This is a genomic window from Cellulomonas soli, assembly GCF_052036975.1.
In the GTDB taxonomy this organism is placed as follows: Bacteria; Actinomycetota; Actinomycetes; order Actinomycetales; family Cellulomonadaceae; genus Cellulomonas; species Cellulomonas soli_A.
This window is the reverse complement of the sequence record NZ_JBQIAR010000009.1, coordinates 55,791-165,708: the sequence shown is the minus strand read 5'-3', so window position 1 is coordinate 165,708 and position 109,918 is coordinate 55,791. Positions and strand designations below refer to the sequence as shown.

Here is a 109,918-nt window from a genome sequence, read left to right as displayed (position 1 = left end):
CGCCAGGGTGTGGGAGAGTAGGACGCCGCCGGACACCATTCACGAAGAGCCATCCCCGCGAGGGGATGGCTCTTCGTGTTTCCCGGAACGAACGGTCGGGCACCGACACCGAACCAAGGAGCTTCTCGGTTCTGCACTTGGCAGCACGCGACGGGCGAAGCGCCCTAGGTGTGCTCGAGCGGTGCGGTGCGTATGACTGTCGAGGACGAGGACCGCGCTCGGTGTGACCGCAGCGGGCGGTGCGATGAGACCATGGAGCGCGGACGTCCCGCGATGAGGAGAACGTACAGATGAACAGCGAGTACCGCGGGCGCAAGCCTGACGACGAGCGAGATGCCAGGAACCGACGCGACGATGCTGCCGGCGCTGGCCGGCGCGGCCCGGCAGGCGCGGGCCGGGGCGCGACTCCGCCTGCGCGCGGTGGGCGGTCCGAGGGGGGACGTAGTTACGGCGCAGCGTCGCGCGGGACGGCCGGCGGTGAGCGGCCAGGTTCGCGCGGTGAGTCCTCTGGGGCACGCTCGTACGGTGTACGGCAGCCCGGCTCGTTCTCCGGCAGCCGGGATACGTCGGGCGGTCGTGGTTCCGGTGGGCGTGGTGAGCGGCCGGCCGGCTCCGGTGGTGCGTGGCGTGGTGCCGGCGGTGCCGGCGCCGGTCGCTCTGAGGGTCGTGGTGACGCCGAGCGGCGCGGCGCGTCCGGTGGCCAGTCCTTCGGCGCGCGAGGTCCGCGTCGTGATGACGCCGCAGGTGCCCGCAGGCGCCCGATTGCCGGCGAGTCGCGTGGTCCGTGGGCTCGTGACGAGCGCGCTGACCGCTCCTCCTCGAGCGCGCAGCGTGGTGGATGGTCAGGCACGCGCTCGGCCGACGCTCGCGACGGACGGCCTGGCGACGCTTCTCGCGGTGCCGGTCGCTCTGCTGCCGGTGGCGGCCACGGCGGCTCGGGACGGGGAGGGTCTGCCTCGTGGAGCGGCGATGAGCGGCGGCCCGAGGCGACGCGAGGGGACCGCCCCGGGTTCGACCGACGCGGTGGAGCTGGAGGCGGCTCGTCAGCAGGGCGCTTCCCGGACGGGCGGCCGCCGAGATCGACACAGGACGGCGAGCGTGGTTCGCGCGACGGTGGTCAGCGTGGTGGTTCCTCGCGCGGGGACGTACGTCCCTGGGAGCAGCGTGGAGCCGGTCCGGCCGGCGGTGAGCGGCGCGGCTCGGGTCACCAGGCTGCAGGCGCCGGTTCGCGCGGGGGCTATGGGCGTCCGGCGTCCGCTGCCGATGAGCGCGGCGGGTACGGTCGGACTGCGTCCGGTGCGGGCGACCGGAGAGCGGGCGCTGGTTACGCGGCTTCTCGCGGTCCTCGTGAGGATGCCCGTGACCCGCGTCGGGGCGACACACGTGGGTTCGCCGGCGGATCTGCCGGGCGTGCCGGTGAGGGTCAGCAGGGTGCACCTCGAGGCGGACGGTCGTTCGACGACCGCCAGGGCCGTCCTTCGGCCGGCCGCGACGGGGGGAACCGGCCGCCGCGTGCTGAGGGTGAGCGTGCCTGGGGCGGTCCCGCCCGTGCGGGTGGTCCTGCCGGCTCGCGGGGAGCGGCGAGCAACGAGCGGTCCTTCCGCCGCGGTCCTGATGACCGCACGCCGCGGGCAGGTCGCGAGGAACGTCCGCGCAGCGGTGGCGCCGGTCAGGGCCGTGAGCCGCGTGCCGGAGGAACATGGTCCGAGCAACCGCGCGGTGGTGTGGCACCGCGGGGTGGCTTCGCGGCGTCTCGAGACGCCCGGTTCGCACGAGGCCCCGCAGAGGAGCCGCGGGCCACGAGGCCGCCGCAGGACCAGCGCGTCGCCGGTCCGCAGATCCCGGACGACGTCGTGTTCGGCGAGCTCTCGCGCGAGGTCCGTGGACGGTTGCGGACGCTGAGCAAGGAGAACGCGGACCGGGTCGGTCGCCACCTCGTGATGGTCGGTCGGCTTCTCGACGACGAGCCCGAGCTCGCCTACGAGCACGCCCAGGCGGCCGTGGCCCGGGGCGGGCGCGTGGATGTCGTGCGTGAGGCCGCCGGTCTCGCGGCCTACCGGACGGGCCGGTACGCGGAGGCACTGCGCGAGCTGCGTACCGTCCGACGGCTCAACGGCTCCTCGGAGCACCTGCCGGTCATGGCGGACTGCGAACGAGGCCTCGGGCGACCCGAGCGGGCACTTGCGCTCGCCCAGGACCCGGAGGCGGAGTCCCTCGAGGAGACCGCACGGGTCGAGCTGGCGATCGTCGTCAGCGGTGCGCGCCTGGATCTCGGTCAGCCGGAGGCCGCTGTTGCGACCCTGGCTGCAGCGTCGGTGCGCGCTGCGACAGGGCTGCTGGCGGTGCGCGTGGCGCAGGCACGTGCCACGGCGCTCGACGCGGCAGGCCAGCCGGAGCTGGCGCGTGCCGAGCTCGCCCGCTACTCGGCGAGCCAGCTGGCCGAGGCTGCCGGTGAGGTGGACGAGGACGAGGAGGTCGTGGTCTTCGACCTGACCGACGAGGACGCCGACGAGGCGGAGCAGGTCGAGGCGCTGGAGGGTGACGCGGCCGGTTCCGACGAGGAGGGCACCGGACCGACCGACGACGTGACCGAGGTCGAGGCCCACGCGGACTCGGCCGACGAAGCGCTCACCGGCCACGACGGTGTCGAGGTCGGCACGGCACATGACGGGCCTGGCGCCGACGGCGATGGCATCACCGGGCGTGGGGACGATGTCGTGCACGACGTCGCGGACGAGGAGTCGGCTGCCGAGGTGCAGGGCACCGGAAGTGCGGTGCAGGGGGGCGACCAGTGACGGCGGCGGGTCTGATCGGGTCGGACATGCCGCTCGCCGAGCGGTACGACCTTGCGCTCGTCGACCTGGACGGTGTGGCCTATCGCGGCCACGAGCCGATCGAAGGCGCAGCCGTCGGGCTCGGTGGGGCGCGGGCACGGGGGATGCGGGTGGTGTTCGTGACGAACAACGCCTCACGTGAGCCCGAGTCCGTCGCCGGTCAGCTCTCCGGCCTGGGGATCCCGACCGAACCGGCCGAGGTGATGACGGCGGCGCAGGCCGCTGCTCGCCTTCTGGCCGACCGGCTGGAGCCGGGCTCCTCCGTGCTCGTCGTGGGCGGGGCGGGCCTGGTCACGGCTGTTCGGGCGGCCGGATTCGTCGTGGTGACCTCGGCCGACGAGGCGCCCGACGCGGTCGTCCAGGGCTTCGCCCCGGAGGTCGGCTGGGCGCAGCTGGCAGAGGCCGCCTACGCGGTCGAACGCGGGGCGTGGTACGTCGCCTCGAACCTCGACCTGAGCCTGCCGACCGCCAGGGGGATGGCACCGGGCAACGGGTCGCTCGTGGGCGCCGTGCGTGCGGCGACGGGCGTGACACCCGACAGCGCTGGCAAGCCCTCGCCGGCGATGTACCACATGGCGGTCGAGCGGGCCGGCGCGCACGACGTGCTCGTGGTCGGGGACCGGCTCGACACCGATCTTGCCGGAGCGCGTGCGGGTGGCTTCGCCGGGCTGCACGTGCTGACCGGCGTCAGCTCGGCCCGCGACGACGTGCTCGCGCAGCCGGGGGAGCGACCGCACTACATCGGTGCCGACCTGCGGACCCTGCTCGAGCCGCACCCGGAACCGACGCCGGCCGCGGACGGGTGGTGGGTGTGCAGGGAGGCCGCCGCCCGGGTGGTCGACGGCGTGCTCGAGCTCGACGGACCGCGGGCCGGTGCCGACGAGGCGCTCGACGTGGTGCGTGCAGCCTGCGCGGCGGCGTGGGACGCGGCCGACCGGGGCGCGCCGCTCGACGCGTCAGCCGTACCTGAGCTCGTGGTGCCGGTGACCACCGAAGGCTGAGCCGGTGGCCGTGGACCGGCCCGGGACGGCTCCACCGGTGCCTGTGGGCATCCGCGGTCGGGTGGGTCCCAGCAGGTAGCGTGGTCGAGCGCGGCACGGACCACGGGCCGGCGGAGACGAGAAGGGTCGGTGGCGAGGTGGAGCAGACGGTAGACGGCGGCGCGCCCTCCGCTCCGGAGGACCTTCCCTCGACGGGCGATGCCGCGGTCGACGAGGCCGTGGCCACGCTCGACCGGCTCGACGGTCGCCCGCTGAGGGAGCACGTGGCGGCGTTCGACGCCGTGCACGGCGCCCTGCAGGACCGACTCGCGGACGCGGAGGGCTGAGCGGCGGTGGTCGCACGGGTGGACAGTGAGCTGGTGCGCCGCGGGCTGGCGCGCTCGCGCGGTCATGCCGGCGAGCTCCTCGCCTCCGGGCGGGTGAGCCTCGACGGCGAGACCGTGCTCCGCGCGGCCACACCCGTGGACGCCGCACGCGTGCTCGCCGTCGCCGAGGACCCCGCCGATCCCGGCTACGCCTCGCGCGCAGGCCACAAGCTCGCCGGTGCCCTCGACGCCCTCGGGGAGGGCGGACCCTGCGTCGCCGGTCGGAGGTGCCTGGACGCGGGGGCGAGCACGGGCGGGTTCACGGACGTCCTGCTGCGCCGTGGCGCCCGCAGCGTCGTCGCCGTCGACGTGGGGCACGACCAGCTCGTGGCGCCGCTGCGCGCCGACCCCCGGGTCGAGGTCCGCGAAGGCGTCAACGTGCGCGCGCTGCGTGCCGGTGACGTGGAGCCCCGTCCGGAGCTGGTCGTGGCGGACCTGTCGTTCATCTCGCTGACGCTGGTGCTGCAGGCGCTGGTGGAGGTCGCGGCCGACAGTGCGGACCTGCTGGTCATGGTCAAACCGCAGTTCGAGGTGGGTCGCGAGCGGCTCGGCTCGGGGGGTGTGGTGCGTGACCCCGGGTTGCGTGTCCAGGCGGTCACGGCCGTCGCGCGGTGCGCTGTGGGGCTCGGGCTGCAGGTCCGCGACGTGGTGCGCAGCCCGCTGCCCGGCCCGAGCGGCAACGTCGAGTACTTCCTGTGGTTGACCAGGACGCAGAACCCGCCGACGACGGCACCCGACGGTCCGACGGACCAGGACGAGGAGGCGGTCCCTGTGGCGCGCATCGAAGCGGTCGTGCGGGACGGTGCCGCGTGACGCGCCGCGCCGTGGTGGTGACGCACAGCGGCCGCGAGGAGGCCGTGCAGGCGACCGCGGAGGCCGTCCGCGAGCTCGAACGGGCCGGCGTCGAGCCCGTCCTCGCACCGGAGGACGCCGACCCGGAGTCCTTGCCCCCGTTCGACCTGGCCGTCGTGCTGGGTGGTGACGGCACCGTGCTGCGGGCCGCCGAGCTCACGCGGGGCTCGCGGGTACCGCTGCTGGGTGTGAATCTCGGTCACGTCGGGTTCCTCGCCGAGGCCGAGCGGGACGACGTGGGCGAGGCCGTGCGCCGGCTGACCGCGGGCGACTTCGTGATCGAGGAGCGCGGCACTCTGGATGTGCGCGTCCAGGCGCCTGACGGGTCGGTGACCCGGGGATGGGCCCTGAACGAGGCCGCGCTGGAGAAGGCTGAGCGGTCGCGGATGATCGAGGTCATCGTCGAGGTCGACGCTCGACCGTTGTCGTCGTTCGGGTGCGACGGCGTGGTGCTGGCGACCGCGACCGGCTCGACGGCGCACGCCTTCTCCGCCGGTGGCCCCGTGGTGTGGCCGGACGTGGACGGCATGATCCTCGTGCCGCTCTCGGCGCACGCCCTGTTCTCGCGGCCGCTGGTCGTGGGGCCGCGCAGCGTGCTGGCCGTGGAGGTGATCGAGCGTTCCCCCGAGGGTGTCCTGCTGTGCGACGGGCGGCGGCGGATCGCGGTGCCACCCGGGTCGCGCGTCGAGGTCAGGCGCAGCTCCGTGCCCGTGCGGTTCGCGCGCCTGACGCCCGCTCCGTTCACGACCCGTCTCGTGCACAAGTTCGGTCTGCCGGTCGAGGGCTGGCGGGGGCACCCGCGCCACGGGGAGGACCGTGTGGTCCCCCGACGTCCGGCACCACCGCCGGACACGGCACCGACGAGGCACACAGGGGAGGCACCGGCGTGATCGAGGAGATCCGCATCGACAACCTCGGGGTGATCGGTCGCGCACACGTCGCGCTCGGCCCCGGGCTGACGGTGCTCACCGGTGAGACCGGCGCCGGCAAGACGATGGTGCTCACGGCGCTCTCCCTGCTGCTGGGTGTGAAGGCCGACCCCGGCGCCGTGCGTCACGGGTCGGGTCAGGCGGCTGTCGAAGGGCGGGTCACGGGGGTGGCCGGCACGGCCGTCGGTGAGCGTGCCGAGGAAGCGGGGGCCACCCTCGACGACGACGGCAGCCTCGTGCTGCTGCGGACCGTGAGCGCCCCCGGGCCTGAGGCGCAGGGGCGCTCACGGGCGTTCGTCGGAGGCCGCTCGGTGCCCCAGGCCGTTCTCGGCGAGCTGGCCGAGGCGCTCGTGACCGTGCACGGCCAGAGCGACCAGGCGCGTCTGCGCTCACCGTCACGCCAGCGCGAGGCACTCGACGCGTTCGCTGGGGCCGAGCACCGAGCCGTGCTCGAGGAGTACCGGCAGCTGTGGGCCGAGCGCGTGCGTGTCGAGGCCGAGCTGGACGACCGCGTGTCGCGGGCGCAGGAGCTGGCCCGGGAGGCCGAGCTGCTGCGGCTGGGTCTGGCGGAGGTCGAACGCATCGACCCCCAGCCGTTGGAGGACGTCGCCCTGGCCGACGAGGTCGAACGGCTGGCGCACGCCGAGGACCTGCGGGCAGCGGCCGCCGGTGCGCACGTCGCACTCTCCGGGGACGCCGAAGCGGTCGGTGAGGAGGCCTCGGCCGTCGCCACCGTCGAGCACGCGCGACGGCTGCTCGAGCAGGTCGGCGAGCACGACCCGGCGCTGGCCGCGCTCGCCGTCCGGGTGGCCGAGGCCGGCTACCTCCTGGCGGACGTCGCCACCGAGCTGTCGGGGTACCTGGAGGACCTGCAGGCCGACCCGGTTCGCCTGGACGCCGCCCAGCGTCGGCGGGCCGAGCTGGCCACGCTGACCCGCAGCTACGGCAGCGACGTCACACAGGTGCTGGCCTGGGCGCAGGACGCGAGCCGACGGCTCGTCGACCTGGACGGTGGCGACGAGCGCATCGAGGCGCTGCGCGCGCGGGTGCAGGAGCTGACCGCACGGTTGGCGGACGTCGGGGCGCAGGTGCACGAACGGCGCGCGCAGGCTGCGCAGCGGCTCGCATCCGTCGTCTCGGACGAGCTGGCGGGGCTGGCCATGGCTGGTGCGTCCCTGCAGGTCGTCGTGGAGGAGCTCGACGAGCCGGGGCCACACGGTCCCGACCGGGTGGAGATGCTGCTGGTCGCGCATGCCGGCGCGCCGGCCAGGCCCCTGGGCAAGGGGGCCTCAGGTGGTGAGCTGTCGCGCGTGATGCTGGCCCTCGAGGTCGCCCTCGCCTCGGCGCCCGGTTCGGCCGTGCCGGGGACGTTCGTGTTCGACGAGGTCGACGCGGGCGTGGGCGGTCGTGCGGCGATCGAGGTCGGGCGTCGGCTGGCGGCGCTCGCCCGGGGTACGCAGGTGCTTGTGGTGACCCACCTGGCGCAGGTGGCGGCGTTCGCGGACCGTCATCTGGTGGTGACCAAGTCCACGTCCGACGGTGTCGACGTGGTGACCGAGTCGGACGTCCGTCGGGTCGACGGGCCCGATCGCGTCCGCGAGCTCGCGCGCATGCTGTCGGGTCAGGAGGACTCCGAGGCGGCGCACGCGCACGCGGCCGAGCTCCTGGCCCTGTCCGACGTGGGACGATGAGGCGCGATGAGAGTCTCCCTGCGCAAGCGCACGCCCGAACCCGATAGCACCGGACTGGTCGGTCCGGCACGAGTCGACCCCCGCACGAAGGCGCTGACCAAGCGTCTGCGCCCGGGCGACGTCGCGGTCATCGACCACCTGGACCTGGACCGTGTCTCCGCCGAGGCGCTGCTGGCCTGCTCACCGGCGGCCGTGCTGAACGCCGCGCGCTCGACCTCGGGCCGGTACCCGAACCTCGGGCCCGACATCCTCGTCTCGGGCGGCATCCCGCTCGTGGACGACCTGGGTCCGGACGTGATGGCCGTGCCCGAGGGGCATGTGCTGCGGGTCGTCGACGGGTGCGTGTACGACGGCGAGACGCTGGTCGCCGAGGGTGTCGCGCAGACACCCGAGACCGTGGCGGCATCCACCGAGGAGGCGCGCGCCGGTCTGTCCGTGCAGCTGGAGTCGTTCGCCGCGAACACGATGGACTACCTGCGACGCGAGCGCGACCTGCTCCTTGACGGCATCGGTGTGCCCGCGATCGACACGGTGATCGACGGACGCCAGGTGCTGATCGTGGTGCGTGGGTACCACTACAAGGAGGACCTGGTCACGCTGCGCCCGTACATCCGGGAGTACCGGCCGGTGCTCATCGGTGTGGACGGCGGTGCGGACGCGATCCTCGAGGCGGGCTGGCGGCCCGACCTGATCGTCGGCGACATGGACTCCGTCTCGGACCGTGCGCTCACCTGCGGCGCCGAGGTGGTCGTGCATGCCTACCGTGACGGTCGGGCCCCCGGGCTCTCGCGCGTCGAGCAGCTGGGGGTGCCGCACGTGGTGTTCCCGGCGACAGGTACCAGCGAGGACGTGGCGATGCTGCTCGCCGACGACAAGGGCGCCGAGCTGATCGTCGCCGTCGGCACCCACGCCACGCTCGTGGAGTTCCTGGACAAGGGGCGCTCCGGCATGGCCAGCACGTTCCTGACGCGCCTGCGCATCGGCAGCAAGCTCGTGGACGCCAAGGGTGTCTCGCGCCTGTACCGGCACCGCATCTCCAACGTGCAGCTGACGCTGCTCGTGCTGGCGGGTCTGCTGGCGCTCGGGGTGGCGCTCGCCTCGACCGCCGCCGGCCAGACCTTCTTCGCTCTCGTCGGTGCACGCATCGACGACCTGACCTCATGGTTCAGCGGCCTGTTCGGCTGGTGGTCGTGACGACCGCCGCGCTGGACCGCGCCCGCTTGCCGCACCCGCACTGGACCGCACCGGTCCGCGACCGAGAGCACTCACTGTGATCGACTTCCGTTACCACATCGTCTCCCTGATCTCGGTGTTCCTGGCCCTCGCGGTCGGCATCGCGCTGGGCGCCGGACCCCTCGAGCAGACGATCGGCGACACGCTCACCGGACAGGTCGAGCAGCTGCGCGCCGAGAAGGACGAGATGCGGGCCGAGCTCGACACCACCCAGGAGGACCTCAGCCAGGTCACGGCCTTCGTGGACGCCAGTGCGCCGCAGCTGCTCGAGGGCGCGTTGCTGGACCGCCGTGTCGCCGTGGTCATGCTCGGTGAGGTGCCCGAGGAGGAGCGCACCGCGGTGGACGCACGGATCGAGCAGGCCGGGGCGAGCGTCAGCGCACACGTGACGCTCACCGACGCGTGGTCCGATGAGGACCTGCGGGCGTTCCGGCTGGCACTGAGCGCGAACCTCGTCTCGTACCTGGACCCTGCGCCGGCCGCCGACGCCGGACTGGAGGCCGATCTGGCTGCCGCGCTCGTGCAAGGGCTCTCCCGCGAGGACCCCGCGGCGCCGAACTCTCTGTCCTCGGACGCCTCGACGCTGCTGGAGTTCCTCAGCACGGGGGACACCCCGCTGATCACGCTGGCCGACGAGGTGACCGCGCCTGCGGACGCCGTGGTCGTGCTGGCGACCCCCGCGGACGAGGCTGCCGACGGTGAGGCGAACCCGAGCCCCAGCCCGGTGGCTTCCGTGCTGGCCGCGGACGCCGCGGTGCTGCAGGCCGCCGAGACGTACACCGAGGGAGTCGTGCTCGCCGACGGACCCCGCGGGTCCGGGACGCTGATCGACGCGCTGCTGGCCGACGACGACCTGGCGCAGCTGATCACCACGGTCTCGGGCGCCCACACGACCGTCGGGCAGACCACCGTGCCGTTGGCGTTGGCCGCAGCGATCAGCGGCGTCGTGGGGCACTACGGGTTCGGGGACGGCGAGGAGGTCCTGCCCCCGGCGGTGGTGCTCACGCCGGTGGACCGCACCCCCCAGGTGCCGCTCGAGACGGGCGCTGACCCGGCGACGCCGCCGACGACCGACGGGCAGGGGTGAGCACCTGATGGGCGTCGCAGCGGGCCGCCGCGTGGTCGCGGCCCTCGTGGCCGGCACCACCACCGCCGTGGTGCGCGGGCTCCTGGACGGGCAGGCCCCCGGCGGGACCGCGCGCTGGACGCGCACGAACCACCGGGGAGAGCCCGTCTCGATGCTCGAGGGTCCAGCGGTGGCGGCCGGGCTCCTGGCGGGTGCGGTCGTCGGTGCGCCGTCGGTCCCTGCTGCCTGGGCGCTGAGCGTGGCGACAGGTTCCGCGGCGGTGTTCGGCGTGGTGGACGACCTGGCCGAGGACACGACCACGCGCCGCAAGGGTCTGCGCGGTCACCTGGGCGCACTGGCGCACGGCGAGGTCACCACGGGCGGGCTGAAGGTGCTCGGTATCGGCGCGGGCGCAGTGGTCGCCGCTGCCCTGGTCACGCCGCGGGAGCGGACCGGTGGCCGGGCCGCCGGTGGTGCGGCGGCGTGGGTCGCCGACGTGCTGGCCTCCGGTGCCCTGATCGCGACCAGTGCGAACCTGCTCAACCTGCTCGACCTGCGTCCAGGGCGTGCCCTCAAGGCCGGTGCGGCTCTCGGCGTGCCGCTGGTCGTCGCCGGGGGACCGGCGGGTGCCGGCGCCGGTGCGGCTGCGGCGGTTCTCGGGGCCGGTGCGGCGGCGCTCGACCAGGACCTGGACGAGGCCGACATGCTCGGTGACGGCGGCGCGAACGCCCTGGGAGCCGCTCTCGGCACGGCGGTCGTCCTCGCCGCGCCCCGGCGTGTGCGCCTGGCAGCGCTGGCCGGTGTGCTCGCCCTGACGGTGATCAGCGAGAAGGTCAGCTTCACGCGGGTGATCGAACGCACGCCGGTGCTGCGCGACATCGACGCCTGGGGGCGTCGACCCGTCGAGCCGACCCGAGGGTGAGGCGTCGGTGAGCCCGGCGCTGCTCCGGCGAGCCTCGAGGCTGGTCGGCGGGCTGGCGGGCGCGGCGGTCATGATCGCCGGCATCACGGTCGTCAGCCGGTTGCTCGGGTTCGCCCGCTGGGGCGTGCAGGCGCACGCGCTGGGCTCGGGTGCGATCGGCGGGGCGTACAACGCCGCGAACACCTTGCCGAACGTGCTGTTCGAGGTCGCTGCGGGTGGGGCGCTCGCGGGCGCGATCGTCCCGGTGCTCGTCGGACCTATCGCGGCGAGGAACCGTCGGGACGTCGACGCGATCGCGTCGGCCACGCTCGGCTGGACGTTGCTGGTGCTGGTCCCGCTCGGGCTGCTGCTGGCCGCGATCTCCGGGCTCGTGGGTCCGCTGCTGCTGCGAGACCCCAGCCCTGAGCAGATCGCGCTGGTGCAGTACTTCGTGCTGGTGTTCGCGGTGCAGGTGCCGATCTACGGGACGACGGTGCTGCTGTACGGGGTGCTGCAGGCGCACCGGAAGTTCTTCTGGCCGGCGTTCGCGCCGATCCTGTCCTCGGTCGTCGTGATCGTCGCGTACCTGCTCTACGGGCGGCTCGCGCACGGTGAGCTCGATGATCCGGGCGCGCTGGACCCTGCGGCGTTGACGTGGCTGGCCTGGGGGACCACCGCGGGTGTGGCGGCCATGTGCTTGCCGATGCTGCTGCCGGTGCACCGGCTCGGCGTCCGGCTCCGGCCGACGCTCCGGTTCCCGGCCGGCGTCGGTCCGCGGGTGCGCTCCCTGGCCTTCGCCGGTGTCGGCGCGGTGCTCGCGCAGCAGCTGTCCGTGCTCGTCCTGATGAAGGTGGCGTTCGCCCGGGGTGACGAGGGCACGTACTCGGTGTTCCTGTGGACCCAGGCGGTCTACCTGCTGCCCTACGCGGTGCTCGTCGTCCCGTTGGCCACCGCGACGTTCCCCCGGTTGGCGTCCCGTGCGTCCGAGGGGGACCGCGCAGGTTTCGCGCACCTGGCGTCCCGGACGACGCGCGCGGTGCTCGCCGCCGCGGCGGTCGGCTCGGCTGCGCTGGCTGCCGCGGCGCCGGCGGTCGCGGACATCTTCCGCGCGCTCGATGACGGCGGTTCGTCGGAGCTGGTGTCCGCCATGGCACCGGCGTTGACCTGGATGATGCCTGGACTGCTCGGTTTCGCCGTCGTGTTCCATGTCTCCCGCTCGCTGTACGCGTTGGAGCGGGGGCGGTTGGCGGTCACCTCGACGGCGGTCGGCTGGGTGGCCGTGGCGGTGGCCGGTGTGGGTCTGGCCGCCTGGTTCGTGCCGCGGGCCCCCGACGGCCCGGCCACGCTGGTGGTGCTGGGTGCCGCCACCTCGGCGGGCATGTTGCTCGGGGCGTGCGCGACCCTGGTGGCGCTGCGGCGCGCTGCAGGTGCTCAGGCGCTCGACGGTCTGCCGCGCACGGTGCTCGTGCTCACCTCGACGGGTGTGCTCGGCGCGGTGATCGGGAGGTGGGTCACCGACACGGTGCTCTCGCTCAGCGGTCACGGGTGGGCTGCGGCGATCGGTGCCGGCGCAGGTGGTGGTGTGCTCGCGGCCGTCGTGGTCGCCGCGGCCCTGCTGCTGCTCGACCGTGGCACCGTGCACGACCTGGTCCGCCTCGACCAGCGTCCGGCGCCGTCGACGTGGCGCGGCTCACCGGGGCGGCAGGCAGACCCTTCCTCCGACGTCCGGTAGGGTGGAAGTCCGTGACAGAGCGCGCGCATCGATCCTCCGGGCGGTCGGACATCTCGACCCGGCACATCTTCGTCACCGGGGGGGTGGCGTCCTCTCTCGGCAAGGGATTGACCGCCAGCAGCCTCGGTCGACTCCTCCGCTCCCGTGGCCTGAAGGTCACGATGCAGAAGCTGGACCCGTACCTCAACGTGGATCCCGGCACCATGAACCCGTTCCAGCACGGTGAGGTCTTCGTCACCGAGGACGGCGCCGAGACGGACCTCGACGTCGGCCACTACGAGCGGTTCCTCGACGTGGACCTGGTCGGCTCGGCCAACGTGACCACCGGTCAGGTGTACTCCCAGGTGATCGCCAAGGAGCGCCGCGGCGAGTACCTCGGTGACACCGTGCAGGTCATCCCGCACATCACGGACGAGATCAAGTCCCGCATGCGCTCGCAGGCGAGCGACGACGTCGACGTGATCATCACCGAGATCGGCGGCACGGTCGGCGACATCGAGTCGCAGCCGTTCCTGGAGGCCGCCCGGCAGGTGCGCCACGACCTGGGTCGCGACAACGTGTTCTTCCTGCACGTCTCGCTCGTGCCGTACATCGGCCCCTCGGGCGAGCTGAAGACCAAGCCGACCCAGCACTCCGTGGCGGCGCTGCGCAGCATCGGCATCCAGCCCGACGCGATCGTGCTGCGGGCCGACCGTGACGTGCCGCAGGGCATCAAGGCGAAGATCGCGCTCATGTGCGACGTCGACGTCGAGGGTGTCGTGACGGCCAAGGATGCGCCGAGCATCTACGACATCCCGCGCGTGCTGCACGCCGAGGGCCTGGACGCCTACGTGGTGCAGCGCCTGGGTCTGCCGTTCCGGGACGTCGACTGGAGCGGGTGGAACGAGCTGCTGCAGCGCGTGCACCAGCCCGCCCACCGGGTCGAGGTCGCCCTCGTCGGCAAGTACATCGACCTGCCCGACGCGTACCTGTCGGTCACGGAGGCGCTGCGCGCAGGCGGGTTCCACCACGACGCCAAGGTCGTCATCCGCTGGGTGACGTCGGACGACTGCCAGACGCCGGAGGGTGCCCAGAGCGCGCTCGAGGGTGTCGACGCGGTGCTGGTGCCGGGTGGGTTCGGCGTGCGGGGCATCGAGGGCAAGCTCGGCGCGCTGCGCTGGTCGCGCGAGAACAACGTCCCCACGCTGGGCATCTGCCTGGGCCTGCAGTGCATGGTGATCGAGTACGCCCGCACGGTCCTGGGGCTCGAGGGTGCCTCGTCCTCGGAGTTCGACGACGACCCGGCGCACCCGGTCATCGCCACGATGGACGAGCAGCTGGCGATCGTCGGCGGCGCCGGCGACCTGGGCGGGACGATGCGCCTGGGCGCCTACGACGCCGTGCTGAGCGAGGGTTCCATCGTGGCCGAGGTGTACGGCTCGACGCGGGTCTCGGAGCGGCACCGTCACCGGTACGAGGTCAACAACTCCTACCGTGACAAGCTCGAGCAGGCCGGGCTGGTCATCTCGGGTGTCTCCCCGGACCGGTCGCTGGTGGAGTTCGTCGAGCTGCCGCGTGACGTGCACCCGTACTACGTCTCGACGCAGGCGCACCCGGAGTTCAAGTCGCGTCCGACGCGTTCGCACCCGCTGTTCGCCGGTCTCATCGGGGCGGCGCTGGCGCAGCGCACGGACGACGAGTGAGCGACGAGCAGCTGGTCGACCGCGCCGCACCGCGCCCGGTGGTGCAGGGCGACCTGATCCACCGCGGCAAGGTCTGGGACGTGCGCGGCGAGGTCGTGGACCTGGGGGACACCCAGGTGCTGCGGGAGTTCGTCGACCACCCCGGGGCCGTGGCGGTCATCGCGTTGGACGACCAGGACCGGGTGCTGCTGCTGCAGCAGTACCGGCACCCGGTGCGGCACGACCTGTGGGAGCCTCCGGCCGGGCTGCTGGACGTGGTGGGTGAGGACCTGGTGGTCGCTGCCGCCCGCGAGCTGGCGGAGGAGGCCGACCTGCGGGCGGGTTCGTGGTGGCGCCTGGTCGAGGTGTTCACGACGCCCGGCGGGTCGAACGAGCGCATCGTGGTGTTCCTGGCCCGGGACCTGAGCCCGGTCGCGGAGCACGAGCGGTTCGAGCGGACCGACGAGGAGGCCCTCATGGTGCCGGTGTGGGTGCCGCTGGACGACGCGGTCGAGGCGGTGCTGGCCGGTCGCCTGCACAGCCCGACGGCGGTGACGGGGGTCCTGGCGGCTGCGGCAGCGCGCGCTCGTGGCTGGAGCTCGTTGACCCCGGTCGCTCTGGGCTGACGGGCGAGTTCCGGCTGACGGACGACGGGGCGGGGTGCTGCCGGACGGTGCACCCCGCCCCGTCGGCGTTCGTACCGGGCCTGCGCGGCTGGGGTGGTGGCCGGCGGTCAGCGGCTCGTCGACACCCGGTACTGGGCGTTGGCCAGCGGGACGAACACCAGCAGGAACGCCGCCGACCACAGCAGCGTGTAGATCTCCGCGTGCTGCAGCGGCCATGCGGTGGGCTCGGGGGTTCCGGGCGGGATGTTGCCGAACAGCTCGCGTGCCGCCTGCGTGGCGGCGGACACGGGGTTCCACTCGGCGAAGGTCTGCAACGGTTCGGGGAGCGTCTCGAGCGGCACGAACGTGTTGGCGACGAACGTCAGCGGGAAGATCACGATGAACGAGGCGTTGTTGACGACCTCGGGGCTGGGGACCAGCATGCCGACCCACGCCATGATCCACGAGATCGCGTAGGCGAAGACGAGCAGGAGCCCGTACCCGGCGAGAGCCTCGCCCACCGAGGAGTGGATGCGCCATCCGACGGCGAGGCCGGTCAGGGACATCACCACCAGCACGATGAGGTTGTTGACGACGTCGGAGATGGTGCGTCCGGTGAGCACCGCCGAGGGTGCCATGGGCAGTGACCGGAAGCGGTCGATGATGCCCTTCTTGACGTCCTCGGCCAGGCCGGCGCCGGTGATGGTGGCGCCGAAGATGACGGTCTGGGCGAAGATGCCCGCCATGAGGAACTCGCGGTAGGCGTCGCCGCCGCCTTGCTGGTCGATGGCTCCGCCGAACACGTAGGAGAACAGCAGCACGAACATGATCGGCGAGAGCGTGGTGAAGACCAGCAGGTCCGGCACACGCTTGATCTTGATGATGTTGCGCTTGGCGACGACGGCGGCGTCGGCGAGCACGTACGGCACCCTCATGCGGGGTCTCCTTCCGGGGGGCCGGCGTGGCGTCCGCCGCGAGAGCCGGTGCCCTCGCGGGTCCTGGCCGGCTCGGTGACCTCGGGTTCGGTCTGCTCCTCCGTGGTGCGCCCGGTGAGGGAGAGGAACACGTCGTCGAGCGTGGGGCGGCGCAGCCCGACGTCGTCGAGCGCCACGCCGGTGCCGTCGAGCAGCCGCAGGGCGTCGGCGAGGCTGGCCGGGCCGTTCGCGACGGGCATGAGCAGGCTGCGACGCCCGGGGTCGATCGAGGCGGGTTCCGAGCCGAGGGGGGCGAGCAGCTGCTCGATCTCGGCGAGCCGGGTCGCGTCGGCAAGGGTGAGCTCGAGCCGTTCGCCGCCGACGTCGCGCTTGAGGCTGTCGGCGGTGCCCTGGGCGATGATCCGGCCGTGGTCGATGACCACGATCTCGTCCGCCAGCAGGTCCGCCTCCTCGAGGTACTGCGTGGTCAGCAGCAGGGTGGTGCCACCGGCGACGAGCTGCTGGATGACGTCCCACATGTCGGTGCGCCCGCGGGGGTCCAGGCCGGTGGTCGGCTCGTCGAGGAACAGCACCGGTGGGTCGGCGACGAGGGCACCGGCCAGGTCGAGGCGGCGCCGCATGCCACCGGAGTAGGTGCGTGTGGGTCGGTCCGCGGCGTCCTCGAGGCGGAACTCGGCGAGCAGCTCGCGGGCGCGGGCCCGGGAGGCTGCTGCGCCCAGGTGGTAGAGCCGGCCGATCATGTCGAGGTTCTCGAAGCCGGTCAGGTACTCGTCGACGGCGGCGTACTGCCCGGACAGGCCGATGCGGCGGCGGACCTGAGCTGGCTGGGTGCGCACGTCGGCGCCGGCGACCGTGGCCTCTCCTGCGTCGGTCCGCAGGAGGGTGGCCAGGATGCGCACGACGGTGGTCTTGCCCGCTCCGTTGGGCCCGAGCAGCCCGAGGACGGAGCCTTGCCGGACGCGCAGGTCGACCCCGTCGAGCGCGACGACGTCGCCGTAGTGCTTGACCAGGCCCTGCGCGATGATCGCGTCAGACATGCGCACGACGCTACCTGTGACCTACGACACACACCTCTCGGACGTGTGGTGCGCGGGCGTCAGCTCTGCGCGGTGCGCTCACGCAGTGTCAGCAGGAACCATGTCCCGACCGAGACCAGCACCGCGGCGGCCACCATGTGCAGGTTCACCAGCGCGACCGGCAGGCCGGTGAAGAACTGCACGTAGCCGACGACGGCCTGCGCGAGCGTCGTGACGAGCAGGACGAGGCCTGCCCGCCGGGCGCGCTGCGGCCCCTGGCGCAGCTGCAGGAGGAGCAGGCCGAGCACCGCCACGAACACCCACACGGACACCGCGTGCACCTTGGCGATCAGGTAGGGGTCCAGGGCGAACCGGTAGCCGACCTCCTCGTCGCCGGAGTGCGGACCCGCACCGGTGGTGAGGATGCCCAGCGCGACCACGGCGACGCCGGCTGCGGCGAGCAGGGCGCCGAGGCGAACCACCCGATCGGGGACGACGCGACGCACGGGGCCGTCGGGCTCGTCCCACCGGACCAGCAGCACGGTGGAGACGGCTACCAGGGCCATGGAGACGAACATGTGCGAGCCGACGACCGCGGGGTGCAGGTCGACCAGCACCGTGATGCCACCGAGGACGGCCTGCAGCAGGACACCTGCGAGGGGCATCACGGCGAGCACCCGCAGCGAGCGCGGGCGGTCCACCTGCCGCCACACCAGCACGGCGACGGCCAGTGCGACGACCACCAGGACCCCGGTGAGCGTCCGGTTCCCGAACTCGACGAACGGGTGGATGGTCGAGGCCTCGTGCAGCTGCGGGGTGAACTCGCCGGGCTCGCACTGCGGCCAGGTCGAGCAGCCCAGACCTGAACCGGTCAGACGGACGGCACCGCCGGTGCCGATGATGACGACCTGCGCCACCAGGTTCGCCACGATGGCGCGCCGCGCCCAGTCCGAACCACGACTCGGCGTCGGTGCCGGCGCAGGGGGGACGGGGCTGGCGACCGAGGTCGGGGGGACGGCGCTCACCGGCCCAGCGTACGGCGCGCCCGACGGCGCAGTCGGCTCAGTGCCAGCGGAACAGTCGTCGGGCGCCCCAGCCGAGCGCGGCCGTCCAGCCGAGGAGCACGATCACGGACCAGGGGGGCAGCGTGCCGTGCAGCATCGCGGATCGAAGGCCTTCGCCCAACGCGCCCGAGGGAAGCAGCAGCGCCAGGTGCGCCATCGGTCCCGGCAGCTGATCGGCGGGCAGCACGACGCCCCCGGCGACCGCCAGCAGCAACCAGACGAGGTTCGCCACGGCCAGGACCGCCTCGGCCCGCAGCGTGCCGGCCAGCAGCAGCGCCAGGGCGGTGAAGGCCGCGGTGCCCAGCACGAGGCAGATCAGTGCGGGCAGGGTCCCCGCCGGGTCGGGCTGCCATCCGAGGCTCAGCGCCGTGAGCGTGATCACCGTCACCTGGACGACCTCGACGAGCAGGACGCCCGAGATCTTGCCGACCAGGAGTCCGCCGCGCCCGAGCGGCGTCGTCGCCAGGAGGCGCAGCACGCCGTTGCGGCGGTCGAACGCGGTGGCGATGGCCTGCGACGTGAAGGCCGAGCTCATCACGGCCAGGGCGAGCACGCCGGGGGTGAGGAAGTCGATCCGGCTGGCGCCGCCGGTGTCGAGCTCGACGAACGTGGCGCGGGTCAGCCCGATCAGGGCGATCACCGGGATGACGATGGCGAGCAGCAGCTGCTCGCCGTTGCGCAGGATCGCCCGGGTCTCGAACAGCGTCTGGGCCAGCACGCGTCGCCACGGTGCGGCGGCTGCCGGGTCGGGGTGTGCGGCGGTGCTCGTCGTGCTCATCGCAGGTTCCGTCCCGTCAGGTCGAGGAACACGTCCTCGAGCGTGCGCCGGCCGACCGTGAGCCGTGTGAGCAGGGCGCCCTCGGCCGCGGCGGCGGCGGTCAGCCGGGCGAGCACGTGCGGGTCGACCGCGCCGGTCACCGTGTAGCTGCCGGGTGCCGGCTCGGCGAGGGTGAGTCCGTCGCCGAGCGCCGCACGCACGTCGAGGCCCGGACGGGTCTCGAACCGCAGCGTGCGGTCCGCGCCGTCCTGCACGAGGTCACGGACGGTGCCTTCGGCGATGACCTGGCCGTGGTCGACGACGAGCACCTGGTCGGCGAGGTCCTCGGCCTCGTCCATGAGGTGCGTGGTGAGCACGACCGCCACGCCCTCGTCCCGCAGCTCACGCACGAGGCTCCACACCGCGTGCCGTGACTGCGGGTCCATGCCGGCGCTCGGCTCGTCGAGGAAGACCAGCTCGGGCCGTCCGACCAGAGCGGCGGCCAGCGCGAGGCGTTGGCGTTGCCCGCCGGACAGGCGGCGCACGCTGGTGCGGGCGAACGAGGCGAGGCCGAGTCGTTCGACGAGCTCGTCGAGGTCGCGCGGGTGGGCGTACATGCGGGAGAGGTGCTCGAGCAGCTCGCGTGGGCGGACGGCGGTCGGCAGGCCACCGTCCTGCAGCATCACGCCGACCCGCGGACGCAGTGCGTGCGCGTCGGCCACGGGGTCCAGGCCGAGCACACGGACCGTTCCCGCGTCGGGGGCCCGCAGCCCTTCGCAGCACTCGATGGTGGTCGTCTTGCCTGCACCGTTGGGGCCGAGCACGGCGGTGACCTGCCCACGGTGGGCGACGAGCGTGAGCTCGTCGACGACGGCCCGGCCGCCGTACCGCTTGACGAGACCGTGGATCTCGACGGCGGGGGAGTCGCTCACGCAGGGAGTCTAGGACCCGGCGGCGGCGATCATCGGCGGGCGGTGAGCAGGATCACGGCCCGGGGAAGGGTTGCCTTGCTTGCCAGGACGCAATAAGGCAACAACGATGTTGTCAAATATGTGACGCGGTGTCGCGGCCTGCGTCCGTGCCGTACTCGAGTGCGAAGGAGACAGCCTGATGACCGACCTGCTCTCCTCCGGCACGGCACGTCCGGCCCCCGCCACGTCGGGCGCGCCGACCGGGGCCCCCGGCGACCCGGATGCCGGGACCCGCCGTCGCGTGCTCGACCTGGTCGCCTCCGCAGGCCCGGTGACGGCCGCCGAACTCGCCTCCCGGCTCGACCTGACCTCCACCGGCATCCGCCGCCACCTGGCGCTGCTCGAGGCGAACGAGCAGATCGCCGTGCACGAGGGACGCACCGGGGGACCGGCCCGGCGTGGACGCCCCGCGCGGCGCTACGTCGTCACGCACCAGGGCCAGGAAGCCCTGGCGCACCGCTACTCCGAGCTGGCCGCGCAGGCCCTGCGGTTCCTCACCGAGACCGCCGGGCCCCAAGCCGTGGCGCAGTTCGCCGAACGACGCGTGCACGACCTGGCCGCCCGGCACCTGCCCGCCGTGGCCGCCGCCGGTGACGACGTCGCCGCCCGCACCCGGGCGCTCGCCGACGGCCTCAGCGCCGACGGCTACGCGGCCACCGCACGACCCGTCCCGGGCACCACCGCCGTCCAGCTGTGCCAGGGCCACTGCCCCGTGCAGGACGTCGCCCACGAGTTCCCCCAGCTGTGCGAGGCCGAGGCGCGTGCGTTCTCCGACCTGCTCGGCGTGCACGTGCAGCGACTGGCCACCCTGGCCGGCGGAGGCCACGTGTGCACCACGAACATCCCGACCGGCCTCACCCCGTCCCGTCCCGCGCTCGCGGACGGTGCGGGTGCGGCGACCCCCACCAGCCCTGCACCCGTGGAAGGACCGACAGCATGAGTGCACCCACCGAGAACGCGGCCGCGGCGCCGCTGACCCAGGACGAGGCCATCGCCTCGATCGGGAACTACACCTACGGCTGGCACGACGCCGACGTCGCAGGGGCCACCGCCAAGCGCGGCCTGTCCGAGGCCGTCGTGCGCGAGATCTCCGCGCTGAAGAACGAACCGGAGTGGATGCTCAAGACGCGGCTGAAGTCGCTGCGCCTGTTCGACAAGAAGCCCATGCCGTGGTGGGGCGCCGACCTGTCGGGCATCGACTTCGACAACATCAAGTACTTCGTGCGCTCGACCGAGAAGCAGGCGGCGAGCTGGGACGACCTGCCCGAGGACATCAAGACCACGTACGACCGGCTCGGGATCCCCGAGGCCGAGAAGCAGCGGCTCGTGGCCGGCGTCGCCGCGCAGTACGAGTCCGAGGTTGTCTACCACCAGATCCAGGAGTCGCTCGAGGAGCAGGGCGTCATCTTCCTCGACACCGACACCGCTCTGAAGGAGCACCCGGAGATCTTCGAGCAGTACTTCGGCTCGGTGATCCCGCCCGGCGACAACAAGTTCGCCGCGCTCAACACCGCCGTGTGGTCGGGCGGCTCGTTCGTGTACGTGCCGCCGGGTGTGCACGTCGAGATCCCGCTGCAGGCCTACTTCCGGATCAACACCGAGAACATGGGCCAGTTCGAGCGGACGCTGATCATCGCCGACGAGGGCTCCTACGTGCACTACGTCGAGGGATGCACCGCCCCGGTGTACTCCAGCGACTCGCTGCACTCGGCCGTCGTCGAGATCATCGTGAAGAAGAACGCCCGCGTGCGGTACACGACGATCCAGAACTGGTCGAACAACGTGTACAACCTGGTCACCAAGCGGGCCACGGCTGCCGAGGGCGCCACCATGGAGTGGGTCGACGGCAACATCGGCTCGAAGGTCACCATGAAGTACCCGGCGATCTACCTCATGGGTGAGCACGCCCGCGGCGAGACCCTGTCGATCGCGTTCGCCGGTGCCGGTCAGCACCAGGACGCCGGCTCGAAGATGGTGCACGCCGCACCGCACACGTCGAGCTCGATCGTGTCGAAGTCCGTCGCGCGCGGCGGCGGTCGCACGTCGTACCGGGGGCTCGTGCAGATCCTCGAAGGGGCCAGCCACTCGGCCTCGAACGTGCTGTGCGACGCGCTGCTGGTCGACCAGATCTCCCGCTCGGACACCTACCCGTACGTCGACGTCCGTGAGGACGACGTGTCGATGGGTCACGAGGCCACGGTCTCGCGCGTGAGCGAGGACCAGCTGTTCTACCTGATGTCCCGCGGCATGCCCGAGACCGAGGCCATGGCGATGATCGTGCGCGGGTTCGTCGAGCCCATCGCGCGCGAGCTGCCCATGGAGTACGCCCTCGAGCTGAACCGCCTGATCGAGCTGCAGATGGAAGGGGCCGTCGGCTGATGACGACCACCACGAACGAGCAGGCCGGCGGCCTGTCGACCGATCACTCCCGTGCCGTCGCCGACGGGGCCCACACGCACGGCGGGCCCGTGGTGCCGGAGGCCTCGCGTGCCTCACGGCCCACGTCGTTCGACGTCGCCGACTTCGCGGTGCCGAACGGCCGCGAGGAGGAGTGGCGGTTCGCGCCGGTCGACCGGATCGCGCCGCTGTTCGCCGCGGACACCGACGGGGTGCTGCACGGCCACGGGGTGCTGACCACCGTGGTCGAGTCGCCTGAGGTCGAGGTGCAGGTGGTCGACCGCGGCGACGAGCGGCTCGGCCTGGCCGGTCGTCCGGGTGACCGTGCCGCCGCCGTGGCGTGGGCGTCGTTCCCGCGGGCCACGGTCGTGACGCTGCCGCGCGAGTCGGTCTCGTCCGCCGTGACGAGCGTGCGCATCGAGGGCACCGCCACCGAGGGGTCGCAGCCCGAGCCGTCGGCCGCCCACGTGGTGGTGCGTGCCGAGCCGCTGTCGCAGGGTGTCGTGCTGCTCGACCACGTCGGGCTCGCCTCCCTCACCGAGACCGTCGAGGTCGTCGTCGAGGACGGTGCGCATCTGACGCTCGTGTCGGTGCACGACTGGGCGCCCGGTGCGGTGCACACCTCGGCCCACCGGCTGCGTGTCGGTCGTGACGCCACGGTCAAGCACATCGTCGTCACGCTCGGCGGCGACGTCGTGCGGGTCACCCCGGATGCGGAGTTCGTCGGCGAGGGTGCCTCGGTGCAGATGCTCGGCCTGTACTTCGCCGACGCAGGCCAGCACCAGGAGCACCGCCTGTTCGTCGACCACGCCGTGCCGAGCTGCGTCTCGCGGGTGACCTACAAGGGCGCGCTGCAGGGGCAGGGCGCGCACACCGTGTGGGTCGGCGACGTGCTGATCCGGGCGGCCGCCGAGGGCACCGACACCTACGAGCTCAACCGCAACCTGGTGCTCACCGACGGTGCTCGCGCCGACTCGGTGCCGAACCTGGAGATCGAGACGGGTGTCATCGAGGGCGCCGGCCACGCGAGCGCGACCGGCCGGTTCGACGACGAGCAGCTGTTCTACCTGCGTGCCCGCGGCATCCCCGAGGCAGACGCGCGTCGACTCGTCGTGCGCGGCTTCTTCGCCGAGCTCATCCACGAGATCGGTGTGCCCGAGGTCGAGGAGCGCCTGCTGGCCTCGATCGAGGCCGAGCTGGAGAAGTCGATGAGCGAGCTGACCGCTCCGGAGGGTGCATGAGCGCTCAGCTGGCCTGCCTGACCTCCGACGTGCCCGTCGCGGGCACGCTGCGGGTCGAGCTCGAGGCCGAGACCGGCACCGTCGAGGTCGCGGTGGTCCGCGACGAGGACGGCGAGCTGCACGCCATCAGCGACATCTGCTCGCACGGCGCCGTCTCGCTGTCCGACGGTGAGGTCGAGGGCTGCACGGTCGAGTGCTGGCTGCACGGGTCGCGGTTCGACCTGCGCACCGGCAAGCCGCTGTCGCCGCCCGCCGTCCGGCCCGTCCCCGTCTACCCCGTGACCGTCGACGGCGAGCGTGTGCTCGTCGACGTCGACGCCCCGCTCTGAACTACCGAGGAGAATCTCGATGTCCACCCTGGAGATCCGCGACCTGCACGTCAGCGTCGAGACGAAGGAGGGCGCCAAGCCCATCCTGCGCGGCGTCGACCTGACGATCGGTTCCGGCGAGACGCACGCCATCATGGGCCCCAACGGCTCGGGCAAGTCCACGCTGGCCTACTCCCTGGCCGGTCACCCGAAGTACACGATCACGTCGGGCACCGTCACGCTCGACGGTGAGGACGTGCTCGCGTTGTCCGTCGACGAGCGGGCGCGTGCCGGTCTGTTCCTGGCGATGCAGTACCCCGTCGAGGTGCCGGGCGTGTCGGTGTCGAACTTCCTGCGCACCGCCAAGACGGCCGTCACCGGTGAGGCCCCGCCGCTGCGCGCGTGGGTCAAGGACGTGCGCACCGCGATGGACAACCTGCGCATGGACCCGGCGTTCGCCGAGCGCTCCGTCAACGAGGGCTTCTCGGGTGGGGAGAAGAAGCGCCACGAGATCCTCCAGATGGAGCTGCTCAAGCCGCGCTTCGCGATCCTCGACGAGACCGACTCGGGCCTGGACGTCGACGCGCTGCGCATCGTGTCCGAGGGCGTCAACCGCGTGAAGTCGACCTCCGACGTCGGCGTGCTGCTCATCACGCATTACACGCGCATCCTGCGCTACATCAAGCCCGACTTCGTGCACGTCTTCGTCGACGGCAAGGTCGCCGAGGAGGGCGGCCCCGAGCTGGCCGAGCGCCTCGAGAACGAGGGCTACGACCGGTTCCTCAGCAGCACGGTCTCCTGACGGCCGACCGCGTGCCGTCGGTCCTCGTACCGGCGGCACGCGGTCAGGTCTCAGGCGACGACACGGCCCGCGGCACGGCGGGCCGGCAGCTCCACGAAGGGCAGGAACGGTGACCGGCACCATCCAGGACGAGGCGTCCGCGACGCAGACGGGCACGCGGCAGCTGACCGCGACCGAGCTGGCCGCCGTGCGCGCGGACTTCCCGCTGCTGTCGCGCACGGTGCGCGGCGGGCGGCCGCTGGTGTACCTGGACTCGGGTGCGACCTCGCAGAAGCCCGAGGTGGTGCTCGACGCCGAGCAGGACTTCTACCAGCAGCGCAACGCTGCCGTGCACCGCGGGGCGCACCAGCTCGCCGAGGAGGCCACCGAGGCGTTCGAGAACGCCCGCGCCGGTGTCGCCTCGTTCGTGGGGGTCGACGCCGACGAGCTGGTGTGGACGTCGAACGCCACCGCCGGCATCAACCTCGTGGCGTACGCGATGTCGAACGCGTCGCTCGGTCGCGGGGGAGAGGCCGCCCGGCGGTTCGCCCTGCATCCCGGCGACGAGATCGTCGTCACCGAGGCCGAGCACCACGCCAACCTGGTGCCCTGGCAGGAGCTCGCTGCCCGCACCGGCGCGACCCTGCGCTGGCTGGGCGTCGAGGACGACGGCCGCATCCGGCTCGACGACCTGGCCACCGCCGTGACGGATCGCACCAAGGTGCTCGCGTTCACGCACGCCTCGAACGTCACCGGTGCGATCACGCCCGTCGCCCCGTTCGTCGCCCGCGCCCGCGAGGTCGGCGCCCTCACGGTGCTCGACGCGTGCCAGTCCGTGCCGCACCTGCCTGTCGACCTGCACGCGCTCGGTGTGGACTTCGCGGCGTTCTCGGGCCACAAGATGTTCGCACCCACGGGTGTGGGCTCCCTGTACGGGCGGCGCGAGCTGCTCGAGGCCCTGCCGCCGTTCCTCACCGGCGGGTCCATGGTCGAGGTCGTCACCATGGAGACCACCACGTACGCCCCGCCGCCGCAGCGGTTCGAGGCCGGCACGCAGATGGTGTCGCAGGCCGTCGCGATGGGCGCCGCCGCGCAGTACCTCGGCGACCTCGGCATGGACGCCGTCGCCGCCCACGAGGCGCACCTGACGCGCCTGCTGCTCGACGCCGTGGCCTCCGTGCCCGGCGTGCGCGTCATCGGGCCCACCGACACGCGCGACCGGCTCGCGACCGTCGCGTTCGTCGTCGACGGCGTGCACGCGCACGACGTCGGCCAGGTGCTCGACGACGCCGGCGTGGCCGTGCGGGTCGGCCACCACTGCGCCCAGCCGTTGCACCGCCGGTTCGGCATCGCCGCCACGGCGCGCGCCACGGCGGCGGTCTACACCACGGACGAGGAGATCGAGGTGTTCCGGGAAGCGTTGGCGGGGGTCCGGACGTTCTTCGGTCTGGACACGCAGGCCGCACCGGCCGCCACGGACGGAGGGGCCGCATGAGCTCGTCGATGGAACAGCTCTACCAGCAGGTCATCCTCGACCACGCGAAGTTCCCGCATGGCCGCGGACTGGCCGCCGTCACCGACGCCCACCTGGTCTCGGGTCAGTCCCACCAGGTCAACCCCACGTGCGGCGACGAGGTGACCCTGCGCGTCGACCTCGACACCGACAGCGGTGTGCCCGTGGTCCGCGACGTGCGCTGGGAAGGTCAGGGCTGCTCCATCTCGCAGGCCTCGATCTCCGTGCTGCACGACCTGGTCGTCGGCGCCGACCTGAGCACCGTCGACGAGCTGTCCGGCTCGTTCCGGGCCCTGATGCACGCCCGCGGTGCCGGCCTGGGCGACGACGCCGCCGAGGACGCCCTCGGGGACGCCACCGCGTTCACCGGCGTCGCCAAGTACCCCGCACGCGTCAAGTGCGCCCTGCTCGGCTGGGCGGCGCTGTCCGACGCACTCATCAAGACCGGCGCGACCGGACCCCGGGAGGACCAGTGACCACCGAACCGACCACCGAGCCCACGACCGGCTCGCCCACCACCGTCGCCGATGTCGAGGAAGCCCTCCGCGACGTCATCGACCCCGAGCTCGGCATCAACGTCGTCGACCTCGGCCTCGTCTACGGCGTCGTCATCGACCAGACGAACACCGCCGTCATCGACATGACCCTCACCTCGGCGGCGTGCCCGCTGACCGACGTCATCGAGGACCAGTCCGGCCAGGCCCTCGAGGGGCTCGTCGACGGGTTCCGCATCAACTGGGTGTGGATGCCGCCGTGGGGGCCGGAGAAGATCACGCCCGACGGGCGCGAGCAGATGCGGGCGCTCGGCTTCAACATCTGACGGGCGGCCTCGCCGCCCGTGTGGTGAGCGTTCAGCTCAGAGCGTCCCCGCGGCGAACGTGTCGCACGCGGCCATGGTGCCCTGCTCGTACCCGGTGGTGAACCACCGCTGGCGCTGCTCGCTGGATCCGTGCGTCCACGTGTCCGGGCTGACCCCGCCAGTGGCCTGCTGCTGGATGTGGTCGTCCCCGACGGCCTGCGCGGCCGACAGCGCCTGCGCGAGCTGCTCGGGGGTGATCGGGTCGAGGTAGGTGACCCCGGTGTCCGGGTCGACCGTGCTGGCCGCGTCGCCGGTCCACATGCCCGCGTAGCAGTCGGCCTGCAGCTCGACCCGCACGGAGTCCGAGTCGGCGCCCGTGCCTGTGCGGTCGGCGGTGTCCATCACGCCGGTGAGCTGCTGGACGTGGTGCCCGTACTCGTGCGCGATGACGTACATCTCGGCGAGGGGACCGCCGGTGGCGCCGAACTGGCTGCTGAGCAGGTCGAAGAACCCCAGGTCCAGGTAGATCGTCTGGTCCGGCGGGCAGTAGAACGGCCCGGTCGACGAGGTCGCGTCGCCGCACGCGGTCTGCACCGAGTCGGTGAAGGAGTGGACCTCGGGCAGCACCGGCTCGATGCCCTGCGCGCGCAGCGTGCCGCCCCAGTAGGTGTCGAGGGCGTTCGCGGTGAACGACAGGCGGCACTCGCGGTCGGTGTTGGCCTGCTCGGCGGTGCAGGCGCCGATGGTGCCCTCGTCTGTGGGCCTGGAGCCCTCGTCGATCGCACTCAGCAGCTGCGACGGGTCGATGTTGCCCCCGCCGAGGAAGATCGCCAGGAGCAGCACGACGAGGCCGCCCAGTCCACCGCCGGCGATGGCTGTGCGCCGTCCACGACCGGTGCGTACCCGGCCACCCTCGACGCGGCCACCCTCGCTGAAGCTCATCTGCGCACGGTAACGCCCAAGGGACGAATCACCCACGCGGGGTGACCTCGGGGCGGGCGAGCGGTCGGCCGGCGGTCAGTCCTCGCCGAGCCCGCGCGCGGCCAGCGCGTCACCGGTGGCGTGCGCGTGGGCCACCATGCGCACCGCCGCGGGCACGAGCATCGCGCGCGGTGAGCGGTCGAGCCCGCGGGCGCGGGCGGCGTCGCGGGCCTCGAGCGTGGTGGTGACCAGCACGGGGATCGCGCGCAGCACCAGGGCGACCGACAGGGCGAACGTCTCCGGTGACAGGCCCACGTGCCGCAACGGCCGGGCGATCCGCGCCAGCACGGCCAGCAGCGCGTCGGCGCGGGTCGTGGCGGTGACGAGCGTGGCGGCGAGCACCAGTGTGAGCAGGTCGACGACGACCTCGGTCGCCACCGCGGGCCCGCGCGCCCACCACTGGTAGACCCCGATGAGCACCGCCGTGGCCAGCACGGGCAGCACACCGCGCGCGGTGCGGTGCCAGGGCAGGCGCGCCACCAGGGCGGCCAGCACCACCAGACCGAGGGCGATCAGGCTCGAGTGCGGCCCGCGCACGGCGACGACGAGCACCCCGAGCACGGTGAGCAGGGCGAGCTTGAGGCCCGGGTGGGCGCGGTGCACCGGTGAGGTCCCCGGGTGGTAGAGGCCCAGCGGTCCCGCCCACGGGGCTCGACGCGGTCCCGCAGCACGGGGCCGGCGCCACCTCATCGGCGGCCACCGGTGGGGGAGTCGGTGCCCATCAGCGCCCGGTAGAGGGCCAGCCCGTCGGCCGGGTCGCCGTCGTGCACGATCGTGCCGTCGTCGACGACCAGCAACCGGTCGGCCCGTGCGGCGGCGTCCAGGTCGTGCGTGACGAGCACGACCTGCTGGTCGAGGCCGTCGAGCAGGTCGTCGACGTGCCGGCGCCAGCGCAGGTCCAGCAGCGTGGTCGGCTCGTCGCACACGAGGACCTCGGGGTCGGTGGCCAGCACCGCGGCGAGGGCGAGGAGCTGGCGTTGCCCCCCGGACAGGGCGTGCACGGGCACCTGCGCGCGGTCGGCCAGCCCGAACCGGGTGAGCACCTCGCGGGCACGGGCCTCGCGTGCGTCGTCGCCCAGACCCAGGCGGCGCAGCGACAGGGCGACGTCCTCGACCGGGGTCGGCATCACGATCTGCGCGTCGGGGTCGGTGAACACGAACCCGACCCGACGGCGGACCGCGGGCCCCTCGCTCGCGGTCTCCAGGCCGTCGACGTGGACCGTGCCGGAGGACGGCAGCACCAGCCCGTTGAGCAGGCGGGCCAGCGTCGACTTGCCCGAGCCGTTGGCGCCGACGACCGCGATACGTCGCTCGGTGAGGGTCGCCGACACCGGTCCGAGCAGCCGGACGACCTGGTCGCCGCCACCGGACGGGTCCGGGGTGTAGGCGGTGACCAGGACGTCACGGAGCTCGATCACGGTCGGTGCCTCAGCGGCGGGTGCGCGCCAGCTCGGGGAACGCGCGGAAGACCGCGGTGGCCACGATCGCGGCGCACACGTTCTTCAGGACGTCGCCGGGCAGGTAGCGGGCGTCGATCAGGATCGCCTCGGTCAGGCCGAGGTCGAGCCGCCACATCAGCCCGGCGATGCCGAGCGGGTGGATGGTCAGCAGGCTCGCGAGCAGGCCCGCGGCGAACAGGCCGACGACCCGCAGCGACGCCCGACGCGTCAGCCGTGCACGCAGCACGCGGCCGGCGAGGAACCCGGCGAGGGCCGCCCCGAGCGGGAACGCGAGCAGGTACCCGACGGACGGTCCGGCCAGCACCGCGGTCCCACCGGTGCCGCCGGCGAACACCGGCAGACCCGCCAGACCGATGGCCAGGTACAGCAGCACGGCGAGCGTGCCGCGCCGTGCGCCCAGGACGATGCCGGCGAGGATCACGGCGAACGTCTGCAACGTGATCGGCACCCCGGACGGGGTGGGGATGCCCGGCAGGATCGCGCACACGGCGATGAACGCGGCGAACGTGGCGATGAGCGCGACGTCGGTGGTCACCGCGGAACGCGACGCGGGGGCCGGCAGGGCGCCCGTCGTGACGCCGGTGGTGACGGCAGGCGTGGCGGCGGGTGCGGGCTTCTCAGGTGCTCCGGACATGGGTCTCCCTGGGGGCGAGGCGCGGTGGGGGTCGGACGTCCGCCACGCTAGCCGGTCGTAGACTTGGCGTCGTTTGTGTCCGCGCCCAACACGGGCGCGACGAACTCGGCGAAAAACGCAGTGCCGGACGCGCGTCGTCCTGGCACGGTGTGTGCCCGAGCCCGACCCGCCGACCGCGCGGGTCCATCGGAAGGAACCACGGTGATCACTGCCCAGGCCGTCGAGCTGCGCATCGGCGCCCGCGTGCTGCTCGAGCCGACGACGTTCCGCATCGCCGCAGGCGACCGCATCGGCCTGGTCGGTCGCAACGGCGCCGGCAAGACGACGCTGACGCGCACCCTGGCCGGTGAGACGCAGCCGACGGGTGGCACCATCTCCCGCGGTGAGGTCGGCTACCTGCCGCAGGACCCGCGCACCGGTGACCTGAACGCCCTGGCCATGGACCGGGTGCTGTCCGCGCGGGGCCTCGACGAGATCGTGCGCGCCATGCGTGAGACCGAGGGGGCGATGGCCAGCGCGGACGACGAGACGCGCGAGGACGCCATGGCCCGCTACTCGCGCCTCGAGGCACGGTTCACCGCCGCCGGTGGGTACGCCGCCGAGAGCGAGGCCCACCGCATCGCCTCGAACCTGGGCCTCGACGAGCGCGTGCTCGGCCAGACCATCGGCACCCTGTCCGGTGGTCAGCGCCGCCGGGTCGAGCTGGCCCGCATCCTGTTCTCCGGCGTGGAGACCTTGCTGCTCGACGAGCCGACCAACCACCTGGACGCCGACTCGATCGCGTGGCTGCGCGACTACCTCAAGACGTACTCCGGTGGGTTCGTGGTCATCTCCCACGACGTCGAGCTGCTGCGCGCCACCGTCAACAAGGTGTTCCACCTGGACGCGAACCGGTCGGTGATCGACCAGTACAACCTGGGCTGGGACGCCTACCTGCTGCAGCGCGAGACCGACGAGAAGCGCCGTCGACGTGAGCGGGCCAACGTGGAGAAGAAGGCCGCCGTGCTGCTCAGCCAGGCCGACAAGATGCGCGCCAAGGCCACCAAGGCCGTGGCCGCGCAGAACATGGCCCGGCGCGCCGAGAAGATGCTCTCGGGCCTGGAGGAGACGCGGGCCGCCGACAAGGTCGCCCGGCTGCGGTTCCCCGAGCCGGCTGCGTGCGGCAAGACGCCCATCACGGCCGCCGACCTGTCCAAGTCGTACGGGTCCACCGAGGTCTTCACCGACGTCGACCTGGCCATCGACCGGGGTTCGCGCGTGGTCGTGCTGGGCCTCAACGGCGCCGGCAAGACCACGCTGCTGCGGATCCTGGGTGGTCTGGAGGCCCCCGACACCGGCGAGGTGCGGCCCGGTCACGGCCTCAAGCTCGGCTACTACGCGCAGGAGCACGAGACGCTCGACCTCGAGCGGACCGTCGTGGAGAACCTGCGCTCGGCGGCACCCGACCTCACCGACACGCAGGTGCGCTCGGTGCTCGGCTCGTTCCTGTTCTCCGGTGACGACGCCGACAAGCCGGCGCGTGTGCTGTCCGGCGGGGAGAAGACCCGGTTGGCGCTCGCGGCCCTGGTCGTCTCCAGCGCCAACGTGCTGCTCCTGGACGAGCCGACCAACAACCTCGACCCCGCCTCGCGCGAGGAGATCCTGGCGGCCCTGCGCGGGTACACCGGCGCCGTGGTGCTGGTCAGTCACGACGAGGGTGCCGTCGAGGCGCTCAACCCCGAGCGCGTGCTGCTGCTGCCCGACGGTGCCGAGGACCTGTGGTCCGCGGACTACCTGGACCTGATCTCGCTGGCCTGAGTGCCTGCCTCGGCGGGCGGGTCACCCGCCGGGTCCTGACCGTCGGCGTGAGTCGCGCCGGGCGCGAGCTGGGCGTCGATGAGGGCGTCCTCCTCGTCCTCGGCGCGCCCGCCGCGCCGCCGTGAGGCCGCCGCCGTCACCGGTGCGGGACCGCGAGGACTCTGACCGGGGACGGGACGGGGGTCGCGCACCTCACGCACACCCATCCACGTGAACGCCCCGAGGGATCCGGCGGCGAACACCCACCACTGGAACGCGTACGACAGGTGCGACCCCGGATCGGTGCTCGGCGCGGGCAGCTCACCCAGCGAGGTCGCCGGGGCCGGGTCCTCGCTGACCAGTGAGCCGTACGAGGCGTAGGGCGTCAGCCCGCTGACGTCGAGGCCCCCGGCGGCCAGCACCTGCTCGACGTCGACGGACTGCACCTGTCCGGCGGGGGCCGACCGCGTCGAGGGCCGCTCCGGCTGACGCAGGCGCACCGTGACGGTCACCGTGCCCGACGGCGGGTCCGGCAGGTTAACGGTCGCGCTGGCGTCCTCGCCCAGCGGCACCCAGCCGCGGTCCACGACGATCACCGTGGACAGGCCCGACGACGTCGGCTCGGGGAGGAACGGCACCAGCACGTGGTACGCGGGGGAGCCGTCCACCGGCCGGTTGCGCAGCAGCACCGTGGCCTGCGGGGCGTAGCGGCCGGTCAACGTCACCGAACGCCACTCGTCGGTGTCGGGCAACGCGGCCGTCGGGTCGGGCAGCACCTGCTCGACGGGCACCGGCTCGGCCGCCCAGTTCGCCTCGACGGTCGCGATCGCCGCATCACGCGCCACGTGCCGGTTCCACTGCCAACGGCCCAGGAACGTGCACACCGTGGCCAAGGTCACGGCCAGCAGCACGAACCCCGCCGCCCGGCGGGCCGCCGGGCTCACGGCTGCGCGCCTCCGGCGCCCGGCACCGCATCGCCGTCGGCGTCGACGACCCGCGGCAGGTCGGCCACCGGCACGGTCGTGCGCCAGAAGTCGCGCACCCCCAGGTACTCCTCGAGCTGGGTCCGGTGCGTGTCGCACGCCAACCACACCTTGCGCCGCTGCGGCGTGTGCAGCTTCGGGTTGTTCCACAGCAGCCCCCACGAGGGCGCCTGGCGGCACCGACGCGCCGAGCAGACGAGCTCGTCCACGGCGTCCGGGACGGGGTCCAGCAGGCTCACCGGCCACCTCCGGGGTTCTCCGGGCCACGGGGTCCGGGGTCGATCTGACGGGGGTCGAGCAGGCTCGTGTCGACGTCGCGGTGCTCGCGCCCCGCATTGGCCAGGAGCACCGCCACGTAGGGGAGCACCACCGCCGCGACGATCATGATCACGGACACCGCCAGCGGCACGTGCCCCCACGTGAACACCGCGGCCAGGAAGCAGACGACACGGATGCCCATCTGCACCAGGTACCGGCGCTGCCGACGTGCCAGGTCGTCCGCCAACGCCTCGGGAGCCGTGGTGATGCGCGGCACCTGCTCGGCGCTGCGACGGCGTCGCATGCTCACCACCCGATGCTAGTCGCCCGTCGTTCCCGGCCCGCCCGGGGCGGGCTCGTCCCGGGTTTGTCGATGCCCCACAAGCCGCCCCGCCGATCCTGTGCCGCGCCGGTGCCGCGACGTGCGCGGACGGTCGGCTAGCGTCGTGACCCGTGCCTGAGACAACCGACAAGAACGACGCCACGACCCCCGCCCCCCGCAGCGTGCTCGTGACCGGGGCGAACCGGGGCATCGGCCGCGCCATCGCCGAGCGGTTCGTCGCGGCCGGCGACAAGGTCGCCACCCTCTACCGCTCCGGTGACCTGCCCGAGGGCGTCCTCGGCGTGGTCGGCGACGTGCGCGACACCGCCGCCGTCGACGCCGCGTTCACGCAGATCGAGGCCGCCCACGGTCCCGTCGAGGTGCTCGTCGCCAACGCCGGCGTCACCCGCGACCAGCTGCTGCTGCGTATGAGCGACGAGGAGTTCACCGACGTCCTCGACGTCAACCTCACCGGCTCGTTCCGGTGCGTGCGCCGCGCCAGCAAGGGCATGATCCGCCAGCGCCGCGGCCGCATCGTGCTCATCTCCTCCGTCGTCGGCCTGTACGGCTCGGCCGGTCAGGTCAACTACGCGGCCTCCAAGTCGGCCCTGGTCGGCATGGCCCGCTCGATCACCCGCGAGCTCGGGGGGCGGGGCATCACCGCCAACGTCGTGGCCCCCGGCTTCATCGACACCGACATGACGCGCGCCCTGCCCGAGGAGCGCCAGCAGGCGTACCGCGACCAGATCCCGCTCGGCCGGTTCGCCCAGGCCGACGAGGTCGCCGGTGTCGTGGAGTTCCTCGCCTCGCCCGCCGCCGCCTACATCTCCGGGGCCATCATCCCCGTCGACGGTGGCCTGGGCATGGGCCACTGAGCCCGGCCCCGCGCACCTGCACGTACACCTCCCGGACCACCGCCACACCCCCACTGCACGAAGGGACCGCACCATGGGTCTGCTCGACGGCAAGAAGCTCCTCGTCACCGGTGTCCTCACCGACGGCTCGATCGCGTTCCACGTCGCCCGCCTCGCGCAGGAGCAGGGTGCCGAGGTGGTCCTGACCTCGTTCGGCCGCCAGTTCCGGCTCACCCAGGTGATCTCTCGACGCCTGCCCGTCGAGGCGCCCGTGGTGCAGCTCGACGCGACCTCCGCGGAGGACCTCGACGCGCTCGCGGACCGGGTGCGTGAGCACGTGGACCACCTCGACGGCGTCGTGCACTCGATCGGTTTCGCACCGCAGTCCGTCATGGGCGGCAACTTCCTGGCGGGCGAGTGGGACGACGTGGCCACCGCGCTGCACGTGTCCGCCTACTCGCTGAAGTCGCTGGCCGTCGCCGCCCGGCCTCTGCTGACGTCGGGGGCCTCGATCGTCGGCCTCACCTTCGACGCGCGCTACGCCTGGCCCGTCTACGACTGGATGGGCGTGGCCAAGGCCGCGTTCGAGTCGACCTCGCGCTACCTGGCACGTGACCTCGGCCCGGACGGCGTGCGGGTCAACCTGGTCTCGGCCGGACCGATCCGCACCACCGCGGCCAAGTCGATCCCGGGCTTCGAGACGATGGAGTCGCGCTGGGACGAGCGCGCACCCCTCGGTTGGGACGTGACCGACCCGGTCCCCACCGCCAAGGCCGTGGCCGCGCTGCTGTCCGACTGGTTCCCGGCGACCACCGGTGAGGTCGTGCACGTCGACGGTGGTGTGCACGCCATGGGCCAGTGATGGCACCCTGAGGCGGTGACCGACCCGACCCGCCGCCTCCTGCTCCTGCGCCACGCCAAGGCGGAGCACCCGCAGGCGGTCGTCGACCTGCAGCGTCCGCTGGCCCTGGCCGGTCGACGGCAGGCGGGCCGGGTGGGTGCCGCCCTGGCGGCGGCGGAGCTGCTGCCCGACCTGGTGCTGTGCTCCTCGTCGCTGCGTACCCGGCAGACGTGGGAGCTGGTCCGTACCGGCCTGGTCGCAGGCCTGGGCGGCCGACCGTTCGAGCCGTCGGTCGAGGTCAGTGACGAGGTGTACGCCGCAGGCGCGCACGACGTCGTCGCTCTGCTGCGCGCCGTGCCGGACGAGGTCCGCACGGTGCTCGTCGTGGGCCACGAGCCGACGATGTCGCACGCCGCCTCGACGCTGGCCGGGCAGGGGTCCGACGAGGCGACCGTGCTGCGCGTGCGGGTCGGTGTGCCCACGGCCAGCTGGTCGCTGCTCGAGCACGACGAGGCGTGGGCCGAGCTGGCCCCCGGTGGTGCGCGGCTGCTGCGCCTGACGACGTCCGACTGACACCGGGCGTCCGCGGCCGGTTGTGCCGCGGCTGCGCCCAGGGGCGTCAGCGGGCGAAGACGTCCAGGTCGAGCACGGCGTCGAGTCGGTCGCGCACCGCGGCGTCCGCGGCGGCCTCGACGACCGGCTTGGCGTTGAACGCGATGCCGAACCCGGCGGCGGCCAGCATGTCCAGGTCGTTGGCGCCGTCGCCGATCGCGATGGTCCGCCCGATCGGCACACCGACCCGGGCCGCGTACTCGCGGAGGGTCTCGGCCTTGGCGGCACGGTCCACCACGGGGCCCTCGACACGCCCGGTGAGCGTGCCGCCGACGACCTCGAGCGCGTTCGCCCGGATCATCGTGATACCCAGCGTCGCGCCCAGCGGCGCCACGACCTCGACGAACCCGCCGGAGACCAGGCCCAGCGGCCAGCCGCGCGCCGCGAGCTCCTCGACGAGCTCGCGGGCACCGGGGGTGAGTCGCACCTGCGCGAGAACCTCGGCGAACACCGTCTCCGGCAGGCCGGCCAGGGTGGCGACGCGCTCGTGCAGCGACGTGGCGAAGTCGATCTCACCGCGCATCGCCCGGTCGGTGATCGCCGCGACGAGCTCGGCCGAGCCTGCGTGCGCGGCAAGCAGCTCGATGACCTCGTCGGTGATCAGCGTCGAGTCGACGTCCATCACGACGAGCCGGACACCGTCGGGGGCGGTCGGACCGGGGCGGGGCTGCGTCGGGCTGCTCACGTCCCGCAGGGTAATGCGACGCCCCGCCTTCCCGCCCGGGCGCCCATCGCACGGCACGCCGAGGCCAGTGGTGTGTGAGTCGGCGACGGGTTCGGTTGGTATCGGCTAGGGTCACGGCTCGAATGTCCGGATTGTCGGTTTGCGAGGGGGGCATGTGGCGGTCGAGGTCGAGAGTGTGGGTCTGCTGCACGGATAGGTGACACCTGATCTGTGGTGCCGGGAGGTGCCGCTGAGAGGATGTCGAGCGTGCCTATGCCCCATCCGAAGGAGTTCCGCGAAGACGTCGTGGCCGTGGCTCGCCGCGGGGACGCTCCGATCAAGCAGATCGCCCGCGACTTCGGGATCAGTGAGTCGTGTCTGCGGGACTGGTTGCAGGCCGCGGCCGTCGAGGACGGCAACCGGCTCGGGACGACGGCCTCGGAGTCGGCCGAGCTGCGCGACCTGCGGCGCCGGAACCGGCTGCTGGAACAGGAGGTCGAGGTCCTGCGACGGGCGACGGCCTACCTCTCGCAGGCGCATCTGCCGGGAAGATGATCTACCCGCTCGTGAGAGAGCTCGCCGCCGACGGGATTCCTGTCGCGGTGACGTGCCGGGTCCTGAAGCTCGCACGACAGCCCTACTACCGGTGGCTCGCCGACCCGGTGACCGCCCGCGTGCTCGAGCGGGCACAGCTGGCGAACGCGTTGTTCGACGCTCACCGTGACGATCCCGAGTTCGGTCACCGGCTGCTCGGCGACGAGGGCCGCGAGGCCGGCCACCGAGCGTGCGACCGCACGGTGTGGCGGATCTGCCGGGACAACTCCTGGTGGTCGACGTTCGGGACGAAGCGGGCAAGAACGGCAAGCGGCCCGGTCCTCCGGCCCACGAGGACCTCGTGCGTCGCGACTTCACCGCCACCCACCCCAACGAGCTGTGGCTGACCGACATCACCGAGCACCCCACCGGCGAAGGCAAGCTCTACCTCTGTGCGATCAAGGACGTGTACTCGGGACGTTTCGTCGGGTACTCGATCAGCGACCGCATGAAGTCCCGCCTCGCGGTCGACGCCCTGGATTCCGCGGTCGCCCGCCGCGGCCGCGACGCCGCCGGATGCACCGTCCACTCCGACCGGGGCAGCCAGTTCCGGTCCCGGAAGTTCCTGGCCGAGCTACGTCGCCACGACCTGGTCGGGTCGATGGGCCAGGTCGCCTCCGCCGGCGACAACGCCGCCATGGAGTCGTGCTTCTCGCTGCTGCAGAAGAACGTCCTGGACCGACGCCGCTGGGCCACCCGCCACGAACTACGCCCGGCGATCATCACCTGGATCGAACGGACCTACCACCGCCGCCGACGTCAGGTCCGCCTCGGCCGCCTGACGCCCATCGAGTACGAGACGATCATGACCACTCAGGTCGCACTCGCCGCCCGAGAACTGCTGTCACCTGCTCGTGCAGCAGACCCGGATGTCGTGCTGAACGGCGAGATGCGAACGTTGTCGGGCGGCCGAGCAAGCTACTGGCAGAACGGGACAGTCGTGATTCGCAACCCTGGATCTGTTGACGGCGGCACTGCGTTCCGCCCGACCAGCGGCTACGACTACTTCCTGAACCTACATTGAGGTCTGTCATGAGATTCCTTCACCCCGACTCTCCGTGGATCGGCGACGAGGAGGTTGCCGACGACGAGTTGGTGATCGCGACGACGCGAGATGAGCTCATCACCCTCGCGGGCGCGATCAACGAGGCGTTGGAGGCAGTGGACGAGTGGGAGTTCGACACCAGACTGGGCGTCACGCCTGATCAGGCGAAGGCGCTGCGCGACCGGATCAATGACGTTCTGCGATCGGAACTCCGCCCGGAGTAGTAGTCAGCTGGTCCGGCAAGCACCGCTCGCCGATGCCGCCCTGGCTGCTTGGCCGCACGACTGGTGCGGCCGCGGAGCTGAGAGTCGGGGGCAGGTCTTCACCGGTGTCTCGGCCGGGCGTGCGCCCCGGGTGCTCAATGGTTCGGTGCAGGAGGCGCTGGATGCGGTGCCCTTGGTGCAGCGTGCGCCGTGGCACGGTGCCTGCGCCGAGATGGGCTGTCTGAGCCGGGCATTGGATGCTGGGGTGAACCCAGCGGGCGGTTCGATCAGGGCGGTGGCGATCGGTAGGTCGAACCCAGGCCACGGCTTACCGAAGGTAGTCTGCACGAGTTGCCCAGCCGTTCTGGATGTCTTTGGAGTCGGGAGATGACCGGGCAGGACTACCTGCACGCTGCCAGCCGACTCGCGACGGCTGGGCGGCTCGATCCGTGGACTGCGCTCATGCGCGTTCTTGTAGCGAGACTCCAGGAAATGGATCTGCCGGCCCCGCTCCAGCCAGCGCTCGATCAAGCGGCGAGCCACTGGTCCGGGGGCCCCGACGCGCTGCTAGAAGTGAAGGTTGGGGTTTGGCGGTACTTCGAGGCCATTGGGCCCTCAGACGCCGGCCTGGCGACGCCGGAGGGTAGGACGGCTAGGGCGCTGCTGTGCGTGCTTGAGCCCGCTGGAGACGACGAGGCGCAGTCCATGACCGCCGAGTGGTTTGCCGCGATGGCCGACAAGCAGTAGGGAGCATGCTGAACACCTGCATCGACAGGGCTGTGCCACGCGTTGGCTGAGCCGGGTGTCAACGACGGCTGAAAGCTGACCCCCGTCGATCCCTGACCAGTCTTCAGGCGTCGGCGACACCGGGTCCTTCGCTCCGGTGCACTCGTGCTCGCTGCCGTCAGCGGCATGCTCACGGCCGCTCCTGCGCCTGTCGCTCTTGGGCCTACGTCTACGAGATGGCGGTCCACGTCCACATGGGTGTGTCTGGTGTGGTGACCGGGAGACTGGCCGAGGGCTCGGGGATCGCCACGTCCATCCGTGGAGCGGCGGGGTCCGTCCGGATCCTTCTGGGCGCGGGCGGGTCGACGCGCGACACCGTGAACGATCACGGGTTTCGGAACGCTTCGCGTAGCAGACCCCACGCGGTCGAGTCCCTCAACACCCGGGACGGGCGAACGGTCCGTGCCCGCGGGCACTTCCCCCACGAGGCCGCCGCCGTGACGTGCCGACCTGGTCGCCCGATCACTGGACCTCACCGGGCGTGGCAGGGCACGCTGGGTCATCTGGTGGAAGGCCACCCTCGACGCCTTCGCCATCACCTTCGGCGGGAGCACCACCCGTCGATGAACTCGGACGACAGGTGGCACGTTCACCAGACAGTTCCCACGCACACCGGTCGCGCCGTTCGGTGGTGGGTGGGCGCTGTCTAGTCGTCGATGACGGTGCCCTTGGGTACCACCGTGATGCCCGACTCGGTGACGGTGAAGCCGCGGGCCAGATCGTGCTCGCGGTCCAGGCCGATGCGGGCGCGCTCGGGCACGATGACGTTCTTGTCGAGGATCGCCCGGTGGATCTGCGCGTACCGGTTGACCTGCACGCCGTCCATGAGCACCGAGTCGGTGATCTGCGCCCACGAGTGCGCGCGGATGCCGGGGGAGAGCACCGACCCGGACACCGTGGCGCCGGAGACGACCACACCCGGTGACACGATCGAGTCGGCGGCGTGGCCCAGGCGGCCCGGCCCGGCGTGCACGAACTTCGCCGGCGGCAACCCGGTGTACCCGGTGAAGACCGGCCAGTCGTCGTTGTACAGGTTGAAGACCGGCTCGACGGAGATGAGGTCGTGGTTCGCCTCAAAGTACGAGTCGAGGGTTCCCACGTCGCGCCAGTAGTCGCGATCGCGGTCGGTCGAGCCCGGCACGTCGTTGCGGATGAAGTCGTACACGCCGGCGGTGCCGCGCGCCACGAACGCCGGGACGATGTCACCACCCATGTCGTGCCGGGAGTTGACGTCCTCGGCGTCCTCGGTGACCGCACGCACCAGTGCGTCGGCGTCGATGACGTAGTTGCCCATCGAGGCGAGGATCTCGCCGGGGGAGTCGCTCAGGCCCACCGGGTCGGTCGGCTTCTCGCGGAACGCGGCGATGCGGGTCGCGTCCGTGGGGTCGGTCTCGATGACGCCGAACTGGTCGGCCATCTCGATCGGCTGCCGGATGCCCGCCACCGTCAGCTCGGCGCCCGAGGCGATGTGCGCGTCCACCATCTGGGAGAAGTCCATGCGGTAGACGTGGTCGGCGCCGACCACGACGACGATGTCGGGGCGCTCGTCCTCGATGATGTTCAGGCACTGGTAGATCGCGTCGGCAGATCCCAGGTACCAGTGCTTGCCGACGCGTTGCTGCGCGGGGACCGCCGCGACGTAGTTGCCCAGCAACGAGGACATCCGCCAGGTCTTGGACACGTGGCGGTCCAGGCTGTGGGACTTGTACTGGGTCAGCACGATCACGTGCAGGTAGTGCGAGTTGATGACGTTCGACAGGGCGAAGTCGACGAGACGGTAGATGCCGCCGAACGGCACGGCGGGCTTGGCCCGGTGGGCGGTCAGCGGCATCAGTCGCTTGCCCTCCCCACCTGCGAGGACGATTGCAAGGACGCGCGGCGCTGCCATGGCTCAGACCCTAGGCCGTCCGGGCGCCCGCTGCGAGGTGCGCGGCCTGGTTCGCGCTAGCGTGTCGCCCGTGAGCCGGGACGGTCCGGCGCCGACGGGAGGTCCTCGTGCGTGTCGATCTGCTGACCCGGGAGTACCCGCCGCACGTCTACGGCGGTGCCGGGGTCCACGTGGCCGGCCTGACCGCGGTGCTGCGACGGACCATCGACGTGCAGGTGCACTGCTTCGAAGGACCCCGCACCGACACCGACGTGCACGGCTACGACGTGCCGACAGAGCTGTCCGGTGCGAACGCAGCACTGCAGACCCTGGGTGTGGACCTGCAGATGGCCGACGCCGTGGGGCGGCCCGGCCACGGGGGAGCGGCCAGCGACCTGGTCCACTCCCACACCTGGTATGCCAACCTCGCCGGTCACGTGGCCGCCCTGCTGCACGGCGTGCCGCACGTGGTCACCGCGCACAGCCTCGAGCCGCTGCGCCCCTGGAAGGCCGAGCAGCTCGGCGGCGGCTACGCGCTGTCCAGCTGGGCCGAGCGCACCGCCTACGAGTCGGCCGCCGCGGTGATCGCCGTGTCGGGGGGCATGCGCGAGGACATCCTGCGCGCCTACCCGGCCGTGGACCCTGCCAAGGTGCTCGTGGTGCACAACGGCATCGACCTGGACGGCTGGCGCCGCCCCGAGGGCGACGAGGCGTGGGCGCGGGCGCGGGCGGTCGTGCAGCGCCTGGGCATCGACCCCGACCGCCCGGCGGTCGTGTTCGTCGGGCGCATCACCCGGCAGAAGGGTCTGCCGTACCTGCTGCGCGCCGCCGAGGCGCTGCCCCCCGACGTGCAGCTCGTGCTGTGCGCGGGCGCCCCCGACACCCCGGCGATCGCAGCCGAGGTCACCGGGCTCGTCGACCGTCTGCGCGAGAAGCGCGCCGGGGTCGTCTGGATCGAGCAGATGCTGCCGCGCGAGGAGCTCGTCGCCGTGCTCGCGCACGGCACCGTGTTCGCCTGCCCGTCGGTCTACGAGCCGCTCGGCATCGTGAACCTCGAGGCCATGGCCGTCGGCCTGCCCGTGGTCGGCACGGCCACGGGCGGCATCCCCGAGGTCGTCGTGGACGGCACCACCGGTCGGCTCGTGCCGATCGACCAGGTGCAGGACGGCACCGGCACCCCCACCGACCCCGACGCGTTCGTGGCGGACCTCGGTGCGGCGCTCGCCGACGCGGTGGCCGACTCAGAGCAGGCCGCGCGCTGGGGGCTGGCCTCCCGCACACGGGTCGAGGACCACTTCTCGTGGGACGCGATCGGGGAGCGCACGCTCGAGGTGTACCGCTCAGTTCTCGCCTGAGCCGTCCTGCGCGGCCCGGTGCCTAGAGCGGGTCGCGCAGGTCCGAGGTCGCCGCCGCGGCCATCGCGCGCCGGGCGGAGCGGTCCACCTCACGCAGCGCCGTCGAGCGCTGGTCCGCCTGCCACAGGTTGACCGCCGCGCCGTCGTCCTCGCCGGCCAGGCGCACGATCGCCCGCAGCCGCAGCGCGCTGGTCAGCACCCGCACGCGCCGGGGATCCAGGTCGTCCGGCAGCAGGGCGGGCGGGAGGGCGCCGTCCCGCGCGGCGACGATCCGGTCGGCGGCGTCGGGGCGCCACCGGGCCACGTCGAGCCGGGTCAGGGCCTCGGTCGCCTCCACCAGCCCCTCGCGCAGCGCGCGCTCGGCGTCCTGCAACGTGCCGACCGTGCCGAGCACCGCCGCACGCCAGTCGGGCACCTCGACCGCGTGCCACGTGACCAGGTGTCCGTGCTCGCGCTCGCTGCCGAACCGGACGACCTCCGGCACGAGCGCCAGGCACCGACCCGGGGTGCGCAGCAGCAGCGCCTCGCCCTGGTCGGCAGCGAGCCCCGCCTGCGGGCCGGTCATCGGGGCCGGTTCGCCCGGCGTCGGCAGCAGGGCCGCCACCTGGCGGGGGCCCGCCAGGCACTGCGTCACCAGCTCGGCCAACGGTGCCTGCGCGGCGCCCTCGTGCGTGTCCGGCCCGCGCACGGTGTGCGGCTCGTCGTCGCCCTGGACCGCACGCAGCAGCGCTGCCGGGTCGGGCGCGGGCGCGTCCAGCCACAGGGCCAGCAGGACGGAGCGGGGCAGCGAGGGGGAGCCGTGCACGGCACCACGGTAGGCGCCCGCGGTGCCGGTGCTCGGACCACCCGCCGACCCCGGCTAGGGTCGGGACCATGACCGACGTGCTCGACCTGCAGGCCGTGACCATTCGCCGGGGGGCGACCACGATCCTCGACGGGCTGTCCTGGACCGTGCGGGAGGGCGAACGGTGGGTCGTCCTCGGTCGCAACGGTGCGGGCAAGACGACGATGCTCCAGGTGGCCTCGGGTCGTATGCACCCCACGCACGGCACGGCGCGCCTGCTGGGCGAGCTGCTCGGGCACGTCGACGTGTTCGAGCTGCGCCCGCGCATCGGCCTGTCCAGCGCCGCGCTGGCCGACCGCATCCCCTCGGGGGAGACCGTGCGTGACGTGGTCCTCACCGCCGCGTACGGCGTGACAGGGCGGTGGCGCGAGGGCTACGAGCAGGTGGACGAGGCCCGCGCCGGTGACCTGCTCGAGGCGTTCGGCGTCGCGGACCTGGCCGACCGGTACTTCGGCACGTTGAGCGAGGGCGAGCGCAAGCGGGTGCAGATCGCTCGCTCGCTCATGGCCGACCCCGAGCTGCTGCTGCTCGACGAGCCCGCCGCCGGTCTGGACCTCGGCGGCCGCGAGGAGCTCGTCTCGGCGCTGTCCGAGCTGGCCGGTGACCCGCGTTCGCCCGTGCTCGTGCTGGTGACCCACCACGTCGAGGAGATCCCACCGGGCTTCACGCACCTGCTCCTGCTGCGCGACGGCCGCACGTTCGCCTCCGGGCCCATCGAGGAGGTCCTCACGGCCGAGAACCTGTCGGGGGCGTTCGACATGGAGCTGGCCGTCGACCACGTGGGCGGCCGCTGGTCGGCGCGGGCGGTCCGGCCCGCCTGAGCAAGGCCGTCCTGGCCGGTCACCTGGTCCGACGGAGCACGCGGTCGGTCGAACCCGCCCGCCGGGACAGGGCGGTCGCCTAGGATCGAGACGAGGCGGCGTCGCCGGCCTGACGTGGCGTGCGACCCGCCCCTGACTCGGAGGAGGACGCCATGGAGTGGCTCTGGTGGCTCGGCGGCGCGGTCCTGCTGGCGATCCTCGAGATCCTCTCGCTCGACCTCGTCTTCATCATGTTCGCCGGCGGTGCGCTGGCCGGGGCGGTGGCCGCGTGGCTCGGTGCCGAGCTGTGGTTGCAGCTCGTGGTCGCGGCCGTCACCTCCGTGCTGCTGCTGGGCTCGTTGCGCCCCTGGCTGCTGCGGCACCTGCGCAGTCGCATGCCGCTGGTGGAGACCAACGCCGCGGCGCTGGTCGGCGGCTCGGCGGTGGTGGTCAGCACCGTGTCCGGCGCCGAGGGGCGCATCAAGCTGCGCGGTGAGGTGTGGAGCGCGCGCACGGACCCGTCCGACGCGCTGCCACCGGGCACCGAGGTCACGGTGACCCGCATCGACGGAGCCACGGCCGTCGTCGTCCGGGCGGCCCGGCCGTCGGCCGACGGCCCGCAGACCACCACTCAGGCGTAGCACCGGGCGGCACGCCCACCGACCTGTCACCCACTCTCGTCGGCCCCGGGGCCGAGGGACGACCCAGGAGATCCCATGGACAACACCACCGACGTCGGGCAGATCGCCGTGTACGTCGTGCTGGGCCTGCTCGTGCTGTTCGTCGTCATCGCGCTCGTGCGGTCCGTGCGCATCGTGCCGCAGGCGGTCGCGATCCTGGTCGAACGGCTCGGGCGGTACTCGCGCACGCTCGACGCCGGGTTGCACCTGCTGATCCCGTTCGTCGACCGGGTCCGCGCCGGCGTGGACCTGCGCGAGCAGGTCGTCTCGTTCCCGCCGCAACCGGTGATCACCTCCGACAACCTCGTGGTCAGCATCGACACGGTCATCTACTTCCAGGTGACCGAACCGAAGTCGGCGGTCTACGAGATCGCCAACTACATCACCGGCATCGAGCAGCTCACCGTGACGACGCTGCGCAACGTGATCGGCTCGATGGACCTCGAGCAGACGCTGACCAGCCGCGACCAGATCAACGGCCAGCTGCGCGGCGTGCTCGACGAGGCCACCGGGCGCTGGGGCATCCGCGTGAACCGCGTCGAGCTCAAGGCGATCGACCCGCCCGCGTCGGTGCAGGGCTCGATGGAGCAGCAGATGCGCGCCGAGCGCGACCGTCGTGCCGCCATCCTCACCGCCGAGGGCGTCAAGCAGTCGCAGATCCTCACCGCCGAGGGCGAGAAGCAGGCGGCGATCCTGCGGGCCGAGGGCGAGGCGCAGTCCGCGATCCTGCGGGCCGAAGGCGAGGCGCGCGCGATCCTGCAGGTCTTCGACGCCGTGCACCGCGGCGACGCGGACCCCAAGCTGCTGGCCTACCAGTACCTGCAGACCCTGCCGAAGATCGCCGCGAGCCCCTCGAACAAGATGTGGTTCCTGCCTGCCGAGCTGACCGGTGCGTTGGGGCAGCTGGCCGGCGGTTTCGTCGGCACCGGTGGTCCGGCGACCGCCTCGACCCGTGCCGCGGGGACCTCACCGCTGGGGGCCGACCTGCCGCCGGTGTCGCTGACCGACCCGGCCGAGGCGCTGGCGGAGGCCCGTCGCCAGGCGGAAGCGGCTACGGCCGACGCGACGGGTGCCGGTTCGCTCAGCGGGGTGCCGTTCGACCCGAGCGTGGAGCTGGGGCAGCGTCCGGGGCCCGGCCCGGTGCACCGCTCCGACCAGGACGAGGACCGACCCACCCTCTGAGGGGCGGTCGACCGCCGGGATCAGCTCGGTCGGTGGCGGGCGGCGGTGCGCGCCGTGGGTCCGAGGGCCCGCGACGGCTGCACCGCCGCTGCGCCGAGAGCGAAACGGGTGCCCTGACCTGAGCGTGGAGCCCAAATCCGGCTTGTCTCGCCGCCGCCGAGCGGCCTAGCGTCGCCGGGCAGGCCCGCACCACGGACCTCGCGTCACCCGGGAGGCTCCGTGCTCGTCCAGCTCCTGCGCCATCACCTGCGCCCCTACCGCGCCGCCGTCGTCGCGATCCTCGTCCTGCAGCTCGTGCAGACGGTCGCCACGCTGTGGCTGCCCAGCCTCAACGCCCGCATCATCGACGACGGTGTCGTCCAGGGGGACACCGCGGCGATCTGGCGCATCGGCGGCATCATGCTCGCGGTCAGCTTCGTCCAGGTGGTCGGTGCGGTCGCCGCCGTGTTCTACGGCGCCCGCACCTCCATGGCCTTCGGCCGTGACGTGCGCGGGCGGCTGTTCGGGCACGTGCAGACGTTCTCCGCGCAGGAGGTCGGCAAGTTCGGCGCGCCGACGCTGATCACCCGCACGACGAACGACGTGCAGCAGGTCCAGATGGTCGTGCTGATGTCGTTCACGATGCTGCTGATGGCGCCGATCATGCTCGTCGGCGGCGTCGTCATGGCGCTGCAGGAGGACGTGGCGCTCTCGGGCATCCTCGTGGTCGCGGTACCTGTGCTGGGCGTCGTCGTCGGGCTCGTGATCAGCCGGATGATCCCGTACTTCCGGCAGGTGCAGAAGCGGATCGACGCGATCAACCGGGTCATGCGCGAGCAGATCGCCGGCGTGCGCGTGGTGCGGGCCTTCGTGCGCGAACGCCACGAGTCGCAGCGGTTCGCCGTGGCCAACACCGAGCTGTTCGACTCCTCGCTGCGCGTGGGTCGGCTGATGGCCGTGATGTTCCCGGTCGTCATGCTCGTGATGAACGTGACCAGCATCGCGGTGCTGTGGTTCGGCGCGGGGCGCATCGAGAGCGGTGCCATGCAGATCGGGGCACTGACCGCGTTCCTCAGCTACATCATGTACATCCTCATGGCCGTGATGATGTCCACGATGATGTTCGTCATGGTCCCGCGGGCCGTGGTGTCCGCCGAGCGCATCGGTGAGGTCCTCGAGACGTCCACCTCGGTGCTCGCGCCCGTCGAGCCGACCGCGCTGCCGGAAGGTGAAGGTGCCCGGCCGGGGCTGCTCGAGCTACGCGGTGTGGAGTTCCGCTACCCCGGGGCCGAGCAGGCAGTCCTGCAGGGCGTCGACCTGGTGGCCGCGCCCGGCCGCACGACCGCGATCATCGGTTCGACCGGCTCGGGCAAGACGACGCTGCTCAACCTGGTGCCGCGCCTGTTCGACGTGACCGACGGCGCCGTGCTGCTCGACGGGGTCGACGTGCGCGACATCGAGCCCGAGGTCCTGTGGTCGCAGGTCGGGCTCGTCCCGCAGAAGCCCTACCTGTTCTCCGGGACCATCCGCTCCAACCTGCTCTACGGCCGACCTGACGCGACCGACGAGGAGCTGTGGCACGCGCTCACCGTCGCGCAGGCGCGGCCCTTCGTCGAGGCGCTCGCCGAGGGACTCGACGCGCCGATCACGCAGGGCGGCACCAACGTCTCCGGCGGGCAGAGACAACGGCTCGCGATCGCCCGGGCACTGGTCAGACGACCGAAGGTCTACCTGTTCGACGACTCGTTCTCCGCACTGGACTACGCCACCGACGCAGCCCTGCGTGCGGCGCTGGTGCCCGAGACGCGCGAGGCCACCGTGCTCGTCGTGGCCCAGCGGGTCGCCACGATCCGCCACGCCGACCAGATCGTCGTGCTCGAGGACGGCAAGGTCGTCGCCGTCGGCACCCACACCGAGCTGCTGGAGTCGTCCCAGACGTACCGCGAGATCGTGTACTCGCAGGTCAGTGAGCAGGAGGCTGCCTGATGAGCACCACCGCACCGTCCCCACGCCGTCGCCCCGTCGCCCCGGGCCCCATGGGCCACATGGGGATGCCGGGGGAGAAGTCGATGAACTTCCGCGGTTCGAGCCGTCGCCTCCTGCAGGTGCTGCGCCCCGAACGCGTCCGGCTCGTGCTGGTCGTCCTGCTCTCCGTCGCCTCGGTGGCCCTGGCCGTGGCGGGCCCGCGCCTGCTCGGGCAAGCCACCAACGTGATCTTCGACGGCTTCATCGGCGGCCAGCTCCCGGCCGGTCCCAGCCAGGCCGAGATCGTCCAGCAGCTGCGGGACCAGGGTCAGGGCACGCAGGCCGACATGCTCGCCGCGATGGACGTCGTGCCCGGGCAGGGCATCGACACCGGGGCGCTCGGGCGGATCCTGCTCGTCGTGCTCGCCGTCTACATCGGCTCCTTCGCGTTCGGCTGGCTGCAGGGCCGGGTCACCGCCGGTGTCGTGCAGCGCACCGTGTACCGGATGCGCGAGGAGGTCGAGGCCAAGCTGTCGCGCCTGCCCCTGCGGTACGTCGACGGGCAGCCGCGCGGCGAGCTGCTCAGCCGGGTCACCAACGACATCGACAACGTCGCGCAGACCATGCAGCAGACGCTGTCCCAGCTGATCACCTCGGTGCTGACCGTGGTCGGCGTGCTGTCCATGATGTTCTGGATCTCCCCGTTGCTGGCCGTGATCGCCCTGGTCACCGTGCCTCTGTCGGTGCTGGTCGCCGCGGCGATCGCCAAGCGGTCGCGCCCGCAGTTCATCGAGCAGTGGGCATGGACCGGCAAGCTCAACGCGCACATCGAGGAGATGTACACCGGGCACTCGCTGGTGACCGTGTTCGGGCGCCAGCACGAAGCCGCTCAGGTGTTCGCCGAACGCAACGAGGCCCTCTACCAGGCCAGCTTCAAGGCCCAGTTCATCTCGGGCGTCATCCAGCCCGCCCTCGGGTTCCTGTCCAACCTCAACTACCTCGTGGTCGCCGTGGTCGGTGGGCTGCAGGTGGCCAGCGGCACGATCTCGCTGGGTGACGTGCAGGCGTTCATCCAGTACTCGCGGCAGTTCACGCAGCCGATCACGCAGATCGCCTCCATGGCCAACCTGCTGCAGTCGGGGGTCGCGTCGGCCGAACGGGTCTTCGAGCTGCTCGACGCGCCCGACCAGAGCCCCGACCCGGTCGAGCCCGCCGTGCTCCCGCAGCCCCCGCGCGGCCGCGTGGCGTTCGAGGATGTCTCGTTCCGCTACGAGGAGGACACCCCGCTCATCGACGACCTCTCGCTGGTGGCCGAGCCCGGGCAGACCATCGCCATCGTCGGACCCACCGGCGCGGGCAAGACGACCCTGGTCAACCTGCTCATGCGGTTCTACGAGGTCGACGGCGGGCGCATCACGCTCGACGGCATCGACACCCGCGACCTGACCCGCGACACGCTGCGCTCGCAGACCGGCATGGTGCTGCAGGACACGTGGCTGTTCGGCGGCACCATCGCCGAGAACATCGCCTACGGCGTCGACGGGGCCACCCGTGAGCAGATCGTCGAGGCCGCGCAGGCCACGCATGTCGACCGGTTCGTGCGCACGCTGCCCGAGGGTTACGACACGCGCATCGACGACGAGGGGGCGGCGGTCTCCGCCGGGGAGAAGCAGCTGCTGACCATCGCCCGGGCGTTCCTGGCCGACCCCTCGATCCTCATCCTCGACGAGGCGACGTCCTCGGTCGACACCCGCACCGAGGTGCTCGTGCAGCAGGCCATGGCCGCGCTGCGCACCGGGCGAACCTCGTTCGTCATCGCGCACCGCCTGTCGACCATCCGTGACGCCGACACGATCCTGGTGATGGAGAAGGGCGCGATCGTCGAGCAGGGCTCGCACGACGCTCTGCTCGAGGCCGACGGGGCGTACGCCCGGCTGTACGCCTCGCAGTTCGCGTCGGCGGCCGTCGACGAGGTCTGAACCGGCACCGCGGCACCTCACCGGACGCACCGGGTGCGGGTGGGGTTGCCGGGTGAGATGCCGCAGCGTGCCCGGCGCGTCCGGACCACGGGCCCGGCCCGGTCCCCTGCACCGGGCGTAACCTCATGGCCGTGACGACGCCGCCGGCAGAGACCCCAGAAGCCGGCGACCAGCCTCGCGGCTTCCCGCGCGACCGGTTCACCGTGTCGCTGTACGGCACGTTCGTGGTGTGGGGCTGGCTGCTGTACAGCTTCAACCCGAGCGTCCCTCTGCTCGCCGAGGACCTCGACCTGACCGGGGCCCAGGCAGGGCTGCACGGGACCGCGATGGCCGTCGGTGCGATCATGTCGGCGGCGGTGACGCCGCGGCTCGTGCGCGCGCTGGGTCGGCGCACCACGCTGCTGCTGGCCGGTGCCACGCTCGTGCTGGGCGTCACCCTGCTCGTGCTGGCCCCCGCGCTGGTGTGGACGCTCAGCGGCGTGGCGCTGCTCGCGGCCGGCGGCAACACCTCCGTGTCGGCCGCGCAGGCCGGGCTCGCGCTGCACCACGGGCACCGGGCCTCCGCCGCACTCACCGAGGCCAACGGGGTCGGCTCTGCGATCGGCCTGCTCGGGCCGCTCGCCGTGGGCGTCACGGTCGGCATCGGGTGGGGGTGGCGGCCCGCCGTGGCGGTGACGGCGCTGCTCATGGTCGTCGCGATGCTCATGCAGTCACGTCTGAGCGTCGGCGGGGCCATGACGCCCGCCCGTGCGGCCGGGTCCGACGGGTCCGGCCCCGACGGCGACGTGCCGCGCAGCGCCGGGTGGAACCTGGCCGGCACGTGCTTCCTGCTGACGATCGTGGCGGCCATCGCCATGGAGAACGCCACCACGTACTGGTCGACGGACCTGGTCATCGAGCAGACCGGCGCCGACGCCGGGATCTCCGTGGCCACCACCGCCGGTCTGGTGGCCGGCATGACGGTCGTGCGGTTCATCGTGGGCCCGCTGTCGTTGCGCGTCCCGCCCGCGCGGATCCTGGCGACCTCCTTCGTCGTGGCCATCGCCGGCTGGGCGGTGCTGTGGACGGCCACCACGCCCGCGGTCGCGCTGGTCGGGCTGGTCATCGCCGGGTTCGGCTACGGCGTGCAGTACCCCATGTCCATCGCGCTGCTGCTGGCCACCGCCGACGGGGCCACCGACGCCGCACAGGCCCGCGCCACCCTCGGCGGCGGGCTGGCCATCGGTGTGGCGCCGTTCGCCCTGGGGGCGCTCGCGGACGCCGTGGGCACCTACCAGGCGTTCGTCATCGTGCCGGTGGTCGCCGCGGTCGGGTTCGTCATGGCGGTCATCGGTGGCCGTGCCCTGACCCGGCGGGTCGCCGTGGAGGCCGACGCCGTCCTGGGGTGACCTGGATGGTCCGCCCGGGCTGGGAGGATGGGCGCGTGCCCCGGCCCGACCTGCTGACCGTCACCGACCCCGCCGACCCGCGGCTGGCCGACTACGTCTCGTTGACCGACGTCGCGCTGCGCAGCCGGCACGAGCCCGCCAAGGGCCTGTACATCGCCGAGAGCTCCACCGTGCTCGGGCGGGCGCTCGCGGCAGGCCACCGGCCCCGCTCCGTGCTGCTCGCCCCGCGGTGGGTGGCCGACCTGGAGCGGATGCTCGCCGCGCTGCCCGACGACGGCACCACCGTGCCGGTGTACGTGGCCGAGGAGGCCGTGCTCGAGCAGATCACCGGGTTCCACGTGCACCGCGGCGCCCTGGCCGCCATGCACCGACCCGCGCTGCCCGGCGTCGCACAGCTGCTGGCCGACGCGCGAGGAGGGGCCGGCGCGCGCCGGGTGGCGGTGCTCGAGGACATCGTGGACCACACGAACGTCGGCGCGGCCTTCCGCAGTGCCGCCGCGCTCGGGGTCGACGCCGTGCTGGTCACCCCGCGGTGCGCCGACCCGCTGTACCGGCGCTCCGTGCGCGTGTCGATGGGCACGGTGTTCCAGGTGCCGTGGACCCGCATCGACCCGTGGCCCGAGGGAGTCGATCTGCTGCGGGAGGCCGGGTTCGTCACGGCCGCGCTGGCCCTCAGCGACGACTCCATCACGCTCGACGAGCTCGTGGCCGACCAGCCCGAACGGCTCGCATTGGTGCTCGGCGCCGAGGGGCACGGGCTCAAGGACGGCACGATCGCGGCGTGCGACCGGGTGGTGCGGATCCCGATGGCCGGGGGTGTCGACTCGCTCAACGTGGCGGCCGCGGCCGCGGTGGCCTTCTGGGCGACGCGCGTCTGAGGCGACCTACGCCAGGGCGAGGCCCTCGACCACCTCGACGCCCGGGGCACGAGCGAGCAGCGCGCCGGGCAGGGCGACCTTGGATCGCCGCAGCCCGCTGCCGATGATGACCCGACCACCGGCGTCCGGGTCGTCGGCCACCACGCGGGAGTCGAGCAGCAGGCGGTAACCGGTCGGCAGGGCGGCCGCCCGCGGCGCAGAGGCACTCGATGCGGGTCCGCTGGCGTGGCCGATCGGGTTACGAGCCCTTGCGACGGACGCGTAGTGTGCTTCCGCCGTCGTCATCCTCGAAACTGCTGACGCGCTCCAGCGCTTGGAGACGTTTGAGGAGCCGCCGCGTGGGGTCTGTGGCTGGCACTTTCACGTGATGACGGTCGCCGGTGACGGGCAGGGCGGCGTACGGATCCCCGAGGACGTCCAACACCTCCGCGATCTCGCTCGCGCTGAGCGAAGGCAGGAGCGGCTCGAGGAGGGCGATTGTCGTCGCCGGGTCCGCGCCGAGTCGTGCGAGACGCGCGATCTCGTCGAGCTCAAGGGTGTAGTCCTGACGCAGCACCCAGCGTGCGAGGGCGCGAGCAGCGACGCGGTCGACTCGGCGCTCGAACGCATCGAGGTTGTCCATGAGTGTCTGTCGCACGAACGCTGGCAGTGTCGCGTGGACGGCGAAATCGCGAACTTCGTTCACGTCGAGATCGAGTACGAGCATGTGGTTCGCGAAGTCCGGCGACACGACGATGAGTTCCTCCCTGACTGACCACGGTTGGTCGGCCACGAAGGTGTAGTTCTCTGGGGACTGCTGGATAAGCCCAACTTGGACGAGTGCCGGCACTGCCGGCTTGGCGGCCTCGTTCAGGTGTGCGACGGTCAGGCCGGTCGGCTTGAAGCTCGCGATGAGGCTCGCGAGGGGTCTTGGGGGGAGTGCCGCAGCATTGATGAGCGCCCTCGCGAGCGCAGTTGCGGCGTCCGCCCCGATGTCGGCCCGGTCGATCGCGCTTGTGTGCTGCAAGTAGATGCGAAGGGCGTCGTCGACGCCCCATTTGTCGACATACGCGGCGAGGTTCGATGCGGAGGCTGCAAAGCGACGGGTCTCTGCGAGTGCTCTCCAGGTCTCGGGTTCAGCGTCCGTCAGGTCGTCAATGAAAAGGGCTACGTCGGCGCGTTCGGCTACGGGGCTGAGGAACCGTGATGCCACAGTCGCCACGTCCGCGAGTACACCCAGCCAGAACTCAGGACGGGAGACGGTCGGGTCCTTGTGGCCGAGAACATCGCTGATGTATGCGTCGAGGTTCTGTAGCACGTGGTCGTAGACGGTCTTGTCGTGGGCCTTGATCCCCTCGAGAGTGAGCGGCTTCTTCGGCCCGATGATGGTGCGCAGATTGGATCTCGAGACTGGGTAGAGGCTGCGGGCGACGATTCGCTCCCGGACGGCCGGTGCGAGGGCGGAGAGATCCTCGACCTCGACGCCGGCCGCCTCAAGCAGGCTGGCGAGTGCGGCCGGGTCGGCCGCTGTGCCCGGCTCGCCGAAGGCGGTGCTGGTGCTGACGAGGTTGGCGAAGAAGCCGTGGAGTGACGCATCGACGTCGTACACGACGTTGGCGCGAGCGCTCCCGGCAGCGACATCGTGAAGTTGCGCGGAAAGAGCCTTCTCAAGGCCTCGCTGCTCGTGCAGATACTTGAACACGCCCGGCCAGATGGGAGCGAGTTGCTCGATGAGTTGGGGTGCTCGTTGACCGTCCAGTAGATACGCGTCCAGGAGGGCTCTCCCCTCGGCGCTGCCATTGCTAATCGTTGTGAAGGCGTGTGCCAGTCGATGCGGAGCCGTCGACAGGAAGTGGTCGAACACCTCGATGTTGAAGGCGGCATGGCCGAGGAGGAATCGCCGGGGCTCGGATTTTGCTACAGCGTCGATCTCGCTCGGGTCGTTGAACCGAAAACGCAGATCCGCCTCGTCGCGCTGCACCGAGTGGAGGACGAAGTTCATCGCGTGAAGGGTCAGCGCCCCGGTTTGGAACGTCGCAACGTACAGCGTGAAGTTCTCATCGAGCAGGAGCCCGGCGTCGATGAGCTCGACGGTAAGAGCGTCCAGATGAGACTCCACGTACGCACGCATCTTCACGGTGGGGTCGTTCATGAGCTGCTGCAGCGACGCGCGCGAGGCCAACTCCCGCCGCTCCACGGCGGTTTGCTCCTTCCGTTCCAGGTCCGCCCGTCGCTCCTCCTCCCAATGTATGTTCGACCAGGTAACGCCAAGCAAGGTCTGCATTTCTGCGAACGTTCGGGGCCTGGTTGAATAGCCCTGCGGGTTCAGGCCCTGGATGGTTGACCTCGAAGCTGTCCAGTCGCGCCAGAAGACCGTCCTGGTCAGATCGTCGCGAGAGTAGGACCCCGCACTGGTCTCGATCATTTGCACAGGGGAGCCGGAACCTTCGAGGAGAACGTCCAGGACTTGTCCGAGCCGTTCGCCGAGCTCAGCCGAGCGCTGCGAGGCCCCATCGAGGGTATTGAGCTCGGCACGCGCGTCACGCGCCTCGGCGTCGGCCGCCGCTGTGACCTCGGTGACGGTCGCGCGGTACTCCCGATAAACGTCGTCGAGATTGCTCTTGCCTTCGCGGACAGCCTCGAAGTCGGCCAGGTGAAGGTTCTTGTAGACCAACATCGCCAGCAGGCAATCTGCTTTGAGGCCATCTAGACCGAGTGGTGGCAGCACATGACGAGCGAAGATTTCGTACTCGTTGCGGAGGTTCTTCACTAGCCGCATGTCCGTCAGGTGCGGGGCGATGATCTCCACCAACTGCGCGCTCGGCGGCGCGGCAGCATCAGCGAACTCGGTACGGATGAGCTCGCTGGCGTTGCGATGCGAGATGAACGGCACGATCGGGACGACCAGGTCGAAGAACTTCGTCCGGTTGGTCGCCGCGGAGTGGAGCCGCTCACTATCCATGCCGGCGTCCGAGGAAGCAATCTTCTCGAAAATGGAGTCCTTGATCGCATACACAAACCGGATCGGGCGATGCGTAATCTGTCGCGAGTGGTTGAGGACGGTGTTGAGCTCGCGCAACGTCTCGAAGATGTGTGGGTCGTTGAATCGGTCAAGGTCCTCGAAGACCACGATCCTGATGCCTGAAGCCTGGAAGAAGTAGACGATCTCGTCGAGGTACTCGTCGAAGTACGAGTTGGTCTGGTTCTGCAGCGATACCGTCGCTGGGCCGGCTGAGAGCTTCTCGATCCACACCCGGTTGTGCAGTGCGCGGGCCGCGAACCAGCATGCGAGTCCACCGGCAAGCGTGAGCGCCAGGGTGACAAGCCATGGCAACCACCCCAGGTCGGACCACGACGCGGGCAGTGTCGCCTGGATGCGGCCGAGGACACCGGAGAGCAGCGCAACTATCGCGAGCGAGCCGGCGATGACCGCGGACCACGCGATCGCCGGGCCGTGGTGGAAGACGTCGGCGCGCCGATACCGAGAACCGCGCATCCGAGCAGGAGACTCCCGGTACAGCAACTGCTTGACGATCTCCTTCTGGATCAGATTCGTCAGCAGCGGAGTCTTCTCGCTAACGACGCGTCCGATGCGCACCTCGTCAGCCCCGAGACTGGACAGTGCAATGTTGATCACCGTCCCGCCTCTGCGGCGCCCGGTGGGAGCGTTCATGCGGCTCTGCACCTCGCCGAGCACGCTGCTCTTGCCGCTGCCGTAGTGGCCAGTCAGTGCGATGTTCCGTGGCGCTTCAGCGCCCGTCTGCTCGAGCTGCTGGACCAGAATGCCGACGTAGTACTCGTGGCTTTCGGCGATGAACTTCGGACTAAGGGAGCGCAGCATGGGCGCGCTCGAGGGCGCCGTGCTCGACGGTGTCGCGGGCCCCGGGTTACTGCTCATGGCGTGAGCGTAGGGGTGCGGTCCGACACCAGGTGCCGCGGGAGCTCCCAATTTTCGACGACGGCTGAGGCTGGACTCCTGCGGTCGTGGTGGTTCCCAGTCGGCGGCCGCAGCGGGGTCAGTTTCCAGGCGCCGCCGACACCGGTCTGCCGGATGGATGTCGAGTGGCGACGGATGCGGTTCCGTGCGGCCGGGTCCTCCGATGCCTCATACGGTGCCGAGCGTCCGCCTCGAAGCGGCGAGATCCTCGCAGTCGATCTCAGCGACGAGGTTCCAGTCTCGGCTCGTCGTGTTTTGCGCGACGCTCGGGCGTATCGCGCCCCACTGTCCAGCCAAAGCGTTGCTGACCGGGCGGGGGCGACGAGCTCGTGGCCGACCAGCCCGAGCGGGCTCAAGGACGGCACGATCGCCGCGTGCGACCGGGTGGTGCGGATCCCGATGGCCGGGGGTGTCGACTCGCTCAACGTGGCGGCCGCGGCCGCGGTGGCCTTCTGGGCGACGCGCGTCTGAGGCGACCTACGCCAGGGCGAGGCCCTCGACCACCTCGACGCCCGGGGCACGAGCGAGCAGCGCGCCGGGCAGGGCGACCTTGGATCGCCGCAGCCCGCTGCCGATGATGACCCGACCACCGGCGTCCGGGTCGTCGGCCACCACGCGGGAGTCGAGCAGCAGGCGGTAGCCGGTCGGCAGGCCGATCGGGGTGATCCCGCCGTACTCCATGCCGGACTCGGCCGTGGCCCGGTCCATCGGCAGGAACGAGGCCTTGCGCACGTCGAGCAGACGCTTGACCGTCGTGTTGACGTCGGCGCGCGTCGTGGCGCGTACCAGGGCCGCGGCGACGCGCTCGGCGCCCTCGCGGCGACCGGCGACCAGGACGCAGTTGACGGAGGCGGCCAGCGGCAGGTCGTACGCCTGCGTCATCGCCGCGGTGTCGGCCAGCTCGGGGTCGATCTGTGCGACGAGCACGGATGCGGCCACCGTCGCGTCCGTCTCGGCCCACGCCACCAGTGCGGCGTGCGTCGCCGGCGCGAGCAGCGCGGGGTGGTCCACGGCCCGCAGCCAGGTCAGGGTGTCGGTGGGGGCCGTCGTGGTCGAGGTCGGCATGGCGGCAGGGTAGTCACGGTCGGGCCGCGCGCGGCACGGGGTGACCGCCAGGTGGTCGACCGGGTCAGCGCCGGTACGTGCCGACCAGCACCGCGCGGGCCAGCGTGTGCAGCACCGCCGCGGTGTTCGCCGCACCGGGCATCGCGTCCGGGCCGACCCCCAGGTGCTCCACGTCGAGGGCGTGCACCGCGAACAGGTACCGGTGCACCTGGTCACCGGGCGGGGGAGCGGCCCCGACGTACCCGGCGATGCCGTCGTCGCCACGCAGCTGGTAGGCGCCTGTGGGCAGGGCGTGGCCGTCGAGGGTTCCCGCGCCGCGGGGCAGCGAGGTCGTCGTGCGTGGCACGTCGACCAGGGTCCAGTGCCACCAGCCCGACGGTCCCGGGGCGTCCGGGTCGAAGCAGGAGACCAGGAACGAGCGGGTCTGCGCGGGGAACCCCGACCAGGTCAGGTGCGGTGAGGCGCCCAGACCCCCGGTGGTGGCGGTGAGGGCGTCGGGCAGGCGACCGCCGGGGGTGAGGTCGTCGCTGAGCAGGGTGAACGCGGGCACGGGCGGCAGCAACCCGTAGGGCTCGGGGGCGACCGGGCGGGTGATCGGCTGGGTCAACGCAGGCTCCGTGCGGGGTGCGGGCTGGGGTGCGGGTGGGCCCATCGTGGCCCTCGGCGGGCGGATTGACACCCCGGGACTGTCGGCGTGTACTGGCATGATCGAACAGGTGTTCGAGTGAGCGCTACGATGCAACGCCGCTGTGGCCCACCAGGGTGCGGCGGTGGGGGCGTCGTCGGACAGGTGCACAGCGGGGAGGGCGGGAGGAGGTGGGTGCCGTGACGGTCGAGACCGCCGTCGAGGAGCAGGCGCTCGCCCGTGCCGGGATCACGGACCGGGCGGCCCGTGCGCGGGCCGTGCTGGCGCACGCCGAACGGCGCACGGGCGCGCGGAGCCTGACGGTGCCCTCGCTGTCCCCGGCAGCCCCGGCACCCGCGGCGCTCGTGCCCGCCGTGCCTGCGGTGCCTGTGCCGGTGGCGCCCGCACCCGTGCCGACGGCCTCCCTGCTGACCACCGAGCGCCCACCGTTGCCCGTCCCGCCCGCGCTGGCCTCCCTGCTGCCCGACGGGCTGCGGCGGGGGGCCACCACCGTCGTGCTCGGCTCCACCTCGCTCGTGCTGGCGATGCTCGCGCACGCGTGCGCCGGGGGTGCGTGGGCCGCGCTCGTCGGGCAGCCTGCGGTCGGTCTGCTCGCCGCGGCCCAGGCGGGTGTCGCACTCGAACGGCTCGCCGTGGTGCCCGCGCCCGGGCCGGACGCCGCCCTCGTGGTGGCGGCCCTCGTCGACGGGCTCGACGTCGTCCTGGTCGGACCGCGGGTGGTGCTCACCGACGTCGACCGGCGGCGGCTGTCCGCCCGGGCCCGTGAACGCGGCGCCGTGCTGCTGTCCACCGCGCCCTGGGTGGGCGCCGGGGCGGTGCTGGACGTCGAACCGGGTCGGTGGGCGGGGGTCGGCGAGGGCGAGGGGCACCTGCGCGCGCACGAGGTCACCGTGCTGCGCAGCGGCCGTGGCAGCGCCGCCGTGCCCCGGTCGGTCGAGCTCACGCTGCCGTTGCCGCGTCCCGGCGAGGGGCCCGTGCCCGACGGCACCACGACCACCCTGGTCAGGCCTGCCCGGACCGGGCTGAGGCTCGTCGGATGAGCACCCGCACCACCGTCCTGTGGGTGCCCGACTGGCCGGTCGTCGCCGCGGCCGCCGTCGAGCGGACTCCCGTGCACGTGCCCGCCGTGGTGCACGACGGGCGACGCCTCACCGCGGTGTCCGAGCTCGCCCGCGGGCAGGGTGTGCGCCGCGGCATGCGACGACGGCAGGCGCAGGGCGTGTGCCCCGAGCTGGTGCTGCTGCCCGCCGACGACGCCCGTGACGTGCGCCTGTTCGAACCGGTCGCCGCCGCCGCCGAGACCGTGGTCGCCGGGATCGAGGTGGCCCGCGCCGGCCTGCTCCTGCTGCCCGCGTCCGGGGCGAGCCGCTACCACGGCTCGGAGGAGGCGCTCGCGGAGCTGCTGGTCGCCGCCGTCGGCGAGGCCACGGGGCACGAGTGCGCGGTCGGCACCGCCGACGGGCTGCTGGCCGCCGTGCTGGCCGCCCGCACCGGCTCCGTGGTCCCCGCGGGCGGCTCCCCGGCGTTCCTGGCACCGCGCGGGGTCGGCGAGCTGGTGCACGCCACCGTCAGCGACGACGTCGCCGCGGCCGTCGCCGACCTGGTCGACCTGTGGCACCGGCTCGGGCTGCGCACCCTCGGTCAGATCGCGGCACTGCCCCGCACCGACGTGCACGCCCGGTTCGGCCCGCTGGGCGTGTGGGCGCACACCCTGGCCTGCGGCCGTGACGAGCGACCACCGGCCCGCCGACGCCCCGAGGCCGACCTCGAGGTCTCCGCCCCGCTCGACCCCCCGGTCGACCGTGTCGACACCGCCACGTTCGCCGGGCGCAGGCTGGCCGAGCAGCTGCACGACCTGCTCGTGCAACGGGCCGTGGCGTGCGGGCGCCTGCAGATCGCGGCCCGCACCGACGACGGCGAGGAGCTCGTGCGTACCTGGCGCACCGACCTGGGCGGTTGGGGTGGGCTCACGCCCGCGCGCATCACCGACCGGATCCGCTGGCAGCTGGAGGGCTGGCTCACGGGCGCGGCGGTCGAGGCCGCCCGGGAGCGGTCGCGGCTGACCGGCGGTCGCGACCGCCGACGCCCCCGCGGCCCGCACGACGACGACCTGCTGGAGGTCCCCGACCCCGACCTGCTGGGCGAGGAACCCCACCCCGTCACGCTGGTGCACCTGACCGTCACCGCGCTCGACGTCGCCCCCGCCGGGGCGGAGCAGGGACGGCTGTGGGGCGGACCGTCCGGTGGCGACCTGCGCGCGCACCGCGCCCTGGACCGGGTGCAGGGCATCGTCGGGCTCGACGGCGTCCTGCAGGCCACCCTGCAGGGTGGGCGTGACGTGCGCGACCAGGTGCACCTGCGCCCCTGGGGTGAGCAGTCCGCCCCGGGCCGCCCGCTCGACCGCCCCTGGCCGGGACGCCTGCCGGACCCGGCACCCGCCACCGTGCCACCCGTCCCCGAACCGGTCGACGTGCTCGACGCCCGGGGGGCACCCGTGGGGGTGGACTCCCGGTGCCGCCTGACCGCCGCGCCGGCGACCGTGCGGTGGCGCCCGCACGGCGACCCGGTGCGTGCCGTCGTCGGTTGGGCCGGACCGTGGCTGCTCACCCAACGCTGGTGGGTCGCCGGTGCCGCACCCCGCGCCCACCTGCAGGTCACGCTCGACGACCGGCAGGCGCTGCTGCTGGCCGGCACCCCCGACGGGTGGGTCTGCGAGGCGACCTATGACTGAGCGGACCCCCCGGTACGCCGAGCTGCACGCGCACTCCGCGTTCAGCTTCCTCGACGGCGCCAGCCAGCCCGAGGAGCTGGCCGCCGAAGCCGCCCGGCTGGGCCTGGAGGCGCTGGCCATCACCGACCACGACGGCCTGTACGGCGTGGTGCGGTTCTCCGAGGCTGCCCGTGCCGTGCACCTGCCCACGGTGTTCGGCGCCGAGCTGCACCTGCCCGCACCCGACGGGCGACGCCACCCGCACGAGCGTGCCCCGCGCCCCGGACCGCCCGTGCTGGACCCGCCCACCGGTGTCCCGGACCCGCGATCGACCCACCTGGTGGTCCTGGCGCGCGGTCCGGGCGGGTACCGGGTGCTGTCGCGGGCGATCGCCGAGGCGCACCTGCGCACCGGGCGCAAGGGGGCCGCCGACCACCGGCTCGAGACGCTCGCCGAGACCGCCGCCGGGCAGTGGCTGGTGCTCACCGGCTGCCGCAAGGGCGCCGTGCGACGCGCGCTCGCGGGCGGTGACCCGTCGGGCACGGTCGCGGTCGCCCCGGGCGGGTTCGACGCGGCGCGCACCGAGCTGGACCGGCTCGTGGCCCTGTTCGGCCGGGAGAACGTCGCCGTGGAGCTCACGGCCTCCGGCACCCCGCAGGACGCCGAACGCGCCGACGCGCTCGCGGTGCTGGCCGAGACGATGCACCTGCCGCTGGTGGCCACGGGCAACGTGCACCACGCCACCCCGCGCGACGCCGACCTGGCCGCGGCGCTGGCGGCCGTGCGGGCGCGCTCGTCGTTGGAGGACATGGACGGCTGGCTGCCCGGGGCGCCGGTCGCGCACCTGCGTTCGGCGGCGGAGATGGCGGTGCTGCACCGCCGGTACCCGCAGGCCGTGCGCACGGCGGCCGACCTGGGCGCGCAGTGCGCGTTCGACCTGCGGCTGGTCGCCCCGGACCTGCCGCCGTACCCGGTGCCGCCCGGTCACACGGAGGCGAGCTGGTTGCGCGAGCTGGTCCGGCGCGGTGCGGAGGAGCTGTACGGCCCGCCGGGCCACGAACGCGTGCCCGGGGCGTACGCGCAGCTCGAGCACGAGCTGACCGTCATCGAGGGGCTCGGGTTTCCCGGGTACTTCCTCGTCGTGTACGACCTGGTCGACTTCTGCCGCAAGAACGGGATCCTCGCGCAGGGCCGCGGATCGGCGGCGAACTCGGCGGTCTGCTACGCGCTGCGGGTGACCGCGGTCGACGCAGTGCGCCACGGCCTGCTGTTCGAACGGTTCCTGGCCCCCGAACGGGACGGCCCGCCCGACATCGACGTCGACATCGAGTCGGCCCGCCGTGAGGAGGTCATCCAGTACGTCTACCGCACGCACGGCCGGCAGCACGCGGCGCAGGTGGCCAACGTCATCTCCTACCGTCCGCGCTCGGCCGTGCGCGACGCGGCCCGCGCGCTCGGGTACGACGCCGGGCAGCAGGACGCGTGGGCGTCGGGCATCGAACGCTGGGGGAGCCTGCGCGGCCCGGAGCGAGAGAGCCCGTGGTGGACGATGTACCGCTCCGGCCCGGTCGGCCCGGGGGAGCCGACCGCCGACCGGCACGACGTGGTCCCGGCACGCACGCCGCCGTCGGCCGACGCCCTGGAGGAGATCCCCGACCAGGTGATCGACCTGGCCGAACGGTTCCTGCGGCTGCCCCGCCACCTGGGCATCCACTCCGGCGGCATGGTCATGTGCGACCGGCCGGTGATCGAGGTGTGCCCGGTGGAGTGGGCGCGGATGCCGGGGCGCACGGTGCTGCAGTGGGACAAGGAGGACTGTGCGGACGCCGGGCTGGTGAAGTTCGACCTGCTGGGTCTGGGCATGCTCACCGCGCTGCGTCTCGCGTTCGGGTTCGTGCGCCGGCACGAGGGCGTCGAGCTGGACCTGCACGCGCTGCCCGCGGAGGACCCGCTGGTGTACGACCTGCTGTGCGCGGCGGACACCGTGGGGGTGTTCCAGGTGGAGTCGCGTGCGCAGATGGGCACCTTGCCGCGTCTGCAGCCCCGCCGGTTCTACGACATCGTCATCGAGGTCGCGCTCATCCGCCCTGGGCCGATCCAGGGCGGGTCGGTGCACCCGTACATCGAGCGGTACCGCGGACGGCAGAAGGTGACCTATCCGCACCCGAAGCTGGAGAAGTCACTCCAGCGCACCCTGGGTGTCCCGCTGTTCCAGGAGCAGCTGATGCAGATGGCCATCGACGTGGCCGACTTCACCCCGGCCGAGGCCGACCAGCTGCGCCGGGCGATGGGGTCCAAACGGTCGGTCGAACGCATGGAGGCCCTGCGGGCGCGGCTGATGACGGGCATGGCGAACAACGGTGTCGACGAGCGCACCCGGGAGGAGATCTTCGACAAGCTCAAGGCCTTCGCCGACTTCGGGTTCCCCGAGTCGCACGCGTACTCGTTCGCGTTCCTGGTGTACGCCAGCTCGTGGCTCAAGGTGCACCACCCGGCGGCCTTCTACGCGGGTCTTCTGGCGGCGCAGCCGATGGGTTTCTACTCCCCGCAGACGTTGGCCGCGGACGCCCGCCGGCACGGCCTGGCCGTGCTGCGCCCCGACGTGCAGGCCTCCGACGTCCAGGCGTGCGTGGAACGCACAGGCCCCACGCCGCCGGACGGCGAGCCGCGCCTGGTCCCGGTGCCCAGCGGGACGGCGCCCGTGCGCCCGCCCGGTGCGACCACGGGGGAGCAGCGTGCGCTCGCGGTGCGGATGGGTCTGGCCGCGGTGCGCTCGGTCGGCACGGAGGTCGCCGAGCGGTTGGTCGCCGAGCGCCGGGCGCACGGCCCGTTCGTGGACCTGCGTGATCTGGTGCGCCGCGTCCGGCTGTCCACCACCCAGCTGGAGTCGCTGGCGACCGCCGGGGCGCTGGACTGCCTGGGCGTGACCCGCCGTGAGGCGTTGTGGGCGGCCGGTGCGCTCGCCCAGGAGGGCCCCGACACGCTGCCGGGGGTCTCGGTGGGCGTCAGTGCTCCGACGCTGCCCGGGCTGAGCGAGGTCGAGACCGCCACGGCCGACGTGTGGTCCACCGGGGTCTCGGTCGACTCCTACCCGACGCAGTTCCTGCGCGAGGGGCTGGACGAGGCCGGGGTGCTGCGCGTCGAGCAGGTGTACCGGCACGAGGTGGGGCGCCGGGTCGCCGTGGCCGGGGTCGTCACCCACCGTCAGCGTCCGGGCACAGCCCGCGGGGTGACGTTCCTGTCGTTGGAGGACGAGACCGGTCTGCTCAACGTCATCTGCTCGGCGGGCCTGTGGCAGCGGTTCCGGAAGGAGGCGCGCACGTCGCGGGCGCTCGTGGTGCGCGGCCGGTTGGAACGGGCCGACGGGGCGACGAACCTGGTCGCCGAGCACCTGGCCCCGTTGTCTCTGCGGGTGCGCACCAGCTCACGCGACTTCCGGTGAGGGGCCTTCCTCGAGCGCCGACGCCGCGACAGCCAGGGGGTCGGCGGTATCGGCGGGCTCCGCGGCCGGGTGGGTGCTCGGCGGGTCGAGCGTGCGCAGCTTGGCGAACACCGACCAGGCGACGGCAACCAGCGGCACGGCGATCACCGCCCCGAGGATCCCGGCCGTCAGCGTGCCCGCTGTCACCGCCAGTGCGATGACGACCGGGTGCAACGAGACCTGCTTGCCCATGACGATCGGCTGCAGGAAGTGCCCCTCGAACTGCCCGATGAGTGCGATCCCGACCCCGACGAACACCGCCGACCACACCCCGTTGGCGGCCAGCGCCACGATCATCGCCACGATCATGGCTGCCGGTGCCCCCACCAGGGGGATGAACGCCCCGATGAGCACCAGCACCGCCAGCGGTGCGGACAGCGGGACCCGCAGGGCCGTCAGCAGGATGAACGCGAAGATCCCGTCGGTGACGGCGATGATCACGGTCCCGCGCGTGTACCCGGAGAACGTGTACCAGCCGACCCCTCCGGCCTGGTGCCAGGTCTCCCGGACACGGGAGGGCAGCTGGTTGAGGAACCACGTCCACATCTCGCGTCCGCGGGCCAGGAAGAACACCGAGCAGAAGATCGCCAGCGCGAGCGCCGTGAACACCTCGACGACGGAGCCGGCGCGCGTGGCGGCCTGCCCGGCGATCTCCCCGGCGTGGTCCTGCACCCACTGCTGCGCGGTGGCGATCCACTCGTTGATCTGGTCGTTGGTGATCTGGACCGGTAGCCGCCCGCTCTCCAGGTAGGTCAGCAGCTCACCGATGCCGTCCCCGAACGTCACCGACAGGGCGTTCCACTGGTTCACGATCGAGTAGACGACGTAGGTCAGCAGCCCGAGGAACACCAGGATCCCGCTGAGCAGCCCGAGCCCGGTGGCCAACCCGCGCGGCATGACCTTGGCCAGGAGGTCGACGAGCGGGCGCAGCACGGCGGTGAACACGAACGCCATGAACACCGCGATGAACAGCAGCTGGACGCGCGAGGTGGCGAAGAACACCAGGGCGACCGCCGCGACGACCACGAGCAGCCGCCAGGACACCCCGGCCATCGCGCGCAGCCAGTGCGGTGCGGTGTGCTCGACGTGTCCGGCCTGCTCGCTCATGGGGCCATTCTCCTCACGTGGGGCGCTCGTGTGCGGGTGGACGGCGCCGCGTCGTGCCGTGAGGTCTGATGCCGTCGGGACCGGCGGGCGGCCGAGGGGGCCGATGCGGGTCGCGCGGGGCTCCCGTGCTATGTTTTCTGCCGCACCAAGGGCGCCCACGGGCTCCCGAAGGTCCACCTGTCCGGGTGGCGGAATGGCAGACGCGCTAGCTTGAGGTGCTAGTGCCCTAACGGGCGTGGGGGTTCAAGTCCCCCTCCGGACACTCGTTGAGACAGCGACGACGAAGGCCTCGATCCCCGCCAGGATCGGGGCCTTCGTCGTTCCTCGGTGCGGGGAAACAGCTGCATGGCCCCTCACAGGGCAGGTGCGCGCGGTGTCCGCGGGAGGCCGAGCACGTCACCCGGCGCCGGCCTGTGAGTCGGCGTGCGAGAAGTCCAGGACCGCGTGGTTCGCCTCGATGTTGTTCCCGTCGGGGTCGCGCACGAACGCCGCGTAGTACGACACGACCGGCCCGCCGACGTACTCCGGCCACTCGCGCGCCTCGTGCAGCACCTCGGCGCCGACGTCGAGCGCGGCGGCGAGGAAGGCGTCCACCGCGGCCCGGGCCGGTGCGGCGAAGGCGACGTGAGACTCCCGGAAGCCCTGGCCGAACCGGTGGACGCCGATCCAGAACTCGGGTCCGTGGTCGCCCCACCCGATGGCGTCCGGTGACTTGTCCTCCTGGCGGATCGCTCCCAGCGTGCCGAGGACGGCGTCGTAGAAGCGGGCGGAGGCGTCGAAGTCGGAGACCTGGATCTCCACGTGATCGATCATCGCCCGATGATGGCCCCAGCTCTGCGCGACCCACAAGGAGCACTGTCGCCGCCGGGACCCGAACGGGTGCCTCGGCGGTACGACACCATCCCGGGCGCTGGGCGCCAGCCCCCGGTCAGGCGGGCGGGTAGATGCTGCGGTCCTCGGCGCGCCGGTTGTCGCGGCGCAGCCACCGGCTGGGGTGGACCTTGGGCAGCACCTTGGCGAGCGCGAGCGCGCCGTACATGACGGTGTTGATGGCCACGAACGCCGCGAGGACCCGTACGGGTGCCGAGGTGAGCACACTGTCTGGCAGCGTGCCTGGTCCCGGGGCGGAGCTGATGACGGCCGCCGCGGTGGCCAGGGCGGTCACGGTCGACCGCCGGTGCCGGCAGCCGTCAGCGATCCTGCGGTGGCACCCGTGGCCGTGCCCGTCGGCGCGGTGTGCACCACGTGCTTCCAGCTGGCCTGGCGACCGAGGCAGATGTCGAGCACGCCCTTGACGTAGACGATGTCGAGGAACGCGTCGAAGACGAGCTCGGGCAGCAGCGTCGCGGCGAGCAGCCGCGCTCGCCAGCCGCCGCGCCACACGGTGACGACGCGTTCGAGGGTGAACAGCCCGCCGAGCCCGATCCAGAACGGGAACCAGATCCACTGGTCCGAGCTGAGCAGCGCGAGCGTCAGGAGCAGGAAGTAGGAGCCGAGGGCGATGACGCCGTACCCGATGCCGAGCTGCTGCGCCCAGTAGCGCAGCGTGCGGGGGGTCACGCCGTAGGCGCCGAGGTTCTCCAGCGCGCCTCGCTGCCAGCGCAGGCGCTGGGCCCACAGGGTGCGCCAGGTGGGCATGACCTCGGTGACCACGGTGCACTGCGGCGGGGAGGTCATCAGGGCGCCGAGGGACTTCAGGGCGAGGGTGAGCTCGTTGTCCTCGGTGAGGGCGGCGGTGTCGTACACGTCGCCGGGGGTGCCGGGCAGGCGGGTCCCGCGGCTGTCGGCGACGGCGCGCAGCGCGGCGGGGCGGAACAAGGAGGCGGTGCCGGTCAGCACGAGGACCCGCCCGTCGCGGCGGCGCATCTCGCGGGCGTACCGGAGGTACTCGTTGCGCTGGAACTGGCCGAGGAGCCCGGCGCCGTCCTCGCCGTAGAAGAGGCCGCCGACGGCCATGAGTGCACGGTCGGAGGTCATGCGGGCGACCGCTGTGGCCAGGAACCCGGCGTCGAGCGCGGTGTCGGCGTCCATGACCAGGATCGCGTCGTTGTCGCCCAGGTCGGGCAGCACCTGGGTGAGCACCTGGTTCAGCGCGCCGGCCTTCTTGCGGGTGTTGCCGACGGTCTCGACGACGTCGACTCCGGCGCGTCGGGCCACGGCCACGGTGCCGTCGGTGCAGTTGTCGGCGACGACCACGATGCGCTCGGGCGGGTGCGACTGGGCCTGCAGCGAGGCGATGGTCGCGGGCAGCGAGTGCTCTTCGTCGTGCGCCGGGATGAGCGCGGTGACGGTCACGGGCCCGGCGTAGACGCCGCGGGTGCGGGCCATGACGAGCTTGGGTGCCAGGGGGTCGGTGCGTTGGTCGACGGAGCGTCTGGAGCGGGTGGAGATCCGTTGCTCGACGAGGGCGACTCCGGAGGCGAGCAGGACGGCGAGGGCGAGTGCGGCCAGCAGGATCCGCGTCGGCGGCAGCTCGGTGTCGTAGAGCACGTGCCAGGCGCCCAGCAGGATTCCTTCCTGCACGGCCGCGGTCTCCTGCGGCACCTCGACGGCGAGCAGCAGCCACAGGGCGGTCGCGGCGCTGGCCGCGATGGCGAACACCGCGAGCCCGACCCAGCGCTGCGCCCGCGGTGCCGAGGGGTGCAGGTGGTCGTCCTGGGGGCGCGTCGACGGGGTTCCCGGCGTTGCGTCCGGCAGACGCCGGGGGTGCGGGACCTCGGCGGTGCGGGGCGTGCGGGGTGCGCGGGGTGCAGTGACGACGTCGGCGAGGGCGGCGCCCGGCACGGTGCGGGCGGGTGCTGGCGTGTCGTGGTCGATGCCACCGGTCATGGCGCCTCCCGTCGGTCCGTGCGTGCCCCTCGCGGACACGATCGGCCGGTCGGGAGGTGCGGTGAGCGGCGCACCGGGTGAGGTGGTGCGCGGCGCGGACGAGGCGGGTGCCAGCACCTGCGCCGCCGTTCGCGTCGTCCTGCGAATTCGGTGGCATCTGGCGCGTCCGGCCCCCGATATCGGTGGTCAGGCGATCAATGTACGGGCCATCTCGTTGGTAGAGGCTGGGATTCTCCACCGATCGGTGCGATCATGGGCGCGCACCCACGACGAAGGAGCCCCACGATGCCCACGCGCACCCCGGTCGTCCTCGACCGCACCCGGATCGCCGAGCTGACCGCGCGCGAGTCTGCGCGACTCGACGAGCGCACGCCGGGCTCGGCCGCGATGTACGCCCGCGCCCGTCGGACGCTCTCGGGCGGTGTCGCGTCGTCCTACCAGGTGCGCGAGCCGTGGCCGATCTACCTCGAGCGCGGCGAGGGCTCGGCGGTGTGGGACGTCGACGGCCACCGGATGGTCGACTTCCACAACGGGTTCGGCTCCATGGTGCAGGGCCACGCCCACCCCGTGATCAGCGAGGCCGTCACGGCCCGCCTCGCGCGCGGCACGCACTTCGCGGCGCCCACCGAGGACGCCGTCGTGGTCGGCGAGGAGCTCAAGCGCCGCTGGGGCCTGCCGCGCTGGCGGTACGTCAACTCCGGCTCGGAGGCGACCATGGACGCCATCCGCATCGCCCGCGCGCTGACCGGCCGCGACACGATCATCAAGGTGTTCGGCTCGTACCACGGCCACCACGACTACGTCATGGTTTCCATCGGCGTCCCCTACGGCGAGATCGGCGACCGCGACAACCTCGCCTCGCTGCCTTACGGCGCCGGCATCCCGCAGTCCTCGGTCGACATGACGGTACCCGTGCCGTTCAACGACGCCCCGGCCATGGAACGCCGGATCGAGCGGCTGATCGCCGAGGGTCGCAAGCCTGCCGCGGTGATCATGGAGGCCGCCATGATGAACCTCGGCATCGTGCTCCCCGAGCCTGGCTACCTGGAGGCCGTCCGCGAGATCACCCGCCGGCACGGCATCGTGCTGATCTTCGACGAGGTCAAGACCGGCCTGTGCATCGCAGCCGGGGGAGCGACCGAACGCTTCGGCGTCACGCCCGACATGGTCACGCTCGCCAAGGCCCTGGGCGGGGGCCTGCCGCTGGGTGCCATCGGCGGTACGGAAGAGGTCTTCGAGGTCGTCGAGAGCGGCGCGGTCTACCAGGTCGGCACCTACAACGGGAACCCGCTGGGTGTGGCTGCGGCGCGGGCGAGTCTGGAGAAGGTCCTCACGCCCGAGGCCTACGCCCACCTCGACGCGCTCAACGAGCACATGGTCACCGGCTGCCAGGCCGTCATCGACGAGTTCGGCCTGCCCGGCTACGCCGTCGGGGTCGCCTCCAAGGGCTGCGTGACGTTCGCGCCGGAGAAGATCGTCGACTACGAGTCGTTCAAGAAGTACCAGGACGGCGAGCTGGCCGACCTGGCCTGGCTGTACAACATGAACCGCGGGGTGTTCATGACCCCGGGGCGCGAGGAGGAGTGGACGCTGTCGGTGCAGCACACGCAGGCCGACTGCGACGTCTTCATCGACGCGTTCGCCCAGCTGGCCGCCGAGCTGACCAGCTGAACCGTCAGTCCTGGGCGGCCGGAGGAGCCGTCGGGGGCACCCAGGTCGCCAACGGCACGATGACGTCGTCGACCATCCGCTCGACGAAGCCGTCCGCGAGCCGGCCACCGTTGGCGAGCTTGTGGTACTGCAGCAGGGCGGGCCCGACGAGCGCGATCACGTCGAGGTCGCGACCGGGGGGGACCTCACCGCGCTCGCGGGCGCGGTCGAGCAGACCGCGCATGAGCGCGACCTTCGACCGGACGAACTGCTCGTGGAAGATCGCGGCGACCTCCGGGTCGTCCTGCACGACCGACCAGACCCCGGCGAGTGCGTCGTCGGTGTCGTTGCTGGTGGCGCGCGTGCGGCTGTCGCGCATGGCGAGCAGGTCACCGCGCAGCGACCCGGTGTCGGGGATGTCCTCGAGGCGGACCTGGCTGCTGCGTCGGCACACGAGCGCGTCGGCGGTGAGACGGACCTTGGAGGGCCAGCGCCGGTAGACCGTGGCCTTGCCCGCACCGGCGCGGTCGGCGACGGCGTCCATGGTCATGCCCTCGTACCCGCGTTCGGCGAGCAGCTCGAGGGTCGCGGCCAGGATCGCGTCGTCCTTCGCCTCGTCGCGCCGACGGCCGGGCCGGGGTGCGGGGCGGTCGGTCGACGGGTCGGTCGGGTGGTCGGCGGGGCGCACCTGCGCGCTCATCGTCGGGGCTCCTCTCCTGGGGTGCCCATTGTCGGGCCTGGCGACCCGTCGAGCAAATACGAGACCCAGGGGTTCCGGAACTGGCCAGTTCTGTATTACCGTCGAGCCACCGACCCCGACGTCCCCGGAGCATCCCCATGTCCTCCAGCACCTCCGCACCGGCACCGACCGGCGCGCCCACGGCCCTCGACAGGGCCGACCACCCGCGTCGGCGCTGGTTCGTCCTCGCGGCCGTCGCCCTCGCCCAGCTGATGGTCGTGCTCGACGCGACCATCGTGAACATCGCGCTGCCGTCTGCGCAGGCCGACCTCGGCTTCTCCGACAACGACCGGCAGTGGGTCGTCACCGCCTACTCCCTGGCCTTCGGCAGCCTGCTGCTGCTCGGCGGGCGCCTGGCCGACCTGGTGGGACGCCGGCGGATGTTCCTGCTCGGTCTTGTCGGCTTCGCGGTGGCCTCCGGCCTCGGAGGCGCCGCGCAGACCTTCGGCCAGCTGGTCGGCGCCCGGGCGCTGCAGGGCGTGTTCGGCGCGATGCTCGCCCCCGCCGCGCTGTCCGTGCTGACCACCACGTTCACCGCACCCCGCGAGCGGGGGCGCGCGTTCGGCGTGTTCGGTGCGATCGCCGGCATGGGCGGGGCCATCGGGCTGCTGCTCGGCGGGTACCTCACCGAGCGCCTCGACTGGCGCTGGAACCTCTACGTGAATGTCGCGATCGCCGTCGTGGCCTTCGTCGCCGGCGTGGTGCTGCTGCCTCGTGGGGGGCGTACCGGCCAGGGGCGCCTCGACCTCGTGGGCGTGCTGCTGGGCTCGGCGGGGCTGTTCTCCTTGGTCTACGGCTTCTCGCAGGCCGAGCCGCGCGGCTGGGACGCCGTGCTGACCTGGGGGCCGCTGGTGGCCAGCGTGGTGCTCCTGGGGCTGTTCGTGCTGCGCCAGCGCACGTCCTCCGCACCCGTGCTCCCGCTCGATGTCGTGCTCGACCGGGACCGCGGCGGGGCGTTCCTGGCGATCCTCGTCGCCGGTTCGGGTGTCTTCGGGGTGTTCCTGTTCCTCACCTACTACCTGCAGACGACCCTCGGGTACACGCCGATGCAGACCGGCACCGCGTTCATGCCGATGATCGTCGCGATGATCGTCACCGCGCAGGTGCAGTCGAACCTGCTGCTGCCGCGGTTCGGGCCCAAGGTACTGGTGCCGATCGGCATGCTGGTCGCCGCGTCGGCCCTGCTGTGGTTCACGACCCTGCAGGTGGACTCCGGCTACGGCCGGGTCGTGCCGGGGCTGGTCGCCCTCGGTGTGGGCATGGCCTCGATCATGCCGGCCTCGTTCCAGATCGCGACGCTGGGCGTGGCACCCCGCCAGGCGGGCGCCGCCTCGGCGATGGTGTCCACGAGCCAGCAGGTCGGCGGGGCCATCGGCACGGCGCTGCTGAACACGCTCGCGGCGACAGCCGCGACCCGGTACGTCAGCGAGCACGCGCCGGCCTCGCCCGAGGTGCTCGCCCAGGCCGCGCTGCACAGCTTCTCGACCGCGTACACCTGGTCCGCGGGCATCTTCGTGCTGGGGGCCGTGCTGACGGTCACGCTGTTCCGCACCCGGGCCGCCCGCGCGGCGCTGGTCGGCCCGCCGGCGTCGGTCGACGGCACGGCCGCGATGCGTGAGGACGTGCCGGTGCTGGCGCACTGACGGGATGCCATCGGACGACACCCTTGGGGGTGTACCCCCAGGGGGTATCGTCTCCTCGTGAGCGAATCGACCCCCGACCGCCCGGGCCTGACCGCGTGCGCGCTGTGCGCCGGCGAGACCCTGGGCGTCAGCGACGACGCACCGGGTGGCCAGCGGGGCCGGCTGGAACGCCTCGATCAGGCGGGCGTCGCACGGCTCACCTTCGTCGACTGCCTCGACGAGTGCGAGCGCGGGGACGTCGTGGTCGCACGCCCCGCAGCCCCCCGGCGTGCCTCCGGCGTCGCGCCGGTCTGGTTCGCGCGGCTCGCCGGCGACCGGACGACCGCCGACCTCGAGCGGTGGCTGCGCGCGGGCGGGCCGGGCGCCGCACCGGTCCCGGGCGCGCTGCGTGAGCACGTCCTGGTCCGCGAGGCGCCGGACGACGCCCAGGGCGAGTCCGCTCCGGCCTGACCCTGGGTGCGCACGACCTCCCGCCCCTCGTACCGGGACGGCGGCCGGCCAGGTCAGGCCGGTGCGAGCACGTCGAGACGACGCAGATGCTGCACCGCGTCGAGCAGCAGCCGGTTGAACGCCACCGGCGCGTGGCTGTTGACGTCGTGTCCCGCACCGCGGACCACGTGCAGGCGCAGCCCCGGCAGCACGCCGCGGTACCGGCGCTCGTCGAGCCGCAACGGGTCGCGCGACCCGTTGACCACCCAGACGGGCAGCCGCAGCCGGCGCAGGTCCGCCAGCGGGGAGTAGCCGGTCAGTGCACCGAGCATGTCCGTGACGACGTGCCACGTGCCGCCGCCGAGCCCGAGCCACCGCGTCACGTGGTGGGAGGCATGTCGGTAGGCGCGCAGGGGCTTGCCCCGCAGCTCGGTCGAGCATCCGGCGAGCACCACACCGGCGAGCTTGTCCTGGTGCTGCCCGGCGTAGGCCAGGGAGGCGTACCCGCCGAGGGAGAGCCCGACGAGCAGCGGGGGTCGTGCGCACGCCGCGACGGCGTCGTCGATGGCGGCCATGGCGCCGTCCCAGGTGAAGCGCTCGCCGGACCGGGTCCCGTGGCCGGGCAGGTCGAGGGCGATCGTGGGATGCCCGACGCGCGTGAGCGCGGCGACCTGGTGCTGCCAGATCGCGGACGAGGTGCGCGTGCCGTGCACGAGCACGATCGGTCGTCCGATGATGACTCCTCGACGAGGCGTAGGGGAGTGGCCGGTGGCCACAGCGGCCGCCGTGGCCGCGATACCGACGAGGGTATCCGCCGATCCTGGGGGTCCCCTGGGTCCACGGCGTCACAGCCGGTAGCCCGGGCGGCCGACCAGCCAGGACGCCGGCGGTGTGATCTTCGTCTCTCGCGCCGCGTGCCGCGGGTGCACCCCTAGCCGGAGGCCGTCGTGGGTGCGTGCAGGTGCTCGAAGACGATGCTCGTCTGGGTGTGCGCCACCTCGGGCCGTGTGCTCAGGTGCTCCACGACGAACGCGCGCAGCGCGGGGGCGTCGCGCACCGCCACGTGCACCAGGACGTCCTCGGACCCGCCGAGCATGTAGACGTCGCGCACCTCGGGTCGGGAGGCGATGCGGTGGGCGAACTCGGCCAGGCGCGCACGGGCGGCGGCCTGCAGCCGGACGGCGATGATCGCCTGCAACCCCCGGCCGACTGCCTCCGGGTCGATGACGGCGTGGAACCCGCGCAGCACCCCGGAGTCGAGCAGGGCGCGCACGCGCGCATGGCAGGTGGAAGGGGCGATGCCGACCGCGGCGGCCAGGTCCTTGTTGGAGATCCGCCCGTCGCGTTCCAGCTCGTGCAGCAGCTGGCGGTCGATGGCGTCGAGCGTCGGGTGTGCGCCTGCGGCAGGGTGGCCCGTCGGGTCGAAGCCTGTTCGGCGTACAGGCGCAGCTGATCCGGCCCCGGCCGAAGATGTCGTCGACATAGGGCGACGATACCGAAGGAACATCAGTTGTCATCCGTCTGCAACACACGAAGTTCACACTGGGACGTGACGTAGACCACAGCCGCTGCGGCGGCCTGCACACCCGGAGCACCCCCGATGAGGATCGCCGTCCCCCGCGAGGTCAAGAACCGTGAGTACCGCGTCGCCGTGACACCGGCCGGCGTGCAACAGCTGTCCCGCGCCGGCCACCAGGTCGTCGTCCAGAGCGGGGCGGGCATCGGTGCAGGCATCCCCGACGAGCAGTACTCGGCCGCCGGCGCCGAGCTGGTCGCCGACGTGGACCGCGTGTGGGGCGAGGCCGACCTGGTGTGCAAGGTCAAGGAGCCGATCGCCTCCGAGTACCGGCACCTGCGTGAGGGCCTCGTGCTGTTCACCTACCTGCATCTCGCCGCTGACCGCGCCGGCACGGACGCGTTGCTCGCCTCCGGCACCACGTCGATCGCGTACGAGACCGTGCAGCTGGCCGACGGCTCGCTGCCGCTGCTGGCCCCCATGAGCGAGGTCGCCGGGCGCCTGGCACCGCAGGTCGGCGCTTACCACCTGATGACCAACGAGGGCGGCGAGGGCGTCCTGCTCGGCGGCGTGCCGGGCACCGCCCCGGCCAAGGTGCTCGTGCTCGGCGGCGGGGTCGTCGGACGGCACGCCACCGAGATCGCCCTGGGCATGCGGGCCGACGTCACCGTGCTCGACCTGTCGCTGCCGAGGCTGCGGGAGCTCGACACCGCGTTCGGTGGCCGCGTGCGCACGCTGGCCTCCAGCGCCTGGGTGCTCGAGCGCGAGCTGCTGGACGCCGACCTGGTGGTCGGTGCCGTGCTGGTGCCCGGAGCCCGCGCCCCGCGGCTGGTCACCGACGAGCTCGTCTCCACCATGAAGCCCGGTTCGGTGCTGGTCGACGTGGCCGTCGACCAGGGCGGATGCTTCGAGTCGACCCGGGCCACCACGCACGACGAGCCGACGTTCCGGGTGCACGAGTCGGTGTTCTACTGCGTCGCCAACATGCCCGGCGCGGTACCGGTGACCTCCACGCGCGCGCTGACCAACGCGACCCTGCCGTACCTGTCCACCATCGCGGACCAGGGCTGGAGGACCGCCGTGGTCAGCGACCCGGCCCTGGCAGGCGGCCTGACGACCCACGCGGGGGACCTGTTCAGCGCCCCGGTCGCGGTCGCGCACGGCTACTCCGCGCGCACCCTGGCGGACGTCGGCGCGGCACCGGCGGTGAGCCTGAGCTGAGGCCTCGCGCGAGCGAGGTCTCTCCTCGGCCCGGACGGCGGTCCATCGCGCCGTCCGGGTCGGCCGTACGGTCGGGTCATGGCGACGGCACTGGTGATCGGCGGAAGCGGTCAGATCGGACGAGCGGCGGTACCGGCCCTGCTGGCCGACGGCTGGGACGTGCGGGTGCTCACGCGCGACAGTCCCGCACGCGCCACGGTCGTCCGTGAGCTGGGTGCCGAGCCGGTCGTCGGCGACCGGCGCGACCCCGCCGCGCTCGCCCGAGCCCTGGGCGGCGGCGTCGACGTGGTGGTGGACGTCGTGGCGTTCGACGACCGAGACGCCGAGCGCCTGCTCGTGCACCGGCACCTGATCGGCTCCGCGGTTGTCGTCTCCAGCGCGGCGGTGTACGTCGACGACGCCGGGGACGGGTTCGAGACGGAGCGGTTCGGCACGTTCCCCGACCCGGTCGAGGAGGACCAGCCGACGGTTGCCCCGGGCCGTACCGGTTACGCGGCGAGCAAGGTCGCCCTCGAGCAGGCCTGGCTCGCCGCCGACGACGTCCCCGCGACCGTGCTGCGCCCCGGAGCGATCCACGGGCCCGGGTGCGTCCAGCCGCGCGAGTGGCTGTTCGTCCGTCACGCGCTCGACGGGCGGCCGGTGCGGCTGCTCAGCCACGACGGCGCGAGCCGGTTCCACACGACGTCGACCGTCGTGCTGGCCGACCTGGTCCGGCGCGCCGCCGCACGGCCGGGCCGGCGGGTCCTGAACGCTGCGGATCCCGAGGCGCTCACGGTCGCCGAGATCGCCGACGCGGTCGGGACGCACCTCGACCACCATCCCCGCACGGTGACGTTCCCGGGACCGCCCGTCGGTGGGCTCGGCGCGACCCCGTGGTCCGTGCCCGGGCCGTTGGTGCTCGCCATGGGCCGGGCGCGCGACGAGCTCGGCCACACGGGTGCGCCGGGCTACCGGGAGACGGTCGGCGCGGCCGTCGACGACCTGCTGGCCCGCACCGCGCACGTCGACGACTGGCGCGCGGTGCTGCCCGGGTTCGCCCGCATGGAGGCGGCCATGGGTCCGTTCCTCGACTACGCGGCCGAGGACGCGTGGCTGACCTCGCGCGAGGAGCCTCGGGGATGATGGACGCATGACATCGACCGCCCCCGGCGCACCTGAGCCCCTCGACCCGACGAACCCGTTCGCGCAGCCCTCGACGCTGCCGTACGCCCTGCCGGACTACACCGCCATCCGCGAGGAGCACTACCTGCCGGCGCTGCTCGCGGGCATGGCCGAGCAGCGGGCCGAGGTCGCGGCGATCGCGACCGACCCCGCGCCGGCGACGGTCGAGAACACGCTGGAGGCGCTCGAACGCTCCGGCCGGCTGCTGCACCGGGCAGCGATCGCCTTCTACAACCAGTCGAGTGCCGACGCGACACCGGGGCTGGAGCAGGTCGAGGAGCAGGTCGCCCCGCTGCTGGCCGCGCACGACGACGCGATCCACCTCGACGCGCGCCTGTTCGCCCGGGTGGAGTCCCTGCAGGCGCAGGTCGACGCCGGCGAGCTCACGCTCGAGCCCGACACGGCCTGGCTCCTGCACCGCACCCGCACGGCGTTCGTCCGCGCCGGCGTGGGCCTCGACGACGCCGCTCAGGACCGTCTGCGCGAGCTGAACGGTCGCATCACGAGCCTCGAGGCCGCGTTCGGCCGCAAGTTGCTGGCCGGCGCGAACGCGGCGGCCGTGCTCGTGACCAACGAGGCCGAGCTCGACGGCCTGCCCGACGACGCCCGCGCCGCCGCGCGTCAGGCCGCCGCCGACCGCGGGCACGCCGAGGGCTGGCTGCTCGAGCTGCAGCTGCCGACCCAGCAGGGCCCGCTCGTGCAGCTGCGTGACCGGGGTCTGCGGCAGCGGTTCTTCGAGGCGTCGGCGACGCGCGGCGCGACCGGCGACGAGCACGACACCCGCAGCACGATCCTGGAGCTGGTGCGCCTGCGTGCCGAGCGCGCGGGCCTGCTCGGCTACGAGCACCACGCCGCGTACGTGGCGGCCGATGCCACCGCGCGCACGGCCGAGGCCGTCGAGCAGATCCTGGGCCGGCTCGCCCCGGTCGCCGTGCAGAACGCCCGCCAGGAGGCGGTCGACCTGACCGCTGCCCTCGAGCGCGACCACCCCGGTGCCACGCTCGAGCCGTGGGACTGGGCGTACTACGCCGAGCAGGTCCGCAAGGAGCGCCGCTCGCTCGACGACTCCCTGCTGCGCCCGTACCTCGAGCTCGACCGGGTGCTCACCGAGGGTGTGTTCCGTGCCGCGCACCTGCTCTACGGCCTGTCGTTCACCGAGCGCGCGGATCTGGTCGGCTACCACCCGGACGTGCGCGTCTTCGAGGTGTTCGACGCCGACGGTTCCGCGATCGGCCTGTTCCTGGCCGACTACTGGACGCGCGAGTCCAAGCGCGGCGGGGCGTGGATGAACAACCTCGTCGACCAGTCCACCCTGCTCGACGAGCTGCCCGTCGTGGTGAACAACCTCAACATCCCCAAGCCGCCGGCCGGCGAGCCGACGCTGCTCGCGTGGGACGAGGTCATCACGATGTTCCACGAGTTCGGGCACGCGCTGCACGGGCTGTTCTCGGCCGTGCGCTACCCCTCGCAGTCCGGCACCGAGGTGCCGCGCGACTTCGTCGAGTACCCCTCGCAGGTCAACGAGATGTGGGCGTGGGAGCCGACGATCCTGCGCTCCTACGCGGTGCACCACCGCACCGGCGAGCCGATGCCGACGGCGTGGGTCGACACGCTGCTGGCCGCACGGCAGGACGGCGAGGGCTTCGCGACGACCGAGTACCTGGCCGCCGCGCTGCTCGACCAGGCCTGGTACCGGCTCGCCCCGCAGGACGTGCCCACGGACGTGGCCGACGTGCTGCCGTTCGAGGCGGCCGCGCTCGAGGCAGCCGGGGTCGCGTTCGCCCCGGTGCCGCCGCGGTACCGCACGACGTACTTCAACCACGTCTTCGGTGGCGGCTACTCGGCCGGGTACTACTCGTACATCTGGTCCGAGGTGCTCGACGCCGACACGGTGACGTGGTTCGAGGAGAACGGTGGCCTGCGCCGCGAGAACGGCGACACGTTCCGGGCGAGGCTGCTCTCGCGCGGCGGTTCGTGCGACCCGATGGACGCGTTCCGCGACCTGCGCGGCCGTGACCCGCAGATTGACCCGCTGCTCGTGCGCCGCGGCTTGGCAGACGGGCCCGTCGGCTGAGGTCCCGCACGCTCGGCGGCCACGTGCCGTGCGACGACCGGACCGGCGGCACGTGCCCGCCGGTCCGGTCATGACCTGCGAGTACGGTGGAGACCATGCCTGCCGAGCCCGTGCGCCCCGCCCTGTCGAGCCCCGTGACCGCCGAGGACGAGGTCCTCGACCTGTGCCGCGACCTCATCCGGTTCGACACGTCGAACTACGGCGACAACACCGGCCCGGGGGAGCGCGAGGCCACCGAGCACGTCGCCGGTCTGCTCGCCGAGGTCGGCCTGGACGTCGAGGTGTTCGAGAGTGCGCCGGGCCGCGCCAACCTGGTCACCCGGTTCGAGGGAAGCGACCCCACCAAGCCGGCCCTGGTGCTGCACGGGCACCTCGACGTCGTGCCGGCCCGCGCCGAGGACTGGTCGGTGGACCCGTTCGCCGCCGAGGTCCGCGACGGGCTGCTGTGGGGCCGCGGTGCCGTCGACATGAAGGACATGGACGCGATGATCCTGGCGGTCGTGCGCCAGATGGCCCGTGAGGGTCGGCGCCCGGCACGGGACGTGGTGGTTGCGATGTTCGCCGACGAGGAGGCCGGCGGCACCTACGGCGCCCACTGGGTCGTCGACCACCGACCCGAGCTGTTCGAGGGCGCGACCGAGGCGATCAGCGAGGTCGGCGGCTTCTCGGTCGACGTCGGCGGACGGCGCGCGTACCTGGTGCAGACCGCGGAGAAGGGGCTGGCGTGGCTGCGTCTGATCGCCGACGGGCGGGCCGGGCACGGCAGCCAGGTCAACGACGACAACGCGGTGACGCACCTGGCCGAGGCCGTGGCCCGGCTCGGACGGTACGCCTGGCCGCTGCACCTGACCCCCACGGTCCGTGCGCTGCTCGAGGGCGTCTCCGCCCTGACCGGGCTGCCGTTCGACCCGGAGGACCCCGAGGGCGTCGACCGGCTGGTCGCCGCCCTGGGCCCCGCGTCCCGCTTCGTGGGCGCCACGCTGCGCAACACCACGAACCCGAGCCAGCTGACCGCCGGGTACAAGGCCAACGTGATCCCCGGGCAGGCGCAGGCGGCCGTCGACGGACGGTTCCTGCCGGGTCAGGAGGCACAGTTCGACGCCACCGTCGCCGAGCTCGTCGGCCCGCACGTGCGCGTCGAGCACATCCACCGCGACACGGCGCTCGAGGTGCCGTTCACCGGCTCCCTGGTGGACGCGATGGTCGACTCGCTCGTCGCGGAGGACCCGGGCGCCGCTGTGCTGCCTTACACGCTCTCGGGGGGGACCGACAACAAGTCGCTGTCGCAGCTGGGCATCGTCGGCTACGGGTTCGCCCCGCTGCGCCTGCCTGCCGACCTCGACTTCGCCGGCATGTTCCACGGTGTCGACGAGCGGGTGCCCGTCGACGCCCTGACCTTCGGGACCCGGGTCCTCGACCGCCTGCTCAGCACCTACTGAGGGGACCTGCCCGTGGGGCCACCGGCGTCCTCAGCCCAGGGCGTCGGTGAGCGTGCTGCGCACCCGGATGATCCGTCGGCGCAACCAGACCTTGCGGTCCCCGCCGGCGTACAGGCGGGTGCGGGCCAGCTCCCAGCGGCCGTACTCGGCCTCCTCGGTGAGCATGCGCCGGGCGTCGTTGCGGCTGGTCGCACGGCCGATCGTCAGGACCCGGTACTCGTACTGGCCGCCCTGCGCGAGCCAGTCGCTGCGGTTCGTCCGCTTCGCCGCCTCTGCCATCGCCCACCCCGTCCCCGTCGTGGTGCACCGCCCGTCCCGTCCTGCCAGGCCCGGGGGGTATCGCTGTGCCATTGTGCCCCGCGCGGCGCTACGGTCATCGCATGACCGTCGACCCGCGTGCCGCGCTGGACCGCCTGATCGCCGCCCTCGAGGCGCACTACCACGCCGTCGCCGCCCGGCACGGAGAGGACGACCCCGCGGTCGACGATGCCTACGACGTGCTGGCCGACGCGTTCGAGGTGTACGACGACGCGCTCGGCACCGTGCACGGCGAGGCCACCCCGTTCTACCTCGCGGAGGAGGACGAGGACGACGACGAGGACGACGAGGACGACGACGAGACCGAGGACGGGATCGACGACGAGTACGACGCCGACGACGCCGAGGACGACGACCTCGCCGACAGCCCCCGGGCCTGAGCGCGGCAGCCCGGACCGTCGCTGAACGAGCGGGCGCGCCTCAGAACCGTTCGGGGTACCCCAGCACCGGGGCACTGATCTCGTCCAACGCACGGCGGATCTCCACCGGGAGCACCAGGTCGTCGGCCGCCAACGACCCGCGCAGCTGCGCTGCCGTGCGCGCGCCGACGATCGCCGAGCTGATGCCCGGGCGGTCGCGCACCCACGCGAGGGCGACCTCCAGCGGTGCGCGTTCGAGACCCTCGGCCGCGGTCGCCACCGCCTCGACGACCGCGGCCGACCCGCGCGTCAGGTACGGCTGCACGAAACCGGCCAGGTGCGGTGAGGCCGCCCGGGAGTCCGCGGGGATGGTGCGGCGGTACTTGCCGGTCAGCACCCCGCGGCCCAGCGCGGACCAGGCCAGGACGCCGGCCCCGAGGGCGGCGGCGGCCGGCGCCACCTCACGCTCGATGCCCCGCTGCAGCAACGAGTACTCGGCCTGCACGGCGCCGAGCCCCGCCGCGCCCTCCAGCAGCGTGGCGGCACGGGCCACCTGCCAACCGGCATGGTTCGACAGGCCCACGTAGCGGGCACGCCCACTGCTGACAGCCAGCCCGAGCGCGTGGACCGTCTCCTCCAGCGGGGTGCGGGGGTCCGGCGTCTGCACGAGCCACAGGTCCACGTGGTCGGTGCCCAGGCGTCGCAGCGACGCGTCGAGGGTGCTCAGCAGGTTGCCCCGCGAGGCGTCCACCACGCCGCCGGCGTCCGTGCGACGCACACCCGCCTTGGTGCACAGCACGACGTCCTCCCGTGCCACGACGTCGCCGAGCAGCGCGCCCACGAGCTCCTCGGAACCGCCGTCCGCGTACGAGGCGGAGGTGTCCAGCAGCGTGCCGCCGGCGTCCACGAAGTCGCGCAGCAGCTCGGAGGCCTCGTGCGGATCGGTGTCGCGGCTCCACGTCATGGTGCCCAGGCCGAGGCGGGACACCCGCAGTCCGGTGCGTCCGACGTGCCTGAGCTCCATGGTCCGCAACACTAACCGCGCACCCGGACGAACCGGTGCAGGTGCGGTCCGGCGTGCGGCTATCGTTGCCGCTCGTGATCTCGGGCATGGGTGCAGGCGAAGCGATCGTCCTCGGGCTGGTCCAGGGGCTGACGGAGTTCCTTCCCGTCTCCTCGAGCGCGCACCTGCGCATCGTGGGCGAGCTGATCGGCGACGCGGACCCCGGTGCGGCGTTCACCGCGATCACCCAGCTGGGCACCGAGAGCGCGGTCCTGCTGTACTTCCGGCGCGACATCGCCTCGATCTGCTCGTCGTGGTGGCGTGCGGTGCGCGGGGACCGAGGCACCGACCTGCGCGCTCGGCTGGGCATGCCCGCCGGGCAGGTGCCCGACCACGAGGCGCTGATGGCGTGGTTCATCGCGCTGGGCAGCGTGCCGATCGTGCTCCTGGGCCTGCTGTTCAAGGACGCGATCGAGGCGCCGTTCCGGAACCTGTGGCTGATCGTGCTGACCCTGACGGGGTTCGGCCTGCTGCTCGGGTGGGCCGACCGGCGGGCCGAGCAACGCCAGACCCTGGTCCAGCTCGGCGCGCGCGACGCCGTGAAGTTCGGCCTGTGGCAGGCGCTGGCGCTCATCCCGGGCGTCTCCCGCTCAGGCGGCACCATCACCGGGGGTCTGCTCATGGGCTACACCCGGGAGGCGGCGGCGCGGTACTCGTTCCTGCTGGCCATCCCGGCGGTCTTCGGCTCCGGCCTGTTCCAGCTCGCGACCAGCCTGGGCGACTTCGGCACGGCGGGCACACCCGGTCTCGGTGTGACGTTGCTGGCCACGCTCGTGGCGTTCGTCGTCGGCTACGTGGTCATCATCGCGTTCCTGAAGATCGTCTCGACCTACAGCTACCGTCCGTTCGTCTGGTACCGACTCGGGCTGGCGGCCCTCGTGGCGATCCTGCTGCTCACCGGCACCCTGGACGCGACGTCGGCGGCGCCTGCGGCCTGACCCGTCTCGCGGCGCCGCGGGCGTGGGAACGCACGGGGCTCAGAGCCAGCCGGAGCGCTTGAACAGGCCGTACAGGACCAGGCACGCGACGGCCATGCCACCGACCGCCAACGGGTAGCCGACCGGCCAGGTCAGCTCGGGCATGTGCCGGAAGTTCATGCCGTACACACCCGCCACGAGCGTCGGTACGGCGATCATCGCCGCCCAGGCGGAGATCTTGCGCATGTCCTCGTTCTGGCGCACCGAGACCTGAGCCAGGTGCACCTCGAGCAGGTCGGCCAGCAGCGAGTCGTGGGTGTCCAGGTGGTGGTCCACGCGGTCGACGGCGGCCTGCACGCGCGGCAACCACGGGTGCACCGTGCGTCGGCTGCGGGCATCCTCCGCCTCGGCCACCAGCTCAGGGACCACCGACGTGACCGGTCCGAGTGCGCGGCGCGCCTCGGCGATCTCCCGCTTGAGGCCGTAGATGAGCTGCAGCGGGTCGGCGGGGTGCTCGGGGCCGAACAGCGTCCGTTCGGCCTCGGCGACCGCCTCTCCCAGGGCCACCTCGACGTCGGTGGCACGCGCGACCAGGGCGAGCACGACGGCGGCGAGGACCTGGCGGGGCCCGTCGTCGGGCACGGGCGGTCCGTGCGTGAGCCGCTCGAACGCCAGATCGGTGACCCGGCCGGGACCGGACTCCGCGGTCAGCACCACGTGGTCGGTCACCAGGCAGGCCAACGACCCGGTCAGCACGTCGTGACCGACGTCGACGTACGCGAGCGTCGGGACGACCAGCAGCAGCGCACCGCCGGGGGCCCGTTCCACCCTCGCCCGGGTGGTGTGACGACCACCGGTCCACCGTGACCCCGGGCCGTGGTGCTCCAGGAACGTGATCGTCGCGTCGTCCAGGCCGTGGCGTCGCGCCGCCGCGAGCAGGTCCTCGCTGTCGTCGAGCGCGATCCACCGTGCGCGTGGTGCCGTGCGATGCCCAATCGCACGGCCGTGCGCGGGTTCGTCCCGGTCGCCGCCGTCGCGCTCGGTCGGCACGGGGGACCAGCCGTCGTGCCCGAGCGTCGTCACACGTTCCACCCGCGCATTGTCGACCCGGACGGCCCCCGGGCGTGGGACGACGAGCGGTTAGGCTTCCGCCGTGCTCACCTGGCCGGCCCCGCAGATTCCTCAGCTCCCCGGCCGTGGCGGCCCCGTCCGGGTGCGTGACACCTCTTCCGGTCGGCTCGTCGTGGCCGCCCCGGGCGAGGTCGCCGGGCTGTACGTGTGCGGGATCACGCCCTACGACGCCACGCACATGGGTCACGCCGCCACCTACGTGCACTTCGACGTCCTGGTGCGTGCCTGGAAGGACGCCGGCCAGCGGGTGCGGTACGCCTCGAACGTGACCGACGTGGACGACCCGCTGCTCGAGCGGGCCGCCGCGACGGGTGTCGACTGGCGCGAGCTCGCGCTGGAGCAGACCGCGCTGTACGCGCAGGACATGGCGGCCCTGGGAGTCATCCCCCCGGACGTGTACGTGGGTGCCGTCGAGTCGGTGCCGACGGTCGTGGCCGCCGTGGAGCACCTGGTGGCCACCGGTGCGGCCTACCGTGTGCCGACGCCCGAGGCGGTCGACGACGGCCTCGGGGACGTCTACGCCGACCTGAGCGCCGACCCCGACTTCGGCGCGGTGGCCGGGCTGGATGCCTCCGCCATGGTCGCCCTGGCCCGTGAGCGGGGCGGTGACCCCGACCGTGTCGGCAAGCGGTCCCCGCTCGACCCGCTGCTGTGGCGCCGCGAACGCGTGGGCGAGCCTGCCTGGGACGGTGCCTCGCTCGGACGCGGGCGCCCCGGCTGGCACATCGAGTGCGCGGTCATCGCCCGCGACGGCCTGGGCCTGCCCTTCGACGTGCAGGGCGGTGGCTCGGACCTGGTGTTCCCGCACCACGAGATGAGCACGTCGCACGCCCGGCTGCTGGACTCCGGTCACGGCGCGGCGACCCACGTGCACACAGGGATGGTCGCCTATCAGGGCGCCAAGATGAGCAAGTCGCTGGGCAACCTGGTGCTCGTGTCCGCGTTGCGCGCGCAGGGTGTGGACCCGATGGCGATCCGGCTGGCGATCCTCGCCCACCGCTACCGCGACGACTGGGAGTGGACGTCGCAGGGGCAGGAGCAGGCTGAGCAGCGCCTGGCGACGTGGCGTGCGGCGCTGTCCGGGAACGGCGGGGCCGACGCGGCCCCCGTGCTCGCCGCGGTCCGCGAGGCTCTCGCGGACGACCTGGACACGCCTCGGGCGGTCGGTGTCGTCGACGACTGGGCCGTGCGCACGCTCGCCGGTGCCGCCGAGGGTGGCGACCCGACGTGGGCTGAAGGTGCCCCCGGCGTCGTGGCACGCACGGTCGACGCGCTGCTGGGTGTGCGCCTGTGAACCGGACGCACCTGCGGTAGCCGCCCGGCCGTCGGGTGGTGGCGGGTGCCTCTCCCGCCGGAGAGGGCCTGCTCAGCCGCCGGTGCCGCGATCCCGCCGGCGCAGGTACCGCTCGAACTCCTGCGCGATGGCTTCACCGCTCGCCTCGGGCAGGTCGGCGGTGTCCTTGGCCTCCTCCAGCTGGCGGACGTACTCGCCGATCTCGGTGTCTTCGGCGGCCAGCTCGTCCACACCGTGCTGCCACGCCAGGGCGTCGTCGGGCAGCTCGCCCAGGGGCACCGGTTCGCCGAGGTGCTCCTCGAGCCGGTGCAGGATCGCCAGGCTCGCCTTCGGCGAGGGCGGGTGGGCCACGTAGTGCGGAACGGCTGCCCACAACGACAAGGACCGCAGACCGCGGGTCATCGCCTCGTGCTGCAGGACGCCGACGATGCCGGTGGGCCCCTCGTAGCTGTTGGGCTCCAGACCGAGCTCGGTACGCACGTCCTCGTCGTCACTGGTGGCGTTGACGGGGATCGGGCGCGTGTGCGGGACGTCGGCCAGCAGCGCGCCGATGGTGATCACCGTGCGGACCCCCAACCCGGCCGCGATGTCGAGCAGCTCACCGCAGTAGCGGCGCCAGCGCATCGACGGCTCGATGCCGTGCACGATCACCACGCGCCGCCCCGTCCGCGGGGTCGTGGCGACGGCCACGACGGTCGTCGGCCAGGTGATCTCCCTGCGGCCGTCGGCACCCGGGCCCACCACCGGCCGGTTGACCTGGAAGTCGTGGTACTCCTCGGGGTCGAGCTCGTCGACCTGCTCGGCGCCCCACACCTCGTGCAGGTGCTCCAGCGCCGCCGTCGCCGCGCCCCCGGCGTCGTTCCAGCCCTCGAACGAGGCCAGGAGCACGGTCTCGGCGGCGGGCGTCTCGCTCGCGGGGTCCGTGGTCATCCACCCAGCCTAGGTCGCCGCCCGGGTCGGTGAGGGGTGGCGGGCCGCGGGCGCGTCGGCCGCGACCGACGCGGCGGGCACCGGGGCACCGGCCGCCGGAGCCTCGTGCCCTGTGGCGCAGCACCGGGAGAGGCGGAAGGCTGCGGAGTCATGACGCTGCCGTCGGAGCCCTCGCTGCCCGCGCTGCCGCTGCCGCTGCCCCGGCGGGAGGCGTGGCGCCTGGGCGCGCTGATGATGCTGCGGGTCGCGGTGTCGGTGTCGTTGCTGCTGGCTGCGTACTTCCTGATCCCGACGAACGGTGCAGCGCGTCGCGACGACGTGCCGTGGCTGGTCGTGGAGCTGGGCGTGTTCGCGGTCGTCGTGGGCATCCAGGTCCCGGCGGTGGTCCGCGCCAAGCACCCGGTGCTGCGGGCGGTGGAGGCGTTGGCCGTGGTGATCGCGCTGTTCCTGCTGATCTTCGCCCGGATCTACCTGGAGACCTCGCTCAGCGACCCGTCCGCCTTCAACGAGCCGCTCGATGCCACCGCTGCGCTGTACTTCACGGTGACCACCTTCGCGACGGTGGGGTTCGGTGACCTCGTGGCCCGTTCTGCGGGCATGCGGACGCTGGTGACGGTCCAGATGCTGCTGGACCTGGTCGTGCTGGGGGCCGTGATCAGGTTGCTGCTGACCGCGGCGCGGCGCGGCGTGGCCCGCAGGGTGGGCGAGATCGGCCGTCGCGACGATGCGGAGCGGGCCGACCGGGACCAGCCTGGCTGACCGATGTGCGGTCCGGGAGTGCCGCCGCGTCACGGCCTCGCGGGTGATGGGGCCGTGGAGCCGCTCGGGCCGGGTGCCGGCAGCACCTGGGTCACGACGAACGCCACCGCCACCGCGACGACCACCTGCGGTGTCACCAGGACCCCGTCGGGCCCCATGAGGACGGTCGCGAGCAGAGTCGCGGTCAGCGGCAGGCGCAGCATGGCCGCGCACAGGGCGCCGATCCCGGTCCCCAGCGCGGGCGCCAGCTCCATCCCCGGCAGCCCGCTCAGGGCGATGCCGAGCACGGCGCCGACGAACATCGCCGGGAAGACCGGTCCGCCGCGGAACGCCGCGAGCGAGAGGCCGTAGGCCAGGACCTTGCACACCGACAGCACGACCAGGACGCCCACGGGGTAGGTGCTCGCCTGGGCGACCAGGGCGGGCAGTGCGTCCTGGCCCGAGAACAGCACCTGGGTGAAGTCACGCCCCGTGGCCACCTGGTACCCCGCGGCGGTCAGACCGATGAGCAGACCCAGGACGGTGGTCACCAGGATGCGGCTGCGGTGCACGACGGGCCGCAGCGACAGGCCGATCCACCGGATCCCCCAGCCGAGGAGGGCACCGACGACCCCCACCACCGGGGCCCACAGCAGGGTGGCCAGTGTCGGCGGCCCGGCGGGCGGCACCGAGGTGAGCGCTAGCGAGAAGGTCCCGAAGCCGGTCCAGCTGTTCAGCCCGACGAAGACGAGCGCACCGACACCGGAGGCCACCAGCCCGGGCAGGGCGACCAGCGTCAGCGTGGCGCCGGCGATCCCGGAGGCCTCCATGATGAGGAACGCGCCCAGCACCGGTGAACCGAGGAGCGTGCTGATCGCCGCGAAGCTGCCCGCGGCGGCCATCATCGTCAGGGCCGCCGGGGGTGAGTCGCGTCGCACCAGCCGGACCGTGAGCGCGGCGAGCCCACCGCCGATCGCGATGAGCGGCGCCTCAGGTCCGAGCACGGCGCCCAGCGCGAGCGAGGTCAACGCCGCCAGGGCCACCCCGAGGAGGTCGCGATCGGCGGGCGGACCTGCGCCCATCCGCAGACCCAGCGCAGGGGAGTGCCCGCCGTTGCCCGGCAGGAACCGCACCGTCGCCCCGGTCAGCAACCCGCAGAGCACCAGCCAGGGCACGGGCCACCACGCAGGCGTGCCGTCGGTGAAGAGAGCGGTCGGCAGGTCGTCGAACACGTACCCCTGGAGGGCGGCGACCAGAGCGAGGAACCCGTAGGCCAGCGCCGAGATCGGTGCCCCGATGGCTGCGGCGAACGCGAGTGCCCCCAGGTACCGCCGCGACCGGATGACGGTGACGAGGTCGGGCGCGACGGCAGGCGCCGTACCGGTAGCAGGAGGTGCCGTGCCGCTGCCGGCAGGCGCCGTACCGGTGGCAGCAGGCTCAGGGACCTGTGCGTCGTCGTCCTGCGGCACGAGCGGCTCCCCTCGACGGGCACCACTGTGCCGGTGCCCGTCGTGCGCCGCATCCTCCCGGCGCGCGGCGGGTCACCAGGCCTACCAGCGAGCGTCGAGCGCCTCGTGCTCGCGGCGCAGCAACGGCAGGACCGCGCCGTGCTTGGTGTTCGGCGGCAGGTGGAAGTCCTCGGGCGGCACACGCGTCCACGAGCCCGAGTCGAGGTCGGTGGTCGTCAACGCCTGGTAGCCCTGCGGCTGATGGGCGTACTGGTCGACCCACAGGTACCAGCGGGCGGCGTCGTTGGCCTTGAAGACCAACGGCGCCTCGACCCGCGGGGCGATCTCCTGACCGATGTGACGCGCCAGGGTGCGGAACTGCGGGTCGTCGAACCGGGCGCCCTTCTGGTGGAAGACGTGCCACGAGTCGGGCGCGTCGTCGTCCTGCTTGGCGAACCGGTGCACACCGTCGGTCGTGACCAGCACCGTCAGGTCGATGACCCCGCCGGGGCGTTCCAGGTACGTGGTGGGTTCGGTGAACGTGCGGAAGTCGCGCGTGCGCGACACCAGGATCCGGCTGGGGCCCTCACCGCTGCGCTCGGGGTCGTCCGTGCCGGACAGCGACGACGCCCAGTGCACCAGGTAGTCCCCGGAGATCGGGTCGTACACCGACTCGGGCGCCCACGCCATGCCGGCATCCACCGGGGCGACGGTCACGGCCCGCGGCGGCGACCACGTCAGCAGGTCGGGGGAGTCCCACACCACCAGGTCCCGGCTGCCACGGTGGCTGAACTCCCACCAGTCGGCACCCTCGGGCCGCCACACCCGCAAGTCGGTCGCCACGACGTGGAACCCGTCGGGGCCGCGCACGATGTGCGGGTCGCGCACCCCGCCCGTGCCGCCCGTCCACTCCAGCACGGCCTCGCCGCCGTTCAGCCGGCGCCAGCGCAACGGGTCGTCACCCTCCGAGAGCGAGAAGTAGATCTTCTCGGTGTGGGAGTGCGCGTCCTCGACGAAGTGGACCAGCAGGTACCCGTGGAGCTCGCCGCCGCTCATCGGTGCCCGCCCTGCGACAGCCGGAGCGGCACGGTGATCGAGCAGGTGGGGCGGGGTGGAGTCGTCACAGCGCCGAGGGTAGCGGCCCGCACGCACGCCCTTGCCGCCTGTTCGTCCCGGAGGTGGCCGGGTTCCCGACGGCCGGTAGCCTCGACCGGTGCCCGCCCGGGTGCACGGACCTGACGGGAGCACCGCGTGACCACCGGAGCCGGCGACCACCTCTCCGCCCCCCACGGCCCGGCGGCCCCCCGCGACCTCGCCGGTGCCGTCGCCGTCGCGACGGGCGCCCTGCCCGCGGCAGTCCTGTGGGACATGGACGGCACCCTGATCAACACCGAACCCTTGTGGATCGCGGCGGAGATCGAACTCGTCGAGGCGCACGGTGGGGTGTGGACCGAGGAGGACGGGCTGACCCTCGTCGGCAACCCGATGGCGGTCAGCGCGGCGATCCTGCGCGCGCGCGGCGTCGACCTGACCGACGAGCAGATCATCGAGTTCCTCAACACCCGGGTCCGTCGAGGGGTCGCCGCCCGCATCCCGTGGCAGCCGGGCGCCCGCGAGCTCCTGGTCGCGCTGCACGCCGCCGGGGTGCCGCAGGCGCTGGTGACCTCCTCGTTCCGGGTGCTGGCCGAACCCTTCGCAGACGCCGTCGGCCTGTTCGACGTGGTCGTCTCCGGGGACGACGTGACCCGGGCGAAGCCCGACCCCGAGCCGTACCTGACGGCTGCGGCCCGCCTGGGCGTGGACGTGCACCGCTGCGTGGCGGTCGAGGACTCACCCTCGGGCATCGGCTCCGCGATGGCTTCGGGCGCAGGCGTCGTGGCCGTCGAGGTGCTGGTCCCGGTCGAGCCGCGGCCCGGCCTGAGCCGCGTGTCCTCGCTGACGGACGTCGGCCTGGCGGACCTGGCGCACGTCGCGGCCGGGCACGTGCTCGCCCCGCGCCGCGCCGGGTAGGCGCTCAGGCGGCCGGTGACACGCCGATCGCGCGCTCGACGGCGCCCTCGGGCACCTGCGGCGGTGTGCCGCCGAACGCCGGGCACAGGGCCTTGAACGAGCACCAGTCGCACAGCTTGGACGTGCGCGGACGCCAGTCGTCGGCGCGGGCCGCGTCTTCGATGCCCGCCCAGATCGACCGCACGCGCGCCTCGAACGTGAGCATCTCCGGCTCGGTCGGCTCGTGCCGCAGCACCACGCCGTCGCCCAGGTACTCCAGCTGCAGCAACCGGGGCAGCACCCCACGCGTGCGCCACAGCACGTAGGCGTAGAAGCGCATCTGGAACAGCGCCGAGCTCTCGTACCCGGCACGGGGCGAGCGACCCGTCTTGTAGTCGACCACCCGCACCCAGCCGTTGGGCGCCACGTCGAGCCGGTCGACGATGCCGCGCAGCTGCGGACCGTCCTCGAGGTCGAGCCGGACCGCGACCTCGCGCTCGTGCGGTTCGAGACGTGTGGGGTCCTCGAGCGTGAAGTACGTGGCCAGCAGCGCCGCGGCCGTGCCCAGCCACTCCGCCTGCTCGTCGTCCGCCGCGAACAGCTCGGCGTAGCGCGGCTGCTCCTCCAGCAGCCGCGCCCACCGCTCCGGCAGGGCCGACGTGGCCGCCTCGAGGGTGCGGTCGGCAGCAGGCAGGTCGAACAGGTCCTCCAGCACGGCGTGCACGAGCGTGCCACGGGCCGCCGCCGAGCTGGGGGGCTCCGGCAGGCGGTCGACCACCCGGAACCTGAACATCAGCGGGCACTGCAGGAAGTCGTTCGCGCGGGAGGGCGACAGCCCGGGGACCGAGCGCCGCACCTCGGTGCCCGACGGCTCCTCGAGCGTCTCGCCCGGCGGGCCGTCCAGGGTCGCGTCCACGGTGTCGTCCAGCTCGGTGCTCACCCCAGGAGCCTAGGTCGCCGCACCCACAGCCGACCCCCGCCGCGCCCGACGCGACAGCGGTGCGACGCCAGGGAAGCCGGCAGGGTGCTCCCGGGACCGCCGCCTACGCTGAGGTCGTGCCCCCGTCGCCCCGGCAGCCCACCCGCAGACCCGCCCGGTCCTCCGGCTGGGTCATCGGCCGCGTCGTCGGTGCCCCCGTCGTGCTCGCACCCAGCTGGCTGGTGGCCGCCGTGGTGCTCACGGTGATGTTCGCGCCCACCGTCCGCTCACGCTTCCCCCAGCTGGGCGGCGCCACCTACCTGGTGGCGCTCGTCTTCGTCGTCCTGCTTTTCACCTCCGTGCTCGTGCACGAGCTGGCCCACGGGCTGGTCGGCCGCACGCGAGGGCAGCGGCCCCGCGAGTTCGTGCTCACGGTCTGGGGCGGGCACACCTCGTTCGACGACGTGGCGCCCACACCCCTGAGCACCGCCCAGGTCGCCGCAGCCGGACCCGCCGCCAACCTCGTCCTGGGTGCGCTGGCCTGGGGTGCCGCGCAGATCGCGCCGAGCTCCTCGCTCAGCGCCTTCGTGCTGGTCGCCGCGGCCTCCACCAACGGCTTCGTCGCCGTCTTCAACCTGATCCCCGGACTGCCGCTCGACGGCGGACGGGTGCTCGAGGCCGCCGTGTGGGCGGTGACCAAGGACCGCCACCGCGGCACGATCGCCGCCGGCTGGGCGGGTCGCGTGTCGGCCGTGGTCGTGGCCGTCGGCCTGGTCGCCTGGACCATGGACGGTCCGCTCCCGCAAGGAGGCGCACAGGGCTTGTGGGGCGTGGTGTGGGCCGCCGTCATCGGTGCCTTCCTGTGGTCCGGGGCCTCGGCCGCCGTCGCCGCAGGACGCTCCCAGCGGGCCGTCGAGGCCCTGACGGTCGCCGCTGTCGGGACGCCCGCCGTCGCGGTCGCCCACGCCGGGACCGTCGCCGAGGCCCGTGCGGCCGCGGCGGCCGCCGGCGCGCACGAGATCGTGGTCGTCTCCCCGGACGGTCGACCCGCCGCCTACGTCGACCTCACCGCGCTCGCGGCCGTGCCGCCGCAGGACGCCGGCACGACACCGGTGCTGGCAGTGACGGTCCCGCTGCCGGTCGGGGCCGTGGTCGACGGCGAGCGCACGGGCCGCGCGCTGCTGGACGACCTGGCGCGCGCGGGCGGCTTCTCGCCGGTGGTCGTGGCGCTGGTCGGGGGTCGGGTGCACGCGCTCGTCCGCGTCACGGACGTGGTCAGCGCGATCCGCTCCTAGACTCGTGGCCCGTGACCCACGAGCAGCCCACGACCCCGACCGGCGCAGCGCAGCGGCGCGGACCCTTCCGTGAGGGGGACCGCGTCCAGCTGACGGACCCGCGCGGGCGGCTGCACACCGTGACCCTGCAGCCCGGCGGGGAGTTCCACACGCACCGTGGGTTCCTGCGGCACGACGACCTCATCGGGGGGCCCGAGGGCGTCGTGGTGCGCAACACCTCGGGCATCGAGTACCTGGCCCTGCGCCCGCTGCTGGCCGACCACGTGCTCTCGATGCCGCGCGGTGCGGCGGTCGTGTACCCCAAGGACGCCGGCCAGATCGTCACGATGGGTGACATCTACCCGGGCGCCCGCGTCGTCGAGGCGGGTGTCGGCTCGGGTGCGCTGACTCTCTCGCTGCTGCGGGCCGTGGGCGACGCAGGCTCGTTGCACTCGATCGAGCGGCGCGAGGACTTCGCGGCGATCGCCCGGGGCAACGTCGAGGGGTTCTTCGGCGGCCCGCACCCGGCCTGGCAGCTCTCGCTCGGGGACCTGTCCGACGTGCTGCCCACGGTGGCCGAGCCCGGGTCGGTCGACCGCGTGGTGCTGGACATGCTCGCGCCGTGGGAGAACCTCGAGGCCGTGGCCGACGCGCTCGCACCCGGTGGGGTGCTGCTGGCGTACGTGGCGACGACCACCCAGCTGTCGCGGCTCGCCGAGGACATCCGCAGCGACGGCCGGTACACCGAGCCGGAGGCCTGGGAGTCGATGGTCCGCGGCTGGCACCTGGAAGGTCTGGCGGTGCGCCCGCAGCACCGCATGATCGGGCACACCGGGTTCCTGCTGACCACCCGCCGGCTGGCCGACGGGGTCGAGGCGCCCCAGCGCCGTCGTCGTCCCGCCAAGGGCGCGTACCCGATCACCGAGGAGGGCGCCCCCGGTGCCGTCGGCGAGGCGGACGCCGAGCTGTGGACCCCGGAGGCCATGGGGGAGCGGATGGTCTCCGACAAGAAGCTGCGGCGGGCGCGGCGCGACGTCGGGCAGCCTCGGCCGCAGGTCTGAGCCGTTCCGGTGCCTGGTGCCCCACACACCGTGGCCCGTCCGGTGGGCGAGACGTCGCCCGTGCAGCGGCCGCGTCGAGGTCGCAGGATGGGCATCGGTGGTTAGGGTCGTCGGACCGCACGCGCAGCCGGCGGGTACGACCACCGCACAGCGCCGTGCACCCCGTGGACAGATGCTCGACGCGGAACGGAGGCCTACGCGATGACCGAACCTGCTGGGCGGGACCTGCACCGGGAGCTCATGGTGCTGGCTGCCAAGAACGAACGGCTGACCGAGGCACTGGTGGCCGCCCGCGACCAGATCGTCGAGCTCAAGCGCCAGGTCGACGACCTGGCCAAGCCGCCGGGCACGTACGCGGTGTTCCTCGGTGCGCGCCCGGACGGCACCGTCGACATCATCTCCGCCGGCCGGAAGATGCACGTGGGTGCCAGCCCGGCGCTGGACCTGCACGGCCTGCGCCCGGGCCAGGAGGTCATGCTCAACGAGGCGCTCACGGTCGTCGAGGCCGGCGGGTACGAGCGGGTCGGCGAGCTGGTCACCGTCAAGGAGCTGCTGGGCGACGGGCGGGCGCTGGTCGTGGGCCGTGGCGACGAGGAACGCGTCGTGCGGTTCGCCGGGCAGGTCTCCGACGCCGGCGTGCGCATCGGTGATGCGTTGACGGTGGACTCCCGCAGCGGGTTCGTGTTCGAGATCGTGCCCCGGGCCGAGGTCGAGGAGCTGGTGCTCGAAGAGGTCCCGGACATCGACTACACCGACATCGGCGGCCTGGGCCCGCAGATCGAGCAGATCCGCGACGCGGTCGAGCTGCCGTTCCTGCACCCCGAGCTGTTCCGCGAGCACGGCCTCAAGCCGCCCAAGGGTGTGCTGCTGTACGGCCCTCCCGGGTGCGGCAAGACGCTCATCGCCAAGGCCGTCGCGCACTCCCTGGCCGCCACCGCGGCGGCGGCGCGCGGAGAGGACGCCGCCGATGCGCGCAGCTTCTTCCTCAACGTCAAGGGCCCCGAGCTGCTCAACAAGTACGTGGGGGAGACCGAGCGGCACATCCGGCTGATCTTCGCCCGGGCGCGCGAGAAGGCCTCGCAGGGGCACCCGGTCGTGGTGTTCTTCGACGAGATGGAGTCGCTGTTCCGCACGCGGGGCACCGGCGTGTCCTCCGACGTGGAGACCACGATCGTCCCGCAGCTGCTGGCGGAGATCGACGGGGTCGAGCGGCTCGAGAACGTCATCGTCATCGGTGCCTCCAACCGCGAGGACATGATCGACCCGGCGATCCTGCGCCCCGGCCGGCTCGACGTGAAGATCAAGATCGAGCGCCCCGACGCCGAGGGTGCCCGCGAGATCTTCGCCAAGTACCTGACCACCAACCTGCCGATCCACCCCGACGACCTGGCCGAGCACGCCGGGTCGGCCACGGACGCGGTGGACGCGATGATCACGCGCGTCGTCGAGCGCATGTACACCGAGAGCGAGGAGAACCGCTTCCTCGAGGTGACGTACGCCAGCGGCGACAAGGAGGTCCTGTACTTCAAGGACTTCAACTCCGGTGCCATGATCCAGAACGTCGTCGACCGCGCCAAGAAGCAGGCGATCAAGGACCTGCTGGCCACGGGGCAGCGCGGTATCCGCGTGGAGCACCTCATGACGGCCTGCGTGGACGAGTTCAAGGAGAACGAGGACCTGCCCAACACGACCAACCCCGACGACTGGGCGCGCATCTCCGGCAAGAAGGGGGAGCGCATCGTGTTCATCCGCACGATCGTCCAGGGCAAGAAGGGTGTCGAGGCCTCGCGCACCATCGAGACCGTGCGGAGCACCGGCCAGTACCTGTGACGGCGCGGGGCGGCGTGGCCCGATCGCGCCAGGCCGCCCCGCGGGACAGCCCGCACGTGGCGGTCAATGCACGGCCCGTAGGGTGTGCCGGGTGAGCGTGCGTCGTGTGATGGGCATCGAGACCGAGTACGGGATCCTGCAGCCGGGGCGCCCGCTGGCCAACCCGATGCTGCTGTCGAGCCACGTGGTCGCGGTGCACGCCGCCGCGCGCGAGGGCGCCCGGACGCGGGCCCGCTGGGACTACGACGACGAGGACCCGCTGCACGACGCCCGCGGGTTCCGGATCGAGCGGGCCTCGGCGCACCCCTCGTTGCTGACGGACGACCCCACGGTGGCGGCGCCCTCGGGTGACAGCCTGCAGGAGCTGCCGCGCTCGAGCATCCAGGAGTACGAGGACCCGGGTGCCGCCAACGTGATCCTGACCAACGGTGCGCGGCTGTACGTCGACCACGCGCACCCCGAGTACTCCTCGCCGGAGGTCACCAACCCGCTGGACGCCGTGCGCTGGGACCGGGCCGGCGAGCTGGTGATGCTGGCCTCGGTGCGCGCGCTGGCGCAGAACCCGGCGCTCCCGGACGTCTCGCTCTACAAGAACAACGTCGACGGCAAGGGTGCCACGTACGGCACGCACGAGAACTACCTGGTCGAACGCTCGGTGCCCTTCGGTGACCTGGCCGCCCGCCTGATCCCGTTCCTGGTCACCCGCCAGGTCTTCACGGGTGCGGGGCGTGTGGGGCTGGGGCAGCGCGGTGAACGCGCCGGGTTCCAGCTCTCGCAGCGGGCCGACTACATGGAGGCCGAGATCGGCCTGGAGACCACGCTGCGCCGCCCGATCGTCAACACCCGGGACGAGCCGCACGCCGATCCCGAGCGCTGGCGGCGGCTGCACGTGATCATCGGGGACGCCACCTTGCTGGAGGTCGCCACCTACCTGCGTCTGGGCACCACCTCGCTCGTGCTGTGGCTCATCGAGCGGGCGGTCGCCGAGGGCGGCGCGGGCGGTGCGCTGCGCGAGGTGGACCGGCTCGCGCTGCGTGACCCCGTGTCGTGCGTGCACACCGTCAGCCACGACCTGACGCTGACCGCACGGCTGGACCTGGCCGACGGGCGACGCCTGAGCGCCCTGGAGATCCAGCGCGCCTACCTCGAGGCGGTGCGCTCGGCGCTGGAGCACGTCGGTGGGACGCTCGACGAGCAGACCCGCGACGTGCTGGACCGCTGGGACTCCCTCCTGGCGAGGCTGGGAACCGACCCGGCCTCGTGCGCACGGGAGGTCGAGTGGCTGGCCAAGCTGCGGCTGCTGGAGGGCATGCGCCGGCGTGACCGGCTGGCCTGGGACCACCCGCGGCTGGCGGCCGTCGACCTGCAGTGGTCCGACGTGCGCCCCGAGCGAGGCCTCTACCACCGGCTGGTGGCCGCGGGGGCCGTCGAGCTGCTGGTCGCACCCGAGCAGGTCGAGGAGGCCGTCGGGCACCCGCCGCAGGACACCCGGGCGTACTTCCGCGGCGAGGCCGTCGCCCGGTTCGGGGCGGAGATCTCCGCGGCCAGCTGGGACTCGGTCGTCTTCGACGTGGCCGGTGCGGCGACGTTGCAGCGTGTGCCGATGCGCGACCCTCTGCGCGGCACCCGCGCCCACGTGGGCGCGCTGCTGGACGGCAGCAAGGACGCGGCCTCGCTGCTGGCCGCCCTGGGGGCCTGAGCCCGGGCGAGCGGTGCGCCGCGACGTGGACGCCCGAGGGCGTGGCGGGCGCAGGGCCTAGGGTTGGGGCAAGCAGGTCCTCGCATGCTGCCCCGGGAGGTCATGATGGCTGGTCAGGAACACGCGCGGTCGCACCGTGAGGACGACGAGCCGGTCGACGGCCCCCCGACGCCCGCACCGCCCGCGCCGTCCGCCCAGGCCCGCGACGCCGAGGTCGACGCGCTCCTGGACGAGATCGACGACGTGCTGGAGTCCAACGCGGAGCAGTTCGTGCGCGGGTTCGTCCAGAAGGGCGGTCAGTGAGCGCCGATGGCATCGAACGACACGTCCACCGGTCGGCTGCCGCGCGCGTTCACCACGCCCGGCTCGTCGTCCTTCGTGGAGTTCCTCGGCGGGTACGCCCCGCACCTGCTGCCCGGCAACCGGCCCGTTCCGGGCGGTGACGTGCACGCCCCGCACGGCACGACCATCGTCGCGCTGACCTTCGACGGCGGCGTGGTGATGGCCGGCGACCGCCGCGCCACCATGGGGTCGATGATCGCCAGCCGCCAGATCGAGAAGGTCTTCCCAGCGGACGAGTTCTCGGCCGTCGGCATCGCCGGCACGGCAGGTCTGGCCCTGGAGCTGGTGCGCCTGTTCCAGCTCGAGCTGGAGCACTACGAGAAGATCGAGGGCGCGCTGCTGTCCCTGGACGGCAAGGCGAACCGGCTGGCCACGATGATCCGCGGCAACCTCGGCCTGGCCATGCAGGGGCTGGCCGTGGTGCCGCTGTTCGGCGGGTACGACCTGGACCGGCAGCTCGGCAGGATCTTCTCCTACGACGTCACCGGCGGCCGCTACGAGGAGCACGAGCACCACAGCGTCGGTTCCGGATCGGTGTTCGCGCGTGGGTCGCTGAAGAAGCGGTGGCGCCCCGGGCTGGACGCGGCTGAAGCGGTCCGGGTGGCCGTCGAGGCGCTCGTGGACGCCTCCGACGACGACTCGGCGACCGGCGGCCCCGACTCCGTCCGGCGGATCTGGCCGGTCGTGGCCACCGTGACCGCGTCCGGCTACCTGCGGGTCCCCGACGAGGAGCTGGCAGACGTGGCCGCTGCCGTCGAGCAGGAACGGCGCGCAGCGCACGGCACGGACGGGGGTGCGCGGCGATGAGCATGCCGTTCTACGTCTCGCCCGAGCAGCTCATGAAGGACCGGGCCGACTACGCCCGTAAGGGCATCGCCCGCGGCCGCTCGGTGGTGGTGCTGCAGTACGACGACGGCATCGCGTTCGCCACCGAGAACCCCTCGCGCGCGCTGCACAAGATCTCCGAGATCTACGACCGCATCGGTTTCGCCGCGGTCGGCAAGTACAACGAGTTCGAGAACCTGCGCGTGGCCGGCGTGCGGTACGCCGACCTGCGCGGTTACTCCTACGACCGCGACGACGTCAACGCCCGCGGCCTGGCCAACGCCTACGCCCAGACGCTCGGCACGGTGTTCACCACCGAGTCCAAGCCGCTGGAGGTCGAGCTCGTCGTGGCCGAGGTCGGTCGCGACAGCGGCGCCGACCAGATCTACCGGCTGTCCTACGACGGCTCGGTCACCGACGAGCACGGGTACGTGGTCATGGGCGGCCAGGCCGACCGGCTCGGTGCGCTGCTCGAGTCCGGGTGGCGGGCTGGCATGACCCTCCCGCAGGTGCTGGGGCTGGCGGTGCGGGTCCTGGGGTCCCCGGCCGACGAGCACGCGCAGGCCCGCGTCATCCCGGCCGCGCAGCTGGAGGTCGCGGTCCTCGACCGCACCAGGCCGCGCAGGGCGTTCCGTCGGCTGACCGGTGCGCTGCTGGAGGACCTGCTGGGCGCCTCGGTGGCCGGCGACGGCGCACCGACGCCCGACCCGGCACCCTGAGCACACCGGTTCGCGCGACGGTCGACGAGAGGAGCGGGGCATGGACAGGCGGATCTTCGGGCTGGAGACCGAGTACGGCGTGACGTGCGCCGCGACCGACGGGCGTGGCCTGTCGGCCGACGAGGTCGCGCGCTACCTGTTCCGCAAGGTCGTGGCGTGGGGCAGGTCCTCGAACGTGTTCCTGCGCAACGGGTCCCGGCTCTACCTCGACGTGGGCTCCCACCCGGAGTACGCGACCGCCGAGTGCGACGACGTGCGCCAGCTGGTCACGCACGACCGGGCCGGCGAACGGATCCTCGAGGGCCTGGTGGAGGACGCCCAGCAGCGCCTGGAGCACGAGGGGCTGCCCGGCAGGATCCACCTGTTCAAGAACAACACCGACTCGGCGGGCAACTCCTACGGCTGCCACGAGAACTACCTGGTGCGTCGGCAGGGCGACTTCACGCGTCTGTCCGACGTCCTGGTGCCGTTCCTCATCACCCGCCAGGTCCTCACCGGTGCGGGCAAGGTCCTGGTGACCCCGCGGGGGGCGACGTACTGCCTGTCGCAGCGCGCCGACCACATCTGGGAGGCCGTCTCCAGTGCGACGACGCGCTCGCGGCCGATCATCAACACGCGCGACGAGCCGCACGCGGACGCCGAGCACTTCCGTCGGCTGCACGTCATCGTCGGCGACTCCTCGATGTCCGAGACGACCACGATGCTCAAGGTCGGCGCGACCGACCTGGTCCTGCGCATGATCGAGGCCGGTGTGCCGATGCGGGACACCACCCTGGAGAACCCGATCCGCGCGATCCGCGAGATCAGCCACGACATGACCGGCCAGCACCCGGTGACGCTGGCCTCGGGTCGGACCATCACGGCGATCGACCTGCAGGAGGAGTACCTCACGCGGGTCAGCGACTTCGTCACCCAGGAGCACGGCCCCACGCCCGAGGTGAAGCAGGTGCTGGACCTGTGGGAGCGCGGGCTGCGCGCGCTGCGCACCGGCGACCTGTCGTTGGTCGACCGCGAGCTCGACTGGGTGATCAAGTACCGCTTGATCGAGCGGTACCGCGCCAAGCACGGGCTGGAGCTCTCCGACGTGCGCGTGCAGCGCCTTGACCTGGCGTACCACGACATCTCACGGACAGAGGGTCTGTACAACCTGCTGGCCGCCAAGGGGCTCGTCGAGCGTGTCACGACCGACCTGGAGGTGTTCGAGGCGACGGCCGTACCGCCGCAGACCACCCGGGCCAAGCTGCGGGGCGACTTCGTGCGTGCCGCGCAGGAGGCGCGTCGTGACTACACGGTCGACTGGGTGCACCTCAAGCTCAACGACCAGGCGCAGCGCACCGTGCTGTGCAAGGACCCGTTCCGCAACGTCGACGAGCGGGTGGACAGGCTCATCGAGTCGATGTGAGCGGTCTGTGGCGACCTGGTGAGCGCGGGCGGCGCACCGGGACGTGGTGCCCGCGACCCGTACAGTGGGCGCTCGGGCAGGCCGACGCAGCCGCGTGACCTGCCCTCGGACATCGCAGGACAGCGGGCCGCGCGGCCCGGAGGAAGGATCGACGTGCGACGACTGCGGGGCGCTGCCCTCGTGACCGCCCTGGCCGCCGTCCTGGCCGCGGTCGGCTGCTCACCGGCGGCGACACCGGACCCGGACGTCGTGGTCTCCGGCGAGCCGGGCGTGGCGCCCACCATCACGTACGTGACGCCGGTCGTCGTGGGGGACACCTTCACCGACCAGGTGTGGCCCGGCAGCGGACCCGACCTGGTCGAGGGCGGGCCGGTGCTCATCGACTTCTGGTTGGAGAACGGCGAGAACGCCGAGCTGGTCAAGGAGAGCTACTCCTCGAACCCCACCCCCCGGATGCTCACCGAGGAGGCTCTGGGCACCGACCTGTACCGGGCGCTGAAGGGCCAGAAGGTCGGCGCGCGGGTCCTGCAGGTCAGCCCGGCCAACGAGACGACCCCCGGGAGCTACCCCACGGTCACGGTGCTCGACGTGCTGCCGACCCGTGCGGCAGGCGAGGCCGTCCCGCCGCGCGCCGACCTGCCGGTGGTGAGCCTCGACGACACCGGGGCGCCGACCATCACGGCCACCGGTACGGCGGCCCCCACCGACCTGGTCACGCAGGCGCTGATCCGGGGCACCGGTCAGCAGGTCGGCGAGCAGGACACCATCACCGTGCAGTACTCGGGCTTCGCCTGGGACACCGGCGAGCTCTTCGACTCCACGTGGTCGCGCACGCTGCCCGTCTCGTTCTCGTTGCAGGACGTGCCCGCGTGGTCCGACGGCCTGGTCGAGCAGCCGGTGGGCAGCCAGGTCATGCTCGTGATCCCGCCCTCGTACCCGCTGGGTGTCACCGAGAGCGAGGAGCTGGCGGGCAAGACCGTCGTGTTCGTCATCGACATCCTGGCCACCGGCGCCCCGGACGGGGCTGACTCATGAGCCTGGCGCTGCGGGTCATCCCGTGCCTGGACGTCGACGCCGGTCGCGTCGTCAAGGGCGTCAACTTCGAGAACCTGCGTGATGCGGGTGACCCTGTGGAACTCGCACGGCGCTACGACGCCGAGGGCGCCGACGAGCTGACGTTCCTGGACGTGTCGGCCTCGTCCGGCAACCGTGAGACCACCTACGACGTGGTGCGCCGCACCGCCGAGCAGGTGTTCGTGCCGCTGACCGTCGGCGGAGGCGTGCGCTCGCCCGAGGACGTCGACCGGCTGCTGCGTGCCGGTGCCGACAAGGTCGGGGTGAACACCGCGGCGATCGCCCGGCCCGAGCTGATCGCGCAGATCGCCGAGCGGTTCGGCAGCCAGGTGCTGGTGCTGTCCGTGGACGCCCGCCGCACCACCGGTGACGTGCGCACCGACTCCGGCTACGAGGTCACCACGCACGGCGGTCGACGGGGCACGGGTATCGACGCCGTGGCCTGGGCCGTGCAGGCGGCCGAGCTCGGGGCGGGCGAGATCCTGCTGAACTCGATGGATGCCGACGGCACGACGTCCGGGTTCGACCTGTCGATGCTGCGCGACGTGCGCCGTGAGGTGCGCGTGCCCCTGATCGCGAGCGGCGGCGCGGGCACCGTGCAGCACTTCGTCGAGGCGGCGCAGGCGGGCGCGGACGCCGTGCTCGCGGCGAGCGTCTTCCACTTCGGCACGCTGAGCATCGGCGAGGTCAAGGCGGCGTTGCGCGCCGCCGGCATCACCGTGCGCTGAAGGCTCGTCCGTCAGCGCACGGGCAGGGCGTCGGTGAGGGCGTCCAGGTCCTGCGGGGCGCCCTCGAGGTGCACCTGGGCCGCGGCGCCGCGCCCGGACAGCCACAGCAGCACCTCGCCGACCTGCCCCCGGACAACCACCGAGCCGTGACCGTCGGACGCGCTGCGCAGGCGGCGGCGCACCCCGTCCGGGCGCACGACCACGAGGCCGACGCCGACCCGTCGGGCCCGCAGGGCGGCGAACCGCGGCAGCTGCGCCCACAGCGCCTCGACCAGCCCGGGGTCCAGCTCGCGCGGCGGGACCGGGTGCGCCCCGCGGCGCACGTCCTCCGTGTGCACGAAGAACTCGACGACGTTGGCGGCCTCACCGGCCCACGCCAGCGGGTGCCACGGCGCCGGGGGCGTGGCCACCCGTGAGACCAGGTCGCGGTACCCGCCCTCGGACATACCCGTGGCGGCCAGGTCCTCGGTGGCCCTCTCGGTGTGCGCGGCGAGGGCCGGCACCACCAGCCCTGCGCCGACCAGCGGGTTGTTCTCGCGCAGGATCACGTGTGCGGCCAGGTGGCGGGTGCGCCACCCCTCGCACAGCGTGGGTGCGTCCGGCCCGGCCTGGGCCAACGCGTCGGCGAGCTGGGTGCGCAGGACCTCGTGCCACGTCATGCGGTGATGCTCGCACGTGCCGTGCGCCGGTGTCGCGGTGCGACCTGGGGGCGAGGTGACGTGAGAGAGTGCGGTGTCCCCCTGCTCGTCGTGGAAGGTTCGTCATGCGTACGCGGGTCCAGCCGGCACCGGCAGCCCTGACAGGTTCGATCCCGCGACGTGCGACGCAGCTGCTGTGGCGCGGCATGCGCGCCCACCCGTGGACCTATGCGGCCGCCGTGGGTGCCTCCGCGGTCTTCGGGGCCACGACGGTCGCCGTCAGTCGCGTGCTGGGCATGGTCACCGACCGTGTCGTGGTCCCCGCCATCGGCGGTGACACCGCCGCGCAGGCGGACCTGTGGTGGGCGGGTGCGGCTCTGGCGCTCATCGCGCTGACGCTCGCCCTCGGCGTGGCAGGGCGGCGGGTGTTCGCGGGCATGGGCTACGCCGACCTGCAGGCCGACCACCGCACGGGGATCACCCGGCAGTACCTGCGGCTGCCGATGGCGTGGCACCGTCGCCACCCCACGGGCCAGCTGCTCTCGCACGCCTCGAGCGACGTGGAGGCCGCCACCAGCGTGTTCAACCCGTTGCCGTTCGCGCTCGGGGTGGTCGTCATGGTGGTCGTGGCGACCGTCGCGCTGCTGCGCACCGACGTGTGGCTGGCCCTGGCGGCCCTCGTCGTCCTGCCGTTGACCGTGGTGGCCAACTTGGTGTTCCAGCGCCGGATGTCCCCGGCGATCGCGCACGCGCAGCAGCTGCGCGGTGAGGTCGCCGACGTGGCCCACGAGTCCTTCGAGGCGTCCGTGCTGGTCAAGTCGTTGGGCACCCAGGACCGGGAGCAGGCGCGGTTCGCCGAGCGAGCCGATGCGCTGCGGCACGCCAACGTGCGGGTCGGGGTGGTGCGGGCGTTCTTCGACCCGGTGATCGACCTCCTGCCGAACCTGGGCACGCTGCTGGTGCTGGTGGTCGGCGCGGTGCAGGTGCACGCCGGGCGGATCGGGACGGGCGACGTGGTCGCGGCCGCGTACCTGCTGACCCTCCTCGCGGTCCCGGTGCGGGCGTTCGGCTGGGTCCTGGGCGACATGCCGCGCGCCCTGGTCGGTCACGACCGGCTCTCGGCGGTCCTCGACGCGCGCCCGGCGATCCCCGCCGGCGACACGCCCTGGAACCCGGGGCCGGGTGGTGCGCGCGTCACGTTCGCCGGTGTCGGCTACGACGTTCCGACGGTGCAGGGGCCCGCGCGGTTGCTCGACGGTGTGGACCTGGATCTCGCGCCGGGTCGGGTCGTGGCCGTCGTCGGTCCCACGGGTGCGGGCAAGACGACCCTGGTGTCGCTGGTGAGCCGCCTCGCGGACCCCACGCAGGGCCGGGTCGCCGTCGACGGCCTCGACGTGCGCGACGTGCGGCCCGCCGACCTGGCGCACGGGGTGGCACTGGTGTCGCAGGCCACCTTCATCTTCGAGGACACCGTGCGGGGGAACGTGACGCTCGCCGACCCCGACGACCCCGGCGCACCCGACGACGACGAGGTCTGGGCGGCGCTGGCGGCCGCGCGCGTCGACGAGGTCGTCCGTGCCCTGCCGGGTGGCCTCGACGCACCGCTGGGCGAACGCGGCGCGAACCTCTCCGGCGGCCAACGGCAGCGGCTGGCCCTGGCGCGGGCCCTCGTCCGGCACCCGCGTGTGCTGATCCTCGACGACGCGACCTCGGCGGTCGATCCCGAGGTCGAGCAGCGGATCCTCACCGGGGTCCGGGCCGCCGGTGCGGACGGGCCCACGGTGCTCCTGGTGGCCTACCGGATGTCCTCGGTGCTGCTGGCCGACGAGGTCGTGCATCTCGAGGGCGGCCGGGTCGTGGACCGGGGGACCCACGCCGAGCTGCTCGCCCGCGATCGCGGCTACCGGGAGCTGGCCACGGCCTACGCACGCGAGACCGCGCGCCGAGCTGCGGACGGTGCCTCGGCCCGCGACACGGCGGGGTCGACCGGCGACGACGCCGACCATGGCGTCCAGGACGAGGCGACGGAGGACGCACGATGAGCACCGGGCAGGTACCGGCCCCCGACCACCGCATGGCACCGGCCAGCACCCTGGGCGTGATGGCCACGATCCGTCGCGGGCTGCAGGTCTCACCCGAGCTCACCCGCGGGTGGGTGCTGACCGCTGTGCTGGCCGTGCTGGCGGCCCTGGGCAAGGTGCTCGTCCCCGTGGCCGTGCAGCAGGCCGTCGACGGGGGAGTGCTCGCCGCCGGCGGTCCTGACGTGCAGCGTGTCGCGGTGACCGCGGCAGTGGCGGCAGTCGGGCTCCTGATCGGCGCGGGGTGCACCGCCCTGGTCAACGTGCGGCTGTTCCGCGCGTCGGAGGCTGGTCTGCTGACGCTGCGCACCCGGGCGTTCCGGCACGTGCACGACCTGTCGGTGCTCACCCAGGGCTCCGAGCGGCGCGGCTCGCTGGTGTCCCGTGTCACCTCGGACGTCGACACGATCTCGCTGTTCGTCCAGTGGGGCGGCATCATGCTGCTCGTCTCGGTCCTGCAGGTCGCCGTGGCCACGGCGCTCATGGCGTTCTACTCCTGGAAGCTGGCGCTGCTGGTGTGGGCCTGCTTCGTCCCGCTGATGCTCGTGCTGCCGCCGCTGCAGAAGCGCGTCAACGGCCGGTACACCGCGGTGCGGGAGCGGGTCGGGGCGATGCTCGGCGCCGTCTCCGAGGCTGTCGTGGGCGCCGAGACGATCCGGTCGTACGGCGTGGCCGACCGCACGCAGCGGCGCATCGACACCGCGGTGCGCGCCACGCGTGAGGCCATGGTGCGCGCCCAGACCCTGGTCTCCGTGGTGTTCGCCAGCGGTGTCCTGGTGGCCAACCTGGTGCTCGCCGTCGTCGTGGTGGCGGGGACCCGCCTCGGCATGGCCGGTGAGGTGTCGGTCGGGCGGCTCCTGGCGTTCTTGTTCCTCGTGCAGCTGTTCACCGGTCCGGTGCAGATGGCCACCGAGATCCTCAACGAGCTGCAGAACGCGGTCGCGGGCTGGCGTCGGGTGCTCGGTGTGCTCGAGACGCCGGTGCAGGTCGCCGAGCCGGACGGTGCCGCGGTCGACTCCCCGCGGGGTCCGGCCGACCTGGAGCTGCGCGGTGTGGCGTTCGCGTACCCGGACGGCCCCCCGGTGCTGCGCGACGTGCACCTGCGGGTGCCGGCCGGGTCGTCGGTCGCGGTGGTCGGCGCGACAGGATCGGGCAAGACGACGATCGCCCGCCTCGTGGCCCGCTTCGTGGACCCCTCGCACGGCCAGGTGCTGCTGGACGGCGTCGACCTGCGGCACCTGAGCGGCGAGAGCCTGCGGCGCCGCGTCGTGCTGGTACCTCAGGAGGGGTTCCTGTTCGACGGCACGGTCGGCGACAACATCGCCTACGGCCTGCGTGAGAGCAGCCCGACCGCGACGGCGGACGCCGATGCGCGGGTGCGCGAGGCCGTCCGGGCCCTCGGGCTGGAGCCCTGGGTCGACGAGCTCGCACAGGGACTGGACACACCCGTCGGACAGCGCGGCGAGTCCTTGTCGGCAGGCGAACGTCAGCTGGTCGCCCTGGCTCGTGCCTACCTCGCCGACGGCGACGTCCTTCTTCTCGACGAGGCGACCTCCGCCGTCGACCCGGCGACCGAGGTGCGGATCGCGCACGCCCTGGACTCGCTCGCGGGCGGACGCACCACGCTCACCATCGCGCACCGCCTGTCCACCGCCGAGGCGGCCGACCACGTGGTCGTCGTCGACGCCGGCGCGGTCGTCGAGCAGGGGTCCCACGCCGAGCTGCTGGCCCGTGGCGGCCGGTACGCGGCCATGCACGGCGCCTGGGTCTCGCAGACCCGCTGACCGGCGGAGCGTCGGGGCCCGGTGGTCGCGCGGTGGGTGGACCGGGCCGTGCCACCGGCGACGGGCGTGGCAGGATCGTCGCGTGCCCGCCACGACGACCCCGCAGACACCCCGACCCGCCGAGGACGCCCGGCTCGACCCCGCGGTCGCGGCACGGCTGCGTCGCGACGACGCGGGCCTGGTCGCCGCCGTCGTGCAGCAGCACGACACCCGTGAGGTCCTCATGGTCGGCTGGATGGACGACGAGGCCCTGCACCGCACCCTGACCACCGGCAGGGTCACGTTCTGGAGCCGCTCGCGCCAGGAGTACTGGCGCAAGGGCGACACCTCCGGCCACGCCCAGTACGTCAAGGCCGTCAGCCTCGACTGCGACGGTGACGCCCTGCTGGTCGAGGTCGACCAGGTCGGCGCCGCCTGCCACACGGGCACCCGCACCTGCTTCGAGGCCGGTGGACCGCTGAGCGTCCTCGTCGGCTCTGCTCCCGCCGGGTCGGCGGACATGCCCCCGGCCACGACCCCTGGCACGACCCCAGCCATCCCCGCCACCGAAGGAGACCGATGAGCGCGGCCGCCACCGACGTCACCACGGCGCAGGTCCCCTGGGGTACCACCTGGCCCCTGCTCGAGGGCTTCCGCGCGCTGGCGCGTGACCGGCGTGTGGTCCCCGTGGTCCGGCGCCTGCTCGCCGACGACGTCACCCCCGTGGGGCTCTACCGGCAGCTCGCGGCCGGACGCCCGGGCACCTTCGTGCTGGAGTCCGCCGAGTCGGACGGCACCTGGTCGCGCTACTCGTTCGTCGGCGTGCGCTCGCGGGCCACGCTCACGGTGCGGGAGGGGCGCGCGGTGTGGGTCGGCGACGTGCCCGTCGGTGTGCCGACGGAGGGCGACGTGCTCGAGGTGCTCGCGCGCACCCTGGAGGTGCTGCGTACCCCGGCCGTGCCTGGCCTGCCGCCGTTGACGGGTGGCCTGGTCGGGGCGCTCGGCTGGGACGTCGTGCGGCACTGGGAGCCCACCCTGCCGGCCCGGGCACCCGACGAGCTCGGGGTACCCGAGGTCACGCTCCTGCTGGCCACCGACCTGGCCGTGGTCGACCACCAGGACGGGTCGGTGTGGCTGGTGGCGAACGCGATCAACTTCGACGACACCGACGAGCGCGTCGACGAGGCGTACTCCGACGCGCTGGCCCGGCTCGACGCCATGCAGGCGGCGCTCGCGCACCCGCCGCAGCCCGCGCTGGCGGCGCTGGTCGACGTCGCCGAGCCCGAGCTCGAGTTCCGCTCGACGCAGGAGGAGTTCGAGGCCTGGGTGGGTCGCGGGCAGGAGGCGATCCGTGACGGCGACGTGTTCCAGGTGGTGCTCTCGCAGCGCCTCGACCTGGACTGCCCGGCCGAGCCCATCGACGTGTACCGCGTGCTGCGGACCATCAACCCGAGCCCGTACATGTACTACCTGCAGCTGCAGGACGCCGACGGGCAGGACTTCGCCGTCGTCGGTTCCAGCCCGGAGACCCTGGTGAAGGTGACCGACGGGCGGGTGGTGACGTTCCCGATCGCCGGCTCGCGCCCGCGCGGCGCCACCCCCGAGCAGGACCGCGCGCTGCACGACGAGGTCCTGGCCGACCCCAAGGAGCGCGCCGAGCACATCATGCTCGTCGACCTGTCCCGCAACGACCTGGTCAAGGTGTGCGACCCGGCCTCGGTCGAGGTCGTCGAGTTCATGGCGGTCAAGCGCTACTCGCACATCATGCACATCTGCTCGACGGTGGTCGGGCGGCTGCGGGCCGGGGCGTCGGCGTTGGAGACGCTGATCGCGACGTTCCCGGCCGGGACGCTCTCGGGCGCGCCGAAGCCGCGCGCCATCGCGCTCATCGACGAGATCGAGCCGGCCCGACGCGGTATCTACGGCGGCACGGTCGGGTACTTCGACTTCGCCGGCGACATGGACATGGCGATCGCCATCCGCACGGCGCTGATCCGTGGCGGGCGCGCCAGCGTGCAGGCCGGCGGCGGCATCGTGGCGGACTCGGTGCCCGGCCTGGAGTACGCCGAGTCGCGCAACAAGGCCGCCGCTGCCGTGCGGGCCGTGCAGCTGGCGGCGCGGCTGCGGTCAGCCGCGAGGTGAGCGACGCCCCGGACGCGACCCGACCGGCGGCGGGTGGCCGCGCGCGCCGTGGGCGTGCTGTCCTCGTCCTGGCAGCGCTGGCCGCTCTGACCGCGCTGGTGCACGTGCCGACGTGGCTCACGGTGACGGGGACGTCCGCCGCTCAGGGGGGTGTGACGGTGGTGGCCACGGGGACCGCGGTCTCGCCGTCGGGGATGGCGGCCGCTGTGGTGCTGCTCGCGGCGGCCGGTGCGGTGGCGCTGGTGGGCAGGGCCGGCCGGTGGGTCGTGGGTGCGGTCGTGGCCGCCGCCGGCCTGCTGGTGGTCGTCTCGACGGTGCTCGTCCTGCGGGACACCCCGGCCGCGATCCGCCCGGTGGTGGTCGAGGTGACGGGGGTGGGTGCGTTCGTCGGTCCGGTGGCGACGTCGCCGTGGCCGTGGATGGCGGTGGCCGTCGGGGTCCTGGTGGTGCTCGGGGCGGGGTGGCTGCTGCGGGCCGCGCGGCGCTGGCCGGTGCCGAGCCGCCGGTACGAGAGCGCACCGGCGGCGCCCGCCGCCGCGCCGGAGGACGATCGGGCCGTGTGGGACGCCCTCAGCCGCGGCGACGACCCGAGCTGAGTTGCCGCACCATCGCCGGAGGACGTTCGTCCTGGTCCGCTAGGGTGGTGGCAGCACCGAGCACGAAGGGCACACCATGACTGACGACACCCTCGCGCACCGCGCGCAGCACGCCACCCGCACCGAGTCGGTGCACCTGCCGCCGAGCGTGGCACCCACCAACCACGGACACACCACCGCCGCGTGGACCACGACCATCGTCGTGGTCCTGGGCGCCGTGGTGGCCGCCGTCGGCATGGTCGCCGCGCTGGCCTGGCTGGCGTGGTCGGGTGGGGCGGTCATGCTGCTCGGCCTCGTGCTCGGCAAGGTGCTCCAGGTGCTCGGCTACGGCCAGGGCGGGGCGCAGACGCTCGCCCGGCAGGCCGGCGCGGCGCACTGAGCCAGGCCGCCCACCCAGGGCGGCGAACGTGACCCACCCCGCCACACGACCCTGCGCGGACGCTCCCGCCCGCGCACCACGATCCGAGGAGGACCGTTGTCGACTCCCGACCAGCCGCAGGACCCGTTCGCCGTGGGCGGCCAGGCTCCGCAGCCTGGCGCCACACCGCCGCCTGCCCAGCCTGGCGCAGCACCGCAGTACCCGGCGGCGCCCCAGTACCCGGCCGCACCGCAGTACCCGGCTGCTCCCCAGTACCCGGCGGCGCCGCAGCCCGGCGCACCCCAGTACCCGGGCGGCCAGTACCTGGGTGCGCCGCAGTACGGACAGGGCGCCTACGCACCGATGGGGTACCCCAAGAACAGCCTCGGTGTGTGGACCTTCGTGCTCGGCATCGTGGGCTTCCTGCTGTGCGGCCCGTTCACCGCGATCCCTTCGCTGATCGTCGGTGCCAAGGCGCGCAAGGCGGTCGCGTCCGGTGAGGCCAACAACGGCGGCCTGACCACTGCGGGCATCGTGATCGCGTGGATCACCCTGGCCTTCTGGGTGCTCAGCGTCGTGTACCTGGCACTGAACTGGGACACGTTCGTGGACTCCTTCAACGCCGGTTACGACTCCACGTACTGACGGGGAGCTGCGCAGTGCCGGGCGCCGAGGTCGGAGGGGACCTGCTCCCCGCTGGTTCTGGTGCCCACGGGGCGGTCCCCACCACGCGGTGGTGGGGACCGCCCCTCGCCATGGCCGCGGTCGCTGCGGGCCTGACGGCGGTGGTCGTCTGGCGCGACCCGCACGTGGGCGGGAGCCTGGGGTTCTGCCCGCTGCGGGTGCTGACGGGGTGGGCGTGCCCTGCCTGCGGCGCGCTGCGCGCCACTGACGACCTGGTGCACGGTGATCTCGCGGGGGCGTGGGCGCACAACCCGCTGTGGGTGGCGCTGACGCCGCTGCTCGTGGTGATGTGGGTGCGGTGGGTGGCCCGGCGTCGGGCAGGCAGCCCTGCCCGCCCGCTCTCGCCGCGGTGGGGCATCGGTGGGCTGGCCGTGCTGCTGGTGTTCGCGGT

General features: G+C 72.8%; 101 protein-coding genes, 1 tRNA gene and 3 pseudogenes (1 of these 105 running past the window's edge). 71 read left to right on the top strand and 34 right to left on the bottom strand.

Annotated elements, in window-relative coordinates; all coding sequences use genetic code 11:
• Positions 1-1,853: 1,853 nt before the first annotated feature.
• The 12 genes from ACTHAM_RS11555 to ACTHAM_RS11500 all read left to right on the top strand — a co-directional run bounded on the left by ACTHAM_RS11555 (position 1,854) and on the right by ACTHAM_RS11500 (position 14,891).
• Complete coding sequence (locus tag ACTHAM_RS11555) at positions 1,854-2,795, top strand: hypothetical protein (RefSeq protein ID WP_440687528.1); 942 nt, start codon at positions 1,854-1,856, stop codon at positions 2,793-2,795.
• Positions 2,796-2,821: 26 nt separating this feature from the next.
• Positions 2,822-3,835, top strand: a complete 1,014-nt coding sequence (locus ACTHAM_RS11550; RefSeq protein ID WP_440687526.1) for an HAD-IIA family hydrolase — start codon at positions 2,822-2,824, stop codon at positions 3,833-3,835.
• Positions 3,836-3,972: 137 nt separating this feature from the next.
• A complete protein-coding gene (locus ACTHAM_RS11545) occupies positions 3,973-4,161 on the top strand; it encodes a hypothetical protein (protein WP_440687524.1) in 189 nt (62 codons plus the stop codon).
• A 6-nt stretch (positions 4,162-4,167) separates the two neighbouring features.
• Positions 4,168-5,013, top strand: coding sequence for a TlyA family RNA methyltransferase (locus ACTHAM_RS11540; RefSeq protein ID WP_440687522.1), 846 nt, complete (start codon positions 4,168-4,170; stop codon positions 5,011-5,013).
• A complete protein-coding gene (locus tag ACTHAM_RS11535) occupies positions 5,010-5,942 on the top strand; it encodes an NAD kinase (protein WP_440687520.1) in 933 nt (310 codons plus the stop codon). The genes ACTHAM_RS11540 and ACTHAM_RS11535 overlap by 4 nt, the downstream gene beginning before the upstream one ends.
• On the top strand, positions 5,939-7,672 hold the full coding sequence (gene recN, locus ACTHAM_RS11530) for a DNA repair protein RecN (protein ID WP_440687518.1): 1,734 nt from the start codon (positions 5,939-5,941) through the stop codon (positions 7,670-7,672). Before ACTHAM_RS11535 ends, recN begins: the two co-directional genes overlap by 4 nt.
• 6 nt (positions 7,673-7,678) lie before the next feature.
• On the top strand, positions 7,679-8,866 hold the full coding sequence (gene steA, locus ACTHAM_RS11525) for a putative cytokinetic ring protein SteA (RefSeq protein ID WP_440687516.1): 1,188 nt from the start codon (positions 7,679-7,681) through the stop codon (positions 8,864-8,866).
• A 76-nt stretch (positions 8,867-8,942) separates the two neighbouring features.
• Entirely contained in the window at positions 8,943-9,992 is a 1,050-nt protein-coding gene (locus ACTHAM_RS11520) for a copper transporter (protein ID WP_440687514.1), read from the top strand.
• A 7-nt stretch (positions 9,993-9,999) separates the two neighbouring features.
• Entirely contained in the window at positions 10,000-10,893 is an 894-nt protein-coding gene (locus ACTHAM_RS11515; protein WP_440687512.1) for a hypothetical protein, read from the top strand.
• 7 nt (positions 10,894-10,900) lie between these two features.
• Positions 10,901-12,604, top strand: a complete 1,704-nt coding sequence (gene murJ / locus ACTHAM_RS11510) for a murein biosynthesis integral membrane protein MurJ (protein ID WP_440687510.1) — start codon at positions 10,901-10,903, stop codon at positions 12,602-12,604.
• 11 nt (positions 12,605-12,615) lie between these two features.
• Positions 12,616-14,286, top strand: coding sequence for a CTP synthase (locus tag ACTHAM_RS11505; protein ID WP_440687508.1), 1,671 nt, complete (start codon positions 12,616-12,618; stop codon positions 14,284-14,286).
• Positions 14,283-14,891 carry an NUDIX domain-containing protein gene (locus ACTHAM_RS11500; RefSeq protein ID WP_440687506.1) on the top strand — a complete coding sequence of 203 codons (609 nt, stop codon included), beginning with the start codon at positions 14,283-14,285 and terminating at the stop codon, positions 14,889-14,891. The genes ACTHAM_RS11505 and ACTHAM_RS11500 overlap by 4 nt, the downstream gene beginning before the upstream one ends.
• A 107-nt stretch (positions 14,892-14,998) precedes the next feature.
• Here the strand turns inward: ACTHAM_RS11500 and ACTHAM_RS11495 are convergent, their stop codons facing one another.
• From ACTHAM_RS11495 to ACTHAM_RS11475, 5 genes are read right to left on the bottom strand one after another with little or no spacing between them, the layout of a single operon-like run.
• Entirely contained in the window at positions 14,999-15,805 is an 807-nt protein-coding gene (locus tag ACTHAM_RS11495; RefSeq protein ID WP_440687504.1) for an ABC transporter permease, read from the bottom strand.
• A complete protein-coding gene (locus ACTHAM_RS11490) occupies positions 15,802-16,842 on the bottom strand; it encodes an ATP-binding cassette domain-containing protein (protein WP_440687502.1) in 1,041 nt (346 codons plus the stop codon). Before ACTHAM_RS11490 ends, ACTHAM_RS11495 begins: the two co-directional genes overlap by 4 nt.
• A 59-nt stretch (positions 16,843-16,901) precedes the next feature.
• Positions 16,902-17,846, bottom strand: coding sequence for a COX15/CtaA family protein (locus ACTHAM_RS11485; protein ID WP_440687500.1), 945 nt, complete (start codon positions 17,844-17,846; stop codon positions 16,902-16,904).
• A 37-nt stretch (positions 17,847-17,883) separates the two neighbouring features.
• On the bottom strand, positions 17,884-18,663 hold the full coding sequence (locus ACTHAM_RS11480; protein WP_440687498.1) for an ABC transporter permease: 780 nt from the start codon (positions 18,661-18,663) through the stop codon (positions 17,884-17,886).
• On the bottom strand, positions 18,660-19,574 hold the full coding sequence (locus tag ACTHAM_RS11475; RefSeq protein ID WP_440687496.1) for an ABC transporter ATP-binding protein: 915 nt from the start codon (positions 19,572-19,574) through the stop codon (positions 18,660-18,662). The genes ACTHAM_RS11480 and ACTHAM_RS11475 overlap by 4 nt, the downstream gene beginning before the upstream one ends.
• Positions 19,575-19,752: 178 nt before the next feature.
• Here ACTHAM_RS11475 and ACTHAM_RS11470 point away from each other — a divergent pair, with 178 nt between their 5' ends.
• From ACTHAM_RS11470 to ACTHAM_RS11435, 8 genes are all read left to right on the top strand, one after another.
• Entirely contained in the window at positions 19,753-20,553 is an 801-nt protein-coding gene (locus ACTHAM_RS11470) for a helix-turn-helix transcriptional regulator (RefSeq protein WP_440687494.1), read from the top strand.
• The gene (sufB, locus tag ACTHAM_RS11465) at positions 20,550-21,992 is read left to right on the top strand and encodes a Fe-S cluster assembly protein SufB (protein WP_440687492.1); all 1,443 of its coding nucleotides are present in this window, start codon (positions 20,550-20,552) and stop codon (positions 21,990-21,992) included. Before ACTHAM_RS11470 ends, sufB begins: the two co-directional genes overlap by 4 nt.
• A complete protein-coding gene (gene sufD / locus ACTHAM_RS11460) occupies positions 21,992-23,251 on the top strand; it encodes a Fe-S cluster assembly protein SufD (protein ID WP_440687490.1) in 1,260 nt (419 codons plus the stop codon). The genes sufB and sufD overlap by 1 nt, the downstream gene beginning before the upstream one ends.
• Positions 23,248-23,580 (top strand): non-heme iron oxygenase ferredoxin subunit, encoded by a 333-nt coding sequence (locus tag ACTHAM_RS11455; RefSeq protein ID WP_440687488.1) that lies wholly within the window; start codon positions 23,248-23,250, stop codon positions 23,578-23,580. The genes sufD and ACTHAM_RS11455 overlap by 4 nt, the downstream gene beginning before the upstream one ends.
• Positions 23,581-23,599: 19 nt before the next feature.
• Positions 23,600-24,361 carry a Fe-S cluster assembly ATPase SufC gene (sufC, locus tag ACTHAM_RS11450; protein WP_440687486.1) on the top strand — a complete coding sequence of 254 codons (762 nt, stop codon included), beginning with the start codon at positions 23,600-23,602 and terminating at the stop codon, positions 24,359-24,361.
• A 109-nt stretch (positions 24,362-24,470) separates the two neighbouring features.
• Positions 24,471-25,835, top strand: a complete 1,365-nt coding sequence (locus ACTHAM_RS11445) for a SufS family cysteine desulfurase (RefSeq protein WP_440687484.1) — start codon at positions 24,471-24,473, stop codon at positions 25,833-25,835.
• A complete protein-coding gene (gene sufU / locus ACTHAM_RS11440) occupies positions 25,832-26,329 on the top strand; it encodes a Fe-S cluster assembly sulfur transfer protein SufU (RefSeq protein WP_440687482.1) in 498 nt (165 codons plus the stop codon). Before ACTHAM_RS11445 ends, sufU begins: the two co-directional genes overlap by 4 nt.
• On the top strand, positions 26,326-26,673 hold the full coding sequence (locus ACTHAM_RS11435; RefSeq protein WP_440687480.1) for a metal-sulfur cluster assembly factor: 348 nt from the start codon (positions 26,326-26,328) through the stop codon (positions 26,671-26,673). Before sufU ends, ACTHAM_RS11435 begins: the two co-directional genes overlap by 4 nt.
• Before the next feature lie 36 nt (positions 26,674-26,709).
• On the opposite strand, the gene ypfJ is transcribed toward ACTHAM_RS11435, so the two are convergent.
• From ypfJ to ACTHAM_RS11415, 4 genes are all read right to left on the bottom strand, one after another.
• A complete protein-coding gene (ypfJ, locus tag ACTHAM_RS11430) occupies positions 26,710-27,594 on the bottom strand; it encodes a KPN_02809 family neutral zinc metallopeptidase (protein ID WP_440687478.1) in 885 nt (294 codons plus the stop codon).
• Between the two features lie 75 nt (positions 27,595-27,669).
• Positions 27,670-28,236 (bottom strand): CbiQ family ECF transporter T component, encoded by a 567-nt coding sequence (locus ACTHAM_RS11425; RefSeq protein ID WP_440687476.1) that lies wholly within the window; start codon positions 28,234-28,236, stop codon positions 27,670-27,672.
• A gap of 83 nt (positions 28,237-28,319) precedes the next feature.
• The gene (locus ACTHAM_RS11420; RefSeq protein WP_440687474.1) at positions 28,320-29,051 is read right to left on the bottom strand and encodes an energy-coupling factor ABC transporter ATP-binding protein; all 732 of its coding nucleotides are present in this window, start codon (positions 29,049-29,051) and stop codon (positions 28,320-28,322) included.
• A 10-nt stretch (positions 29,052-29,061) separates the two neighbouring features.
• Positions 29,062-29,727 (bottom strand): biotin transporter BioY, encoded by a 666-nt coding sequence (locus tag ACTHAM_RS11415; protein ID WP_440687472.1) that lies wholly within the window; start codon positions 29,725-29,727, stop codon positions 29,062-29,064.
• Positions 29,728-29,928: 201 nt separating this feature from the next.
• Between ACTHAM_RS11415 and ACTHAM_RS11410 the strand changes: the two genes are divergently transcribed.
• The gene (locus ACTHAM_RS11410; protein ID WP_440687470.1) at positions 29,929-31,524 is read left to right on the top strand and encodes an ABC-F family ATP-binding cassette domain-containing protein; all 1,596 of its coding nucleotides are present in this window, start codon (positions 29,929-29,931) and stop codon (positions 31,522-31,524) included.
• On the opposite strand, the gene ACTHAM_RS11405 is transcribed toward ACTHAM_RS11410, so the two are convergent.
• The 3 genes from ACTHAM_RS11405 to ACTHAM_RS11395 are packed head-to-tail and all read right to left on the bottom strand — an operon-like array spanning position 31,497 to position 33,048.
• Complete coding sequence (locus tag ACTHAM_RS11405; protein WP_440687468.1) at positions 31,497-32,447, bottom strand: SURF1 family cytochrome oxidase biogenesis protein; 951 nt, start codon at positions 32,445-32,447, stop codon at positions 31,497-31,499. The genes ACTHAM_RS11410 and ACTHAM_RS11405 overlap by 28 nt on opposite strands.
• Positions 32,444-32,725 carry a hypothetical protein gene (locus tag ACTHAM_RS11400; protein ID WP_440687466.1) on the bottom strand — a complete coding sequence of 94 codons (282 nt, stop codon included), beginning with the start codon at positions 32,723-32,725 and terminating at the stop codon, positions 32,444-32,446. The genes ACTHAM_RS11405 and ACTHAM_RS11400 overlap by 4 nt, the downstream gene beginning before the upstream one ends.
• Positions 32,722-33,048 carry a DUF3099 domain-containing protein gene (locus ACTHAM_RS11395; protein ID WP_440687534.1) on the bottom strand — a complete coding sequence of 109 codons (327 nt, stop codon included), beginning with the start codon at positions 33,046-33,048 and terminating at the stop codon, positions 32,722-32,724. Before ACTHAM_RS11395 ends, ACTHAM_RS11400 begins: the two co-directional genes overlap by 4 nt.
• A gap of 149 nt (positions 33,049-33,197) precedes the next feature.
• Here ACTHAM_RS11395 and ACTHAM_RS11390 point away from each other — a divergent pair, with 149 nt between their 5' ends.
• From ACTHAM_RS11390 to ACTHAM_RS11380, 3 genes are all read left to right on the top strand, one after another.
• Positions 33,198-33,941 (top strand): beta-ketoacyl-ACP reductase, encoded by a 744-nt coding sequence (locus ACTHAM_RS11390; protein WP_440687464.1) that lies wholly within the window; start codon positions 33,198-33,200, stop codon positions 33,939-33,941.
• A 73-nt stretch (positions 33,942-34,014) separates the two neighbouring features.
• Positions 34,015-34,782 carry an enoyl-ACP reductase FabI gene (gene fabI, locus ACTHAM_RS11385; RefSeq protein ID WP_440687462.1) on the top strand — a complete coding sequence of 256 codons (768 nt, stop codon included), beginning with the start codon at positions 34,015-34,017 and terminating at the stop codon, positions 34,780-34,782.
• A gap of 15 nt (positions 34,783-34,797) precedes the next feature.
• A complete protein-coding gene (locus tag ACTHAM_RS11380) occupies positions 34,798-35,334 on the top strand; it encodes a SixA phosphatase family protein (protein ID WP_440687460.1) in 537 nt (178 codons plus the stop codon).
• 46 nt (positions 35,335-35,380) lie between these two features.
• Here ACTHAM_RS11380 and serB read toward each other — a convergent pair whose 3' ends face one another.
• Positions 35,381-36,058: a phosphoserine phosphatase SerB gene (serB, locus tag ACTHAM_RS11375; protein ID WP_440687458.1), complete on the bottom strand. Its 678-nt coding sequence runs from the start codon at positions 36,056-36,058 to the stop codon at positions 35,381-35,383.
• Positions 36,059-36,304: 246 nt separating this feature from the next.
• On the opposite strand from serB, the pseudogene ACTHAM_RS11370 reads away from it, so the two are divergent.
• From ACTHAM_RS11370 to ACTHAM_RS11355, 4 genes and pseudogenes are all read left to right on the top strand, one after another.
• Positions 36,305-37,463, top strand: a pseudogene (locus tag ACTHAM_RS11370) (IS3 family transposase); the annotation flags it as partial.
• Between the two features lie 200 nt (positions 37,464-37,663).
• Positions 37,664-37,900 carry a hypothetical protein gene (locus ACTHAM_RS11365; protein ID WP_440687456.1) on the top strand — a complete coding sequence of 79 codons (237 nt, stop codon included), beginning with the start codon at positions 37,664-37,666 and terminating at the stop codon, positions 37,898-37,900.
• A gap of 366 nt (positions 37,901-38,266) precedes the next feature.
• Positions 38,267-38,626, top strand: coding sequence for a hypothetical protein (locus tag ACTHAM_RS11360; protein ID WP_440687454.1), 360 nt, complete (start codon positions 38,267-38,269; stop codon positions 38,624-38,626).
• A 398-nt stretch (positions 38,627-39,024) separates the two neighbouring features.
• Positions 39,025-39,232: pseudogene (locus ACTHAM_RS11355) on the top strand (IS256 family transposase); the annotation flags it as partial.
• A 79-nt stretch (positions 39,233-39,311) separates the two neighbouring features.
• Here ACTHAM_RS11355 and glgC read toward each other — a convergent pair.
• Positions 39,312-40,553, bottom strand: a complete 1,242-nt coding sequence (glgC, locus tag ACTHAM_RS11350; protein ID WP_440687452.1) for a glucose-1-phosphate adenylyltransferase — start codon at positions 40,551-40,553, stop codon at positions 39,312-39,314.
• A 107-nt stretch (positions 40,554-40,660) separates the two neighbouring features.
• On the opposite strand from glgC, the gene glgA reads away from it, so the two are divergent.
• The gene (glgA, locus tag ACTHAM_RS11345; protein ID WP_440687450.1) at positions 40,661-41,887 is read left to right on the top strand and encodes a glycogen synthase; all 1,227 of its coding nucleotides are present in this window, start codon (positions 40,661-40,663) and stop codon (positions 41,885-41,887) included.
• Positions 41,888-41,909: 22 nt separating this feature from the next.
• Here the strand turns inward: glgA and ACTHAM_RS11340 are convergent, their stop codons facing one another.
• The gene (locus ACTHAM_RS11340; protein WP_440687448.1) at positions 41,910-42,692 is read right to left on the bottom strand and encodes a hypothetical protein; all 783 of its coding nucleotides are present in this window, start codon (positions 42,690-42,692) and stop codon (positions 41,910-41,912) included.
• A gap of 68 nt (positions 42,693-42,760) precedes the next feature.
• On the opposite strand from ACTHAM_RS11340, the gene ACTHAM_RS11335 reads away from it, so the two are divergent.
• The 7 genes from ACTHAM_RS11335 to ACTHAM_RS11305 all read left to right on the top strand — a co-directional run bounded on the left by ACTHAM_RS11335 (position 42,761) and on the right by ACTHAM_RS11305 (position 51,582).
• Positions 42,761-43,552 (top strand): ABC transporter ATP-binding protein, encoded by a 792-nt coding sequence (locus ACTHAM_RS11335; protein WP_440687446.1) that lies wholly within the window; start codon positions 42,761-42,763, stop codon positions 43,550-43,552.
• Positions 43,553-43,704: 152 nt separating this feature from the next.
• Positions 43,705-44,172 carry an NfeD family protein gene (locus tag ACTHAM_RS11330; RefSeq protein ID WP_440687444.1) on the top strand — a complete coding sequence of 156 codons (468 nt, stop codon included), beginning with the start codon at positions 43,705-43,707 and terminating at the stop codon, positions 44,170-44,172.
• Positions 44,173-44,247: 75 nt separating this feature from the next.
• Entirely contained in the window at positions 44,248-45,393 is a 1,146-nt protein-coding gene (locus tag ACTHAM_RS11325) for an SPFH domain-containing protein (RefSeq protein ID WP_440687442.1), read from the top strand.
• A 219-nt stretch (positions 45,394-45,612) separates the two neighbouring features.
• The gene (locus tag ACTHAM_RS11320; RefSeq protein ID WP_440687440.1) at positions 45,613-47,358 is read left to right on the top strand and encodes an ABC transporter ATP-binding protein; all 1,746 of its coding nucleotides are present in this window, start codon (positions 45,613-45,615) and stop codon (positions 47,356-47,358) included.
• On the top strand, positions 47,358-49,316 hold the full coding sequence (locus tag ACTHAM_RS11315; RefSeq protein ID WP_440687438.1) for an ABC transporter ATP-binding protein: 1,959 nt from the start codon (positions 47,358-47,360) through the stop codon (positions 49,314-49,316). The genes ACTHAM_RS11320 and ACTHAM_RS11315 overlap by 1 nt, the downstream gene beginning before the upstream one ends.
• A gap of 131 nt (positions 49,317-49,447) precedes the next feature.
• On the top strand, positions 49,448-50,704 hold the full coding sequence (locus ACTHAM_RS11310) for an MFS transporter (RefSeq protein ID WP_440687436.1): 1,257 nt from the start codon (positions 49,448-49,450) through the stop codon (positions 50,702-50,704).
• Positions 50,705-50,709: 5 nt separating this feature from the next.
• Entirely contained in the window at positions 50,710-51,582 is an 873-nt protein-coding gene (locus ACTHAM_RS11305) for a TrmH family RNA methyltransferase (RefSeq protein ID WP_440687434.1), read from the top strand.
• Positions 51,583-51,588: 6 nt separating this feature from the next.
• On the opposite strand, the gene ACTHAM_RS11300 is transcribed toward ACTHAM_RS11305, so the two are convergent.
• Both ACTHAM_RS11300 and ACTHAM_RS11295 read right to left on the bottom strand, forming a co-directional pair.
• A complete protein-coding gene (locus ACTHAM_RS11300) occupies positions 51,589-51,723 on the bottom strand; it encodes a hypothetical protein (protein WP_440687432.1) in 135 nt (44 codons plus the stop codon).
• Positions 51,724-51,820: 97 nt separating this feature from the next.
• Entirely contained in the window at positions 51,821-55,459 is a 3,639-nt protein-coding gene (locus ACTHAM_RS11295) for a YobI family P-loop NTPase (RefSeq protein ID WP_440687430.1), read from the bottom strand.
• Positions 55,460-55,846: 387 nt separating this feature from the next.
• On the opposite strand from ACTHAM_RS11295, the pseudogene ACTHAM_RS11290 reads away from it, so the two are divergent.
• Positions 55,847-55,969 (top strand): annotated as a pseudogene (locus ACTHAM_RS11290) (TrmH family RNA methyltransferase); the annotation flags it as partial.
• Positions 55,970-55,975: 6 nt separating this feature from the next.
• On the opposite strand, the gene ACTHAM_RS11285 reads toward ACTHAM_RS11290, so the two are convergent.
• On the bottom strand, positions 55,976-56,563 hold the full coding sequence (locus tag ACTHAM_RS11285; protein ID WP_440687428.1) for a YbaK/EbsC family protein: 588 nt from the start codon (positions 56,561-56,563) through the stop codon (positions 55,976-55,978).
• Between the two features lie 64 nt (positions 56,564-56,627).
• Positions 56,628-57,170 (bottom strand): YbhB/YbcL family Raf kinase inhibitor-like protein, encoded by a 543-nt coding sequence (locus tag ACTHAM_RS11280; RefSeq protein ID WP_440687426.1) that lies wholly within the window; start codon positions 57,168-57,170, stop codon positions 56,628-56,630.
• Between the two features lie 218 nt (positions 57,171-57,388).
• Here ACTHAM_RS11280 and ACTHAM_RS11275 point away from each other — a divergent pair, with 218 nt between their 5' ends.
• From ACTHAM_RS11275 to ACTHAM_RS11265, 3 genes are read left to right on the top strand one after another with little or no spacing between them, the layout of a single operon-like run.
• A complete protein-coding gene (locus ACTHAM_RS11275) occupies positions 57,389-58,249 on the top strand; it encodes a hypothetical protein (protein ID WP_440687424.1) in 861 nt (286 codons plus the stop codon).
• A complete protein-coding gene (locus ACTHAM_RS11270) occupies positions 58,246-59,940 on the top strand; it encodes a DNA polymerase Y family protein (RefSeq protein WP_440687422.1) in 1,695 nt (564 codons plus the stop codon). The genes ACTHAM_RS11275 and ACTHAM_RS11270 overlap by 4 nt, the downstream gene beginning before the upstream one ends.
• On the top strand, positions 59,933-63,361 hold the full coding sequence (locus ACTHAM_RS11265; RefSeq protein WP_440687420.1) for an error-prone DNA polymerase: 3,429 nt from the start codon (positions 59,933-59,935) through the stop codon (positions 63,359-63,361). Before ACTHAM_RS11270 ends, ACTHAM_RS11265 begins: the two co-directional genes overlap by 8 nt.
• Here the strand turns inward: ACTHAM_RS11265 and ACTHAM_RS11260 are convergent.
• On the bottom strand, positions 63,344-64,507 hold the full coding sequence (locus ACTHAM_RS11260) for an AI-2E family transporter (RefSeq protein WP_440687418.1): 1,164 nt from the start codon (positions 64,505-64,507) through the stop codon (positions 63,344-63,346). The two genes, ACTHAM_RS11265 and ACTHAM_RS11260, sit on opposite strands and share 18 nt — an antisense overlap.
• 179 nt (positions 64,508-64,686) lie before the next feature.
• On the opposite strand from ACTHAM_RS11260, the gene ACTHAM_RS11255 reads away from it, so the two are divergent.
• Positions 64,687-64,769 (top strand) — tRNA-Leu (locus ACTHAM_RS11255).
• 134 nt (positions 64,770-64,903) lie between these two features.
• Here the strand turns inward: ACTHAM_RS11255 and ACTHAM_RS11250 are convergent.
• The 3 genes from ACTHAM_RS11250 to ACTHAM_RS11240 form a co-directional block, all read right to left on the bottom strand.
• Positions 64,904-65,320, bottom strand: coding sequence for a VOC family protein (locus ACTHAM_RS11250; RefSeq protein ID WP_440687416.1), 417 nt, complete (start codon positions 65,318-65,320; stop codon positions 64,904-64,906).
• Between the two features lie 115 nt (positions 65,321-65,435).
• Entirely contained in the window at positions 65,436-65,672 is a 237-nt protein-coding gene (locus ACTHAM_RS11245) for a hypothetical protein (protein WP_440687414.1), read from the bottom strand.
• Positions 65,669-67,336, bottom strand: coding sequence for a glycosyltransferase family 2 protein (locus ACTHAM_RS11240; RefSeq protein ID WP_440687412.1), 1,668 nt, complete (start codon positions 67,334-67,336; stop codon positions 65,669-65,671). Before ACTHAM_RS11240 ends, ACTHAM_RS11245 begins: the two co-directional genes overlap by 4 nt.
• A gap of 285 nt (positions 67,337-67,621) precedes the next feature.
• Between ACTHAM_RS11240 and ACTHAM_RS11235 the strand changes: the two genes are divergently transcribed.
• On the top strand, positions 67,622-69,007 hold the full coding sequence (locus ACTHAM_RS11235) for an aspartate aminotransferase family protein (RefSeq protein WP_440687410.1): 1,386 nt from the start codon (positions 67,622-67,624) through the stop codon (positions 69,005-69,007).
• A 4-nt stretch (positions 69,008-69,011) separates the two neighbouring features.
• Here ACTHAM_RS11235 and ACTHAM_RS11230 read toward each other — a convergent pair whose 3' ends face one another.
• Entirely contained in the window at positions 69,012-69,686 is a 675-nt protein-coding gene (locus ACTHAM_RS11230; RefSeq protein WP_440687408.1) for a TetR/AcrR family transcriptional regulator, read from the bottom strand.
• A gap of 137 nt (positions 69,687-69,823) precedes the next feature.
• Between ACTHAM_RS11230 and ACTHAM_RS11225 the strand changes: the two genes are divergently transcribed.
• Positions 69,824-71,368, top strand: a complete 1,545-nt coding sequence (locus ACTHAM_RS11225; protein ID WP_440687406.1) for an MFS transporter — start codon at positions 69,824-69,826, stop codon at positions 71,366-71,368.
• A 57-nt stretch (positions 71,369-71,425) separates the two neighbouring features.
• Complete coding sequence (locus ACTHAM_RS11220) at positions 71,426-71,818, top strand: hypothetical protein (protein ID WP_440687404.1); 393 nt, start codon at positions 71,426-71,428, stop codon at positions 71,816-71,818.
• Positions 71,819-71,871: 53 nt separating this feature from the next.
• Here the strand turns inward: ACTHAM_RS11220 and ACTHAM_RS11215 are convergent, their stop codons facing one another.
• Both ACTHAM_RS11215 and ACTHAM_RS11210 read right to left on the bottom strand, forming a co-directional pair.
• Entirely contained in the window at positions 71,872-72,516 is a 645-nt protein-coding gene (locus tag ACTHAM_RS11215; RefSeq protein WP_440687402.1) for an alpha/beta fold hydrolase, read from the bottom strand.
• A 212-nt stretch (positions 72,517-72,728) separates the two neighbouring features.
• On the bottom strand, positions 72,729-73,280 hold the full coding sequence (locus ACTHAM_RS11210) for an Lrp/AsnC family transcriptional regulator (RefSeq protein ID WP_440687400.1): 552 nt from the start codon (positions 73,278-73,280) through the stop codon (positions 72,729-72,731).
• A gap of 117 nt (positions 73,281-73,397) precedes the next feature.
• On the opposite strand from ACTHAM_RS11210, the gene ald reads away from it, so the two are divergent.
• From ald to ACTHAM_RS11190, 4 genes are all read left to right on the top strand, one after another.
• On the top strand, positions 73,398-74,534 hold the full coding sequence (gene ald, locus ACTHAM_RS11205; RefSeq protein ID WP_440687398.1) for an alanine dehydrogenase: 1,137 nt from the start codon (positions 73,398-73,400) through the stop codon (positions 74,532-74,534).
• Between the two features lie 78 nt (positions 74,535-74,612).
• A complete protein-coding gene (locus ACTHAM_RS11200; protein ID WP_440687396.1) occupies positions 74,613-75,656 on the top strand; it encodes an NAD-dependent epimerase/dehydratase family protein in 1,044 nt (347 codons plus the stop codon).
• Positions 75,657-75,663: 7 nt separating this feature from the next.
• On the top strand, positions 75,664-77,769 hold the full coding sequence (locus tag ACTHAM_RS11195; RefSeq protein ID WP_440687394.1) for a M3 family metallopeptidase: 2,106 nt from the start codon (positions 75,664-75,666) through the stop codon (positions 77,767-77,769).
• A gap of 95 nt (positions 77,770-77,864) precedes the next feature.
• Positions 77,865-79,208 carry a M20/M25/M40 family metallo-hydrolase gene (locus ACTHAM_RS11190; RefSeq protein ID WP_440687392.1) on the top strand — a complete coding sequence of 448 codons (1,344 nt, stop codon included), beginning with the start codon at positions 77,865-77,867 and terminating at the stop codon, positions 79,206-79,208.
• A 30-nt stretch (positions 79,209-79,238) separates the two neighbouring features.
• On the opposite strand, the gene ACTHAM_RS11185 is transcribed toward ACTHAM_RS11190, so the two are convergent.
• Positions 79,239-79,487 carry a DUF5703 family protein gene (locus tag ACTHAM_RS11185; protein WP_440687390.1) on the bottom strand — a complete coding sequence of 83 codons (249 nt, stop codon included), beginning with the start codon at positions 79,485-79,487 and terminating at the stop codon, positions 79,239-79,241.
• Between the two features lie 101 nt (positions 79,488-79,588).
• Between ACTHAM_RS11185 and ACTHAM_RS11180 the strand changes: the two genes are divergently transcribed.
• Entirely contained in the window at positions 79,589-79,906 is a 318-nt protein-coding gene (locus ACTHAM_RS11180) for a primosomal protein (protein WP_440687388.1), read from the top strand.
• Positions 79,907-79,946: 40 nt separating this feature from the next.
• Here ACTHAM_RS11180 and ACTHAM_RS11175 read toward each other — a convergent pair whose 3' ends face one another.
• A complete protein-coding gene (locus ACTHAM_RS11175) occupies positions 79,947-80,909 on the bottom strand; it encodes an aldo/keto reductase (protein ID WP_440687386.1) in 963 nt (320 codons plus the stop codon).
• 86 nt (positions 80,910-80,995) lie between these two features.
• On the opposite strand from ACTHAM_RS11175, the gene uppP reads away from it, so the two are divergent.
• On the top strand, positions 80,996-81,886 hold the full coding sequence (gene uppP / locus ACTHAM_RS11170; protein WP_440687384.1) for an undecaprenyl-diphosphatase UppP: 891 nt from the start codon (positions 80,996-80,998) through the stop codon (positions 81,884-81,886).
• Positions 81,887-81,925: 39 nt separating this feature from the next.
• Here the strand turns inward: uppP and ACTHAM_RS11165 are convergent, their stop codons facing one another.
• On the bottom strand, positions 81,926-82,957 hold the full coding sequence (locus tag ACTHAM_RS11165; RefSeq protein ID WP_440687382.1) for a magnesium and cobalt transport protein CorA: 1,032 nt from the start codon (positions 82,955-82,957) through the stop codon (positions 81,926-81,928).
• 61 nt (positions 82,958-83,018) lie between these two features.
• On the opposite strand from ACTHAM_RS11165, the gene mshC reads away from it, so the two are divergent.
• Positions 83,019-84,290 carry a cysteine--1-D-myo-inosityl 2-amino-2-deoxy-alpha-D-glucopyranoside ligase gene (gene mshC / locus ACTHAM_RS11160; protein WP_440687380.1) on the top strand — a complete coding sequence of 424 codons (1,272 nt, stop codon included), beginning with the start codon at positions 83,019-83,021 and terminating at the stop codon, positions 84,288-84,290.
• 72 nt (positions 84,291-84,362) lie between these two features.
• On the opposite strand, the gene ACTHAM_RS11155 is transcribed toward mshC, so the two are convergent.
• Positions 84,363-85,220 carry a PAC2 family protein gene (locus tag ACTHAM_RS11155; protein WP_440687378.1) on the bottom strand — a complete coding sequence of 286 codons (858 nt, stop codon included), beginning with the start codon at positions 85,218-85,220 and terminating at the stop codon, positions 84,363-84,365.
• 150 nt (positions 85,221-85,370) lie between these two features.
• Here ACTHAM_RS11155 and ACTHAM_RS11150 point away from each other — a divergent pair, with 150 nt between their 5' ends.
• Positions 85,371-85,979 carry a potassium channel family protein gene (locus tag ACTHAM_RS11150; protein WP_440687376.1) on the top strand — a complete coding sequence of 203 codons (609 nt, stop codon included), beginning with the start codon at positions 85,371-85,373 and terminating at the stop codon, positions 85,977-85,979.
• A 29-nt stretch (positions 85,980-86,008) separates the two neighbouring features.
• On the opposite strand, the gene ACTHAM_RS11145 is transcribed toward ACTHAM_RS11150, so the two are convergent.
• Both ACTHAM_RS11145 and ACTHAM_RS11140 read right to left on the bottom strand, forming a co-directional pair.
• Positions 86,009-87,427 carry a chloride channel protein gene (locus tag ACTHAM_RS11145; RefSeq protein WP_440687374.1) on the bottom strand — a complete coding sequence of 473 codons (1,419 nt, stop codon included), beginning with the start codon at positions 87,425-87,427 and terminating at the stop codon, positions 86,009-86,011.
• Positions 87,428-87,508: 81 nt separating this feature from the next.
• The gene (locus ACTHAM_RS11140; protein ID WP_440687372.1) at positions 87,509-88,462 is read right to left on the bottom strand and encodes a glycoside hydrolase family 43 protein; all 954 of its coding nucleotides are present in this window, start codon (positions 88,460-88,462) and stop codon (positions 87,509-87,511) included.
• Positions 88,463-88,750: 288 nt separating this feature from the next.
• On the opposite strand from ACTHAM_RS11140, the gene ACTHAM_RS11135 reads away from it, so the two are divergent.
• The gene (locus ACTHAM_RS11135; RefSeq protein WP_440687532.1) at positions 88,751-89,416 is read left to right on the top strand and encodes an HAD family hydrolase; all 666 of its coding nucleotides are present in this window, start codon (positions 88,751-88,753) and stop codon (positions 89,414-89,416) included.
• A 4-nt stretch (positions 89,417-89,420) separates the two neighbouring features.
• On the opposite strand, the gene ACTHAM_RS11130 is transcribed toward ACTHAM_RS11135, so the two are convergent.
• Positions 89,421-90,335: a RecB family exonuclease gene (locus tag ACTHAM_RS11130; RefSeq protein ID WP_440687370.1), complete on the bottom strand. Its 915-nt coding sequence runs from the start codon at positions 90,333-90,335 to the stop codon at positions 89,421-89,423.
• Positions 90,336-90,451: 116 nt separating this feature from the next.
• Here ACTHAM_RS11130 and ACTHAM_RS11125 point away from each other — a divergent pair, with 116 nt between their 5' ends.
• The 10 genes from ACTHAM_RS11125 to hisF all read left to right on the top strand — a co-directional run bounded on the left by ACTHAM_RS11125 (position 90,452) and on the right by hisF (position 101,268).
• Positions 90,452-91,609 carry a site-2 protease family protein gene (locus ACTHAM_RS11125; RefSeq protein ID WP_440687367.1) on the top strand — a complete coding sequence of 386 codons (1,158 nt, stop codon included), beginning with the start codon at positions 90,452-90,454 and terminating at the stop codon, positions 91,607-91,609.
• Positions 91,610-91,620: 11 nt separating this feature from the next.
• On the top strand, positions 91,621-92,649 hold the full coding sequence (locus tag ACTHAM_RS11120; RefSeq protein ID WP_440687365.1) for a tRNA (adenine-N1)-methyltransferase: 1,029 nt from the start codon (positions 91,621-91,623) through the stop codon (positions 92,647-92,649).
• A gap of 201 nt (positions 92,650-92,850) precedes the next feature.
• On the top strand, positions 92,851-94,479 hold the full coding sequence (arc, locus tag ACTHAM_RS11115; protein ID WP_440687363.1) for a proteasome ATPase: 1,629 nt from the start codon (positions 92,851-92,853) through the stop codon (positions 94,477-94,479).
• Between the two features lie 91 nt (positions 94,480-94,570).
• Positions 94,571-96,178: a depupylase/deamidase Dop gene (gene dop, locus ACTHAM_RS11110; protein ID WP_440687361.1), complete on the top strand. Its 1,608-nt coding sequence runs from the start codon at positions 94,571-94,573 to the stop codon at positions 96,176-96,178.
• A gap of 105 nt (positions 96,179-96,283) precedes the next feature.
• Entirely contained in the window at positions 96,284-96,481 is a 198-nt protein-coding gene (locus ACTHAM_RS11105) for a ubiquitin-like protein Pup (protein ID WP_440687359.1), read from the top strand.
• A 6-nt stretch (positions 96,482-96,487) separates the two neighbouring features.
• Positions 96,488-97,327: a proteasome subunit beta gene (gene prcB / locus ACTHAM_RS11100; RefSeq protein WP_440687357.1), complete on the top strand. Its 840-nt coding sequence runs from the start codon at positions 96,488-96,490 to the stop codon at positions 97,325-97,327.
• The gene (prcA, locus tag ACTHAM_RS11095; protein ID WP_440687355.1) at positions 97,324-98,064 is read left to right on the top strand and encodes a proteasome subunit alpha; all 741 of its coding nucleotides are present in this window, start codon (positions 97,324-97,326) and stop codon (positions 98,062-98,064) included. The genes prcB and prcA overlap by 4 nt, the downstream gene beginning before the upstream one ends.
• A 40-nt stretch (positions 98,065-98,104) precedes the next feature.
• Positions 98,105-99,466: a Pup--protein ligase gene (pafA, locus tag ACTHAM_RS11090; protein ID WP_440687353.1), complete on the top strand. Its 1,362-nt coding sequence runs from the start codon at positions 98,105-98,107 to the stop codon at positions 99,464-99,466.
• Between the two features lie 153 nt (positions 99,467-99,619).
• Positions 99,620-100,501, top strand: coding sequence for an FKBP-type peptidyl-prolyl cis-trans isomerase (locus ACTHAM_RS11085; protein ID WP_440687351.1), 882 nt, complete (start codon positions 99,620-99,622; stop codon positions 100,499-100,501).
• Positions 100,498-101,268, top strand: coding sequence for an imidazole glycerol phosphate synthase subunit HisF (gene hisF, locus ACTHAM_RS11080; RefSeq protein WP_440687349.1), 771 nt, complete (start codon positions 100,498-100,500; stop codon positions 101,266-101,268). Before ACTHAM_RS11085 ends, hisF begins: the two co-directional genes overlap by 4 nt.
• A gap of 11 nt (positions 101,269-101,279) precedes the next feature.
• On the opposite strand, the gene ACTHAM_RS11075 is transcribed toward hisF, so the two are convergent.
• The gene (locus tag ACTHAM_RS11075; RefSeq protein WP_440687346.1) at positions 101,280-101,927 is read right to left on the bottom strand and encodes a TIGR03085 family metal-binding protein; all 648 of its coding nucleotides are present in this window, start codon (positions 101,925-101,927) and stop codon (positions 101,280-101,282) included.
• Between the two features lie 104 nt (positions 101,928-102,031).
• Here ACTHAM_RS11075 and ACTHAM_RS11070 point away from each other — a divergent pair, with 104 nt between their 5' ends.
• From ACTHAM_RS11070 to ACTHAM_RS11035, 8 genes are all read left to right on the top strand, one after another.
• A complete protein-coding gene (locus ACTHAM_RS11070) occupies positions 102,032-103,948 on the top strand; it encodes an ABC transporter ATP-binding protein (RefSeq protein ID WP_440687344.1) in 1,917 nt (638 codons plus the stop codon).
• Positions 103,945-105,768 carry an ABC transporter ATP-binding protein gene (locus tag ACTHAM_RS11065; protein ID WP_440687341.1) on the top strand — a complete coding sequence of 608 codons (1,824 nt, stop codon included), beginning with the start codon at positions 103,945-103,947 and terminating at the stop codon, positions 105,766-105,768. The genes ACTHAM_RS11070 and ACTHAM_RS11065 overlap by 4 nt, the downstream gene beginning before the upstream one ends.
• Before the next feature lie 82 nt (positions 105,769-105,850).
• Positions 105,851-106,330, top strand: coding sequence for a phosphoribosyl-AMP cyclohydrolase (gene hisI, locus ACTHAM_RS11060; RefSeq protein WP_440687339.1), 480 nt, complete (start codon positions 105,851-105,853; stop codon positions 106,328-106,330).
• On the top strand, positions 106,327-107,889 hold the full coding sequence (locus ACTHAM_RS11055; RefSeq protein ID WP_440687337.1) for an anthranilate synthase component I: 1,563 nt from the start codon (positions 106,327-106,329) through the stop codon (positions 107,887-107,889). The genes hisI and ACTHAM_RS11055 overlap by 4 nt, the downstream gene beginning before the upstream one ends.
• A complete protein-coding gene (locus ACTHAM_RS11050; protein ID WP_440687335.1) occupies positions 107,886-108,485 on the top strand; it encodes a Trp biosynthesis-associated membrane protein in 600 nt (199 codons plus the stop codon). Before ACTHAM_RS11055 ends, ACTHAM_RS11050 begins: the two co-directional genes overlap by 4 nt.
• Positions 108,486-108,561: 76 nt before the next feature.
• A complete protein-coding gene (locus ACTHAM_RS11045) occupies positions 108,562-108,864 on the top strand; it encodes an HGxxPAAW family protein (RefSeq protein ID WP_440687333.1) in 303 nt (100 codons plus the stop codon).
• Between the two features lie 96 nt (positions 108,865-108,960).
• On the top strand, positions 108,961-109,488 hold the full coding sequence (locus ACTHAM_RS11040) for a DUF4190 domain-containing protein (RefSeq protein ID WP_440687331.1): 528 nt from the start codon (positions 108,961-108,963) through the stop codon (positions 109,486-109,488).
• A gap of 110 nt (positions 109,489-109,598) precedes the next feature.
• Positions 109,599-109,918 carry the 5' portion of a DUF2752 domain-containing protein gene (locus ACTHAM_RS11035; protein ID WP_440687329.1) on the top strand. Its footprint extends 43 nt past the window's final position, so the window shows 320 of its 363 coding nt (coding positions 1-320); it begins with the start codon at positions 109,599-109,601; its stop codon lies beyond the right edge, outside the window.

Bases quoted from the DNA above. Each gene is read 5' to 3' on its own strand.
- ACTHAM_RS11550 (WP_440687526.1), top strand. From the start codon at position 2,822: ATGCCGCTCGCCGAGCGGTACGACCTTGCGCTCGTCGACCTGGACGGT.
- steA (WP_440687516.1), top strand. From the start codon at position 7,679: ATGAGAGTCTCCCTGCGCAAGCGCACGCCCGAACCCGATAGCACCGGA.
- ACTHAM_RS11515 (WP_440687512.1), top strand. From the start codon at position 10,000: ATGGGCGTCGCAGCGGGCCGCCGCGTGGTCGCGGCCCTCGTGGCCGGC.
- ACTHAM_RS11495 (WP_440687504.1), bottom strand. From the start codon at position 15,805: ATGAGGGTGCCGTACGTGCTCGCCGACGCCGCCGTCGTCGCCAAGCGC.
- ACTHAM_RS11490 (WP_440687502.1), bottom strand. From the start codon at position 16,842: ATGTCTGACGCGATCATCGCGCAGGGCCTGGTCAAGCACTACGGCGAC.
- ACTHAM_RS11480 (WP_440687498.1), bottom strand. From the start codon at position 18,663: ATGAGCACGACGAGCACCGCCGCACACCCCGACCCGGCAGCCGCCGCA.
- ACTHAM_RS11470 (WP_440687494.1), top strand. From the start codon at position 19,753: ATGACCGACCTGCTCTCCTCCGGCACGGCACGTCCGGCCCCCGCCACG.
- sufB (WP_440687492.1), top strand. From the start codon at position 20,550: ATGAGTGCACCCACCGAGAACGCGGCCGCGGCGCCGCTGACCCAGGAC.
- sufD (WP_440687490.1), top strand. From the start codon at position 21,992: ATGACGACCACCACGAACGAGCAGGCCGGCGGCCTGTCGACCGATCAC.
- ACTHAM_RS11455 (WP_440687488.1), top strand. From the start codon at position 23,248: ATGAGCGCTCAGCTGGCCTGCCTGACCTCCGACGTGCCCGTCGCGGGC.
- sufC (WP_440687486.1), top strand. From the start codon at position 23,600: ATGTCCACCCTGGAGATCCGCGACCTGCACGTCAGCGTCGAGACGAAG.
- sufU (WP_440687482.1), top strand. From the start codon at position 25,832: ATGAGCTCGTCGATGGAACAGCTCTACCAGCAGGTCATCCTCGACCAC.
- ypfJ (WP_440687478.1), bottom strand. From the start codon at position 27,594: ATGAGCTTCAGCGAGGGTGGCCGCGTCGAGGGTGGCCGGGTACGCACC.
- ACTHAM_RS11415 (WP_440687472.1), bottom strand. From the start codon at position 29,727: ATGTCCGGAGCACCTGAGAAGCCCGCACCCGCCGCCACGCCTGCCGTC.
- ACTHAM_RS11395 (WP_440687534.1), bottom strand. From the start codon at position 33,048: ATGCGACGCCGTCGCAGCGCCGAGCAGGTGCCGCGCATCACCACGGCT.
- fabI (WP_440687462.1), top strand. From the start codon at position 34,015: ATGGGTCTGCTCGACGGCAAGAAGCTCCTCGTCACCGGTGTCCTCACC.
- ACTHAM_RS11365 (WP_440687456.1), top strand. From the start codon at position 37,664: ATGAGATTCCTTCACCCCGACTCTCCGTGGATCGGCGACGAGGAGGTT.
- ACTHAM_RS11360 (WP_440687454.1), top strand. From the start codon at position 38,267: ATGACCGGGCAGGACTACCTGCACGCTGCCAGCCGACTCGCGACGGCT.
- glgC (WP_440687452.1), bottom strand. From the start codon at position 40,553: ATGGCAGCGCCGCGCGTCCTTGCAATCGTCCTCGCAGGTGGGGAGGGC.
- ACTHAM_RS11335 (WP_440687446.1), top strand. From the start codon at position 42,761: ATGACCGACGTGCTCGACCTGCAGGCCGTGACCATTCGCCGGGGGGCG.
- ACTHAM_RS11330 (WP_440687444.1), top strand. From the start codon at position 43,705: ATGGAGTGGCTCTGGTGGCTCGGCGGCGCGGTCCTGCTGGCGATCCTC.
- ACTHAM_RS11325 (WP_440687442.1), top strand. From the start codon at position 44,248: ATGGACAACACCACCGACGTCGGGCAGATCGCCGTGTACGTCGTGCTG.
- ACTHAM_RS11315 (WP_440687438.1), top strand. From the start codon at position 47,358: ATGAGCACCACCGCACCGTCCCCACGCCGTCGCCCCGTCGCCCCGGGC.
- ACTHAM_RS11305 (WP_440687434.1), top strand. From the start codon at position 50,710: ATGGTCCGCCCGGGCTGGGAGGATGGGCGCGTGCCCCGGCCCGACCTG.
- ACTHAM_RS11295 (WP_440687430.1), bottom strand. From the start codon at position 55,459: ATGAGCAGTAACCCGGGGCCCGCGACACCGTCGAGCACGGCGCCCTCG.
- ACTHAM_RS11285 (WP_440687428.1), bottom strand. From the start codon at position 56,563: ATGCCGACCTCGACCACGACGGCCCCCACCGACACCCTGACCTGGCTG.
- ACTHAM_RS11270 (WP_440687422.1), top strand. From the start codon at position 58,246: ATGAGCACCCGCACCACCGTCCTGTGGGTGCCCGACTGGCCGGTCGTC.
- ACTHAM_RS11265 (WP_440687420.1), top strand. From the start codon at position 59,933: ATGACTGAGCGGACCCCCCGGTACGCCGAGCTGCACGCGCACTCCGCG.
- ACTHAM_RS11260 (WP_440687418.1), bottom strand. From the start codon at position 64,507: ATGAGCGAGCAGGCCGGACACGTCGAGCACACCGCACCGCACTGGCTG.
- ACTHAM_RS11250 (WP_440687416.1), bottom strand. From the start codon at position 65,320: ATGATCGATCACGTGGAGATCCAGGTCTCCGACTTCGACGCCTCCGCC.
- ACTHAM_RS11240 (WP_440687412.1), bottom strand. From the start codon at position 67,336: ATGACCGGTGGCATCGACCACGACACGCCAGCACCCGCCCGCACCGTG.
- ACTHAM_RS11235 (WP_440687410.1), top strand. From the start codon at position 67,622: ATGCCCACGCGCACCCCGGTCGTCCTCGACCGCACCCGGATCGCCGAG.
- ACTHAM_RS11230 (WP_440687408.1), bottom strand. From the start codon at position 69,686: ATGAGCGCGCAGGTGCGCCCCGCCGACCACCCGACCGACCCGTCGACC.
- ACTHAM_RS11225 (WP_440687406.1), top strand. From the start codon at position 69,824: ATGTCCTCCAGCACCTCCGCACCGGCACCGACCGGCGCGCCCACGGCC.
- ACTHAM_RS11210 (WP_440687400.1), bottom strand. From the start codon at position 73,280: ATGTCGACGACATCTTCGGCCGGGGCCGGATCAGCTGCGCCTGTACGC.
- ald (WP_440687398.1), top strand. From the start codon at position 73,398: ATGAGGATCGCCGTCCCCCGCGAGGTCAAGAACCGTGAGTACCGCGTC.
- ACTHAM_RS11200 (WP_440687396.1), top strand. From the start codon at position 74,613: ATGGCGACGGCACTGGTGATCGGCGGAAGCGGTCAGATCGGACGAGCG.
- ACTHAM_RS11195 (WP_440687394.1), top strand. From the start codon at position 75,664: ATGACATCGACCGCCCCCGGCGCACCTGAGCCCCTCGACCCGACGAAC.
- ACTHAM_RS11190 (WP_440687392.1), top strand. From the start codon at position 77,865: ATGCCTGCCGAGCCCGTGCGCCCCGCCCTGTCGAGCCCCGTGACCGCC.
- ACTHAM_RS11185 (WP_440687390.1), bottom strand. From the start codon at position 79,487: ATGGCAGAGGCGGCGAAGCGGACGAACCGCAGCGACTGGCTCGCGCAG.
- ACTHAM_RS11180 (WP_440687388.1), top strand. From the start codon at position 79,589: ATGACCGTCGACCCGCGTGCCGCGCTGGACCGCCTGATCGCCGCCCTC.
- ACTHAM_RS11175 (WP_440687386.1), bottom strand. From the start codon at position 80,909: ATGGAGCTCAGGCACGTCGGACGCACCGGACTGCGGGTGTCCCGCCTC.
- uppP (WP_440687384.1), top strand. From the start codon at position 80,996: ATGGGTGCAGGCGAAGCGATCGTCCTCGGGCTGGTCCAGGGGCTGACG.
- ACTHAM_RS11155 (WP_440687378.1), bottom strand. From the start codon at position 85,220: ATGACCACGGACCCCGCGAGCGAGACGCCCGCCGCCGAGACCGTGCTC.
- ACTHAM_RS11150 (WP_440687376.1), top strand. From the start codon at position 85,371: ATGACGCTGCCGTCGGAGCCCTCGCTGCCCGCGCTGCCGCTGCCGCTG.
- ACTHAM_RS11140 (WP_440687372.1), bottom strand. From the start codon at position 88,462: ATGAGCGGCGGCGAGCTCCACGGGTACCTGCTGGTCCACTTCGTCGAG.
- arc (WP_440687363.1), top strand. From the start codon at position 92,851: ATGACCGAACCTGCTGGGCGGGACCTGCACCGGGAGCTCATGGTGCTG.
- ACTHAM_RS11105 (WP_440687359.1), top strand. From the start codon at position 96,284: ATGGCTGGTCAGGAACACGCGCGGTCGCACCGTGAGGACGACGAGCCG.
- prcB (WP_440687357.1), top strand. From the start codon at position 96,488: ATGGCATCGAACGACACGTCCACCGGTCGGCTGCCGCGCGCGTTCACC.
- prcA (WP_440687355.1), top strand. From the start codon at position 97,324: ATGAGCATGCCGTTCTACGTCTCGCCCGAGCAGCTCATGAAGGACCGG.
- pafA (WP_440687353.1), top strand. From the start codon at position 98,105: ATGGACAGGCGGATCTTCGGGCTGGAGACCGAGTACGGCGTGACGTGC.
- hisF (WP_440687349.1), top strand. From the start codon at position 100,498: ATGAGCCTGGCGCTGCGGGTCATCCCGTGCCTGGACGTCGACGCCGGT.
- ACTHAM_RS11075 (WP_440687346.1), bottom strand. From the start codon at position 101,927: ATGACGTGGCACGAGGTCCTGCGCACCCAGCTCGCCGACGCGTTGGCC.
- ACTHAM_RS11070 (WP_440687344.1), top strand. From the start codon at position 102,032: ATGCGTACGCGGGTCCAGCCGGCACCGGCAGCCCTGACAGGTTCGATC.
- ACTHAM_RS11065 (WP_440687341.1), top strand. From the start codon at position 103,945: ATGAGCACCGGGCAGGTACCGGCCCCCGACCACCGCATGGCACCGGCC.
- ACTHAM_RS11055 (WP_440687337.1), top strand. From the start codon at position 106,327: ATGAGCGCGGCCGCCACCGACGTCACCACGGCGCAGGTCCCCTGGGGT.
- ACTHAM_RS11045 (WP_440687333.1), top strand. From the start codon at position 108,562: ATGACTGACGACACCCTCGCGCACCGCGCGCAGCACGCCACCCGCACC.